This is a genomic window from Burkholderia sp. JKS000303 (assembly GCF_002563755.1).
GTDB classification, from domain to species: domain Bacteria; phylum Pseudomonadota; class Gammaproteobacteria; order Burkholderiales; family Burkholderiaceae; genus Burkholderia; species Burkholderia anthina_B.
Window position 1 is genome coordinate 515000 of the sequence record NZ_PDBZ01000002.1, and the last position, 115343, is coordinate 630342.

Annotated in this window: 103 protein-coding genes and 1 pseudogene (2 of these 104 running past the window's edge); 63 read left to right on the top strand and 41 right to left on the bottom strand. The window is 66.5% G+C overall.

Features of this window, described 5'->3' with window-relative positions; all coding sequences use genetic code 11:
- The 3 genes from BX604_RS24330 to BX604_RS24340 all read left to right on the top strand — a co-directional run.
- Positions 1 to 356 carry the end of an ABC transporter permease gene (locus BX604_RS24330; RefSeq protein WP_208450346.1) on the top strand. It extends 508 nt beyond the left edge of the window, so only the last 356 of its 864 coding nucleotides appear in the window; its start codon lies beyond the left edge, outside the window; it ends in the stop codon at positions 354 to 356.
- A 4-nt stretch (positions 357 to 360) separates the two neighbouring features.
- On the top strand, positions 361 to 1305 hold the full coding sequence (locus BX604_RS24335) for a betaine/proline/choline family ABC transporter ATP-binding protein (RefSeq protein WP_098553396.1): 945 nt from the start codon (positions 361 to 363) through the stop codon (positions 1303 to 1305).
- 138 nt (positions 1306 to 1443) lie between these two features.
- Positions 1444 to 2493, top strand: a complete 1050-nt coding sequence (locus BX604_RS24340; protein WP_098553397.1) for a porin — start codon at positions 1444 to 1446, stop codon at positions 2491 to 2493.
- Between the two features lie 54 nt (positions 2494 to 2547).
- Here the strand turns inward: BX604_RS24340 and BX604_RS24345 are convergent, their stop codons facing one another.
- The 7 genes from BX604_RS24345 to BX604_RS24375 all read right to left on the bottom strand — a co-directional run bounded on the left by BX604_RS24345 (position 2548) and on the right by BX604_RS24375 (position 9338).
- Positions 2548 to 2937, bottom strand: a complete 390-nt coding sequence (locus BX604_RS24345) for a carboxymuconolactone decarboxylase family protein (protein ID WP_098553398.1) — start codon at positions 2935 to 2937, stop codon at positions 2548 to 2550.
- Between the two features lie 15 nt (positions 2938 to 2952).
- Positions 2953 to 4365, bottom strand: a complete 1413-nt coding sequence (locus BX604_RS24350; RefSeq protein ID WP_098553399.1) for a purine-cytosine permease family protein — start codon at positions 4363 to 4365, stop codon at positions 2953 to 2955.
- 114 nt (positions 4366 to 4479) lie between these two features.
- Complete coding sequence (locus tag BX604_RS24355; protein ID WP_098553400.1) at positions 4480 to 5949, bottom strand: aldehyde dehydrogenase; 1470 nt, start codon at positions 5947 to 5949, stop codon at positions 4480 to 4482.
- Positions 5950 to 5961: 12 nt separating this feature from the next.
- Positions 5962 to 6999, bottom strand: coding sequence for an LLM class flavin-dependent oxidoreductase (locus BX604_RS24360; protein WP_098553401.1), 1038 nt, complete (start codon positions 6997 to 6999; stop codon positions 5962 to 5964).
- A gap of 11 nt (positions 7000 to 7010) precedes the next feature.
- A complete protein-coding gene (locus tag BX604_RS24365; RefSeq protein ID WP_098553402.1) occupies positions 7011 to 7946 on the bottom strand; it encodes a flavin reductase in 936 nt (311 codons plus the stop codon).
- Positions 7947 to 7948: 2 nt separating this feature from the next.
- A complete protein-coding gene (locus BX604_RS24370) occupies positions 7949 to 8767 on the bottom strand; it encodes an alpha/beta fold hydrolase (protein WP_098553403.1) in 819 nt (272 codons plus the stop codon).
- Positions 8736 to 9338: an amino acid synthesis family protein gene (locus BX604_RS24375; RefSeq protein ID WP_098553404.1), complete on the bottom strand. Its 603-nt coding sequence runs from the start codon at positions 9336 to 9338 to the stop codon at positions 8736 to 8738. The genes BX604_RS24370 and BX604_RS24375 overlap by 32 nt, the downstream gene beginning before the upstream one ends.
- A gap of 109 nt (positions 9339 to 9447) precedes the next feature.
- Between BX604_RS24375 and BX604_RS24380 the strand changes: the two genes are divergently transcribed.
- From BX604_RS24380 to BX604_RS24425, 9 genes are all read left to right on the top strand, one after another.
- Complete coding sequence (locus BX604_RS24380; RefSeq protein WP_098554023.1) at positions 9448 to 9738, top strand: DUF1330 domain-containing protein; 291 nt, start codon at positions 9448 to 9450, stop codon at positions 9736 to 9738.
- A 130-nt stretch (positions 9739 to 9868) separates the two neighbouring features.
- Positions 9869 to 10555 (top strand): GntR family transcriptional regulator, encoded by a 687-nt coding sequence (locus tag BX604_RS24385; protein WP_179894870.1) that lies wholly within the window; start codon positions 9869 to 9871, stop codon positions 10553 to 10555.
- A gap of 224 nt (positions 10556 to 10779) precedes the next feature.
- Positions 10780 to 11736, top strand: a complete 957-nt coding sequence (locus BX604_RS24395; RefSeq protein ID WP_179894905.1) for a flavin reductase family protein — start codon at positions 10780 to 10782, stop codon at positions 11734 to 11736.
- Between the two features lie 158 nt (positions 11737 to 11894).
- On the top strand, positions 11895 to 12935 hold the full coding sequence (locus BX604_RS24400; RefSeq protein WP_098553408.1) for an ABC transporter substrate-binding protein: 1041 nt from the start codon (positions 11895 to 11897) through the stop codon (positions 12933 to 12935).
- A 141-nt stretch (positions 12936 to 13076) separates the two neighbouring features.
- Positions 13077 to 13961 carry an ABC transporter permease gene (locus BX604_RS24405; RefSeq protein ID WP_098553409.1) on the top strand — a complete coding sequence of 295 codons (885 nt, stop codon included), beginning with the start codon at positions 13077 to 13079 and terminating at the stop codon, positions 13959 to 13961.
- Between the two features lies 1 nt (position 13962).
- Positions 13963 to 14763 (top strand): ABC transporter permease, encoded by an 801-nt coding sequence (locus BX604_RS24410; protein ID WP_098553410.1) that lies wholly within the window; start codon positions 13963 to 13965, stop codon positions 14761 to 14763.
- Between the two features lie 11 nt (positions 14764 to 14774).
- Positions 14775 to 15872, top strand: a complete 1098-nt coding sequence (locus tag BX604_RS24415) for an ABC transporter ATP-binding protein (RefSeq protein ID WP_098553411.1) — start codon at positions 14775 to 14777, stop codon at positions 15870 to 15872.
- An 11-nt stretch (positions 15873 to 15883) separates the two neighbouring features.
- On the top strand, positions 15884 to 16591 hold the full coding sequence (locus tag BX604_RS24420) for a GntR family transcriptional regulator (RefSeq protein WP_098553412.1): 708 nt from the start codon (positions 15884 to 15886) through the stop codon (positions 16589 to 16591).
- Between the two features lie 95 nt (positions 16592 to 16686).
- Positions 16687 to 18192: an NAD-dependent succinate-semialdehyde dehydrogenase gene (locus tag BX604_RS24425; protein ID WP_373562434.1), complete on the top strand. Its 1506-nt coding sequence runs from the start codon at positions 16687 to 16689 to the stop codon at positions 18190 to 18192.
- A 159-nt stretch (positions 18193 to 18351) separates the two neighbouring features.
- Here the strand turns inward: BX604_RS24425 and BX604_RS24430 are convergent, their stop codons facing one another.
- The 3 genes from BX604_RS24430 to BX604_RS39725 form a co-directional block, all read right to left on the bottom strand.
- A complete protein-coding gene (locus BX604_RS24430; RefSeq protein ID WP_098553413.1) occupies positions 18352 to 18585 on the bottom strand; it encodes a hypothetical protein in 234 nt (77 codons plus the stop codon).
- A 359-nt stretch (positions 18586 to 18944) separates the two neighbouring features.
- Positions 18945 to 20144, bottom strand: coding sequence for a reverse transcriptase domain-containing protein (locus tag BX604_RS24435; RefSeq protein WP_179894871.1), 1200 nt, complete (start codon positions 20142 to 20144; stop codon positions 18945 to 18947).
- 871 nt (positions 20145 to 21015) lie between these two features.
- A complete protein-coding gene (locus BX604_RS39725; RefSeq protein ID WP_098553415.1) occupies positions 21016 to 21417 on the bottom strand; it encodes a hypothetical protein in 402 nt (133 codons plus the stop codon).
- Between the two features lie 1028 nt (positions 21418 to 22445).
- On the opposite strand from BX604_RS39725, the gene BX604_RS38555 reads away from it, so the two are divergent.
- Positions 22446 to 23159 (top strand): hypothetical protein, encoded by a 714-nt coding sequence (locus BX604_RS38555; RefSeq protein WP_143748098.1) that lies wholly within the window; start codon positions 22446 to 22448, stop codon positions 23157 to 23159.
- Positions 23160 to 23450: 291 nt separating this feature from the next.
- Here BX604_RS38555 and BX604_RS24450 read toward each other — a convergent pair whose 3' ends face one another.
- Positions 23451 to 24704 (bottom strand): diaminopropionate ammonia-lyase, encoded by a 1254-nt coding sequence (locus BX604_RS24450; RefSeq protein ID WP_098553417.1) that lies wholly within the window; start codon positions 24702 to 24704, stop codon positions 23451 to 23453.
- A 200-nt stretch (positions 24705 to 24904) separates the two neighbouring features.
- Here BX604_RS24450 and BX604_RS24455 point away from each other — a divergent pair, with 200 nt between their 5' ends.
- On the top strand, positions 24905 to 25381 hold the full coding sequence (locus BX604_RS24455) for an Lrp/AsnC family transcriptional regulator (RefSeq protein ID WP_098553418.1): 477 nt from the start codon (positions 24905 to 24907) through the stop codon (positions 25379 to 25381).
- 36 nt (positions 25382 to 25417) lie between these two features.
- Here the strand turns inward: BX604_RS24455 and BX604_RS24460 are convergent, their stop codons facing one another.
- From BX604_RS24460 to BX604_RS24495, 8 genes are read right to left on the bottom strand one after another with little or no spacing between them, the layout of a single operon-like run.
- A complete protein-coding gene (locus BX604_RS24460; protein ID WP_098553419.1) occupies positions 25418 to 26074 on the bottom strand; it encodes a nitroreductase family protein in 657 nt (218 codons plus the stop codon).
- Between the two features lie 27 nt (positions 26075 to 26101).
- Positions 26102 to 26737, bottom strand: a complete 636-nt coding sequence (gene can / locus BX604_RS24465; protein ID WP_098553420.1) for a carbonate dehydratase — start codon at positions 26735 to 26737, stop codon at positions 26102 to 26104.
- Positions 26738 to 26754: 17 nt separating this feature from the next.
- Positions 26755 to 29163 (bottom strand): 5-amino-6-(D-ribitylamino)uracil--L-tyrosine 4-hydroxyphenyl transferase CofH, encoded by a 2409-nt coding sequence (gene cofH / locus BX604_RS24470; protein ID WP_098553421.1) that lies wholly within the window; start codon positions 29161 to 29163, stop codon positions 26755 to 26757.
- 4 nt (positions 29164 to 29167) lie between these two features.
- On the bottom strand, positions 29168 to 29899 hold the full coding sequence (gene cofC / locus BX604_RS24475; protein WP_098553422.1) for a 2-phospho-L-lactate guanylyltransferase: 732 nt from the start codon (positions 29897 to 29899) through the stop codon (positions 29168 to 29170).
- On the bottom strand, positions 29896 to 30909 hold the full coding sequence (cofD, locus tag BX604_RS24480; RefSeq protein WP_098553423.1) for a 2-phospho-L-lactate transferase: 1014 nt from the start codon (positions 30907 to 30909) through the stop codon (positions 29896 to 29898). The genes cofC and cofD overlap by 4 nt, the downstream gene beginning before the upstream one ends.
- Positions 30910 to 30924: 15 nt before the next feature.
- A complete protein-coding gene (cofE, locus tag BX604_RS24485; protein WP_098553424.1) occupies positions 30925 to 31704 on the bottom strand; it encodes a coenzyme F420-0:L-glutamate ligase in 780 nt (259 codons plus the stop codon).
- Positions 31705 to 31715: 11 nt separating this feature from the next.
- Complete coding sequence (gene npdG, locus BX604_RS24490) at positions 31716 to 32387, bottom strand: NADPH-dependent F420 reductase (RefSeq protein WP_098553425.1); 672 nt, start codon at positions 32385 to 32387, stop codon at positions 31716 to 31718.
- Between the two features lie 50 nt (positions 32388 to 32437).
- A complete protein-coding gene (locus BX604_RS24495; RefSeq protein WP_098553426.1) occupies positions 32438 to 33214 on the bottom strand; it encodes a LamB/YcsF family protein in 777 nt (258 codons plus the stop codon).
- A 205-nt stretch (positions 33215 to 33419) separates the two neighbouring features.
- Here BX604_RS24495 and pxpB point away from each other — a divergent pair, with 205 nt between their 5' ends.
- The 6 genes from pxpB to BX604_RS24525 all read left to right on the top strand — a co-directional run bounded on the left by pxpB (position 33420) and on the right by BX604_RS24525 (position 40597).
- Positions 33420 to 34142 (top strand): 5-oxoprolinase subunit PxpB, encoded by a 723-nt coding sequence (pxpB, locus tag BX604_RS24500; protein ID WP_098553427.1) that lies wholly within the window; start codon positions 33420 to 33422, stop codon positions 34140 to 34142.
- A complete protein-coding gene (locus tag BX604_RS24505) occupies positions 34139 to 35173 on the top strand; it encodes a biotin-dependent carboxyltransferase family protein (RefSeq protein ID WP_098553428.1) in 1035 nt (344 codons plus the stop codon). The genes pxpB and BX604_RS24505 overlap by 4 nt, the downstream gene beginning before the upstream one ends.
- A gap of 67 nt (positions 35174 to 35240) precedes the next feature.
- A complete protein-coding gene (locus BX604_RS24510; RefSeq protein ID WP_098553429.1) occupies positions 35241 to 36023 on the top strand; it encodes a GntR family transcriptional regulator in 783 nt (260 codons plus the stop codon).
- A 64-nt stretch (positions 36024 to 36087) separates the two neighbouring features.
- On the top strand, positions 36088 to 38472 hold the full coding sequence (locus tag BX604_RS24515) for a xanthine dehydrogenase family protein molybdopterin-binding subunit (RefSeq protein ID WP_098553430.1): 2385 nt from the start codon (positions 36088 to 36090) through the stop codon (positions 38470 to 38472).
- The gene (locus tag BX604_RS24520; RefSeq protein WP_098553431.1) at positions 38469 to 39308 is read left to right on the top strand and encodes an FAD binding domain-containing protein; all 840 of its coding nucleotides are present in this window, start codon (positions 38469 to 38471) and stop codon (positions 39306 to 39308) included. Before BX604_RS24515 ends, BX604_RS24520 begins: the two co-directional genes overlap by 4 nt.
- Entirely contained in the window at positions 39305 to 40597 is a 1293-nt protein-coding gene (locus BX604_RS24525) for a xanthine dehydrogenase family Fe-S subunit (protein WP_098553432.1), read from the top strand. Before BX604_RS24520 ends, BX604_RS24525 begins: the two co-directional genes overlap by 4 nt.
- A 335-nt stretch (positions 40598 to 40932) precedes the next feature.
- Here the strand turns inward: BX604_RS24525 and BX604_RS24530 are convergent, their stop codons facing one another.
- From BX604_RS24530 to BX604_RS24540, 3 genes are read right to left on the bottom strand one after another with little or no spacing between them, the layout of a single operon-like run.
- Complete coding sequence (locus BX604_RS24530) at positions 40933 to 41637, bottom strand: ABC transporter ATP-binding protein (RefSeq protein ID WP_098553433.1); 705 nt, start codon at positions 41635 to 41637, stop codon at positions 40933 to 40935.
- Complete coding sequence (locus tag BX604_RS24535) at positions 41630 to 42424, bottom strand: ABC transporter ATP-binding protein (RefSeq protein ID WP_098553434.1); 795 nt, start codon at positions 42422 to 42424, stop codon at positions 41630 to 41632. The genes BX604_RS24530 and BX604_RS24535 overlap by 8 nt, the downstream gene beginning before the upstream one ends.
- A 4-nt stretch (positions 42425 to 42428) precedes the next feature.
- A complete protein-coding gene (locus BX604_RS24540) occupies positions 42429 to 43505 on the bottom strand; it encodes a branched-chain amino acid ABC transporter permease (protein WP_098553435.1) in 1077 nt (358 codons plus the stop codon).
- A 215-nt stretch (positions 43506 to 43720) separates the two neighbouring features.
- On the opposite strand from BX604_RS24540, the pseudogene BX604_RS39730 reads away from it, so the two are divergent.
- Positions 43721 to 43891 (top strand): annotated as a pseudogene (locus BX604_RS39730) (zinc ribbon domain-containing protein); the annotation flags it as partial.
- A gap of 17 nt (positions 43892 to 43908) precedes the next feature.
- On the opposite strand, the gene BX604_RS24550 reads toward BX604_RS39730, so the two are convergent.
- Positions 43909 to 44781, bottom strand: a complete 873-nt coding sequence (locus BX604_RS24550) for a branched-chain amino acid ABC transporter permease (protein ID WP_175775193.1) — start codon at positions 44779 to 44781, stop codon at positions 43909 to 43911.
- A gap of 130 nt (positions 44782 to 44911) precedes the next feature.
- The gene (locus BX604_RS24555; RefSeq protein ID WP_098554025.1) at positions 44912 to 46075 is read right to left on the bottom strand and encodes an ABC transporter substrate-binding protein; all 1164 of its coding nucleotides are present in this window, start codon (positions 46073 to 46075) and stop codon (positions 44912 to 44914) included.
- A gap of 213 nt (positions 46076 to 46288) precedes the next feature.
- Between BX604_RS24555 and BX604_RS24560 the strand changes: the two genes are divergently transcribed.
- The 16 genes from BX604_RS24560 (at position 46289) to BX604_RS24635 (ending at position 64381) form a co-directional block, all read left to right on the top strand.
- Positions 46289 to 47836, top strand: coding sequence for a pyridoxal-phosphate dependent enzyme (locus BX604_RS24560; RefSeq protein ID WP_257146410.1), 1548 nt, complete (start codon positions 46289 to 46291; stop codon positions 47834 to 47836).
- 39 nt (positions 47837 to 47875) lie between these two features.
- Positions 47876 to 48832 (top strand): CoA transferase subunit A, encoded by a 957-nt coding sequence (locus tag BX604_RS24565; RefSeq protein WP_098553439.1) that lies wholly within the window; start codon positions 47876 to 47878, stop codon positions 48830 to 48832.
- Positions 48825 to 49595, top strand: coding sequence for a CoA-transferase subunit beta (locus BX604_RS24570; RefSeq protein WP_098553440.1), 771 nt, complete (start codon positions 48825 to 48827; stop codon positions 49593 to 49595). Before BX604_RS24565 ends, BX604_RS24570 begins: the two co-directional genes overlap by 8 nt.
- Before the next feature lie 61 nt (positions 49596 to 49656).
- On the top strand, positions 49657 to 50613 hold the full coding sequence (locus tag BX604_RS24575) for an LLM class flavin-dependent oxidoreductase (protein ID WP_098553441.1): 957 nt from the start codon (positions 49657 to 49659) through the stop codon (positions 50611 to 50613).
- 104 nt (positions 50614 to 50717) lie between these two features.
- Positions 50718 to 52169: an acyl-CoA carboxylase subunit beta gene (locus BX604_RS24580; protein WP_098553442.1), complete on the top strand. Its 1452-nt coding sequence runs from the start codon at positions 50718 to 50720 to the stop codon at positions 52167 to 52169.
- A gap of 23 nt (positions 52170 to 52192) precedes the next feature.
- On the top strand, positions 52193 to 54196 hold the full coding sequence (locus BX604_RS24585; RefSeq protein WP_098553443.1) for an acetyl-CoA carboxylase biotin carboxylase subunit: 2004 nt from the start codon (positions 52193 to 52195) through the stop codon (positions 54194 to 54196).
- 100 nt (positions 54197 to 54296) lie between these two features.
- Positions 54297 to 55439, top strand: coding sequence for a Re/Si-specific NAD(P)(+) transhydrogenase subunit alpha (locus tag BX604_RS24590; RefSeq protein WP_098553444.1), 1143 nt, complete (start codon positions 54297 to 54299; stop codon positions 55437 to 55439).
- A 10-nt stretch (positions 55440 to 55449) separates the two neighbouring features.
- Positions 55450 to 55767: an NAD(P) transhydrogenase subunit alpha gene (locus tag BX604_RS24595; RefSeq protein WP_098553445.1), complete on the top strand. Its 318-nt coding sequence runs from the start codon at positions 55450 to 55452 to the stop codon at positions 55765 to 55767.
- The gene (locus tag BX604_RS24600) at positions 55764 to 57209 is read left to right on the top strand and encodes an NAD(P)(+) transhydrogenase (Re/Si-specific) subunit beta (protein WP_098553446.1); all 1446 of its coding nucleotides are present in this window, start codon (positions 55764 to 55766) and stop codon (positions 57207 to 57209) included. Before BX604_RS24595 ends, BX604_RS24600 begins: the two co-directional genes overlap by 4 nt.
- Positions 57210 to 57345: 136 nt before the next feature.
- On the top strand, positions 57346 to 58110 hold the full coding sequence (locus BX604_RS24605) for a GntR family transcriptional regulator (protein WP_098553447.1): 765 nt from the start codon (positions 57346 to 57348) through the stop codon (positions 58108 to 58110).
- Between the two features lie 278 nt (positions 58111 to 58388).
- Entirely contained in the window at positions 58389 to 58865 is a 477-nt protein-coding gene (locus BX604_RS24610; protein WP_098553448.1) for a CBS domain-containing protein, read from the top strand.
- Between the two features lie 50 nt (positions 58866 to 58915).
- Positions 58916 to 59941 carry an XdhC family protein gene (locus tag BX604_RS24615; protein ID WP_098553449.1) on the top strand — a complete coding sequence of 342 codons (1026 nt, stop codon included), beginning with the start codon at positions 58916 to 58918 and terminating at the stop codon, positions 59939 to 59941.
- 172 nt (positions 59942 to 60113) lie between these two features.
- Positions 60114 to 60833 carry a FadR/GntR family transcriptional regulator gene (locus BX604_RS24620; protein ID WP_098553450.1) on the top strand — a complete coding sequence of 240 codons (720 nt, stop codon included), beginning with the start codon at positions 60114 to 60116 and terminating at the stop codon, positions 60831 to 60833.
- Positions 60834 to 60943: 110 nt separating this feature from the next.
- Entirely contained in the window at positions 60944 to 61711 is a 768-nt protein-coding gene (locus tag BX604_RS24625; RefSeq protein WP_098553451.1) for an SDR family oxidoreductase, read from the top strand.
- Between the two features lie 83 nt (positions 61712 to 61794).
- Positions 61795 to 63087: an MFS transporter gene (locus BX604_RS24630; RefSeq protein ID WP_098553452.1), complete on the top strand. Its 1293-nt coding sequence runs from the start codon at positions 61795 to 61797 to the stop codon at positions 63085 to 63087.
- A gap of 46 nt (positions 63088 to 63133) precedes the next feature.
- On the top strand, positions 63134 to 64381 hold the full coding sequence (locus BX604_RS24635) for an enolase C-terminal domain-like protein (protein WP_098553453.1): 1248 nt from the start codon (positions 63134 to 63136) through the stop codon (positions 64379 to 64381).
- A gap of 72 nt (positions 64382 to 64453) precedes the next feature.
- On the opposite strand, the gene BX604_RS24640 is transcribed toward BX604_RS24635, so the two are convergent.
- Positions 64454 to 65386, bottom strand: a complete 933-nt coding sequence (locus BX604_RS24640; RefSeq protein ID WP_098554026.1) for a LysR family transcriptional regulator — start codon at positions 65384 to 65386, stop codon at positions 64454 to 64456.
- Between the two features lie 174 nt (positions 65387 to 65560).
- Between BX604_RS24640 and BX604_RS24645 the strand changes: the two genes are divergently transcribed.
- Genes BX604_RS24645 through BX604_RS24660 form a run of 4 tightly spaced genes read left to right on the top strand, consistent with a single transcriptional unit; the run spans position 65561 to position 69372 of the window.
- A complete protein-coding gene (locus tag BX604_RS24645) occupies positions 65561 to 66907 on the top strand; it encodes an MFS transporter (protein WP_098553454.1) in 1347 nt (448 codons plus the stop codon).
- Between the two features lie 22 nt (positions 66908 to 66929).
- Positions 66930 to 67670, top strand: a complete 741-nt coding sequence (locus BX604_RS24650) for an SDR family NAD(P)-dependent oxidoreductase (RefSeq protein WP_098553455.1) — start codon at positions 66930 to 66932, stop codon at positions 67668 to 67670.
- On the top strand, positions 67667 to 68524 hold the full coding sequence (locus BX604_RS24655) for a sugar phosphate isomerase/epimerase family protein (RefSeq protein ID WP_098553456.1): 858 nt from the start codon (positions 67667 to 67669) through the stop codon (positions 68522 to 68524). Before BX604_RS24650 ends, BX604_RS24655 begins: the two co-directional genes overlap by 4 nt.
- The gene (locus BX604_RS24660; protein WP_098553457.1) at positions 68521 to 69372 is read left to right on the top strand and encodes an amidohydrolase family protein; all 852 of its coding nucleotides are present in this window, start codon (positions 68521 to 68523) and stop codon (positions 69370 to 69372) included. The genes BX604_RS24655 and BX604_RS24660 overlap by 4 nt, the downstream gene beginning before the upstream one ends.
- 181 nt (positions 69373 to 69553) lie before the next feature.
- On the opposite strand, the gene BX604_RS24665 is transcribed toward BX604_RS24660, so the two are convergent.
- Complete coding sequence (locus BX604_RS24665; RefSeq protein ID WP_098553458.1) at positions 69554 to 70450, bottom strand: helix-turn-helix domain-containing protein; 897 nt, start codon at positions 70448 to 70450, stop codon at positions 69554 to 69556.
- Between the two features lie 184 nt (positions 70451 to 70634).
- Here BX604_RS24665 and BX604_RS24670 point away from each other — a divergent pair, with 184 nt between their 5' ends.
- From BX604_RS24670 to BX604_RS24690, 5 genes are all read left to right on the top strand, one after another.
- Positions 70635 to 71477: an SDR family NAD(P)-dependent oxidoreductase gene (locus BX604_RS24670; RefSeq protein WP_179894872.1), complete on the top strand. Its 843-nt coding sequence runs from the start codon at positions 70635 to 70637 to the stop codon at positions 71475 to 71477.
- A gap of 82 nt (positions 71478 to 71559) precedes the next feature.
- Positions 71560 to 73323: an FAD-dependent oxidoreductase gene (locus BX604_RS24675; RefSeq protein WP_098553459.1), complete on the top strand. Its 1764-nt coding sequence runs from the start codon at positions 71560 to 71562 to the stop codon at positions 73321 to 73323.
- A gap of 14 nt (positions 73324 to 73337) precedes the next feature.
- Complete coding sequence (locus tag BX604_RS24680) at positions 73338 to 73679, top strand: NIPSNAP family protein (RefSeq protein ID WP_098553460.1); 342 nt, start codon at positions 73338 to 73340, stop codon at positions 73677 to 73679.
- A 28-nt stretch (positions 73680 to 73707) separates the two neighbouring features.
- On the top strand, positions 73708 to 74475 hold the full coding sequence (locus BX604_RS24685; protein ID WP_098553461.1) for a glucose 1-dehydrogenase: 768 nt from the start codon (positions 73708 to 73710) through the stop codon (positions 74473 to 74475).
- A 104-nt stretch (positions 74476 to 74579) separates the two neighbouring features.
- Positions 74580 to 75956, top strand: a complete 1377-nt coding sequence (locus BX604_RS24690; protein ID WP_098554028.1) for an MFS transporter — start codon at positions 74580 to 74582, stop codon at positions 75954 to 75956.
- Between the two features lie 46 nt (positions 75957 to 76002).
- Here BX604_RS24690 and BX604_RS24695 read toward each other — a convergent pair whose 3' ends face one another.
- From BX604_RS24695 to BX604_RS24725, 7 genes are all read right to left on the bottom strand, one after another.
- Positions 76003 to 76833 carry an aldo/keto reductase gene (locus BX604_RS24695; protein ID WP_098553462.1) on the bottom strand — a complete coding sequence of 277 codons (831 nt, stop codon included), beginning with the start codon at positions 76831 to 76833 and terminating at the stop codon, positions 76003 to 76005.
- Between the two features lie 62 nt (positions 76834 to 76895).
- Positions 76896 to 78686 (bottom strand): FAD-dependent oxidoreductase, encoded by a 1791-nt coding sequence (locus BX604_RS24700; RefSeq protein WP_098553463.1) that lies wholly within the window; start codon positions 78684 to 78686, stop codon positions 76896 to 76898.
- A 145-nt stretch (positions 78687 to 78831) separates the two neighbouring features.
- Positions 78832 to 80052 (bottom strand): porin, encoded by a 1221-nt coding sequence (locus BX604_RS24705; RefSeq protein WP_098553464.1) that lies wholly within the window; start codon positions 80050 to 80052, stop codon positions 78832 to 78834.
- 141 nt (positions 80053 to 80193) lie between these two features.
- Positions 80194 to 81036 (bottom strand): shikimate dehydrogenase family protein, encoded by an 843-nt coding sequence (locus BX604_RS24710; RefSeq protein WP_098553465.1) that lies wholly within the window; start codon positions 81034 to 81036, stop codon positions 80194 to 80196.
- Positions 81033 to 83588, bottom strand: coding sequence for a branched-chain amino acid ABC transporter ATP-binding protein/permease (locus BX604_RS24715; RefSeq protein ID WP_098553466.1), 2556 nt, complete (start codon positions 83586 to 83588; stop codon positions 81033 to 81035). Before BX604_RS24715 ends, BX604_RS24710 begins: the two co-directional genes overlap by 4 nt.
- A complete protein-coding gene (locus BX604_RS24720) occupies positions 83585 to 84454 on the bottom strand; it encodes a branched-chain amino acid ABC transporter permease (RefSeq protein WP_098553467.1) in 870 nt (289 codons plus the stop codon). The genes BX604_RS24715 and BX604_RS24720 overlap by 4 nt, the downstream gene beginning before the upstream one ends.
- A gap of 135 nt (positions 84455 to 84589) precedes the next feature.
- A complete protein-coding gene (locus BX604_RS24725) occupies positions 84590 to 85888 on the bottom strand; it encodes an ABC transporter substrate-binding protein (RefSeq protein ID WP_098553468.1) in 1299 nt (432 codons plus the stop codon).
- Between the two features lie 216 nt (positions 85889 to 86104).
- Between BX604_RS24725 and BX604_RS24730 the strand changes: the two genes are divergently transcribed.
- Positions 86105 to 87148 (top strand): Gfo/Idh/MocA family oxidoreductase, encoded by a 1044-nt coding sequence (locus BX604_RS24730; protein WP_098553469.1) that lies wholly within the window; start codon positions 86105 to 86107, stop codon positions 87146 to 87148.
- Positions 87149 to 87168: 20 nt separating this feature from the next.
- Here BX604_RS24730 and BX604_RS24735 read toward each other — a convergent pair whose 3' ends face one another.
- Positions 87169 to 88065, bottom strand: a complete 897-nt coding sequence (locus BX604_RS24735; RefSeq protein WP_098553470.1) for an NAD-dependent epimerase/dehydratase family protein — start codon at positions 88063 to 88065, stop codon at positions 87169 to 87171.
- Positions 88066 to 88203: 138 nt separating this feature from the next.
- On the opposite strand from BX604_RS24735, the gene BX604_RS24740 reads away from it, so the two are divergent.
- From BX604_RS24740 to BX604_RS24760, 5 genes are all read left to right on the top strand, one after another.
- On the top strand, positions 88204 to 89949 hold the full coding sequence (locus BX604_RS24740; protein WP_098553471.1) for an FAD-dependent oxidoreductase: 1746 nt from the start codon (positions 88204 to 88206) through the stop codon (positions 89947 to 89949).
- A complete protein-coding gene (locus BX604_RS24745) occupies positions 89946 to 90557 on the top strand; it encodes an NIPSNAP family protein (RefSeq protein WP_098553472.1) in 612 nt (203 codons plus the stop codon). The genes BX604_RS24740 and BX604_RS24745 overlap by 4 nt, the downstream gene beginning before the upstream one ends.
- A 39-nt stretch (positions 90558 to 90596) precedes the next feature.
- Positions 90597 to 91430 (top strand): sugar phosphate isomerase/epimerase family protein, encoded by an 834-nt coding sequence (locus BX604_RS24750; RefSeq protein ID WP_098553473.1) that lies wholly within the window; start codon positions 90597 to 90599, stop codon positions 91428 to 91430.
- A gap of 115 nt (positions 91431 to 91545) precedes the next feature.
- Positions 91546 to 92952, top strand: a complete 1407-nt coding sequence (locus tag BX604_RS24755) for an MFS transporter (RefSeq protein ID WP_098553474.1) — start codon at positions 91546 to 91548, stop codon at positions 92950 to 92952.
- 109 nt (positions 92953 to 93061) lie between these two features.
- Positions 93062 to 93931 carry an IclR family transcriptional regulator gene (locus tag BX604_RS24760; protein WP_098553475.1) on the top strand — a complete coding sequence of 290 codons (870 nt, stop codon included), beginning with the start codon at positions 93062 to 93064 and terminating at the stop codon, positions 93929 to 93931.
- A gap of 55 nt (positions 93932 to 93986) precedes the next feature.
- Here the strand turns inward: BX604_RS24760 and BX604_RS24765 are convergent, their stop codons facing one another.
- On the bottom strand, positions 93987 to 94538 hold the full coding sequence (locus BX604_RS24765; protein ID WP_098553476.1) for a TetR/AcrR family transcriptional regulator: 552 nt from the start codon (positions 94536 to 94538) through the stop codon (positions 93987 to 93989).
- 170 nt (positions 94539 to 94708) lie between these two features.
- Here BX604_RS24765 and BX604_RS24770 point away from each other — a divergent pair, with 170 nt between their 5' ends.
- From BX604_RS24770 to BX604_RS24780, 3 genes are all read left to right on the top strand, one after another.
- On the top strand, positions 94709 to 96271 hold the full coding sequence (locus BX604_RS24770; protein WP_098554029.1) for a carboxylesterase/lipase family protein: 1563 nt from the start codon (positions 94709 to 94711) through the stop codon (positions 96269 to 96271).
- 31 nt (positions 96272 to 96302) lie between these two features.
- Complete coding sequence (locus BX604_RS24775) at positions 96303 to 97748, top strand: APC family permease (RefSeq protein WP_098553477.1); 1446 nt, start codon at positions 96303 to 96305, stop codon at positions 97746 to 97748.
- An 84-nt stretch (positions 97749 to 97832) separates the two neighbouring features.
- Positions 97833 to 98957, top strand: a complete 1125-nt coding sequence (locus BX604_RS24780; RefSeq protein ID WP_098553478.1) for a porin — start codon at positions 97833 to 97835, stop codon at positions 98955 to 98957.
- A gap of 659 nt (positions 98958 to 99616) precedes the next feature.
- On the opposite strand, the gene BX604_RS24790 is transcribed toward BX604_RS24780, so the two are convergent.
- The 3 genes from BX604_RS24790 to mscL form a co-directional block, all read right to left on the bottom strand.
- Positions 99617 to 100693: a hypothetical protein gene (locus BX604_RS24790; protein WP_143748100.1), complete on the bottom strand. Its 1077-nt coding sequence runs from the start codon at positions 100691 to 100693 to the stop codon at positions 99617 to 99619.
- 178 nt (positions 100694 to 100871) lie between these two features.
- Positions 100872 to 101090: a hypothetical protein gene (locus tag BX604_RS24795; protein WP_098553481.1), complete on the bottom strand. Its 219-nt coding sequence runs from the start codon at positions 101088 to 101090 to the stop codon at positions 100872 to 100874.
- 377 nt (positions 101091 to 101467) lie between these two features.
- The gene (gene mscL / locus BX604_RS24805; RefSeq protein ID WP_098553483.1) at positions 101468 to 101899 is read right to left on the bottom strand and encodes a large conductance mechanosensitive channel protein MscL; all 432 of its coding nucleotides are present in this window, start codon (positions 101897 to 101899) and stop codon (positions 101468 to 101470) included.
- A 719-nt stretch (positions 101900 to 102618) separates the two neighbouring features.
- Between mscL and BX604_RS24810 the strand changes: the two genes are divergently transcribed.
- The 3 genes from BX604_RS24810 to BX604_RS24820 are packed head-to-tail and all read left to right on the top strand — an operon-like array spanning position 102619 to position 106427.
- On the top strand, positions 102619 to 103374 hold the full coding sequence (locus BX604_RS24810) for a GntR family transcriptional regulator (protein WP_098553484.1): 756 nt from the start codon (positions 102619 to 102621) through the stop codon (positions 103372 to 103374).
- A gap of 45 nt (positions 103375 to 103419) precedes the next feature.
- Complete coding sequence (locus BX604_RS24815) at positions 103420 to 104871, top strand: sulfatase-like hydrolase/transferase (protein ID WP_257146411.1); 1452 nt, start codon at positions 103420 to 103422, stop codon at positions 104869 to 104871.
- On the top strand, positions 104868 to 106427 hold the full coding sequence (locus BX604_RS24820) for an MFS transporter (protein WP_143748101.1): 1560 nt from the start codon (positions 104868 to 104870) through the stop codon (positions 106425 to 106427). The genes BX604_RS24815 and BX604_RS24820 overlap by 4 nt, the downstream gene beginning before the upstream one ends.
- Before the next feature lie 135 nt (positions 106428 to 106562).
- Here BX604_RS24820 and BX604_RS24825 read toward each other — a convergent pair whose 3' ends face one another.
- Genes BX604_RS24825 through nthA form a run of 3 tightly spaced genes read right to left on the bottom strand, consistent with a single transcriptional unit; the run spans position 106563 to position 109111 of the window.
- On the bottom strand, positions 106563 to 107819 hold the full coding sequence (locus BX604_RS24825) for a GTP-binding protein (protein ID WP_098553487.1): 1257 nt from the start codon (positions 107817 to 107819) through the stop codon (positions 106563 to 106565).
- Complete coding sequence (nthB, locus tag BX604_RS24830; protein ID WP_098553488.1) at positions 107816 to 108469, bottom strand: nitrile hydratase subunit beta; 654 nt, start codon at positions 108467 to 108469, stop codon at positions 107816 to 107818. The genes BX604_RS24825 and nthB overlap by 4 nt, the downstream gene beginning before the upstream one ends.
- 42 nt (positions 108470 to 108511) lie before the next feature.
- Positions 108512 to 109111: a nitrile hydratase subunit alpha gene (nthA, locus tag BX604_RS24835; RefSeq protein ID WP_098553489.1), complete on the bottom strand. Its 600-nt coding sequence runs from the start codon at positions 109109 to 109111 to the stop codon at positions 108512 to 108514.
- Between the two features lie 411 nt (positions 109112 to 109522).
- On the opposite strand from nthA, the gene BX604_RS24840 reads away from it, so the two are divergent.
- The 5 genes from BX604_RS24840 to BX604_RS24860 all read left to right on the top strand — a co-directional run.
- Positions 109523 to 110419 carry a transporter gene (locus tag BX604_RS24840; RefSeq protein WP_098553490.1) on the top strand — a complete coding sequence of 299 codons (897 nt, stop codon included), beginning with the start codon at positions 109523 to 109525 and terminating at the stop codon, positions 110417 to 110419.
- Between the two features lie 74 nt (positions 110420 to 110493).
- The gene (gene oxdA / locus BX604_RS24845; RefSeq protein ID WP_098553491.1) at positions 110494 to 111552 is read left to right on the top strand and encodes an aliphatic aldoxime dehydratase; all 1059 of its coding nucleotides are present in this window, start codon (positions 110494 to 110496) and stop codon (positions 111550 to 111552) included.
- Positions 111553 to 111608: 56 nt separating this feature from the next.
- Positions 111609 to 113135 (top strand): amidase, encoded by a 1527-nt coding sequence (locus BX604_RS24850; protein WP_098553492.1) that lies wholly within the window; start codon positions 111609 to 111611, stop codon positions 113133 to 113135.
- A 117-nt stretch (positions 113136 to 113252) separates the two neighbouring features.
- Entirely contained in the window at positions 113253 to 114296 is a 1044-nt protein-coding gene (locus tag BX604_RS24855; protein ID WP_098553493.1) for a helix-turn-helix domain-containing protein, read from the top strand.
- A 561-nt stretch (positions 114297 to 114857) separates the two neighbouring features.
- Positions 114858 to 115343, top strand: partial view of a hypothetical protein gene (locus tag BX604_RS24860; protein WP_143748102.1) — the 5' end (the start) only. 486 nt of this gene lie beyond the right edge of the window; 486 of the gene's 972 nt are visible here — the first part of the coding sequence; its start codon is at positions 114858 to 114860; the stop codon falls past the right edge of the window.

The following is a 115343-nucleotide window of genomic DNA, read 5'->3' on the forward strand; positions in this document are numbered from 1 at the left end:
TCGTCCGCTTGACCGACCTGGGCCTGCGCCAGGTGCCGGAGGACGTCATCGAGGCATCGCGTTCGTTCGGCGCCACATCGTGGCAGCAACTGGTCGCGGTCGAGCTGCCGCTCGCGATGCCGTCGATCATGGCCGGCGTCAACCAGGCCGTGATGATGTCGCTCGCGATGGTCGTCATCGCATCGATGATCGGCGCGCGCGGGCTGGGCGAGGACGTGCTGTCCGGTATCAACAATCTCGATATGGGTCAGGGCATCCTGGCCGGCGCCGCCATCGTGATTCTCGCGATCGTGTTCGACCGGATTACCCAGTCTTTCGGCGTGGGCAAGCGTGCCCGCCGCCAGGTTCGGAAGTGACGCCATGAAATCTTCTACGCTTCGCAATACCCGCACGTCGCTCGACGACGATTCGGCCGGCGTGTCGCACGGACAAACCGTGGCTCGACGCGAATCGGGCACCGCTTCCGGCGCGGCCGGTCGCACGACGGACGTGCCGATACTCGAGCTGCGCCATCTGTACAAGGTCTTCAGCCCGCACCGAGGCCGCGTCGACGAGGCGATCGCGATGGCGCGAACCGGTATGCCGAAAGACGACATCCTTCAGCAGACCGGTTGCAACGTTGCCGTGCGCGACGTGTCGCTGTCGATTCGCGAAGGCGAGATCTTCGTGATCATGGGGCTGTCCGGCTCGGGGAAATCGACGCTCGTGCGTCACTTCAACCGGCTCATCGAGCCCAATTCCGGCGAGCTGCTGTTTCGCGGGACCGACGTCCTGCGTCTCGGCTCGCGCGCGCTGCGCGAGATGCGGCGCCGCCGCATCGGCATGGTGTTTCAGAGCTTCGCGCTCCTGCCGCACAAGACGGTGCTCGAGAACGTGGTGTTCGGCCGCTGGATCCGCGGCGACGCCAAAGCGGAATCCGACAACGTGGCGCGCGACTGGATCAACGGCCGGCTCGGGCTCAAGGGATACGAGCGGAAGTACCCCGACGAACTGTCGGGCGGCATGCGACAACGGGTCGGGCTGGCGCGGGCGCTCGTCTCCGAGCCCGACGTGCTGCTGATGGACGAGGCGTTCAGCGCGCTGGATCCGCTGATTCGCAGCGAAATGCAGGACATCCTGCTGGAAATGCAGGCCGAGCTGAAGCGGACGATCGTGTTCATCACGCACGATCTCGACGAGGCGATGAGGATCGGCTCGCGGATCGCGATCATGAAGGACGGCGTCGTGATCCAGGTCGGCACGCCGGACGAGATTCGCACCGCGCCGGCCAACGATTACGTGCGCCGGTTCGTGGAAGCCAGCTGAGATCGAGCGTTGCGCAGTCGTTCGCGAGTGCGCAACGCCCCCGCGATGCCGTAGCGCCGCCCGGCAGTCGCGCTCTGCCGGATCGAATCAGGCTCGGAAAAAGTCCCGTTTCATCAGTCAATAACAGAGGAGTCCAGAATGAAAAAGATCGTGCTTGCCGTCTCGTCGACGTTGGTCTGCGGCGCGGCATGGGCGCAATCGTCCGTCACGCTTTACGGCCTGATCGACGCAGGCGTGACCTATACCAATCACGTCACCGATTCGTCCGGCAAGGGCGCGTCGATTCAGTTTCAGTCGGGGGTCGCCCAATCGAGCCGCTGGGGCATGCGCGGCACCGAGGATCTCGGCGGCGGCACGAAGGCGATCTTTACGCTCGAAAGCTCGTTCGACGTCGGCACCGGCAAGCTGCTGGGAGGCGGCGCGGAGTTCGGCCTGCAATCGTTCGTCGGGCTGGCCGGGAACTGGGGCACGGTGACGCTCGGCCGCCAGTACGATTTCATCGGCTATTACTTCCCGGCTTACGCGATCGCCGCGAATACGCCGGCCGGCCTGATGGGCTGGAGCCTGCCGACGTACGCGTCAGGCGGTTACGCGCTCGATAACCGCGTGTGGGGCGATCTCGTCAACAACGCGGTGAAGTACGAGTCGCCGACCATCGGCGGCTTTACGTTCGGCGCGATGTACGGCTTCGGCAACATCGCCGGATCGCTGGGCCAGGACAGCTCCAGCAATTTCTATGTGAGCTATGCGAACGGGCCGCTCAGCGCGACGCTCGCCTACATGTCGATCCATAACGTGACGGCTACCGCCAATTCCGTCGAATATGCCGCGGGCGCCGCGTACAACATCGGCAAGGCCCGGGTGTTCGGCTATGTCACCGACGTGCGGCTGTCGAGCGGGGACAAGGCCCGTGCGACGACGGTCGAGGGCGGCGCGAGCTATCAGGTAACGCCGGCGCTGTCGCTCGCCGGCGGCTTGCAGTACCAGGCCCGCAACAACGACGTGGGCAGCGCGAACCAGGTCATCCTGAGCGCCGACTACTTCCTGTCGAAACGAACGGACGTTTATCTGGTCGGCACGCTGGCACACGATCACGGCTTCGGGACGCAGGCCGAGGCCGCATTGGGTGCATCGTCGAACACGGATGTGCAGACCGCGGTGCGCATCGGCATCCGACACAAGTTCTGACGACGAGGAGGGCGGCGAGCGTGATCGAAAGGTCGATCGCACCCGCGGCACCGCTTACTTCAACGCGCCTTCAGCCACCAGCACTTCATGCGCGGCCTTGAACGCGCTGAGCCCGTGCGGAATGCCCGAGTAAGCGGTCGCATGCAGCAGCGTCGCCTTGATCTCGTCGACGCTCACACCGTTGTTGAGCGCCCCCTTGACGTGCAGCTTGAGCTCGTTGGTATGCCCGCCGGCGGTGAGCATCGCGAGGTTCAGCAGGCTGCGCGTCTTGCGATCGAGCGTGTCGTCGCCCCAGGCCCACCCCCAGGCCCACGCGGTGGTCGTGCGCTGGAACGACATCATGAATGCGTCGGCTTTTTCCATCGACGCATCGACGTACTCGGGGCCGAGCACTTCGCGGCGAATCGGCAACCCCTTCTGAAACAGCGCATCATCTTCGTTCATGATTGAATTCCCCGGTTATTTCAAGGCTTCGGCAGCGGCGGGACAGCCGCGGCGCGAATGCGCACCGTTCTTCGATGCGAACAGGTAGCAGGCCAGCGCGGTGACGACGAGGCCCACCATCCACGACACGTCCGCGCCACCGAGAATCGATGCCCACGGGCCGTGGAAGAAACTCTCGTCCATGAACGGCACCTGGACGGCGATGCCGAACACGTAGATCGCCAGCGCCTTGACGTTGAACGCCCCGTACACGCCGCCATTGCTGCTGATGATTTCCGCGACGCGATAGTGGCGGTGGTTGACCAGGTAGAAGTCGATCAGGTTGATCGCGATCCACGGGGCCAGCACGATGCGCAGCGCGAAGATCGCGTTGAGGAAGATCGAGATGAAGTTGCTCGACGCCCACAATGCGGTCACGGTCGACGCGACCAGCAGCGCCGCCGACACGCCGACGCGCACGTTGCGGCCCGGCACCCAGTGCGGGCGGAAGGTCTGCGCGGCGGTGATGAACGACAGCACCGCGCCGTACAGGTTCATCCCGTTGTGACCGATGATGTTGACGAGGAACAGGAAGATCAGCACGTAGCCGAACGCGCCGGTCTGGTCGCGGATCGCCTGCATCGCGTCGGTCGAATGCCCGGTGCTGACGGCGAGCACGCCGAACAGGAACGCGAAGATCGTGCCCAGCGACGTGCCGAAGTAGGTGTACGCGAAGGTCTTCCCGAATCCGGCGGAAATCGGCAGATAGCGCGAATAGTCGGACGTATAGGGCGCAAAGCTGATCTGCCACACCGCGCACAGCCCGAACATCGCGAACCAGTTCGCGAGATCGAAATGGCCTTGCGCGAAGATTCGCGCGTCGAGGCTCGGCGCCATCAGCGCGATGCCGATCACGAGCGCGCTGCCCATGAACCATGCGCCGATCTTGTTGAAGCGGTGAATGAAGTGGCAGCCGATCACGCCGACCAGCGTCGCGAGCACCGCGCCGATGACCGTCGCGACGTGCACCGGCACCGTGGGCAAGGCCGTATGCAGCGTCTTGCCCGCGAGGATGATGTTCGACACGAAGAAGCCGAGGTAGATCAGCGTGGTGAATCCCACGACCAGCAGCGATCCGTAGCGGCCGAACTGCGCGCGGCTCTGGATCATCTGCGGCACGCCGACCAGCGGCCCTTGCGCGGAGGTCAGTGCATGAAAGATCGCGCCGAAGAACTGGCCGGCCGCGATCGCGAAAATCGCGCTCACCAGATCGAGGTGGAACACCAGCACCGACGTGGCGCCGGAAATCACGGCCAGCGGCGCGACGTTCGTGCAGAACCACAGGGTGAACAGGTCGGCCGGCTTGCCATGCCGCGCCTCAGGGGGAACATACTCGATCGAGTTGCTCTCGATCGCCAGAACGCCGCTATCGTTTTCCGCTTGCTTCATGGTGTCTCCATCTTTATTGCCGGCCCCGTCGTGCCACGCGCGCGGTTCTGTGTGGCGTGGCACGGCAGGGTCTGTACGGCTTCGAGTCGGTCTTGCCGGCGCATGCCGGCCCGCTCAACGCATCACGAACGGGTCGCTGATCGGATCGTCCGACGTGCGAAGCCATACCGACTTCGTCGTCGTATATTCCAGCGCGGCGCTCAGGCCGCCTTCGCGGCCGTGCCCGGACAGGCCGAAGCCGCCGAACGGCACGAGCGGCGACACTGCCCGATAGGTGTTGATCCACACGATGCCCGAGCGCACGCGCTTCGACACGCGATGCGCACGCGTGAGGTTGGTCGTGAAGATGCCGGCGGCGAGGCCATAGGCCGTGCCGTTGGCCTTCTCGATCGCTTCCTGCTCGGACTCGAACGTATCCACCGACAATACCGGGCCGAACAGTTCCGTCGTGATGCTGTCGGCGTGCTCGACGCCGGTGCAGTCGAGAATCGTCGGTGCGTAGTAATAGCCGTCGCGTTCCAGCTTCGCTCCGCCCGCGAGCACTTTTGCGCCCTGCTGCACCGAACGGGCGACCACCGCCTCGATATTGCGAAGCTGCCGCTCGGTACACAGCGGCCCGTACTCCGTCGCCATCTCGTTGGGCGACCCCACGCGAATGCGCGACACGCGCTCGACCAGCAGCGCAAGGAAGCGCTCCTTGACCGACGCCTCGATCAGCAGGCGCGAGCCGGCCACGCAGCTCTGGCCGCTCGCCGCGAAGATCGCGGCGACCTGCGCATTCACCGCGCTCTGGATATCGGTATCGGCGAACACGATGAACGGCGACTTGCCGCCGAGCTCCAGCGACACCTTCGCGAGGTTGTTGGCCGTGTTGCGCACGATGTGGCGTGCGGTCTCGGGGCCGCCGGTGAACGCGACCTTGTCGACGTCCGGGTGGCCGCTCAGCACCGCGCCGCATTCCGGGCCGAAGCCGGTAATGACGTTGACGACGCCCGGCGGGAAGCCCGCTTCGTGCACGAGGCGCGCGAATTCGAGCAACGGCCCCGGCGCTTCCTCGGACGCCTTGAGCACCAGCGTGCAGCCGGCGGCGAGGGCCGGCCCGACCTTGACCGCGGACAGGAACAGCTGGCTGTTCCAGGGCACGATCGCGGCGACCACGCCGACGGGCTGCCGGTCGAGCCACACCTGCATGTCAGGCTTGTCGACGGGGATGCTGCTGCCTTCGAGCTTGTCGGCGATGCCGGCGTAGTACCGGTAGTACTCGGCGACGTACGCGATTTGGCTGGACGTTTCCCGGATGATCTTGCCGGTGTCGTTCGTTTCGATTTCAGCGAGTCGCGGCGCGGCCTGCTCGACGAGCTCGGCGAGCCTGTACAGCAGCTTGCCGCGCGCCGACGCGGACAGGCCCGCCCAGCGCGGATCGGTCAACGCGCGGCCGGCGGCGGCCACCGCGCGGTTCACCTCGTCGGTACGGGCTTCCGGCATCTGCGCCCACACGGCGCCGGTCGCGGGATTGATGCTGCCGAACGTCGCGGCGCCGGGTTCGAACCGGCCGTCGATATACAGCTGAAAATGACCATTCATGGCATCAGCACCTCATTGGAACGCGGGCATCACGTCGCTGATCATCCGCTCGAGCGACGCCTTCTTGCGCTCGAAGCTCATCCCGGTGTCGATCCAGAACGAGTACTCGTCGAAGCCCAGCGCTTCGTAAGCTTTCAGGCGCGCGATGACTTCCGCGGGCGTGCCGATCACGTTGTTCTTGCGCATCGCTTCCGGCGTATAGAACGGGTGGGCGGCGATTTCATCGCGGCTCAACGGCTTGATCATCCCGCGGCTGACCGGCCGCTCGTTCTTGAACCACGCACCGAAGTAGTTGTAGAACACGTTGACTTCGTCGGCGGCGACCTGCGCGTCCGCCTCGCTGCTCGCCACATAGGTGTGACGCAGCAGCATGATCTGCGGGCGCGGCACGTCGCTGAACTTCTCGCATGCGGCGTTGAAGTGGCCGACGAGCTTCTCGACTTCCTCGTCGCCGAAGTGCAGCGGCGTGACCTGCACGTTGCAACCGTTGGACACCGCGAATTCGTGGCTGTTCGGGTCGCGCGCGGCCACCCAGATCGGCGGATGCGGCTGTTGCAGCGGCAGCGGCGACGAGGTGGTCGACGGGAATTGCCAGAACTCGCCTTCGTGCGCGTAATCGCCTTCCCACAGCTTCTTCACGGCCGGAATGAGTTCGCGCATGCGCTGGCCCGCGCCCCACGCATCGAGCCCCGGCGCCAGGCGCTCGTATTCGAACGAGTATGCGCCGCGCGCGATGCCGAGTTCCAGTCGCCCGTTCGTGATGATGTCGGTCATCGCCGCTTCGCCGGCGAGCTTGATCGGGTGCCAGAACGGCGCGACGACCGTGCCCGTGCCGAGCCGCACGCGCTTCGTCTTGTTCGCGAGATCGGCGAGATTGATGAACGGATTCGGCGCGATCGTGAAGTCCATGCCGTGGTGCTCGCCGGTCCAGACGGCGTGCATGCCGCCGCGATCGGCGATCTGGCACAGCTCGACCATCTCGTCGTACAGCTGCTTTTGGCTGGTCTGCTCGGAGACGCGCTCCATGTGAACGAAAAGCGAAAAACGCATGATGTGACCTTTCAGGAAAGAAGCGGGCGGACGGTGCCGGTGCTGTGATCGCCGAAGTACAGGCCATAGCTCTTCAACTGGCTCTCCTTGCGATAGCGTTCGAGCATGCTGGCGAGCGCGCTGTCCTGGAACGCGTCGGCCTCGATGTCGTCGAGACTCACGAATTCGCCGGCGGCGGCCGCTTCGTCCGGTGCGCTGCAGAGGAACGAGATGTACTGGTAGTGCGTTTCGGTATTGTTGTAGACCGAATAAATGAAGCTGGCCGATGCATCCGGCTGGTATTGCCTGAAGAGTTCGGCGAGCGCCTTGTCGGCGCCTTCGTTGCCGATTTCCTTCGACGGCAGCGCCCATTTGCGCTCGGCCGTCCGGACCATCAGGACCTTGTCGTCGCGCGTGATGATCGCGCTCACGATGACCTTCGGGCCGGCGATCACTTCGGCCGACAGCTTCGCCGGCGTGAAATAGCCGCCGCGGTAGTAGCCGAGCCCCGCGTAACCGGCGGAATGGAACGCCTCGACCTTGCCGACGATGAGCGCGTGATCGCCCGCATCGATCACCGCGTGCGTCGTGCAGTCGAACCACGCGCTGACGTCGTCGACGAGCGGATTGCGATGCGCGCTCAGGTGCCAGCCGACCTTCGCGAAGCGGTCGTCGCTCGGCCGCGCAAAGGTATTGGACAGTTCCTTTTGCCCCTCCGCGAGAATGTTGATCGCGAAGTGGCCCGTGGTGGAAAACGTCTGGAAATTGCTCGACGTCTTCGCGATGCTCACGAGCAGCAGCGCGGGGTCCAGCGACACCGACGAGAACGAGTTCGCGGTGAAGCCGAGCGGCTGGCCGTCGTCGCCGGTGGTGGTGACGATCGTCACGCCGGTCATGAACGCGCCGAACGCATCGCGCAGCTCGCGGGTGTTGAGCGTCGGGGCTTCCTGGCGGGTTACTTGGCTCATGTTCACACTTCCGATTTCAGGGGTTCCGCCTGTGGCTCGGTCTGCAACCAGGCTCGCAGGGCGCGATTGACGTGGCCGGGCGCGGTCAGGTTCACCATGTGGCGCTCGTTCTCGATCACGACGGCGGTGCCGTCATGCGCGGCCTGCGCCATCTGCATGGCCATCTCGGGCGTCGAATTCGGGTCGTCCGAGCCGGTGAGCACGAGGGCGGGGCACGCGATCCGGTGCCAGCCGTCGGCATACACTTCGTCGCCCTTCGCGAACGCGGTGTACGCGGTGGCGTAGCCCGCGAGGTTGACCGACTGCAGCCACGATTCCACCTTCCGCGCGGCGACTTGCTGCGCTTCGTCGGCGTTGAACCAGCGCTTGAGCGGCGTATCGACGTCGATGGTGCCCGAGCGCAGTTCGGCGGCGCGTTGCAGCACGGCTTCGCGCGCCTGCTCCGTGCGGCGGTACACGCCGTTCAGGACTGCCACGCGCCTGACCAGATCGGGCCGCGTCACGGCGACGCCGGCGGCGATCAGCGAGCCCATCGAGTGGCCGGCCAGGTTGACGGGGCCGACCTGCAACGCCTCGATGAACTCGATCGCCCACTGCACGAACTGCTGCAACTCGGCGCTGGCGTCGAGCGCATCGCTCGTGCCGTGGCCCGGCATGTCGACTGCGATCACGCGGAATTCATGCGACAAATCGTCGATTTGCGGATACCACGCGCTCGCCTGCATCCCCACACCGTGAATCAGCACCAGCGGCTCGCCGGCCCCGTGGTCGAGGTAGTGCGCGACGCGGTTACTGGACAGCGGCAGGGTTCTTGACGTCATTTCCGAGCTCTGCGAGATCTTTGTAGCGGTCGCCGATGCGGTGATGCGGGCGGCCGGCGGTGGCGGCGCCGATGGCGATGACCAGTTCGTCGGCGGCCGGTGCGTCCGGAATCGAGAACTGGAGCGTCAGGTAATGCGAGCGACGGCCCTCGTCGTTCTTGTCCATCATCGGGATCAGCAGCGGCGCATTGGCCGGGCCGCGCGTGTTGTTGAACGCGAGGTACGACTTCGCGCCGACGGCCGTGCGATAGGTGTTGCCGAAGTGCAGCGTGTGGATCAGCGCGGACGCATGCTCGATTTCACCGTCGAGGCCGACGATCGCGCTCTTGCCGAACGCTTCGACCGCGTCGCCCGAGCCGGCTTCGTCGAGGATCAGTCTGGTCAGGTGTTCGCTGAGTTGCGGTGCGAGTGCGCGAATTTCCGGCGACAGATCTTCGACGTACCCGCGGCCGGCCCACGGGTTCTTGATCACGGCGACCGCGCCGATCATCTTCAGCGGTTTGGCAGCGACCTTGTCGCCATCCACGTAGAGCGTCTCGACATGGAGGACGGATTTCCGAATCAGGCTCATGGCACCTTCCTTTCGTGCGTTGATTGTGGGATTCATTGTGGTATACCATGTTACGGCATGCCATGAGTGTTAACCCGTGTCTCGACCATTCCCGACCCTGGAGATGAAAATGACTGCGTACTGGATTGCCCACGTGCAAGTGCTGGACCCCGCGAAATACAAGGACTACACGGACATCGCGCCGCAGGCGTTCAGGAAGTTCGGCGCCGTCTTTCTCGCTCGGGGCGGCGCGTCGCAGGTGCTGGAGGGGGAGTCGTTCGAGCGCCACGTGGTGATCCGGTTTGCAGACATGCAAACGGCGCTGGCCTGTTATCACTCGCCGGAATATCAGGCGGCCAAGGCGAAGCGCGACGGGCATTGCCGCGCGCAGGTCGCGATCGTCGAGGGGCTGGAGGATTGACGGCGCCAGGATGGGCGCGGGATGGAAAGCGTGATGACAGTTAGGTCATAATATGGCATTCCATGCCCGCGTCCGGCGTCTGGCCGGCGGGGCACATGCCAAACACACAATCGTTTTCCGAGTGCCGCCCATGCAAGACCTCAAAATCGACCGCAATGCCAAAACCCTGCGCGAACTGACGCTCGACAAACTGCGCGGCGCGATCGTGCAGGGGTATTTCCGGCCGGGCGCGCGGCTCGTTGAACGCACGCTCTGCGACGAACTCGGCGTCAGCCGCACGGTGGTGCGCGAGGTGCTGCGCCATCTGGAGACCGAAGGGCTCGTCGAGACGGTATCGCGGCAAGGCCCGGTGGTGGCGCGGCTCGATCCGGCGCAAGTGGGCGAGATCTACGAGTTGCGCGGCCTGCTCGAAGCGAATGCCGCACGCGCCTGCGCGGAAAGCGCGACGCCCGAAGTCGTGCAGCAGCTGCGCGAGATCCGCGCGACGATCGAAACGGCGTTCGAACAGCAGGAACTGCCGCGCGTGCTCGAATACACCGAGCGCTTCTACGAAACGCTGTTCGAGGCGGCCGGCAAGCAGGTGTCGCTGACGGTCGTGAAGACGCTCAACGCGCGCATCAACCGGTTGCGCGCACTGACCATCGCGATGCCGGGCCGCGGCGGCGACTCGAACAGCGAGATGAACCGCCTGCTCGACGCGATCGAGCGACGGGACGGCGACGCGGCGTCGGCAGCGTCCGCCGCGCACATCAAGCGGGTTTCGGAACTGGCCTTGTCGGCGCTCGCGCAGCAGGACGACGCAGCGACCGACGACTGATCGCATCACGCGCGCGGGCCGCGACCCGCGCGGTTCAATCCGCCAAGGCCGCCGGCACGCAATGCCGGCGGCCTTTTGTTTTGCCCGGTGTTTTGTCCGGTTTCGTCTGCCGATTTGACTCATGGTATTCCATAATACGACGAGCATTGTTGTGGGCCATAAGATGGAATACCATAATCTCATCGAGTAACGAGTGATCACGGGAGCACGCCATGACTGAGTCGATGACCGGACAAATCGCGGAACAGGCATTCGATATCGCCGGATTCCGGCGTGCGCTGGGTGCGTTCGTCACCGGTGTGACGGTCGTCACGACGATCCAGCCCGACGGGTCGCCGCGCGGCTTCACCGCGAACTCGTTCACGTCGGTGTCGCTCGACCCGCCGCTGATACTCGTGTGCATCGCGAAGACGGCATCGAGCCACGCGGTGTTCTCGGCCACGCAACGGTTTGCCGTGAGCGTGCTCGCGGAAAACCAGGCGGACGTATCGGGCGTGTTCGCGTCGAAGGCGCAGGACAAGTTCGCGCAGGTGCCGTGGGGCACGCGCAAGACGGGCGCCCCCGTGATCCACGACGCGGCGGCGAGCTTCGACTGCCGCACGCATGACGTCGTGGACGCGGGCGACCACATCATCCTGATCGGCCGCGTGGTCGATTTCGTGCAGACGAATGCATCGCCGCTCGGCTATTGCCGGGGCGCGTACGTGAATTTCAGCCTGTCGCAGGATGCGTTGTCGGCCGCTGGCGCGCGCACCCATGTCGGCGCGATTCTCGAACATCGCGACGGGCTCGTGCTCGTCGATACGCCTCACGGCCTGCGCTTGCCGACCGGCATCAAGCTGGAACCGGCGAGCGACGCGACGAGCCTGCGCGGCGTGCTCGCGAAGCTCGGCCTCAACGCACATCTCGACTTCCTGTTTGCCGTATTCGAGGCGGCCGGCGAGCGCGAGCCGGGCGTCCACGTCTATTACCGCGGCCGCGTGATCCCGACCGGTTCGCCGTGGTTCGACGACAGCATTCGCATCGTGCCGCTCTGGCAGATTCCGTGGGACGCGATCGCCGATCACGCGGTGCGCTCGATGCTCGAACGCTATGTGCGCGAACGCAGGCAGGACGCGTACGGCATCTACGTCGGCGATTCGGACGCCGGGACGGTCCAGGCGCTGGCCCACGCGCATTGACGGCGCCGGCCGATGGCGACGTGCCGCGCGATTGCGGCGAAACCATGAAGACAAGATCGAGAAGCCGGCACGGCTGACGTCGCTGGCCTGAATACGCGCGCTCGAATGACCGCCGCTCCGGTGGCCGCGGGCCGCATCCGTTTCCCTGGAGAGAGACCATGAGCAGCAGAAGCATCCCGCGTTTTGCAGCATCGCGTCTGGCCTGTATCGTGCCGCTGGCCGCCTTGTGCGCGGCGCCGGCACTGGCCGCGGACCCGATCGTATTCACGAGCTGGGGCGGCACGACCCAATCGTCGCAACAGAAGGATTGGGCGCAGCCGTTCACGCAGGCGAGCGGCATCAACGTGCTGATGGACGGGCCGACCGACTACGGCAAGCTCAAGGCGATGGTCGAGAGCGGCAACGTCAGCTGGGACGTGGTCGACGTCGAGGGCGACTTCGCGTATGCCGCGCAAAAGGCTGGGCTGATCGAGCCGATCGACTATGCCGTCGTGAAGAAGGCCGACCTGGACCCGCGCTTCACGACGACCTCCGCGGTGGGCAGCTTCTACTACTCGTTCGTGCTCGGCTACAACAAGGCGAAGTACAGCGCCGCGCAGCCGCAAACCTGGGCGGACCTGTTCGATACGAAGCGCTTCCCGGGCAAGCGCACGTTCTACAAGTGGTCGGCGCCGGGCGTGCTCGAAATCGCGCTGCTCGCCGATGGCGTGGCGCCCAACAAGCTGTATCCGCTCGACCTCGACCGTGCGTTCAAGAAGCTCGACTCGATCAAGGGCGACATCGTCTGGTGGAGCGGCGGCGCGCAGTCGCAGCAGCTGCTCGCGTCGGGCGAAGCGCCGATCGGCATGTTCTGGAACGGCCGGCTGCATGCGCTGGCGCAGACCGGCGTGCCGGTCGGCATCTCGTGGAACCAGAACCTGACCGCCGCCGACATGCTGGTGATTCCGAAGGGCGCGAAGCATCGCGACGCGGCGATGAAGTTCCTGGCCGCCGCGACGAGCGCGCAGGCGCAGGCGAAATTCGCGGCCGATACGGGCTATGCGCCGATCAACGTGAAGTCGGCTGCGCTGATGCCGCCGGCGATCGCGAAGACGCTGCCCGACCAGTACAAGACCTCGCAGATCAATCTCGACATGAAGTACTGGGCGGACAACCGCGACGCGATCGCGAAACGCTGGTACGCGTGGCAATCGAAGTAAGCAGGCCCGTCAAAGCCGTGCCGGCACGCATGTCGATCAGGATTGCAGATCGAAGTGGGACGGCCCGGTCGAGCAACGCATCTGCATGGGGCCGGGATATCGCGCGCTGACGCGCCGACGCCGGCCGACACAGGAGACACCATGCCCAACGTACTGAGTACCGTCGCGCATCCGCCCGCGGCGGCCGCGCGCAAGCGGCGCGACTGGCGCAGCATCCGGCTGCTGGCGCCCGCGATGCTGCTGCTCGTGATCTTCTTCCTGTTGCCGGTGCTGTCGCTGCTGTTGCGCAGCGTGCTCGAGCCGACGGCCGGCCTGCACAACTACCAGCAACTGCTGGGCTCGACGACGTATCTGCGCGTGTTTGGCAATACGTTTCTTGTCGCGACGGTCGTGACGCTCGTCACGCTGCTCGTCGGCTTTCCGATGGCGTGGCTGCTCGCCATCGCGCCGCGCAAGCTCAGCGCCGTGCTGTTCGCGATCCTGCTGCTGTCGATGTGGACCAACCTGCTCGCGCGGACGTTCGCATGGATGGTGCTGCTGCAGGAGACCGGGCCGATCAACCGCGCGCTGATGGCGATCGGCGTGATCCACGAGCCGCTGTCGCTCGTGAACAACCTCACCGGCGTGACGATCGGCATGACGTACATCATGCTGCCGTTTCTCGTGATGCCGCTGCATGCGACGCTGCGCGGCATCGACCCGTCGACGCTGCGCGCGGCGGCCGTGTGCGGCGCGAGCCGCTGGCAGGCGTTCTGGCGCATCCTCGTGCCGCTCGCGATGCCGGGCGTCGCGTCGGGCGCGCTGATGGTGTTCGTGATGGCGCTCGGCTACTTCGTCACGCCCACGCTGCTGGGCGGCCCGTCGTACATGATGCTTGCCGAGCTCATCGCGCAGCTCGTGCAGGAACTGCTGAACTGGGGCCTCGCCGGTGCCGCGGCATGCGTGCTGCTCGCCGTGACGCTCGGGCTCTACGCGTTGCAGCTGCGTTTTACGGGCAGTGCGCGTACCACTGCGGGAGGCCGCTGACATGTTGCTCGATTTCGATCGCCTGGGCGCGCTGCGCTGGATGCTCGTGGCCGTGGGCGCGGCCGTCTCGCTGTTTCTGCTGTTGCCGATCGTCTTCATCGTCGCGCTGTCGTTCGGCGATTCGCAGTGGCTGATCTTCCCGCCGCCGGGCTGGACGCTCGAATGGTATCGGCAGCTGTTCACTGATGCCGGCTGGATCGATTCGCTGCTGACCAGCGTGAAGCTGGCCGTGATCGTCACCGCGCTGTCCGTGTCGATCGGCTTTCTCGCGTCGCTGGCGCTGGTGCGCGGCAAGTTTCGCGGCCGCGAGGCGGTGCGGGGCTTCTTCCTCACGCCGATGGTGCTGCCCGTCGTCGTGCTCGCCGTCGCGCTCTATGCGTTCTTCCTGCGCATCGGCCTGAACGGCACGATGACCGGCTTCGTGATCGGCCACCTGATCATCGCGTTGCCGTTCTCGATCATCTCGATCAGCAACTCGCTCGTGAGCTTCGACACCGCGCTCGAGGACGCCGCGCTGATCTGCGGCGCGTCGCCGCTCACGGTGAAGCTGCGCGTCACGCTGCCCGCGATCCGGCTCGGCCTGTTTGCCGCCGCGATCTTCGCGTTCCTCGCGTCGTGGGACGAAGTCGTGGTGTCGATCTTCATGTCGAGCCCGATGCTGCAAACGCTGCCCGTGCGGATCTGGGCGACCTTGCGGCAAGACCTGACTCCCGTCGTGGCGGCCGCGTCGTCGCTGCTCGTCGGGTTGACGACCGTATTGATGCTGGCGGGCGCCGTGGTGCGCCGCGCACGCGCTCACTGAGGGTACCCGCCATGACTGCATTCCTGCAAATCCAGCGCCTGCGCAAGACCTACGACGACGTCGTCGCGATCGACCAGGTTTCGCTCGACGTGCGCAAGGGCGAATTCATGACCTTCCTCGGGCCGTCGGGCTCGGGCAAGAGCACGACGCTCTATATCGTCGCGGGCTTCCAGGAGCCGACCGACGGACGCGTGCTGCTCGACGGCAAGTCGCTGCTGTCGGTCGCGCCGAACCAGCGCCACATCGGCATGGTGTTTCAGCGCTATACGCTGTTCCCGCATCTCACCGTGGGCGAGAACGTGGCGTTTCCGCTGCGGGTGCGCCGCCGGCCTGAAGCCGAAATCCGCGCGAAAGTGGAGCAGATGCTCAAACTCGTGCATCTGGCCGAGTGCCGCGACCGCATGCCCGCGCAGCTCTCCGGCGGACAACAGCAGCGCGTCGCCATCGCCCGCGCGCTTGCCTACGATCCGCCCGTGCTGCTGATGGACGAGCCGCTGTCCGCGCTCGACAAGAAGCTGCGTGAGGAAATCCAGCTCGAATTGCGCCGCATTCACCAGGAAACCGGCGTGACGATCCTGTATGTCACGCACGACCAGGAAGAGGCGCTGCGTCTGTCGGATCGCATCGCCGTGTTCAACCAGGGCCGCATCGAGCAGGTCGGCACCGGCGAGGAACTGTATGCGAACCCCGCTTCGCGCTTCGTCGCGAGCTTCATCGGCAATTCGAATTTCCTGCCGCTCAAGGTGACGAAGCACAGCGGCGGGCGCATGAGCGGCGTGCTGCCCAACGGTCTCGAAACGGCGTCGGACGTGTTTCATTCGACGCTCGCTGTCGGCGACGAAGGCGCGCTGATGATCCGCCCGGAACAGATGAGGCTGAGCTCGCTGCAACGCGCGGGTGGGGCGGGCGGCGCGGCGGGCCTGCCCGTGACCGTGCGCGACGTCACCTATCTCGGCGATGCGATGCACTACGCGGTGGCGACGCCGTGGCAGCAGGAGATTTCGATCCGGATGCCGGCCGCGCATCGCCATGACAGCGGCATCGTGATCGGCGCGCAGGCGTTCGTTGACTGGGATGCGCGCGACGTGCGCCTGTTCGCGCAAGCCTGACGGCGACGATCATGAGTCCCGCACTGCCGTCACTGAAAGTCCAGCGGCCCACCGCCACGCTGCGGGAGCTCGCGCTCGAGAAAATGCGCAGCGCCATCCTGGACGCGCATTTCCAGCCGGGCGAGCGGCTCGTCGAACGCTCGCTCTGCGAGATCCTCGGCGTGAGCCGAACGGTCGTGCGCGAGGTCCTGCGGCATCTGGAAACGGAGGGCCTCGTCGCTTCGCTGCCGAACCAGGGGCCGATCGTTGCCGTGCTCGATTTCGACACGGCGGCCGAAATCTACGAGATCCGAGCGCTGCTGGAGGGCGAGGCGGCGATGGCCTGCGCGCAGCATGCCGACGCGCCGCTCGTCGCGGAACTGGCGGCCTGCATCGACAAAATCCAGGCCGCGTTCGACGCCCAGGATCATCAGGCGGTGAAGGTGCTCACGTCGGCCTTCTACGAGCGTATGTTCAATGCCGGTAAAAAGCATGTCGCGTGGGAGATCGTGCAGTCGTTGATCGCGCGCATCAACCGCTTGCGCGCGCTGACGATTGCTTCCGACGATCGCGGCACGCGGGCGGTCGACGAGATGCGTGCGATTCTCGCGGGCATCTCGTCGGGCAATGGCGCCGCGGCGCGCGAGGCAGCCATCGCGCACGTGCACCGGGTGGCCGAGATCGCGCGCAAGCTGCTGGCGCAGGGGCACGAGAGCGCTTCGTGGCGTCATGCGGGGTGACGTGTTTCGACGCGCGGTGGCGGACACTCATTTGTATTGCGAAATGATTAACTGACTCGCAGCCGCTTGCCGATTGAATTTTTACGGACCGGGCCATGCCCGGTCCGACACACGCATTTTTATCTCCGGAAGGAACGAACGTGGAATTGAATACGCTGTTGAAGGATCCGGCGCTGTTGCGCCAGCACGCTTACATCGACGGTCAATGGTGCGAGGCCGACTCGGGCGCAAGCTTCGGCGTGCTCGACCCGGCAACGGGCGCAACGCTCGGCAGCGTCCCGCTGATGGGCGAAGCCGAGACATCGCGCGCGATCGCTGCCGCGAATGCCGCATGGCCCGCGTGGCGCGCGACGACGGCGAAGGAGCGTGCGCGCATCCTGCGCCGCTGGTACGAGCTGATGATCGAACACGCCGACGATCTCGCGCTGATCCTCACCGCGGAGCAGGGCAAGCCGCTGGCCGAGGCGAAGGGCGAAATCGTCTACGGGGCGTCGTTCATCGAATGGTTCGCCGAAGAAGGCAAGCGCGTGGCGGGCGATACGCTCGCGACACCGGCAGCGGACAAGCGTCTGGTGGTGGTCAAGGAGCCCATCGGCGTGTGCGCGGCGATCACGCCGTGGAATTTCCCGAACGCGATGATTACGCGCAAGGTCGGGCCGGCGCTGGCCGCCGGCTGCCCGATCGTCGTGAAGCCCGCCGAAGCCACGCCGTTCTCGGCGCTCGCGCTGGCCGTGCTCGCCGAGCGCGCAGGCGTGCCGAGGGGTGTGCTCAATATCGTCACCGGCGATCCGAAGGCGATCGGCGGCGCGATGACGAGCAGCCCGGTGGTGCGCAAGCTTTCGTTTACCGGATCGACGGGCGTCGGCCGGCTATTGATGGCGCAAAGCGCGCCGACAGTGAAGAAGGTGACGCTCGAACTGGGCGGGAACGCACCGTTCATCGTGTTCGACGATGCGGATCTCGATGCCGCCGTGGCGGGCGCGATCGCGTCGAAGTACCGCAACAACGGGCAGACGTGCGTGTGCACCAATCGTTTCTACGTGCATGACCGGATTTACGACGCGTTTGCCGCGAAGCTGGTTGAGGCCGTGAAGGGCCTGAAGGTCGGGCACGGCACCGAAAGCGGCGTGACGCTGGGGCCGCTGATCAACGACGCGGCGCTGACCAAGGTCGAAGCGCACATCGCCGATGCGCTCGGCAAAGGCGCGACGCTCGCGACCGGCGGCAAGCGGCATGCACTCGGGCAGGGTTTCTTCGAACCGACGGTGCTGCTGAACACCACCGCGCAGATGGACGTCGCGCGAGAGGAAACGTTCGGCCCGCTCGCGCCGCTGTTCCGCTTCTCGAGCGACGAGGAAGTGGTGAAGCTCGCCAACGACACCGAGTTCGGGCTGGCCGCTTATTTCTACAGCCGCGATGTCGGGCGCGTGTGGCGGGTCGCCGAGCAGCTCGAATACGGGATGGTGGGGATCAACACGGGGCTCATTTCGAACGAGGTCGCGCCGTTTGGTGGTGTGAAGCAGTCGGGGCTGGGGCGCGAAGGGTCGCACTACGGGATTGATGATTATCTGGTGATCAAATATCTGTGTATGGCGGTTTGATTGTCGGGGGGCGACGCTGCGCGAGAAAAAATCTTCGTGGGTTTTCGGTGGATGTTGCTTGTCGACCCATAAGAGACAGATGCAATTCCTGAAAGCGGTCGCACGTAGCAGCGTCGGCCGACGGGAAGTGGTTGCGGCGCGTCTCGTCGCTCCCCCGTTTCACTCGGACGCGTCCTCGATAGCCTTCAAAATCGTTCGTTGGTCGTCAATGACACTCTCATCTCCGGAAAAGCGGGACATTTCCATATGTCCATCGTCGAACACGTCGATCTCGATACGCTCACCTGGCACAGTTATGGAGATCAGAATGGTGTCTGGGCGATGCCGGCCCAATGTATAAAAGAGGCGGCGATCGTCGAGGTCTCTGAGCAATTCGTACACGGTGTGCGACATATGTCCCCCGTCACGGTCAGCAGATATCGCCCCATGATAGACCGTTGAACTTGCCGATAGCAGCCGCTTGCCTTCCTCAGCACCTGGTCGAATGGCGAACTTCGACCGATCCCGTGCGGGCCGCTGGTAAACTCGGGCCGCCCAAGCAACTTTTCCCGGCCTCGTGAGCTCGCCCCCCACCGCAGCACCTGCCCCTGTCACTCCAATGATGCAGCAGTACCTGCGCCTTATGTGACAAGCCTCAGCAGACAAAGCTACGCCAAATCCTACGTCGGTGCTTTTTGGAGATTGGCCGTTATCGACCCAAAGCCGCCATCGATGACGTTTGGCTGAGCGTCTGCTTTCAGTGGCTCATCATCTCATCGCAATCCAAGGAAGGTGCGGGCCTCGCGGTTCAGGCCCGCTATATTTATTTTCAGCTCATCAACGTAAATCTTTTTTAGAACCTTTTGCTGCAGCTCTTCAAGTGCACGCTCAAGACTATCAACGTTATGACACATGTCGTAGGCAGCCAGATACCCGTGAGTGCGCGATGCGAGCGTGCTACCGAGTTTCGCCAGGGTGATACGTCGTGCAAGCAGTTCGGGAATAGATCCCAACCCAAGCAACTCATCGCGAATTCCATGAATTTGCTTGGCGGTAAGTTCGAGTCGATACTCGTCGGCTGCCGGCACCAAGCTAACGCCGAGAAATTCCGCCGGTTCCCCAGGTTCATAGATGACCGATTTCGATTCTTTCTCCAGGCCAACGGGTGGAACAGTCAATCCAATAGGCGCTAGTTGTTCAGTACAAAAGATAGCTAGTTGCTCACACTCGTGTCGTGACGACGCCAGAAAAATCAAGTCATCTGCATAGCGGACGGCGTGCAAGCTCCTGCGCTCGATTTCTTTATCGAACTGAGCGAGCATAAGGTTTGAGAGGAATGGCGACAGTGGCATGCCTTGCCGAACTCCTCGGTCCGGTCTGATGCCCAAAGCGGCGATGCGCTTTTTGGCAGAGCCGTTCACCGAATCAATTTCGCAATGAATAGCTTCCGCGAGAATTGGATAGAGTGATGACTCACGGATACTTCGCTTCAGAGCGCGCTCGAGGTCCGCTCTGTCGATTGAGTCAAAGAACGACGTGATGTCTGTCTTGTATACCCAAGGGTATTTTTTTCGCAGTTCGCAGGCATCGTGAACAGCCAGCTTGACACCTCGCTTTCTCACGAAACCGTAGCTCACCTTGTTGGCCAAACGATCTGAGTAGCGCAACTCAAGGAAATCGAGGAGCGCTCGCTGGATAATCCGGTCTTGCACCGTAGGTACGCAAATCAGCCGGTCTTTTCCATTGGATTTCTTTATGAGATGTGGCCGAAGTGCAGAAAACTGAAATTCGCGATGTCTTAGCCGCCTGGCTAGACGGATCAGATGATTTTTGTGGTCGGCGGTGAAATCATTAATCGAGACGTTATCTATTCCCGTGGAGTTTCGCGAACGAGGAGAAGATTTGCTATATAGATTCAGCCACGTATTTCGCAACGCATTAAGAGAAAGCGCTGCTGAGTAAGCATTCGTCATTTCAGGTGCTTTGCTGGCGTTGTACAGCCACCCTAGACCAGCAGCAGAAGAGCCCCTCGGCATCGTCGTTGCGGCGCGCATCTTGCGACACGGACCCGCCCCAGATTCCGCCGGTCACGCTCACGCGATCGCTCGCATGTGCGCCAGAGAGCCGATTGGTAACGTGCAGCGCAACCCGCAGAGATGCCCTTGGGCGCGCGCCGCCAACCGAAGCGGCTACCGAAACGTAAACGCTTCTCATTTCTACCCCCGTTTTACTGGTTTTAGGCCCGATGATGCTGAGAACGGCGGCCAAGACCGCACAAACCAGCGTCCGGCCAGGAAAACCGGAGCTGCGCCGAGATGCGCTACGCTGCGACTTTGCCAGCGCGCCCGCCTCCCTGCCTTCGGGGTGCCCTGCACGTTCGGTAATCGCCTCCCCAACAATTCTAGGGCAAGAAGGCGACCCATTCGCCCCATCGGCATCGTCGTTGCGGCGCGCATCTTGCGACACGGACCCGCCCCAGATTCCGCCGGTCACGCTCACGCGATCGCTCGCATGTGCGCCAGAGAGCCGATTGGTAACGTGCAGCGCAACCCGCAGAGATGCCCTTGGGCGCTACCGTACCGGCGTATTTTGCCGGAATGTAATTTTTCCCACAACTCGTGAGTCGCCCAAGTGTCCGATATGCAAACAGCTGAATGACCGCAACCTATAGCTGTCACTCACATGTATCCTTTCAATGTCCATCCTTGGCCGCGTCCTAGCGCTGGGGAATGTAACGGTCGCGAGTTCCCGTTGTCTACGCGCAGCCTCCCAATCATGAAGCGTAGCCACACCGGGGAGCCTCTTTCCGTTTGGCCTGGTGGGTTCAGAAAGTCAGCGGATAAGCTATCCGAAAACCCGAGCCCATACTGCCCGAAGGCGTCGCGCGCGATCTTCGAAGAGATATGAGGCTGCCAGCGTCAAGAGGCCTGAAATTGCCCCCGTCACGATGTGCTCGATATAGGGGATACGGTAGTGACTCGTGTGCGAGTAAGCGTCGCCCAACGTTGTCAGGACGCCAACGACTAGCGCATTGCCGTATCGATGTGCGTAGAGTTTCGTCGCTGGCGTGAAAGTCAAAAGTACAGCCAGGAGTCCAGTAAGCAGACCTGTATGAAATGCAATAGTCCAGTGGGCAAGGCTCATGATATTGCCCCAGCTCCCCGGCATGCAGGTCATGCACGCACTGGTCGGCTGCCAGAAACGCTGGATAAACAGTTTGACGCGGCGCTTCCACTCGGTTGACATGATGTATTCCCATCAATGCCGTCGCCACGGCCGACGCCACCACACGTCTCGTTGAAACAGTTTCCAAACCCTTTAACGAGCTTGCCGCCCTCGTCATGGATGGGCTGACTATGCGCCGTAGAGGCCGAGCAATCATCTGGACATGGGGAATACTACTCCACGATCAGACGACCGCTGTTTCAACCGAGACCGGAAATCAACTCTTGCGTCTATCGGTGCGGTTCCGTCCATGACGGGCATCGAGCGATGCGCTTCCGCGCGAAGTCGACGTCCGGCATCGACCCATTCCAGTCCGTCGCTACGAATGTATCAATGGCGGTTACCATGCGTAAAGCGGACACACGTCGCAGGCAATCATTTCCTTGAGAGCAACGGCCATTAGGGAAAATGTACGATGTGCCGAGAACGCCCGATAGATTATCCAGACCAGTGAAGAGACGTACGCTACATGCCCCCGTACCTGAGCCAAATTACCAGACTCCTGAAAAGCATCCTCTTGATCCAACCGGAGTCGTCCAAAATCCCGTCGGCGCAGTTCTTTCCTGGAAAGCCTTCCCCGCGTCCTTTCTCGGGAGGGATCGCCATGACCTGGTGGTACTCCAACGATACGTTCCATGCCGTTGACGCAGTTGCAGCGCTAACGATTCAAAGCTCTCCGGACTTCAGGGACTGCGACCTGAAGACTGTTTGTTCAGTCATAACATCAACGATTCAAGAGCATTGCCTGGACAGAGACCTCTTCGACGGCGATGCCGTGTTCCTACGACTACAAAAAACACTTTTCGACTGTCGGAAACCATCCCCGCTGGAACTTGCCGAGTCGATCAGTGACGCGATCGCTGCGAACCTCATTGCAAAGATAGGTCGTCGATGCACAATCTACGCGGTTCCGCGATTTAAGCCCGCGAGCTTTCAGCTCGAGAGCGAATCCGTTGAAGTAATCTCCAAGTACGATGCCGTCGCCTGGGATAAATTGATGGAAAGGGGCTTTGAGTTAAACGGATGGTCACCTTTGCATCCATATATTGATGGCAGGCTCGATGCTACGTATACCCCTCCATCTGACTTTGAATGCGTTCTCGTTGCGGAAGAAAATGGTACCCCCGACGGAGCGAGGTTCAACAGCGTTCTCAGGTTTAGGAAACTGGCAGCCGTTCTCCACGCGGTCGTTAGCAGGGGATGTGAAGGTGGCATACATAAGGCGATGGCGCGCCCATTCGAGTTTCTCGTTCAATTCCCGCATTGTTCTGCGCCTGAAAGAAATTTCATTCGAAACGATTGCCCCCCCGGTCATTCCGTACTTCGTCCGCGACATCCATGTTACAAACGAGAACATCCAGTCCATTCGATCTTGGTACGAAACTACCGAAAGCTGTGATAAACCCCATCGAGATCGAATCGAAAAAGCGGCCAATTTTCTCAATCGTGGCTTGAATGCCGAAGACATCGAAGCGTATATCAATTATTTTGTCACACTGGATGCGCTATTTGGGCGGCGCGGTTCAGTAGAAGATTCTATTCTTCACGGGGTGAAATCTCTCCAGCTGGACGGGCCGTTCGCGGAAAAAGCACAATGGCTATTCGAGCTACGCAACGAGATAGTTCATGGCGGCAGCAGGCACTTGTCGGAGTGGCCGAAATACTCGCGCTACACGCAGCATTTTCGTTCGAAGCCGATGCACGATGTCCGCGTTTTAGCCCAGCGGGCAGTGCTAGGAGCACCGTATTTGTTCTCTAGCTGATCCAGCTTGGGGCCCGGGGAGTTGTGACTCAACCGTCTTTGCCGGACAGACCTATGAGGGCTGCTTCCAGGCGATCCTTTCAAATTCAAGGGCCCGCTTTTCGCCCCAAGGCGGTCTATCTAGTTAGCAAAACGAGCGGCTGCTCGTGGCCGAACCCCGACGTTCTCCCCAAGAAATCCGCGATAAACCAAAAAAAAGCCAGCCGCGCGCCGCACGGCTGGCCGAATGTTGCCTGACCGACCCGCCCAATAAGCCGGCCAGACTTCCGCGCAACCTGTTAGTTCGTCGGCATCAGCCCCCCACGACAGACCGTTCGCCGCATGCGGCATCGCGCAGCCACGCGCGTTGCGCATCGAGCACCTGATCGGCCGTGCGCCCGACCAGTGCTTCATAGACGGCCGGTGCCGTCGCGCCTTCGGTGCTGATCGCGAGCACGCGCGAGGTCGCGTCGAGTCCGATCTGCGTCATGAGCGCCGGCGTTTGCGCGACGTGGATCAGCCCGGCGATGCCGGCCGCACCGGATTCCCCGCTGACGATCGGCACGTCGCCCGCGCCGCTCGCGAGCACGCGCATCGCGTTCACTGCTTCATCATCGACGATCGTCATGAACGCATCGGCATGCCGATGCAGGAATTGCCAAGCAAGCGGCGACGTCTCGCCGCAGGCGAGGCCGGCCATCACCGAGTCGACGGACCCGGTCGCGTTGGCCGCGCGCCCCTGGATCGCGCTCTGGAACAGGCAGTCGGCCTGCTCAGGCTCGACCACGACGAACGTCGGGCGCCGCGCACCGTACACTTCGACGAAGTAGCTGACGATCCCGGCCGCGAGGCCGCCGACGCCGCCTTGCAGGAACACGTGGCTGTACGGGCACGCATCGCCGGGCCGCACGCCGCACTGCTCGAGCGTCTCGGCCGCGATGACGCCGTAGCCCTGCATCACGTCGCGCGGAATGTCCTCGTAACCCGCATACGACGTGTCCGACACGACATGCCAGTCGTTTTCCGCCGCGAGTCGCGCGGCCTCCGCGACGGACTCGTCGTAGTTGCCGTCGATCCGCACGATGGTCGCACCCAGCGCGGCGATCGACGCCTCGCGTTCGACGCTGACGTTCGCGTGCAGCACGATCACGCACCGGCAGCCGATGCTGCGTGCCGCCGCGGCGAGCGAGCGGCCGTGATTGCCGTCGGTCGCGCTGATCGCGGTGAAGCGGCCCAGCTCGCCCGCCAGCGCGCCGGCGAACAGTTGCTCGGCGGTCCACGACCGTTCGGGCCAGATGCGCAGGATCAGTCGCACCAGTGCGATCGGCGCACCGAGCGCCTTGAAGCTGCCGACGCTTGCCCGCACGGACTCGTCCTTCAGATCGATGCTCGCGCAGCCGAGCCGCTTCGCGAGCGCGTCGAGGCGATACAGCGGCGTCGGCCGGTCGTTCAGATCGGGCCACGCGGACAGCCAGCGGCGGCTTTCGTCGGCGTTCGCGACGTTCATGATGTGGCGCAGATCGTCGCGATACGGTTCGCGGCATGCGGACGGATTGTTGACTAGCATCGTGGCCCCTCGGGTGTGTGACGGAAAATTCGAGTGGTGTGGCGGGGCGCCGAAGCAGGTCGCGCACACCGGTGTATGGATTTGATGTTAGCCGCGGACAATCGGGATGATTTATCGAATCGCCGGTGTCACGAGAGACATTTTCTCGTCATACGGCGGTATAGTAAGTCATGCGAATCATTTGAATTCGGAGCGCCAACATGCAACTGGATCGTCTCGATATCCGGATCCTGAATCTGCTCCAGGTGGATGCGTCGCTGCCGTTGCGCACGCTTGCCGAGAAGGTCCATGCATCGGTCGCGACCTGCCAGCGCCGCATCGCGCAGATGCGCAAGGATGGCGTGCTGGTCCGCGAGGTCGCGATCGTGAACCGCGCGTATGTGGGCCGGCCGATCACCGTATTCGTGTCGGTCGAGCTGACGCAGCAGAACGGCACGCTGTTGCGCGGGTTCGAGCGCAAGATGCTCGGCGAGCCCGACGTGCTGGCCTGCTACGAGGTGTCGGGCGAATTCGATTTCCTGCTGATCGTGTCGGCGGCGTCGATGGAGGCTTATCACCTGTTCACGCGCCGCGTGTTCTCGCTGCAGAACAACGTGCGCAACTTCAAGAGCAACTTCGCCATGGGGTGCTCGAAATTCGAAACCGGCATCCTGATCGACGAGCCCGACGACGCGTGACGGCGCAACGCCGTCGCGTCGCCGCACCCCCGCGAGTCAGAAAAAGCGGCTCACATCCGGCGCGGCGCGGCGGGTGAACGGCTTGCCGGTGTTGGCCGGATAACCGAGCGTGATCATCCCTTGCGGTTGCCAGTCTCGCGGCAGCCCGAGCGTGCCGCATACCGTGTCGGGGCAGAACATCGGCGCGCATAGCCAGCACGCGCCGAGGCCCGCCGCGCTCGCGGCCAGCAACAGGTTCTGTCCGGCCATCGCAGTGCTTTGCACGGCCATCAGGTATTCCGCGCGATTGCGCGTGTCGTCGGGATACACGTCCATGTCGGCCATCGTCACGCACACGATCACGAGCGCCGCGGCGCCGGTGATGCGCGCGTGCGAGCGCGCCACGTCTTCGTCGATGACGGAATCGGCGTCGCCGTCTCGGCGCCGGTCGGCCCGCAGGCGCTCGCCCATGGCGATCGCGACACGCCGCTTCGCATCGCGCTCGACCACGACGGCGAAGCGCCACGGCTGTCGGTTGTGCGCGGACGGCGCGCTGATCGCGGCGTCGATCAGCGCATCGAGTACCGACCTTGCGATCGGCACGTCGAGATAGCGGCGAATCGAGCGCCGTTGTGAAAAACGGAACGGAAGCGCATCGGCGGGCGCGGCGTGGTCGGCCGCTTCTTCGCAGATCGAGAGCGTGTCGGTGAGCATCGCGTGAAGGTCTCCGGATATCGAGCGTCAGGCGGCGCAGCCGTCGCGATGTCGCGCAACGAAGGCCGCACCGTCGTCCGACACGTGCAGGTCGCGCAGCAGGCCGTCGTGAACGCCATAGATCAGGCCGTGCACCGCGAGCGGCTGGCCGCGCAGCCACGCGTCCTGCACGACGGTCGTCTGGCACGTGTTGAAGACCTGTTCGGCCACGTTGATTTCGCACAGCGCGTCGTGGCGTGCATGCGCGTCGCCGCAACACGCGAGCGTGTCGCGGTGCTTCTCGCGGATGTCGTGCATCTGTCGCAGCCAGTTGTCGGACAGGCCGATGCGCTGGCCCGACAGCGCCGCGCGCACGCCGCTGCAGCCGTAGTGGCCGCAGACGATGATGTGCTCGACCTTCAGCACGTCGACGGCGAACTGCATCACCGACAGGCAGTTCATGTCCGCATGCTTGACCATGTTCGCGAGGTTGCGATGCACGAAGATCTCGCCGGGCGGCAGGTCGACGATCGTATTGGCCGGCACGCGGCTGTCGGAGCAGCCGATCCACAGGTACTTCGGCGTCTGCTGGTTGCGCAGCCGCGCGAAGAACGCCGGGTCGCGCGAACACACGTCGTCCGACCACGCGCGATTGTTTCGAAGCAGGTGATGCAGCGATTCCATGTCGTGTCCTCGTCGAACTAGCCCGCGCGGCGGCGGAGCGGAAAGTCGATGCGCACCGGCTCCGGCGCGCCGAGCGCGGCGCGCGCCTTCGCCTTCGCGTCATCCGGCGGCGTGCCGTAGAGCGTGGTGCGTTGATGCGGGATCCGTCCGAGCGAGGTCAGCATCGCCTCCATCGCCATCGCGGTCATTTCCTGGCCGTGCGATGCGCCGGCCGCGCGCGAGATGGTCTCGTTCATCAGCGTGCCGCCGAGGTCGTTCGCGCCGGCGTTCAGGCACGCGCGCACGCCGTCCTCGCCCATCTTGACCCACGACGCCTGGATGTTCGGAATCAGCGGATGGAGCGCGAGCCGCGCGACCGCGTGCATCAGCACGGCTTCGCGGAAGGTCGGCCCGCGGCGCGCGCGGCCCTTGCGATAGATCGGCGCTTCCATGTGGACGAACGGCAGCGGCACGAACTCGGTGATCCCGCCGGTTTCCTGCTGCAGCGCGCGCACGCGCAGCAGGTGGCGCGCCCAGTGCTCGAGCCGTTCCATGTGGCCGAACATGATGGTCGCGGTGCTCTTCAGGCCGATGCCGTGCGCGGTGCGCATGACCTCGAGCCATTCGGCGGTCTTCACCTTGTCCTGGCAGATCACCGCGCGCACTTCGTCGTCGAGGATTTCGGCGGCGGTGCCCGGCAGCGTGCTGAGGCCGGCCGCCTTCAGCTCCGTCAGGAACGCGTGCAGCGACAGGCCCTTCGTCTGCGCGCCGTGCCACACCTCGAGCGGCGAGAACGCGTGCACGTGCATGTCCGACGCCTCGGTCTTCACCGCGCGGCAGATGTCGAGATAGGTGTCGCCGGTATAGGACGGGTGGATGCCGCCCTGCATGCAGACTTCGGTTGCGCCGCGATCCCACGCTTCGCGTACACGGCGCCGGATTTCCTCGTGCGGGATGTCGTAGGGCTTGCCGCGCAGGTCTTCGGTGCCTTTGCCTTTCGCGAACGCGCAGAACTGGCAGCGATACGAGCAGATGTTCGTGTAGTTGATGTTGCGGTTCACGACATAGCTGACGACGTCGCCGTTGACCGCCCGGCGCAGTGCATCGGCGGCCGCGCAGACCGCGGCGAATTCGTCGCCGCGCGCGCGGAACAGGCGCACGATGTCCGCTTCGGTCAGCGTGTCGCCGGCCGTCGCGCGCGCGAGTATCGCGCCGAGTTCGCCGTCCGGCGCCACGGCCGCGCGGCGCTCGATCAGCGCGAGATCCGCGGCCGGCGGTGCCGCCTGCGTGCCGGGCGACCACGCATGGGTGCGCGCGAAGCCGTCGCTGTCGGCGCGATGCAGCAGCGGCGTATGAAACGCGCCGTCGGTCCAGCGCGCGGCGTCGCGCACGTACGACGGGTAGATCGCCAGCCGCTCGGTGAGCACCTTGCCGGCGGCGGCGGTTGCGCGCGCAAGGATGTCGAGGTGCGGCCACGGCGCTTCCGGGTTCACGTGGTCGGGCGTCACGGGCGACACGCCGCCCCAGTCGTTGATGCCGGCGTCGACGAGCCGGCGCAGCACGCCCGGGCTCAGGTTCGGCGGCGCCTGCAGGTTCATCGCCGGGTCGAAGATCAGCCGCGCGGCAGCGATCGTCCACAGATGCTCGTCGATTGCCGCGGCGGGATGATCGGCCATGCGCGTGCCGGGCTTCGGACGGAAGTTCTGCACGATGATTTCCTGCAGATGTCCGTATCGCTCGTGCAGCGCGCGCAGCGCGAGCAGCGAATCGATGCGCTCCGCGCGCGTTTCGCCGATGCCGATCAGGATGCCGGTCGTGAACGGCACGCCGGCCTCGCCCGCATGCGCAATGGTGCGCAGCCGCGCGTCCGGGCGCTTGTCGGGCGAGCCGTAATGCGGGCCGCCGCGCTCGCACAGACGTTCGGACGCGCTCTCCAGCATGATGCCCTGCGACACCGAGACGCGCCGCAGCGCGGCGACGTCGGCCGCATCGAGCAGCCCCGGGTTGAGGTGCGGCAGCAGGCCGGTTTCGTCGAATACGAGCTGCGCGACTTCGGCGAGATACGACAGCGTCGTGTCGTGACCGAGCGCCTGGAGCGCATCGCGCGCCGCGTGATAGCGCAGCTCCGGCTTGTCGCCGAGCGTGAACAGCGCTTCCTTGCAGCCGCTCGCGGCGCCGGCGCGCGCGATCTCGAGCACCTGCTCGCGCGTCAGGTACGGCGCGACACCCTTGCGCGGCGCGTGCGCGAACGTGCAGTAGTGGCACACGTCGCGGCACAGCTGGGTGAGCGGGATGAACACCTTGCGCGAATACGAGACGACGCCGCCGTGCGCGGCATCGCGCCGCGCGGCCGCGACGGCCATCAGCTCGCCGGTGGCGATGCCGGTCAGCGCGCGGGCGTCGTCGTCGGACAGGCGGATCAGGGAGGAAGCGAAGGTCGGTTTCATGGGCTCAGTCCTTCTGGGTCAGGGCGTCGTCGGCGTATGCGTCGGCGGCGAGGGGCGTGGGGCGGGGCGTGGGGCGGCGCGCGCGCAAGCGCTGCGCGACGCCGCTCGCGGCAAGCCACGCGCGGGTGTGCGCGGGCGACGGATCGTCGAGCAGCAGGGGCAGGTCGTCAGGCCGGTCGATGTCGCGGCCGATGCGCGGCAGCGTCAGCACGCATTGCGGCAGCCCGGCGGCGCGCGCGAGTTGCCGATGGCGGCGCAGGCTGTCGGCGCCGAACGCGAACGGGATTGCTTGCGGCGGCGAGCAGGCCAGCGCATTGGTGCCGCCGTCGTCGGTGGCCGCCACCAGCGTGACGGCGCGCGATGCGCGGTGCGCCAGCGCGATCGAGTCGACGTCGGCGGGGGTGATCAACGGCACGTCGGCCGGCACGACCAGCATTCCGTGCGACGGCCACGCGGCGAGCTGTCGCGCGCCATGCGCGAGCGCGTCGTTGAGCCCGGTTTCGGCGGCGGACGTCACCGTTGCGCCGGCCTCGCGCGCCACCCGCGCCGCATGCGGATCGGCGGTGACGACCAGTACGCCGGCGACGCCGGCACTCCTGCGCAGCGCGTCGAGCACATCCGCGAGCATCGCCTGCGCGAGCCCCGCGCGCTCCGTCGGGGACAGCACCGAAGCCAGCCGCTGCTTGGCGCGCGAGAACGATTTGACGGGCACCACGGCCCACAGCGACGGGGTCATCGTGCGGCCTCCGCAGCGGTGGCGTGCGTACCGTTCGCCGCGAGCGCACGGGCGAACCCGAGCACGGATTCGGCCAGCGCGAGCCGGTCGGCGGCCGTGCGCATCACCGTCTGCGCGATGTCGGTCGCGACCGGAATGCGCGCGGCTTCGTGTGCATCGAGCGTGTCGACGACGAAACCGTCGAGCAGGTCGCGGTAGTGCGCAGCGACCGCGGATGGCGCGATTTCGACGCCGAGTTCGCGCATGATTTTCGCGGTGGGCCCTTTGACGGCTTCGCCGCCGACGATCGGCGACACCGCGACGATCGGCGCGCGCGCGGCATGGAGCGCGTCGCGGATGCCGGGCACCGCGAGGATCGGGTCGATGCTGAGGTACGGATTGGACGGGCAGATCACCACGGCCTGCAGGTCGGGCCGCGCGAGCGCGTCGAGCAGGTGCGGATTGGCGCGCGCCCGCGCCGCGCCCGCGAACGCGATTGAGCGCACGACCGGCGCGCAGCGATGCTTGACGAAGTAGTGCTGGAACGGCAACGCGCCGGCATCGGTATGCACGACGGTGCGCACCGGATCGTCGCTCATCGGCAGCAGCCGCGCGCGGATGGCGCAGCGTTCGGCGAACGCGGCCGTCACGTCGGTCAGCGTATCGCCGCGCAGCAGGCGGTGCCGGCGCAGCACGTGCACGGCGAGATCGCGGTCGCCGAGCGCGAACCAGTCGTCGCCGCCGAGCCCGGCGAGCGCCGCCATGAAGTGCCAGCTTTCGTCGGCCCGGCCCCAGCCGCGCACCGGGTCGTTCAGCCCGCCCAGCGCATACAGCACGGAGTCGAGATCGGGGCACACCGGCAGGCCGAGATGCTCGAAATCGTCGCCGGTGTTGACCGCGACGCTCAGCGTGCCGCGCCGGGCGTCGAGCGCGGCGGCGAGGCCGGCCGCGAGTTTCGCGCCACCGACGCCACCGCACAGCGCGACCACGTGGCCGCCGGCTGCCGGCGGGAATGCGTCGACTGAAGTCATGGAGATCCTCCCGCGTCAGCGGAACATGTCCGATTGTCTGGCGCGCAGCAGCGTCGCCGCAGCGCCGTCGGGCGCGCTCCACCGCAGCCCGCGGAGGTGGACGACCGGCAGGCCGGCGTCGGTTTGGCCCATCACCATCGACGCGGCGGCGGCGATCTCGTCGGCGAGCGCGATTTCGGTCACGCGCATCGTGCGGCCGAACAGGTCCGCCTTGCCGACCATGTCGACGAGCGCCGGCAGGCCGGCGGCGCCGAGCGCGACGCCGACCACGCCGTTGCGCCAGGGCCGGCCGAAGCTGTCGTTGATGACGATGCCGAGTTCGACACCGAACGCGCGATCGAGGCGGGCCTTCAGCTGTGCGCAGCTCGCGTCCGGGTTCTCCGGCAGCAGCAGCGCGCGCTCGCGCCCGGGGCCATGCTCGATGTTCGACTGGTCGATGCCGGCATTGGCCATCACGAAGCCGAGCCGGTGTTCGACGACGAGCACGCCCGGCCGATAGCGCACGACCTCGCGGCTTTCGGCCAGCGTCAGCTCGATCAGCCGCGGGTCCTTGCCGACCACGGCCGCGAGTTCGAGCGCGCGCGGCGACGGCGTCACGTCGGCCAGGTCGACGTAGCGGCCTTCGGCTTTCGATACGATCTTCTGCGCGATCACGAGCACGTCCCGGGCGCGCGGCACGATGTCGGCGTCGCGCAGGCAGCCGATCAGCACGTCGGCGAGGTCGTCGCCGGGCTGGATCAGCGGTATGCCGGGAACGGCGGTCAGCGTGACCGGGGCGGGTCCGGAACGTGGCATCGCGCGTCTCCTCAGGCCGCTTCGGCCGCGATGCCGGTGATGCGAATGCCGGCGCAGTCGACCTTGTAGCGGCGGTTGATGCCGATCAGCACCGACGTCAGCGCCTCGGCCGCCGCCGAATTGGCGATCGAGCCCGCGTCGATGCCGCGCATGCCGATCGCTTCGGTCATCGCGATGACGGCTGCGCGCGCTTCCGGATCGTTGCCGCACACGAGCACGTCGCAGCCGATCGGTTCGCCGCTTTGCAGCTTCGCCGCACCGATGTTGTGGAACGCGGAGACGACGCGCGCGATGTCGCCGAGCCGCGCGTCGGCGATCTGCCCGGCCGAGCCGGATGCCGGCAGCTGGACTTGCGCGACCTTGGGCGGCACGAGCGGCACGACCGCGTCGACGATGATCTTGCCGGCCGCGACGTCGCGGATCTCGTCGAGCGTCGCGTCGTGGCTCGCGAACGGCACCGCGACGATCACGATGTCGGCGCGGGCCGCCGCCGCCGCGTTGCCGTCGCCTTCGACGGGCGGTGCGCCGTTGCCCGCGGGCAGTTGCCGCGCGCTGTCGCGAGCCTTGTCCGGCGAACGCGAGCCGAGGATCACCGGGTAGCCGGCGGCCGCGAGACGTTTCGCGAGGCCGGACCCGAGCGCGCCGGTACCGCCGAGCACGGCGATGGTGGGACGGGATTGCATGGTGTGACTCCTGTTGTCGTTGGAGAGGCCCGCGCGGGGCGGGCCGGCGCTCAGTTCAGCGTCATTTCGGTGAGCGGCACGATCTTCACGCCGGCGGCTTCGAGGCCGTCGCGCACGGCCTGCGCGAGCGCGATGGCGGTGGGTTCGTCGCCGTGCACGCACAGCGAGTCGACGCGGCGCGCGATGCGCTTGCCGTTGCGCGACACGATCTCGCCGTCGACCACCATCCGCACCACCTGCTCGGTCGCGACGGCCGGATCCTTGATCACGGCGCCCGGGATCTTGCGTGACGTGAGGTTGCCGTCGTCGTCGTACTGGCGATCGCAGAAGCCTTCGCGCGCGAGCGGCAGTTCGAGCTGCAGCGCGGCGGTTTCCATCGCCGAGCCGGACAGCGCGACGTAGATGAGATCGCGATCGACGCTCTTGAGCGCACGGCCGATCGCCAGCGCGTAGTCGAGGTTTTCCGCGGCCATGTTGTTGAGCGCGCCGTGCGGCTTCACGTGCGTGACCTTCGTGCCGACGCATGCGGCCATCGCCTGCAGCGCGCCGATCTGATACGCGATCAGGTTTTCCAGGTCGTCCGGCCGCATGTCGATGCGGCGGCGCCCGAAGCCCCACAGATCGTTGAACCCCGGATGCGCGCCGAGGCTCACGCCTTCTTCCTTCGCGCGCCGTGCGATGCGGCGCATCGTCAGCGGGTCGCCCGCGTGGAAGCCGCATGCGACGTTCGCCGAGCGAATGATCTTCAGGATCGCATCGTCGTCGCCGATGTCGTACGCGCCGAAACCTTCTCCCATGTCCGCGTTCAGGTTGATCGAAAGTGTCATCGTCTGTCCTCCATGTCTCGTCTGTAGGGGGTGAGCGGGCGTCCTGGCCGGTCGGGTGCCCGACCGGCCGGACTGCCGATGCGTCGAAGGTGCGACGCGCACGGCGCGGATTCATGCTGCGATCCCGATGCCTTGTGTTAGTATATGGTACTAATGATGGAACAACAATATAATTGAAGCAACGCGATCGAATGGAGGTGACACGATGGAAGTGCGTTTTCTCGACGCGGGCGACTGTGCGGTGACGGTCGAATTCGGCGACACGATCGAGCGTGCGCTGAGCGAGCGGGTGCTGCGGCTCGGCGCGCGGGTGCGCGAGCAGTTGCCGCCCGGCGTGATCGAGGCGGTGCCCACGTTCCGCTCGCTGATGGTTCACTACGATCCGCTCGCGACCGACCGCGCAAGCGTGGTCGCGCATCTGGAGACGCTGCTCGACGACGGCGCGGCGGCGCAGGCGAGCGCCACGCTGTGGCGCATTCCCGCGTGCTACGAAGGCGACTGCGCGCCCGATCTGGACGATGTCGCCGCACGCACCGGCCTCGCGCCGCGCGACGTGGTGCGGCTGCATGCCGACACGCTCTTTCACGTCTACATGATCGGCTTCGTGCCAGGCTATCCGTACATGGGCGACCTGCCGGCGCAGCTGGTGTTGCCGCGCCGCGCCGATCCGCGCGTGCGCGTGCCGCCCGGCTCGATCGCGATCGCGTCGACGATGACCGCAATCTATCCGCTCGAAAGCCCCGGCGGCTGGCATCTGATCGGCACGACGCCGGTGCGGCTGTTCGATGCGGCGAGCGCATCACCGTCGCTGCTGCGCCCCGGCGACAAGGTGCGGTTCGAGCCGGTGCCGGCTGCGCAATTCGCCGAGATCGGCGCGGCGGTCGCGGCTGGCGCGTATGTCGTTCCCCACGAGGAGTTCACGTCATGAAGGCCTTCCTCAACGTGCGAGAGCCGGGCCTGCACACGACCGTGCAGGATCGCGGCCGCTTCGGGTTCCGCGCGGCCGGCGTGCCGGTGTCCGGGCCGCTGGACCGTGTCGGGCTGCGGCTGGCGAACGCGCTGGTCGGCAACCCGGACGCGACGCCGGCGCTCGAGATCATGCTGCGCGGGCCGGTGCTCGAAGTGGCGGCCGATTCGGTGCGCGTCGCGCTCGCCGGCTGCGACGGCGTGCTGGAGATTCGCGGCGAGCCCGCGCGCAAGGTGCCGGCCGGGCGCAGCGTGCGCCTCGTGCGCGGCACGACGTTCGCGATCGCGACGACCGGGCAGTCCGCATGCGGCTATCTCGCCGTCGAAGGCGGCATCGACGTGCCGGCAGTGCTCGGCAGCGCGGCGACCTACGTGCGCGGCGGGCTGGGCGGCTGCGACGGGCGCGCGCTGCGCGCGGGCGACCGGATCGGGCTTCGGAGCGGGGCGGCGCGCGAGCGTGCGGAACGCGCGTTCGCGCAGCCGTTCGACCTGCAGGCCGAGGCGCCCGTGCGGGTCGTGCCGGGGCCGCAGGCGGACTACTTCGACGCGGCGGCGTTCGCCACCTTCGTCGGCGGCGAATACACGGTGTCCGCGCAGGCCGACCGGATGGGCTTTCGGCTGGACGGGCCGCGCATCGAACATGCGCACGGCTTCGACCTCGTGTCGGACGGCATCGTGTCCGGCGCGATCCAGGTGCCGGGCTCCGGCATGCCGATCGTGCTGATGGCCGACGCGCAGACCACCGGCGGCTATCCGAAGATTGCGACCGTGATCTCGGCGGACCTGCCGGTGCTGGCGCGGCGCAAGCCCGGCGCGCGGCTGCGCTTCGCGGCGGTGTCGGTGCTCGACGCCGAGCGCGCGCGGCGCGACCAGGAAAACGACTTGCGGCGGTGCGTCGGCTCGCTGGTCGAGGTGCGCGCCCACGCGACGGTCGACGTCGCCGCGCTGCATACGAAGAACCTCGTGAGCGGCGTGGTCCACGTCCCGGGATGAGGGGCGGGGCGCCGTCGCCCCGGTGGCGCGGCGCGCTCGACCCCGATCGAACGACAGGAGTACGATCGTGGCAAAAATACAGACGACGGAGCGGCGCGGCAATGTGCCGGCCTATGTGCAGGTGGCGTCGGCGTTGCGGCGCCGCATCGAGAACGGCGAATGGAAGCCGCAACAGCAGATCTCGACGCTGGAGGAGCTTGAACGCGAATTCCAGGTGGCGCGCGTGACGGTCCGGCAGGCCATCGGCCTGCTCGAGGACGAAGGGCTGGTCACGCGCCGGCAGGGGCGCGGCACGTTCGTGCGCGAAGCGATTTCGGGCCGGCGCTGGCTGCAGCTCGAGAGTTCGTGGGAATCCATCGTGATGTCGATCAAGGACAACGTGCCGAGCTTTGTCGACGTCGCGCATCCGCCGCCGTTCCCCCGGCTCGACGAAGGCGAGGCGCGTCTCGCACCCGAATACGTCTTCCTGCGCAGCGTGCAGACCAGGGACGGCATGCCCTATGCGGTCGTGAGCCTGCATCTGTCGCGCGACATCTTCGAGAGGCAGCGCGGCGAGTTTCTGCGCAAGACCGCGCTGCCGGTGCTGGCGGACATGGACGATGTGCGGATCGGCCTCGCGCATCAGACGATCGTGATCGGCACGGCCGACCGCGAAACGGCCGATCTGCTGCAGGTTCCGCTGTCGGCGCCGACGGCCGAATGCCGCTGGCTCGTGACCGACGAACACGGCGTGGCGATCTACGTCGCCGACATTACCTATCGCAGCGAGTGCATCAAGCTGTCGATCGACCTGCTGGAGGCGGGGCGTTCGGCAGCGCGGGACAACGGCGGGGCGGCGCGCGCGCGCTGACCTGGGCGCGCACCGCCCCGCCGATCGGAGGCAGGAGACAGGAGTCATACAGGAGGAGACACCCATGGCAGAGCAGGGAGTGGGGGCGCGCGTGCTTCGCAAGGAAGACGATCGCCTGATGCGAGGCCGCGGACAGTTCGTCGCGGACGTACGGTTGGCGGGCCTGCAGGATGTCGCATTCGTGCGCAGCCCGCTCGCCCACGCGCGGATCGTCGGTATCGACGTGCCCGACGCGTATCGCGGCGCCGTGTTTCACGCGGCGCACCTGACGTCGGTCAAGCCGGTTCGCGCGGTATCGGGTTTGCCCGGATTCCGCGTGTCGGAACAGTACGTGCTCGCGCACGAGAAGGTGCGGCACGTCGGCGAGACGATCGCGATGTGCGTGGCGCCGACGCGTGCCGAAGCGGAGGACATCGCGGCGGCGGTGCGCGTCGATCTCGACGAATTGCCGGCGGTGGCCGACATGCTCGAAGGGCGCACGGCCGACGCGGCCCGGCTGCACGACGCGTGGCCGGACAACGTGTTCCTCGAAACGCGGGTCGACCTCGGCATGGACGCGGTGCGCCGCGATGCGCCGTTCAAGGTCACGCGCGAGATCCGCACGTCCCGGCAGTCGATGGCGCCGATGGAAGGGCGCGGCGTGGTCGCGTACTGGGACAGCCGGCTCGAACAGCTGACCGTCTACACCGCGACGCAGATGCCGCATATCGTGCGCACCGGGCTGTCGGAATGCCTCGGGCTCGACCAGGGGCAGATTCGCGTGATCGCGCCCGACGTCGGCGGCGGGTTCGGCTACAAGGGCATCCTGTTGACCGAGGAAGTTGCGCTGGCGTGGCTCGCGATGCACGTCGGCCATCCGGTGCGCTGGATCGAGGACCGGCGCGAGCACCTGACCGGCGGCGCGAACTGCCGCGAACACCACTATCTGATCACGGGCTACGCCGATCGCGACGGCCGGCTGATCGGCGTCGAATGCGATGCGACCGTCGACTCCGGCGCGTACTCGTCCTATCCGTTCTCCGCGTGCCTCGAAGCCGCGCAGGTCGCGAGCATCCTGCCCGGGCCATACGATTTCCCGGGCTACCGCTGCACGACGTGGTCGGTTGCGACCAACAAATGCCCGATCCTGCCGTATCGCGGCGTCGCGCGCACCGGCGTGTGCTTCGCGCTCGAACTGATGCTCGACGCGCTCGCGCACGAAGCCGGCGTCGAGCCGTGGGAACTGCGGCTGAAGAGCCTGGTTAAGCCCGAGCAGATGCCGTTCGACAACATCACGAAGAAACACTTCGACAGCGGCGATTATCCGCAGGCGCTGCGGCGCGCGCTGGAGGCGATCGACGCACCGGCCGTGCGCGCGCGGCAACGCCGGCGCGAAGCCGACGGCCGGCTGATCGGCATCGGCGTGTCGGTCTACTGCGAGCAGGCCGCGCACGGCACGTCCGTCTATGCGGGCTGGGGCATCCCGATGGTGCCCGGCTACGAGCAGGCGACCGCGCGGATGACGCCGGACGGCGCGCTCGAACTGCGCATCGGCGCGCATTCGCACGGCCAGAGCCTCGAGACGACGCTCGCGCAGGTCGCGAACGAAATACTCGGCATCGACATCGCGCGCGTGAAGGTCGTGCATGGCGACACGGCCTATACGCCGTATTCGACCGGCACGTGGGGGTCGCGCTGCATGGTGATGTCCGGCGGCGCGGTGGCGCGGGCCTGCGAGACGCTGAGCGCGCGGCTCGTGAAGATCGGCGCATGGATGCTGAAGGACGATCCCGCCCAGGTGGTGGTGCGCGACGGCCAGGTGACGGGGCCGTCCGGCAGCCTGTCGCTCGGCGACGTCGCGCGCACCTGGTATCTGCGCCCGCAGGACCTGCCGCCCGAGGTCAACGCCGGCGGGCTCGAAGTGACCGAAGGCTACAAGCCGGAGCGCGATTCGGGCACGTTCGGCTACGGCGCGCACGCGGTCGTGGTGGCCGTCGATCCGGAGATCGGCGACGTCGAGATCCTCGACTACGTGATCGTCGAGGACGGCGGCAAGCTGGTCAATCCGATGGTCGTCGACGGCCAGATCTACGGCGGCACCGCGCAGGGCATCGGCACCGCGCTGTACGAGGAAATGGCGTTCGATTCGTCCGGGCAGCCGCTCGCCTCGACCTTCGCCGATTACCTGCTGCCCGGGCCGACCGAAGTGCCGGAGCCGCGCCTGATCCATATGGAAACCGTGTCGCCGTACACGCGATTCGGCGTGAAAGGGGTCGGCGAGAGCGGCGCGATTCCGCCGCCCGCGGCGATCGCCAATGCGGTGAACGATGCGTTGCGCCCGCTCGGCGCCGAACTGATGATCTCGCCGATCACGCCGCGCCGCGTGCTCGAAGCGATCGCGAACCGCGGCGTCGCCGCGGCCGACGCACCGGCCGGCACGCAGGCGGTGCACGCAGGAGAACCCGCATGAAGCCCGCGCGATTCGATTACGAACGGCCGACCGACCTGGCCGAGGCCGTCGCGCTGCTCGGACGCGACGACATCGTCGTGAAGGCGCTGGCCGGCGGCCAGTCGCTCGGACCGATGCTGAACCTGCGGCTCGTGCAGCCCGACCTGCTCGTCGACATTACCGGCCTGGCGGAGCTCAAGCGCGTCGAGCTGGCCGACGACGCGATCGTCGTCGGCGCCTGCGTCACGCATGCCGACTTCGAGGACGGGCGCGTGCCCGACGTCACGCTGGGCGCATTGCCGAGCGTGGCGCGTGCGATCGCGTATCGCGCGGTGCGCAACCGCGGCACGATCGGCGGCAGCCTGGTGCATGCCGATCCGTCGGCCGACTGGGTGTCGACCCTCGCCGCGATGGGCGGCGAAGTGCTCGCGCGCGGTGCGGGCGGCGTGCGCGGCGTGCCGGCCGACGCGTTCATGACCGGCGTGTTCGAGGTGGCGCTGGAACCCGGCGAACTGCTCGAGGCCGTGCGGATTCCGCGCCTGTCGCCGCGTGCGAAGTGGGGATATCACAAGCTGTGCCGCAAGACCGGTGAGTTCGCGCATGCGATCGGTGCGGTGCTGTACGACCCCGAGCGATCGGTCTGCCGCGCGGTGCTCGGCGCGACCGAGTCGCGGCCGATCGTGCTGACCGACGCGCGCGCGCTGTTTCGCGGCGAGCCGGGCGCGGGCCTCGTCGCGCGGCTCGATCTCGACGTCGCGCGCGCGGCGCTCGCAGACGCGGGCATGACCGATCCGCTGGATGTCCAAACCCACCTTGTGGCCCTGAAACGGGCCGTCGAACGGGCTGACCAGAAATGAAAGCACTCAACCTGACTGTCAATGGACGCGGCGTCGCGGCGGCGGCCGTCGAGCCGCGCACGCATCTCGCGGATTTCCTGCGCGACGAACTGGACCTGACCGGCACGCACCTCGGCTGCGAGCACGGCGTGTGCGGCGCATGTACGCTGCTGGTCGACGGCGTGCCGGCGCGGTCGTGCATCACGCTTGCGGTGGCCTGCAACGGCGCGAGCGTCAACACGATCGAAGGAATGGACGACGACGCCTGCATGCGCGCGCTGCGCGCCGCGTTCTCGCGCGAGCATGCGCTGCAGTGCGGCTATTGCACACCGGGCATGCTGGTGTCCGCGCGCGATGTCGTGCTGCGCATGCCGGACGCGACCGAGGCGCAGATCCGCTTCGCGATGAGCGGCAACCTGTGCCGGTGCACCGGCTACGTCGGCATCGTCAAGGCGATCCAGAGCGTGCTGGCCGAGCGCAAGGCCGCCGGCATCGTCGGTGCGGAGAATCCGCGTGCGCTGCTCGGGCCGGCCGGATCCGGGCATGCGGCGCCGGTGCCCGCGCACGCGCGGGCGGCGAACGATCCGCGGCCGGCAGGGCGGGCGGCGGAGCCGGCGGTGCGTGCGGCTGGGGCGGCGGCTCCGGCGGCATCGGCGGCATCGGCGGCATCGGCGGCGGCGCCGTCGACGGTGAATCGGGGGCCGGCCGCCGACAGCGGCAAGCCGCTGACGACGCTCACGCAGACGTTTACGGTCGACTATCCGCGCGAACAGGTGTGGGCGTTCTTCGGCCGCCTCGGCGACGTGACGACCTGCCTGCCGGGCGCGTCGCTGCTCGCGCCGGCGACCGAAACCCATGTCGAGCCGCGCCTGCGCATCAAGGTCGGCCCGATCGTCGCGGAATTCGAAGGCGCAGCGGACGTGGTGCGCGACGAGGCCCGCCATTCCGGCACGATCTACGGCAGCGCGCGCGATACGCGTTCGAGTTCCGCGACACGCGGCGAGATCCGTTACGACCTGACCGAGGAGCAGGGCGGGCGCGCGACGCGCGTGGACGTGCAGGTCGGCTTCGCGCTGACGGGCGCGCTCGCGCAGTTCAGCCGGTCGAGCATCGTGAAGGACATCGCCGGCCGGATGACCGACGCGTTCGCGAGCAACCTGCGCGCGCGGCTCGCGAACGACGGCGCGCAAGACGGCGACGGTGCGCCGGTCGAGGCCGCGCCGGTGTCGGAGCTCAATGCCGGTTCGCTGGTGTTTTCGGTGCTGCGCGAGCGGATCGTCGCGTTCTTCCGGTCGTTGTTCGGGCGCTGAGCGCGCACGTCGCGTTGTTCGAACGCCGGATGTCGCCTCGTTGCGGCATCCGGCGTTTTTTGTTTACCGGGGTGTGCGGGCTGGACGCGGGTGAAGAAAGCGCATGGTGCCGGTAGCGGGCGGGGCGGCGCGCGTCGTCGCGGTGTGAAACCTGGGTTTCGTTGCGGGCGGGGGAACGGGAAGGGGGCGTCGCCGCGTGGAGCGGCACAGTGTGGTCGGGAATGGCGGCAGAAGCGGCAGAAGCGGCAGAAGCGGCAGAAGCGAGAGCATGACCAGCTCTGCCGCACCGGCCGCGCGCGGATAGCGACAGGAGCGCGCCCCCGTCGCCCCCGCCTTCACCCGCCCAGATACGCGGCGCGCACGTGCGGATTGTCCATCATCTCCTTGCCCGACCCTTCCAGCGTGCGCGCGCCGGATTCGAACAGGTAGGCGCGATCGCACATGTCGAGTGCCGCATACGCGTTCTGTTCGACCATCAACACCGTCGTGCCGCTGTCGCGCACGTTCCGGATGATGTCGAACGTATGCGCGACGATGTTCGGCGCGAGCCCGAGCGACGGCTCGTCGAACAGCACCAGCTTCGGGCGCGACATCAGCGCGCGCGCGATCGCGAGCATCTGCTGCTCGCCGCCGGACAGCGTGCCGGCCATCTGGCGGCGGCGCTCCGCGAGCTTCGGGAAATTGTCGAACATGCGCGCCATGTCGGCGGCGATCCCGGCCTTGTCGCGGCGCCGGTAGCAGCCCATCTCCAGGTTTTCCTGGATCGTCATGGATGGAAACACGCGCCGTCCTTCCGGGCAGTGCGCGATGCCCATCGACAGGATGCGCTGCGCGGACGCGCGCGTGATGTCCTCGCCCTCGAAGCGGATCCTGCCGCTCACCGGCGGCAGCAGGCCCGAGATCGCCTTCAGCGTGCTGCTCTTGCCGGCGCCGTTCGCGCCGATCAGCGTGACCAGTTCCGACTTGCGCACGTTCAGCGACACGCGCTTGATCGCTTCGACCTTGCCGTAGCGACAGACGATGTTGTCGATTTCAAGCATGTTTCACTCCCTGGCCCAGATAGGCCTGGATGACCTCGGGGTTCTGCTGGATCTCGGCCGGCGTCCCGTTCGCGATGATCCGGCCGAAGTTGAGCACGACGATCCGGTCGGAAATACCCATCACGAGCGGCATGTCGTGTTCGACCAGCAGCATCGTGATGCCGCGCTCCTTGATCTTGCCGAGCAACGCCATGAAGCTGGCCGTCTCCGACGGGTTCATGCCTGAGGCCGGCTCGTCGAGCAGCAACATCGCGGGGTTCGCCGCGAGCGCGATCGCAATGCCGAGCAGGCGCTGGTCGCCGTACGCGAGGGCGCCGCCGAGTTCGTTGGCGCGGTGCGCGATGCCGACGAAGTCGAGGATCTCCCACGCTTGCCGCTCCAGCGCCGTTTCCTCGCGCCGCACGGACGGCAGCGACAGCAGCGTCGCGAGCGTCGACGCCCGCCCGTGGCGGTGCAGCCCGGTCAGCACGTTGTCGAACACCGTGCTGGTCATGAACAGGCTCGTCTTCTGGAACGTGCGCACGAGCCCGGTGCCCGCGACCTGGTGCGGCTTCAGCTGGTGCAGCGCGGTCTCGCGAAAATGCACGGTCCCCTTGGTCGGGCGCAGGAACCCGGTGATCACGTTGAAGGCCGTGGTCTTGCCGGCGCCGTTCGGCCCGATCAGGCTGACGATCTCGCCCTTGTTCACGTCGAAGGTCATGTCGGAGATCGCGACCAGTCCGCCGAAGTGGACGGCGACGTGTTCGACGGCCAGCAGCGGCTGCGTACCGCGGGATGTCTGGGTCATGGCGTTACTTCCTCGACAGGATTTTGTTGGGAGTCAGGCCCTGGCCGGCGAGGGCGTCGAGCTGGTTCGCCTGCATGCGGACGTGCCGGGCCTTCGCGCCGAACCGGCGATGCCACCAGTCGCTGACGGCCGGCACGATCCCGCGCGGCAGGAAGAAGATGATCAGGATCATCAGGACACCGTAGATGATCCATTGCACCTGAGGCGGCGCGGCATCGCGCAGCCCGACCGGCAGGATCCCGAACAGCAGGCCGCCGACGATCGGGCCGGCGAGCGTGCCCTTGCCGCCGGTGACGACCATGATCACCATCGTCACCGTATAGATGAACAGGAAGATGTCCGGGTCGATGATCCTGATGTAGTGCGCGTACAGGCCGCCGGCGGCGCCCGCGATCGCCGCCGAGATCACGGCGGCGAACACGAGATAGCGCGTCACGTCGATGCCGACCGAGTTGGCGAGCGATTCGTTCTCGCGCAGCGCGATCATCGCGCGGCCCATGCGCGAGCAGACGATGCGGCGGATCAGGATGTACGCGACGGTGCCGAGCGCGAGCACCAGGTAGTAATTCGGCACCTTTTGCCACAGCGTGATCTCGCCCAGCCCTGGCAGGTCGAGCCCGACGGGCGGAATGTTGTTCAGCGCGAGCGGACCCTGCGTGAGGTCGACCCAGTTCAGCGCGATGAGCCGCGCGACCTGCGCGAAGCTGATCGTGACGATCACGAAGTACGCGCCGCGGATCCTGAACGACAGCTTGCCGACGAGATAGCCGCACAGCCCGGCCACCACCGTGCCGATCGCGATGCCGGCGAGCGGCGGCCACGGTTCGTGCACGATGTGCCAGCCGAAGACCGGCACGTCGAAGCCGAGCGCCGTCAGCGCGCTGGCGTAGGCACCGATGCCGAAGAAGGCGATGTGCCCGAGGTTGAGCTGCCCGGTGTAGCCGAGCAGCAGGTTCAGGCTCATCGCGCCGATGATGAAGATGCCGGTGGTGATCAGGATATGCAGGAAATACTGATCCCGTAGCCACAGCGGCACGCTCGCGAATACGGCGAGTGCCAGATAGGACGGAAGATGTTTCATCACGAATTGCTCCGAGAAACCCCGCGATTGATGGCGAGAGGGAAAGGCGTACCGTTGACAGGCAGCTTCTTCCACGGGTTAGGATCCCCGGTATGATTCTCGTCTACCGCTACCGGGTGAAATCGCTCAACGGACTGCTTAACAAGCAGAGCCGTACGGTGAACACCGTCTGGATTCGCGTGTACAACAGTCGTTCGCCTCCTGAAGGCAAGATGTCGTGCGGATCGAAAGACAGCACGATGCGGCCGAAAGGTATCGCGGGACTGCGAGTAAGAGAGTGGGCTTGCAGTAGCTGTGGTGTCGTGCATGATCGTGATATCAACGCTGCGCTGAACATTCTCCGATGCGGACGTGCATCGCCAGGTGTGGGAATCCTCCGTCTTTAGGCAGACGGAGGAGGACGTCAACCGATTCTCTCCCCGCGAACGAACAGGCCGGTAGGTTTGAACATGAGTACGAGAATGATCAGCAGGAAGCCCATCGCGTCGCGATACCCGGTCGACAGGTAAGCGGCGCCGAGCTCCTCGCCGAACGCGAGGATGAAGCCGCCCACCACCGCGCCCTGGATGCTGCCCAGGCCGCCGAGGATCACGATCGCGAACGCCTTCAGCGCGGCGAGATCGCCCATCTGCGGCGTCACGACGAACACCGGGCCGAGCAGCGCGCCCGCGGCGGCCGCGAGACCGGAGCCGAGCGCGAACGTCGACGTGTAGATCGCGTTGATGCTGATGCCCATCAGCGACGCCGTGCCGCGATCCTGGAAGGTCGCGCGCATCGCCTTGCCGAGCCGGCTCTTGTGAATCAGCAAATAGGTGGCGAGGATCAGCAGCGCGGCCGTGGCCAGCACGAACAGGCGCAGCCACGACACCGACACCGGGCCGACGACGAGCGGATCGATCGGGAACGGCGTCTCGATCGATTTCGGCACGCCGCCCCAGATCAGCAGGTCGAGGTTCTGCATCGCGATCCAGCAACCGATCATCACGATCATCGTCGCGTCGATGTCGGCGCCGCGCATCCTGCGCAGGAACACGCGCTCGATCACCGCGCCGAGCAGCACGCCGAGCGCGATGGCCATCGCGAGCCCCGCGAAGAAGTTCCAGTGCAGCACGGAGATGAACAGGTACGCCATGAAGCCGCCGAACGCGTACAGCTCGCCGTGCGTGAAGTTGACGACGCCCATGATCCCGAGGATCAGCGTCAGGCCGATGCCGAGGAGGGCGTAGGTGCCTCCCAGGATCAGCGCGTTTGCAAGGTGTTGGCTAAGTAGGTCCACGAAGTTCTCGCTTGCCGGTGACGGCATGAAGGGACGCGGCGCGCCGAAGCGGCCGCGTCGCGCATGACGTGGTCCCGCGACCCCGTGCACGAACCGTCGCGCGGGGCCGCGGGGAACGATGCACGGAGCATCACTTGACGGGGACGATCTTCCCGTTGTCGATCCTCACGAGCGTGGTCGTCGGCGTGCTTTGTCCGCTTTCCTTGCCGGCCGGGCCGACCTTCTTGAACGCGATCGGGCCGGTGAGGCCGACCAGGTTGATCTGCCACAGCGCGCTGCGGATCTTGTCCGGATCGGTGGAACCCGCCTTCGCGACCGCCGCCGCGATCGCGCGGATGCCGTCGTAGCCGCGCGAACCTTCGGTCATCCCGTTCGGATCGAGACCGCGTTTCTTCCATTCGGTGATGAAGCTCTTCACGAGCGCCGGGTCGGCGGCGTTCTCCGGGAACCACGGCGCGAAGATCACGTCGTGCATCGTGCCGTTGGCCGCGCTGCCGGCCTGCGCGACCAGCTGATCAGGGTTCTGCGATCCGCCGGTGGTCACGATCTGGCGCTTGAGGCCCAGATCCTGTGCCTGCTTGAACAGCAGCGTCAGTTGCGCGACGTCCGTCGTGATGAACAGCGTGTCGGCGTCGGAGGCCTTGAGGGTCGCCAGTTGCGCGGACATGTCCTGGGCCGACGCGTCCATCGTCAGCACCTTGCCGATCGCCACCCCTTTTTCTTTCAGCTGGGCCTGGAATGCGGCCGCCGCGCCGAGGCCCCAGTCGTTGTTCACGACCAGGAAGTCGGCCTTGCGCACCTTGAGCGGCGCGATGTAGCGCGTGAACGCCTGGGCTTCCATCCCGTTGGTCGGACTGATCCGGAATACGTACGGATTGCCGGACACGGTGATCTTGTCGGAGCTCGACGTCTCGACCAGCATCGGCACGCGGTACTCCATCAGTTTCGGCATCACCGCGAGCGTGTAGGTCGAACCCCAGGCGCCCATCATCACCGGCACCTTGTCCTGCACGATCAGCTTTTCCGCCGCGTTGGCCGCCTCGGTCGGATTGCTCTTGTTGTCCTCCACGACGAGCTGGATCTTCATCCCGGCCACACCGCCCTTCGCGTTGATCTCGTCCGCCGCGATCTTCGCTCCGCTCGTGACGAAGTTGCCGGACGCGGCGACCGCACCCGTCAACGGCTCGTTCACGCCGATCTTCAGCGGACCGTCGGCCGCGAGCGCACTCGTGGCGGCGGCCAGCTGGATTGCCGCTGCCGCTGCGAGTGCCGTCGTTCTCCATTTTTGTGTCATGTGCTCCTCCATCCATGGTTGTGATGCGGTCTTGTCATCGCCCTCTTCTTTGTCTATGAGACTATCAATAGAACAACAGTAATTCAATAACTATCCGGCGAGGTCATGGTATTCACCGATCGGCGCATGGAAAGGCTTGCATGAACCTGTTGGCTGAATATAAGATTCCATCAATAGGACGACAGTACAACGGGATGGGTGGAGTGACTGTCGATGGCGATCCCGCAAGGGCGCGCGTGTCATTCGAGCGATTTCGAGGAGTTCATGGATCCGTTGAGCATCACGCCCGAGATAGTCGATGAGCAGGTTCTCGACAGCACCGTGCGTCACCTGCGTGAGGCCGGCATCGCGCTGCCCACGCTGCGCCAGCTCGCCGAGCCGGCCACGATGCCCGCGCACCGGTTAGCCGCGCTGGCATCGGTCGAGCCCGATGCCGCCGATGCCGCGAACCTGTGGCGCGTGCACTGGTACAACGATGCGTCGCGCCGCGCGATCGGCGACACGCCGGGGTATCTGGTGCTGCCGCGCGCGCTGACCGGCGTGTCGGCGCGGATCGTCGTCGCGCTCGGCTCGCGCTTTCCGATGATCGGCGCGCACAAGGTGCTGGCCGCGTACGCATGTCTCGTGCCGCGCCTCGTGACGGGCCGGTTCGGCCCCGCCGAGCATCGCGCGGTCTGGCCGTCGACCGGCAACTACTGCCGCGGCGGTGTGGCGATCTCCCGCATCCTCGGCTGTCGCGGCATCGCGGTGCTGCCGGCCGGCATGAGCCGCGAGCGCTTCGACTGGCTCGAACGATGGGTCGCGGATGCGACCGACATCGTCCGCACGCCGGGCTCCGAGAGCAACGTGAAGGAGATCTACGACGCGTGCGCGCAGCTCGGTCGCATCGACGGCAACGTCGTGATCAACCAGTTCTCCGAATTCGGCAACTACCTCGCCCATTACCACTGCACCGGCCGCGCGATGGAGCGGATCTTCGAACACGTGCGCGCGGGCGCCCCCGATGCGCGCCTCGCGGCCTTCGTATCGGCAACCGGCTCGGCCGGCACGATCGCGGCCGGCGACTACCTGAAGGCGCGGCACGGCGCGCGCATCGTCGCGGTGGAAGCGGCCGAATGCCCGACCATGCTCGCCAACGGCTATGGCGAACACAACATCCAGGGCATCGGTGACAAGCACATCCCGCTGATTCACAACGTGATGAACACCGACGTGGCCGTCGGCGTGTCCGACCGTGCGTCGGACGGCCTGAACCTGCTCTTCAATGCGACGGCCGGCCGCGCGTATCTGCGCGAGCGCCGCCGGCTCGACCCGGCGCTCGTCGACGCACTCGCCGAGCTCGGCATTTCCGGCTGCGCGAACGTGGTCGCCGCGATCAAGATCGCGCGCCATTTCGATCTCGACGAACGCGACACGATCGTCACGGTGGCGACCGACAGCGCGGCGATGTACGGCAGCGAGCGCGAGCAGCACGCCGCGCGGCACTACCCGGACGGCTTCGACGAAATCCATGCGGGCGAATTGTTCGGCCGCCATCTGCAGGGCATCGCCGACGACCACGTCGCCGAGCTCGCGTACGCGGACCGCAAGCGCATCTTCAATCTCGGCTACTACACGTGGGTCGAGCAGCAGGGCGTTCCGGTCGAGCTGTTCGACAGCCGGCGCCAACCGGAATTCTGGACGGCGCTGCAGCAGTCCGCGCACGCGTGGGACGGGCTGATCGACGCATTCAACGCGCGGACCGGCGCGGGACGCAACTGAGCACACGCATCGGCGCGATGCGCACAACAGGGAGGGAACATGGAAGGGACACCGTATCTGGAACTCCGCACGCGGCTCGCGAAACGCGACCGAAGTTTGCGGGAGAAGGTGATGTCGCTCGAGGAGGCCACTGCCTTCGTGAACGACCACGATCGCGTCGCGATCGGCGGCAGCACGCTGTCGCGCACGCCGATGGCGATGATCTGGGCGCTGATCCGGGCCCGCAAGCAAGGGCTGTCGGTGTCGCGCAGCATCGCGTCGAGCGAGGGCGACCTGCTGTTCGCGTCCGGCATCTGCAACCACATCGCGACCAGCTGGTTCAGCCAGGGCATCGTGTGGGGCGTGTCGAAGGTGATGCGGCACTACGTCGAGACCGGGCAGGCGCGCTATGAGGAATGGAGCCACCTGGCGATGGGCATGCGCTATCGCGCCGGCGCGATGGGCGTGCCGTTCCTGCCGATGCGCTCGATGCTCGGTTCCGACGTCGCGCGCATGCGCCCCGAAGCCCGCACGATGGAATGCCCGTACACCGGCGAGCGGCTGCTGCTGGTGCCGGCGCTGAATCCCGACGTCGCGATCATCCACGTGCAGCGCTGCGACGCATACGGCAATGCGCAGATCGACGGCCTGCAGTTCATGGACATCGACATCGCGATGGCGGCCGATCGCGTGATCCTGGTCACCGAGCGCATCGTGTCCAACGACCAGATCCGGCGCGCGCCGGACCAGACGCGCATCCCGTTCTTCGCGGTCGACGCGGTCGTCGAGCAGCAGTTCGGCTGTGCGCCGCACGAATGCACGGGCGTCTACGAGCCGCTGTTCGATCACATGGACATGTACACGTCGCTGGTCAACGGCGATCCGGTCGACGGCATGCGGCAATACCTCGAACGCTACGTGTACGAGCCGAAGGACTGGAACGCATTTCTCAACCTGATCGGGCTCGACGAACTGCTCGATGCCGTGCGCCGCGGAAGGAGCCTGCTCAATGACTGATACCACCGAATTCACCGCGGGCGAACTGCTGACGGTCATGAGTTCGCGCCTGCTCAAGGACGGCCAGATCGTGTTCGCGGGCGTCGGCGTGCCGCTGTTGTCGGCGACGCTCGCGCAGCGCCTGCGTTGCCCGGGCCTGACGATCCTGTTCGAGGGCGGCGTGATCGGCCCGATGATCGAGCCCGGCGCGCTGCCGCCGTCGACCAACGAACAGCGCTGCACCAAGCGCGCGAACATGGTGCTGAGCGCGACCGACGTGCTGTTGCTGCTGCAGCGCGGCTACGTCGACGTCGGCTTCATGGGCGGCGCGCAGATCGACCGGTACGGCAACCTCAACTCGTCGTTCATCGGCGACCCGGCGCGGCCGAAGACGCGCTTGCCGGGCACCGGCGGCGGCAACGACATCTCGAGCCTCACGCAGATGATCGTCGCGATGAAGCACGAGCGCCGCCGCTTCGTCGAGCAGGTCGACTTCGTGACGAGCCCCGGCTTCCTCAAGGGCAATACGTCGCGACACGACAGCGGGCTCTACGCGGGCGGCATGTTCCGGGTCGTCACCGACCTCGGGCTGTTCGGCTTCGCACCGGACACCAAGGCACTGCAGGTGATCGCGCTGCACGAGGGCGTCACGCTCGAGCAGGTGAACGACAACACCGGCTTCCGGGTCGCCGGCGCACGCGAAATCGCGGTGACCGAGCCGCCGAGCGCGCGCGAACTCGCGGTCGTGCGCGAGCTGGACCCGGACAAGCTGTACACCGCGTGACGGCCGCGCCGCGGCCGTTGCGACCGAGAGGCAATTCAAACTGGATGACAGGAGACGACAGATGGCAGGCTTGCATGGGACTTTCGGCATCGCCGCCCGCAACTTCACGGCATTTCCGAAAATGCCGGACGCGGCGGAGCTCGTGGAATACGGCGTGAAGATGGAGGAGCTCGGCTTCGACTCGCTGTGGGTGTGGGATCACATCCTGCTCGGGGTCGATCCAAACTTTCCGATCATCGATTCGCTGACGCTGCTGACCGCGATCGCGGCGCGCACCAAGCGGATCAGGCTGTCCACCGGGATCCTGGTGTTGCCGCTGCGCAACCCGGTGGTGCTGGCGAAGCAGTTGTCGAGCATGGACCAGATTTCGAACGGACGCCTGCTGCTCGCGATGGCCGCCGGCTGGTACAAGCGCGAATTCGATGCGGTCGGCGTGCCGTACGAGCAGCGCGGCCGCGTGATGGACGAGAACCTCGACATCATGCGGCGCTTCTGGCGCGAGGATCTCGTCTCGGGCGACTGGACCAACCACAAGATTCCCGCCGGCGTGATGTTCCCGAAGCCGGTCCAGCAGCCGTTCCCGGTGCTGATCGGCGGCTATGCGGATCGCGTGCTCAAGCGCGCGGCGACCGTCGGCGACGGCTGGCTCACTTACTTCTACAAGCCCGACGCGTTCGTCGAGTCGTGGGCGAAGGTGCGCGCGTATGCGGAGGAGGCCGGCCGCGATCCGGCCACGCTGATGAACGGCAACCAGTTGCCGATCATGGTCGGCACGTCGCGCGCCGCGGTCGAGGAAAAGATGATGGCCTGGCTCAACGTCGATTTCGACATCGCGCAGGGCAGCAAGTCGACGATGGACAGCGCGATCATGGGCTCGGTCGACGAGTGCGTCGCGCAGTTGCAGGAGCACATCGACGCCGGCGTGCAGAAGCTGATCTTCGTACCTTACAAGTACGAGATGGAGCAGATCGAGATCATCGCGAAGGAAATCATCCCGCGACTGAAGGGCCGCAAGTAATCCGGCGGCAGCGGTTCGGGGCGGCGCAGGCCGCCCGTGCGGGCCGCGCTTCGCGGTGTCGGAGCGCGGCGTCCTTCGAGGTGCGACTGGCGGGGTGACGGGCAATGAAAGGAGATCGTAGCAACGGCGCGGGTTCGCCGGAGGCGCCGCTGTCGGCGGGAAGCGGCGGCGCGCCTGCCGCGCTCGACGCGGACGGCAGGCTCACGGCGCGCGAGCGCGTGGAGCTGCTGCTCGACGCGGGATCGTTCGTCGAGTTCGGCGGGCCGTATGGCGAAAGCGCGGCGGCCGGGCCGGCCACGCTGTCCGTCGACGGCGTGGTGACGGGCGTGGGCTGCGTCAACGGCCGCCAGGTGTTCGTGTTTGCCAAGGATCGTGCCGCGCAGCGCAGCGCGATGTCGGCCGCGCAGGCCGCGAAGATCGCGCGGGTCCAGGATCTCGCGCTGCGCAGCCGGTCGCCGCTGGTCGGCATGTTCGATTCGGACGGCGCGCGCGCCGACGCGTTCGTCGCCGCGCTGGCGGGCTACGGCGGATCGTACCGGCGCAGCATCGACGCGTCGGGCACGATCCCGCAGATCGCGATCGTGTCCGGCACCTGTCCGGGCGCGGAGGCGCTGCTGCCGGCGCTGTTCGACTTCGTGTTCATGGTCGGCGACGACAGCACCGCGTTCCTCAGCGGCCCGGACGTCGTGCAGGCCGTGTCCGACGAACGCGCGAGCGCCGCGGAGCTGGGCGGCGCGGCCGTGCATGCATCGGTCACGGGCCTTGCCGACGGCGTCTGCGCGCACGACGTGACGGCGTTGCGGCAGGTGCGCCGCCTGATCGACTTCCTGCCCGAGCATCATCTCGACACGCCGTTCTGGCGCGGGTTCGACGAGCCGTCGCGGCGCGAGCCGTCGCTCGACACGCTCGTGCCGCAGGACGAAACGGCGGCCTACGACGTGCGCGAACTGATCGGCAAGGTCGCCGACGAGCGCGATTTCTTCGAGCTGAAGGAACGCTTCGCGCCCAACCTCGTGACCGGACTCGCGCGGATCGACGGCCGCACCGTCGGCGTCGTCGCCAACCAGCCGACCGCGCTCGCCGGCGTGATCGACCTCGACGCGGCGTTCAAGGCCGCGCGCTTCGTGCGCTTTTGCGACGCGTTCCATCTTCCGGTCGTCACGTTCGTCGATGCGCCCGGCTTCCTGCCGGGGGCCGCGCAGGAGCACGGCGGCATCGTCGCGCACGTCGCGCAGTTGCTGGTCGCCTACGTGCGCGCGCGCGTGCCGACCGTCACGATCGTCGTGCGCCGCGCGTATGGCGCTGCCTGGACGGCGATGGGGTCGCGCGCGCTGGGCGTCGACGTCTGCGTCGCCTGGCACGGCGCCCGGGTCGGCCTGGCCGACGGCGCGTCTGCCGCGGCCGGTGCGGGCGTGCATGCATCGCTTGACGAGGCACGGCAGGCCGGCTGCCTCGACGGCGTCATCGCGCCGGCCGACACGCGCGGGTTCATCGCGCGTTCGCTCGAGATGCTCGCGCGGCGCCGCGTTGCCGACGCGGCGCGTTCCGATACCTGATTCCGGCCCAACCAGAGACCGTGATGTTCTCGAAAATACTCATCGCCAATCGCGGCGAAATCGCTTGCCGCATCATCCGCACGGCACGCCGCATGGGCATCCGGACGGTCGCCGTGTATTCGGATACCGACCGCCGCGCGCTGCACGTGCGGCTCGCGGACGAAGCCGTCCACATCGGCCCGGCCGCGGCTGCCGAGTCGTATCTCGACATCGGGAAGATCGTCGACGCGTGCCGCCAGACCGGTGCCGACGCGGTGCACCCGGGATACGGATTCCTGTCGGAGCGCGCGGCGTTCCCGCGTGCGCTGGCTGCCGCCGGCATCGCGTTCATCGGCCCGCATCCCGATGCGATGGACGCGATGGGCGACAAGATCGCATCGAAGCAGTTCGCGCGGGCGGCCGACGTGTCGACGGTGCCGGGCTTTCTCGGCGTGATCGAGGATGCCGGCCATGCGGTGCGCATCGCCGACGAAATCGGCTACCCCGTCATGATCAAGGCGTCGGCGGGCGGCGGCGGCAAGGGGATGCGCATCGCGCATTCGGCGGCCGAAGTCGGCGAAGGATACGCGCGGGCGAAGTCGGAGGCCGCGGCGTCGTTTGGCGACGATCGCGTGTTCGTCGAAAAATTCATCGTCAATCCGCGCCATATCGAGATCCAGGTGCTCGGCGACAAGCACGGCAACCTGGTCTATCTCGGCGAGCGCGAATGCTCGATCCAGCGCCGTAACCAGAAGGTGCTCGAAGAGGCGCCGTCGCCGTTGCTCGACGACGCGACGCGCCGCGCGATGGGCGAGCAGGCCGTCGCGCTGGCGCGCGCGGTGAAGTACGACTCGGCCGGCACCGTCGAATTCGTCGTCGGGCAGGACCGCTCGTTCTACTTCCTCGAAATGAATACGCGGCTGCAGGTCGAGCATCCGGTCACCGAACTGGTCACCGGCGTCGATCTCGTCGAGCAGATGATTCGCGTCGCGGCCGGCGAGACGCTGGCACTGCGCCAGGACGACGTCCGGCTCGACGGCTGGGCGGTCGAGAGCCGCATCTATGCGGAAGACCCGTTGCGCAATTTCATGCCGTCGTCGGGGCGGCTCGTCGTCTATCGGCCACCGGAGGAAGGCGTGCACGACGGCATCACGGTGCGCAACGATACCGGCGTCTATGAAGGCGGGGAGATCCCGGTTCACTACGACCCGATGATCGCGAAGCTCGTCACCCATGCGCCGACCCGCGAACAGGCGATCGCGGCGCAGGCACAGGCGCTCGACGCATTCGCCATCGACGGCATCCGGCACAACATGGCGTTCCTGAGCGCGCTGATGCGCCATCCGCGCTGGCAGGCCGGCCGCCTGTCCACGGCCTTCATCGCGGAGGAGTTCAACGGCGGGTATGCGCTGCCTGCGCCGGCGGGCCCGGTCGCGTCGCGGCTGTGCGCGGTGGCCGCGGCGATCGACACGTTCGCGGCGCGGCGGCGCGGGCAGCGTGCCGCCGAACACGACACACACGACGCGGCACCGGTATCGCGGGTGGTGCGGCTCGACGATGCGCGATTCGACGTGACGGTGCGCGGCGCAGGCGCCGACGCGTGGATCGTATCGATCGACGGCGACGCGCAGCCGCTGGTGCTCGAATCGTCGTGGCGTCCGGGACAACTCGTCTGGCACGGCAAGATCGACGGCGAACCCGTTGCCGTGCAGGTCCGAGCGACACCGGGCGGGCTGTGGCTCGGCCATGCCGGCATGCAGGTCGACGCCCAGGTGATGTCGGCACGCGAAGCGGAACTGCTGGCGCGCATGCCGGATCTGCGCTCGGGCGACGCCGATGCGCGGCTGTGCAGTCCGATGCCGGGCGTCGTGCTGTCGGTCGCCGTAGAGGTCGGGCAGGCCGTGAGTGCGGGCGACGCCGTGTGCGTGATGGAGGCGATGAAGATGGAAATGGTGCTGCGTGCGGAGCGCGACGGCGTGGTGTCGCGCATCCACGTCGGGGCGCGCGACGTGCTGGCGGCCGACGCGGTGATCATGGAATTTTCCTGATCTCGTCGGCCGTCGCGGCATCGCGGGGCGGACATGGCGGCGTGTGCGTGTGATGCCGTCCGCTTGAAACTATGGAGTCCTGATCTTATGGAAGAGCGACATGAAAATCGGCGTGCCAGTCGAAACGAGAAGCACTGAATGTCGGGTCGCGGCGACACCCGAGACCGTGAAGAAATACGTGTCACAGGGGCATCAGGTCGTCGTGCAGGCGGGGGCGGGCGATGCGGCCGGCGTGCCGGACGACGTGTATCGCGCCGCCGGCGCGACCATCGGCACGGCGGCCGACGCATTGAGCGCGGCACTCGTGCTCAAGGTGCGTGCGCCGAACGCCGACGAGCTGGCGTTGATGTCGCCCGGCGCGGTGCTGGTCGGCATGCTCGATCCGTTCGATGCGGCCGGTCACGCGCGGATGGCCGCGCACGGCATCACGGCATTCGCGCTGGAGGCCGCGCCGCGAACCTCGCGTGCGCAAAGCATGGACGTGCTGTCGTCGCAGGCCAACATCGCCGGCTACAAGGCGATCGTCGAGGCGGCCCGGCATTATCCGCGCTTCCTGCCGATGCTGATGACCGCGGCCGGCACCATCAAGGCGGCGCGTGTGCTGGTGCTCGGCGCAGGGGTCGCCGGGTTGCAGGCCATCGCGACGGCAAAGCGGCTCGGCGCGGTGATCGAGGCGTCCGACGTGCGGCCGGCCGTGAAGGAGCAGATCGAGTCGCTCGGTGCGAAGTTCGTCGACGTGCCGCTCGAAACGGACGAGGAGCGCGACGCCGCGCAAGGCGTCGGCGGCTACGCGCGGCCGATGCCGCCGTCGTGGCTCCAGCGCCAGGCCGCGCTCGTGCACGAGCGCGCGAAGCAGGCCGACATCGTGGTCACGACCGCGCTGATCCCGGGGCGGCCCGCGCCGGTGCTGCTGACCGAGGACACGGTGCGCGCGATGAAACCCGGCTCGGTGGTCGTCGATCTCGCGGCCGGCCGCGGTGCCGACGGCGGCGGCAACTGTCCGCTCACGCGGCCCGACGAGATCGTCGTCCGGCATGGCGTCACGTTCGTCGGGCACACCAACCTGGCGTCGATGATGGCCGCCGACGCATCCGCGCTCTATGCGCGCAACGTGCAGGAATTCCTGAAGCTGATCGTGCCGGCCGCGCGCGACGGCGGCGACGCGATCGCCATCAATCCCGACGACGACATCGTAGCGGCCTGCCTGATCTGCACCGACCGCAAGGTCGTCAAACTTCATTGAGGGACGTGACATGGAAGTGGTGAATCACGCGACGATCGATCTGATCATTTTCGTGCTGGCCGTCTACGTCGGCTATCACGTGGTCTGGAACGTCACGCCGGCGCTGCACACGCCGCTGATGGCCGTCACCAACGCCATCTCGGCGATCGTCCTCGTCGGCGCGATGCTCGCCGCCGGGCTGACCGAATCGTGGCTCGGCAAGTCGATGGGCACGCTCGCGGTCACGCTGGCCGCCGTCAACGTGTTCGGCGGCTTTCTGGTCACGCAGCGGATGCTCGACATGTTCCGCAAGAAGGACGGCAAACCGGCCGCGGGAGGCACGCGATGAGCACCGACATGGTTACGTTGCTGTACCTCGTTGCCTCGATCTGCTTCATCCAGGCGTTGAAGGGCTTGTCCCATCCGCGCACGGCGCGCCGCGGCAACCTGTTCGGGATGGCCGGCATGTCGATCGCCGCGCTGACGACCGTCGCCGTCGTGGTCCGGCTTGCCGGCGACGCCGCGCAGCAGGGCTTTTCCGGGCTCGGGCTGATCGGCGCCGGCCTGGTCGTCGGCGGCGGCATCGGCGCGTTTCTCGCGCGCAACGTGCAGATGACCAAGATGCCCGAGCTCGTCGCGGCGATGCATTCGCTGATCGGGCTGGCGGCCGTCGCGATCGCGGTGGCCGCGGTCGCCGAGCCGGCCGCGCTCGGCATCGTTCCCGCCGGCGTGCATGCGCTGCCGCCGGGCAACCGCATCGAGCTGTTCATCGGCACGTTCATCGGCGCGATCACGTTCTCGGGTTCCGTGATTGCATTCGGCAAGCTGTCCGGGCGCTACACGCTGCGGCTGTTCCAGGGCGCGCCCGTGCAGTTTCGCGGCCAGCACCCACTGAATCTCGTGCTCGCGCTCGTGATGCTCGGTTGCGGCATCGCGTTCTTCCTGTCGCAGGCGTGGTTGCCATTCATCGTCATGACGGCGATCGCGTTCGCGCTGGGCGTGCTGATCATCATCCCGATCGGCGGGGCCGACATGCCGGTCGTCGTGTCGATGCTGAACTCGTACTCGGGATGGGCCGCCGCCGGCATCGGCTTCTCGCTGAACAACGCGATGCTGATCATCGCGGGATCGCTGGTCGGTTCGTCCGGCGCGATCCTGTCGTACATCATGTGCCGCGCGATGAACCGGTCGTTCTTCAACGTGCTGCTCGGCGGCTTCGGCGCGCAGGCCGCGGAAGCGGCGGCGGGAGACGGCGCGCAGCGCAACGTGAAGTCCGGTTCGCCCGATGACGCGAGCTTCCTGCTCGGCAACGCCGAGCGCGTGATCATCGTCCCCGGATACGGGCTGGCCGTTGCCCGTGCGCAGCACGCCCTGAAGGAGCTGACGGAGAAACTCGCGCACCACGGCGTCGCCGTGAAGTATGCGATTCACCCGGTCGCCGGTCGCATGCCGGGCCACATGAACGTGCTGCTGGCCGAAGCCGAGGTGCCGTACGATCAGGTGTTCGAGATGGAGGACATCAACGGCGAATTCGGCCAGACCGACGTCGTGCTGGTGCTCGGCGCGAACGACGTCGTGAACCCGGCGGCGAAGAACGATCCGGCCTCGCCGATCGCGGGGATGCCGATCCTCGACGCCTACAAGGCGCGCACCGTCATCGTCAACAAGCGCTCGATGGCGGCCGGTTATGCCGGGCTCGACAACGAGCTGTTCTACATGGACAAGACGATGATGGTGTTCGGCGATGCGAAGAAGGTCGTCGAGGACATGGTCAAGGCGGTAGGCGCGTGACCCGCCGACGGGGCCCGGCACGGCAACGCCGGGCTCCGTTTCCCTCCGGGTCATTCGATCGGTCGTTATATAATGCGATCATTAGGACGACAGGGGAAGGATAGTGGCAACCTTGGATCGGCGTGGCCAGGTCCCGATGTATAGCCAGGTGGCGAGCGCGTTGCAGCGCCGGATCGAATCCGGCGAGTGGCAGCCCGGCCATCAGATCTCGACGCTCCAGGAGCTCGAGGAAGAATTTCAGGTTGCGCGCGTGACCGTCCGGCAAGCTGTGGAGCTGCTGGAGCGGGAAGGGCTCGTCGTGCGCAAGCAGGGGCGCGGCACGTTCGTGACGAACGGCGTGGCCGACAAGCGCTGGCTGCGGCTCGAAACGACCTGGGAGAGCCTGACCGACGGCATTCGTCATAACGTGCCGCGTTTCATCAAGGTCGAGAACCCGCCACCGTTTCCGAAACTGCGTGCCGACGAAGGCGAGGATGCGTTCGCGCTCGCACCCGAGTACGTCTATCTGCGCAGCCTGCAGCTCAAGGACGGCAAGCCTTACGGTCTCGTCAACCTGCATCTCGCCAAGGATGTCTTCGATCGCCGCAAGAGCGCGTTTCTGAAGCAGACCGCGTTGCCGGTGCTGGCCGCGATGGAAGACGTCAGCATCGCGCATGCGCACCAGACGATCGTGATCGGCACCGCGGATCGCGACGCGGCCGAGCTGCTGGAGGTGCCGCTCAGCGCGCCGACGGCCGAATGCCGATGCATCGTCGCGGACGAGAACGGCGTGGCCATCTACGTGGCCGAGATCGTTTATCGCAGCGACTGCATCAAGCTGTTCATCGACTTGCTCGATCGCGTGACGCCGTCGTCGCCGGGCAAGCCGGCGCGCAAGCAAACGAAGAAGAACGCGGCGTAACCCGCGCGTTGTTCAGGCGCGCCGTGCATCGCGCACGGTGCGTGGCCGGGCGGAGCGCCGCCCGGCGCCGTCTGCCTTTGCGCGTCTCCCCGTATCTCCCGCGTTTCCCGTTCCCGTCTGTTGCCGGCACTATTGCCGCTGCGTCATCCGACACCGGCGCGTTCGCGCACGCACCTCCTTCTTGCTGTTCACATTAAGTTGTTCTATAGTTAGAACAACAGGAACACATAACGCGCTCGCAAAAAGCGTTGCGCGGAATTCACCAGGAGGAGGCTGACATGCGTGTCGAGGATATTCTGAAATACAAGGCGAACCATGTGATCACCGTCACGCCGGACACGACGTTGTCGGAGTGTGTCGTGCTCATGTCGGATCGTGATCTGGGTTCGCTCGTCGTGGTCGAGGCAGGGCGCCTGGTCGGGTTGCTGACGTTCCGCGAAGTCATCAACGTGCTTGCGAAGCGGCAGCGCGAGTTTCGTTCCGGCCCGACCCCGACCTTCATGCAGATCACCGTCCGCCAGGTCATGACGCCCGAGCCGATGGTCACCGATTCGGCGATGGACGTCGCCGAGCTGCGCGCGTTGATGGTCAGCCATCGCCAACGCTATTTGCCCGTGGTCGACGGCGATCGGCTGCGCGGGATCATTTCATTCCACGACGTCGCGAAGGCCGTGCACGAGGAACAGGCATTCGAGAACCGGATGCTGAAGGAGTACATCCGCGACTGGCCCGTCGAGGAACACGCGGTGTATTGAGCGAGGATGCGCGATGCGCAGGCGGATTGCCGATGGGGTGCGCGTGAACAATGGATAGCATCGATCTCGAGGTGTTGACGGCCGCGGCAAGCTGGTCGGCCGCCGGCCGGCGCGTATTGCTCGTGACCGTCGTCAAGACGTGGGGTTCGTCGCCGCGGCCGGAAGGCGCGATGCTGGCCGTGCGCGACGACGGGCTGGCGGCCGGTTCCGTATCCGGCGGCTGCATCGAGGACGACATCGTCGACCGGGTCCGACGCAACGGCGTGAGCGGCGACGGGCCGGCGCTCGTCCGGTACGGCGTGTCCGCGGACGAAGCGCATCGCTTCGGGCTGCCGTGCGGCGGCACGATCGAACTGGTGCTGGAGCCGGTCCGCGCGGAAAGCCGGATCGACGATCTGTGCGCGGCCGTCAAGGCCGGGCGGCTCGTGACGCGCACGCTCGATCTGGCGAGCGGCAACGCGCGCGTGGATGCCGCCGACGGCGCGACCGGCGTCGCGATCGTCGACGGCCGGCTGATCGTGCCGCACGGCCCGCGTTACCGGATGCTGGTGATCGGCGCCGGGCAACTGTCGCGCTATCTGTGTGCGATGGCGACAGGCCTCGGTTACCGGATCACCGTGTGCGATCCGCGCGAGCAGGCGTTCGATGCGTGGGATCTGCCCGACACGTCGCTCGTGCGGACGATGCCCGACGACACCGTGATCGACATGAAGCTCGACGCGCACAGCGCGGTCGTGACGCTGACGCACGATCCGAAGCTCGACGACCTCGCGCTGATGGAGGCGCTTCGGACGCCGGCGTTCTATGTGGGCGCGATCGGTTCGCGCCGGAACAACGCCGCGCGCCGCGAGCGGCTGCGCGAATTCGACCTGAGCGATACGCAGGTCGCACGCTTGCGCGGGCCGGTCGGGATATTCATCGGCAGCCGGACGCCGCCGGAGATCGCGGTGTCGATTCTGGCCGAAGTCACGGCGGTCAAGAACGGCGTGGCCATTCCGGACATCATGGCGGTCGCGCCGGCGAAGCGAGCACGTGAAGGGCTTGCCCGGGTGGCGGATGTCGGGATGGCGGGGTGAGGGCGGATGACCGTCTTGTGACATGCCCTGCTTGACGGCGCGGATTCGCCCTCGTTGCCGTCTGCTTTCAACGTCCCCGCCGCCCGAAACCTCCTCCGGGAGAACCCCAGGTTGCACGCGGTGACCCATGCGTTTATCTTTCTACATCATACGTATGATCTAGAGAGCATTCATGGTGACCCTACACCGTCAGGTACTGAACCAGATGGGCGAGCAGATCTGCTCGGGCCAACTGGCGCCCGGCGACGTCCTCCCGTCCGAGGACGAACTCGCCGAACAACTTCAGGTCAGCCGCATCACCATCCGCGAAACGGTCAAGTCGCTGTCCGCGAAAGGGATGCTGCAAGTGCGCCGCCGCTACGGCACGGTCGTGCTGCCGCGCTCGCAATGGCAGTTGTTCGATCCGGACGTCATCACGTGGCGCGCCCGTGCGGGCACGGTCGACGAGAGCCTGATCCAGGACCTGATGGAACTGCGCGTGATCATCGAGCCGAACGCAGCCAGGCTCGCCGCCCGGCGCGCGACCGATGAAGATCGCATCGCGATCCGGCGCGCGTACCGGGCGATGGAACGCGCGGTCGCGGGCGACGGCGCCTATGTGCCCGCCGATCTCGCGTTTCACGGCGCGATCCTTACCGCCTGCCACAACCAGTTCGTCCAGCAGATGCAGAACGCGCTGTCGTCCATCCTGCAGACGAGCTTCGAACTCAGTTCGGAGATCGCAGGCGGTCCGGCCCGGTCGCTGCCGATGCACGAAGCGCTGTGCGTCGCGATCGAAAACGGCGACGAGGCCGCCGCGGAACAAGCGGTGCTCACGCTCATCCGGCGCGCCGAGCAGGACTTCGAGGATCGCGCCGCGCTGAACCGCGCGGCAACCCGCACACGCACCTGACGCCCTGACACCCTGACGGCAGATCCGGCATTGACTTCATCGCGACCGGCGACGGTCGCGAGGGGCGCCCGCGCGCCCGATTTCTGATCATCGAGAGGAATACGAGCAACATGACTTCACTATTCGACCTGAGCGGCCGCACGGCGCTCGTCACCGGTTCGGCGCGCGGTATCGGCTTCGCGCTGGCCGAAGGACTCGCGAAAGCCGGCGCGCGCGTCGTGCTGAACGGAACGCAGCCCGACACGGTCGCCGCCGCGGTCGCGCGACTCGCCGACCAGGGATTCGACGCGCAAGGCCGCGCGTTCGACGTGACCGACGAGCAGGCTGTCGCCGATGCGTTCCGGCAATGGGACGACGCCGGCGTGCAGATCGACATCGTCGTCAACAACGCGGGCATTCAGTTTCGCAAGCCGCTCGTCGAGCTCGAACTGGCCGACTGGCAGCGCGTGATCGACACCAACCTGACGAGCGCGTTCATCGTCGCGCGGCAGGCGGCGCGGCGCATGATCGCGCGCGGCACGGGCGGCAAGATCGTCAACATCGGCTCGCTCACGAGCGAGGCGGCGCGTGCGACGGTCGGCGCGTACACGGCCGCCAAGGGCGGCATCAAGATGCTGACCCGCGCGATGAGCGCCGAATGGGCATCGTCGAACATTCAGGCGAACGCGATCGGCCCCGGCTACATCCTGACCGACATGAACCAGCCGCTCGTCGAGAACGCGGCGTTCGATGCCTGGGTCAGGAGCAGCAACCCGACGCAACGCTGGGGCAAGCCGGAGGAGCTCGTCGGCACGGCCGTGTACCTCGCGTCGGCGGCGTCGAGCTACGTGAACGGCCAGATCATCTACGTCGACGGCGGCTGGCTGGCCGTCCTTTAAACGATCCGCGCGAACGAAACCCATACCCGAGGCCGCCCGAACCCCATCAGGGCGCCCGCGCGCCACACCTGTCCGGAGACATCATGGAAAGCGCCAAACCCGTTGCACCGCAAAGATGGTGGTATCTGATGCCGATCATCTTCATCACGTACAGCCTCGCGTATCTCGATCGCGCCAATTACGGCTTCGCGGCGGCGGCCGGGATCGACAAGGATCTCGGCATCACGCACGGCATGTCGTCGCTGATCGGCTCGCTGTTTTTCCTCGGCTATTGCCTGTTCCAGGTGCCGGGCGCGATCTACGCGCAGCGCAACAGCGTGAAGAAACTGATCTTCTTCAGCCTGATCCTGTGGGGCCTGTGCGCGGCGGCGACCGGGATGGTCAGCAACATTCCGATGCTGATGGTGCTGCGCTTCGTGCTCGGCGTGGTCGAGGCGGCGGTCATGCCGTCGATGCTGATGTACATCAGCCGCTGGTTCACGCGCACCGAACGCTCGCGCGCGAATACGTTCCTGATTCTCGGCAATCCGGTGACCGTGTTGTGGATGTCGGTGGTGTCGGGCTATCTGGTCCACAGCTTCGGATGGCGCGAGATGTTCGTCATCGAAGGCGTGCCGGCGCTGGCATGGGCGGTCGTCTGGTGGTTCACCGTGAAGGACCGTCCGGCCGACGCGCCGTGGATGACCGATGCCGAGAAGGTCGAACTCGATGCACGCCTGAAAGCCGAGCAGGCGCATATCGCACCGGTGCGCGACTACAAGGCGGCTTTCCGTTCGTCGGTAGTCCTGAAGTGCTGCGTGATTCATGCGCTGTGGAGCATCGGCGTCTACGGCTTCATCATGTGGCTGCCGTCGATCCTCAAATCCGCGGCGACGATCGACATCGTGTCGGTGGGCTGGCTCGCCGCCGTGCCGTATCTCGCCGCGATCATCCTGATGCTGCTCGCGTCGTGGCTGTCGGACAGGACGCACAACCGCAAGCTGTTCGTCTGGCCGCTGCTGCTGATCGGCACGATTGCGCTCGTGGGGTCCTACCTGGTCGGCGAGTCGCACTTCTGGATCTCGTTCACGCTGCTCGTCGTGGCAGGCGCAACGATGTACGCGCCGTACGGGCCGTTCTTCGCGCTCGTGCCGGAACTCGTTCCGAGCAACGTGCTCGGCGGCGCGATCGGCGTCATCAATTCGAGCGGCGCACTGGGCGCGTTCCTCGGCTCGTGGGTCGTCGGCTATCTGAACGGCGCGACCGGCAGCCCGTCGGCGTCCTACATCTTCATGGCGGTTGCGCTGCTGCTGTCGGTGATCCTGATGATCACGGTGCCGGGGCGTGCGGAGCAACGCGCCGCCGGCGAAGCGACCGTCTCGCTGCGCCGCACCTGATGCCGCGCGCCGTTCGATTCATCGACTGAATTTTGGTAAATCAAACATGACCACCCCGATTACCGATGTAAAGGTCATCCTGACCGCGCCGGAAGGCATCAACCTGATCGTCGTCAAGATCGAGACCGCTCAGCCCGGCTTGTACGGCCTCGGCTGCGCGACGTTCGCGTACCGGCACGTCGCGGTCAAATGCGTGATCGAGGAGTACCTGCGGCCGCTGCTGATCGGACGCGACGCGCAAGCCATCGAGGAACTCTGGCAGTTGATGCACCAGAACGCTTACTGGCGCAACGGGCCGATCGAAAACAACGCGATTTCGGGCGTCGACATGGCGTTGTGGGACCTCAAGGGCAAGATGGCGAACATGCCGCTGTATCAGCTGTTCGGCGGCAAGTGCCGCGAAGGCGTGCCGGTCTATCGGCATGCGGATGGGCGCGACCTGAGCGAGCTGTGCGAGAACATCCAGCGGTATCGCGAGCAGGGCATCACGCACATCCGCTGCCAGAGCGGCGGTTACGGCGGCGACGGCTACGGCCACGCGCCGGCGAGCGCACCGCACGGTGCAGCCGATGGCGTCTATCTCGACAGCCGGAAATACATGCGGGACACGCTGAAGCTGTTCGACGGGATCCGCAGCAAGATCGGCTTCGACGTCGAGCTGTGCCATGACGTCCATGAGCGCCTGAAGCCGGTCGACGCGATTCGCTTCGCGCGCGAGCTCGAACCGTTCGAGCTGTTCTTTCTCGAAGACGCGATCGCGCTGGAAGAGGGCGAATGGATCCGCCAGTTGCGCGAGAAGACGAGCACGCCGCTCGCGCAAGGCGAGCTGTTCAACAATCCGTACGAGTGGCGCTTCCTGATCACCGAGCGGCTGATCGACTTCATCCGCGTGCACCTGAGCCAGATCGGCGGTATCACGGCCGGACGAAAGCTGCAGATCTTCGCCGAGCAGTTCGGCGTGAGAACGGCGTGGCACGGCCCCGGCGACATGTCGCCGCTCGCGCATGCGGCGAACATCCATATCGATCTCGCGTCGCGCAACTTCGGCGTGCAGGAATGGTCGGGCACCGAGCCGCCCAATTTCGTGATCCAGGATCTGAAGGGGCCGAGGGCGGCATTGCTCGATGTATTCCCGGGCCTGCCCGAATTCCGGAACGGCTACGTCTATGCGAACGACAAGCCGGGGCTGGGGGTCGATATCGACGAAGCGGAGGCCGCGAAATATCCGTGCGAAAACACGGTGACGACCTGGACGCAGACGCGGCTGAAGGACGGGACGTTGCAGACGCCGTGATGCATCGTTGCGCGAGCGGGTTTCGATTCCGGGTTTCGCCTGTCACCGTGCCCGCGCGCAGCCGCCTCCCGGTCAGCGCCGCGCCGCGCGCACCGCTTCGAACGGCGGGCTGCCGATCTGCCGCTCCAGTTGCCCGGCGCGCCGGTAGATGGCCTGCATGAGCAGCGTCGCGTTGCGCGTCGGCGGCGAGAACTTCGAGTAGACGAACGTCGCGATCATCTCGAGATTCTCGACGAGCGGGCGCACCACGCAATCGGCGCCTTGCGCGGCGAACTCGTCGACGATGGCGAGCCCGAGCCCGCCGCGCACCAGCGCGAGCGCCTGGTCCGCGCGCGTCACCTCGACGACCGACGTGAGTTCGACGTCGGCCTGCTGGCAGGCGCGCGCGATCACCGTGCCGAACGGAATGTCGCGCCTGAACAGGATCATCGGTTCCGCTTCGAGATCGGCCAGCGCGATGCGCGGCCGGGCCGCGAGCGGATGATCGGCCGGCAGCGCGCACACCATGCGCCCGCGCATGAACGGCACGACGTCGAGATGTTCGTGCTCGATCGGCATCGACGTCACGGCGACGTCGACGGTCTTGCTGAGCACTTCCAGCGGCATTTCGGCCATCAACGTCGTGTGCCAGTCGACCCGGAGCCCCGGCAGCTTGCGTTTGAGTTCGACGATCGCCGGCGCGATGATCGTCGTCGCGAGCGACGGGCTGCACGACACGCGCAACAGGCTGGCCGGCCCGAGCGCCAGCGCGCGCGCGAATTCGTCGACGCGCAGCGCCGACTGGTAGACCTGCTCGACCTCCCGAAACAGCGCCTGCGCTTCCGCGGTCGGAATCAGCCGGCCTTTCGTGCGCTCGAACAGGCGCAGGCCGAGCGTCGTTTCCGTGTGCGACACGAGCTTGCTGACGGCCGGCTGCGACACGTACAGCATCTTCGCGGCCGCGTTGATCGACCCGGTGAGCATCACCGCGCGAAACACTTCCATTTGCCGCAGCTTGAAACGCATGTCCTTTCTCGCCGTCGCGCGTCGCGCCCGGGCCATTAACCAAAAGTTATAGGATAGCCGAAACTCGGCATACGACAGCGCGGCGGCAACTCCCTAGTATCTCCATCGAGGAATGCGCCGGCCGGAACGAGTTCCAGGAACCGGCGTGCCCACCAGACCCATGATGGAGACACGATGAACTCGACCCGGACGTCCCAGGCGCCAGCCGCCGCCGCGAGCCAGAGCGCCGCCGCCGTGCGCACCCGCACGCGCTTCGGTATCCTCGCGCTGCTCGCGATCGGCACGATGATCAACTATCTCGACCGCAGCGTCGCGGGCATCGCGGCGCCGGGCATGAGCCACGATCTCGGGCTGACGCCGGCGCTGATGGGCGTGATCTTCTCGGCATTCTCGTGGACCTACACGGCGTCGCAGATCCCGGGCGGCTTGTTGCTGGATCGTGTCGGCACGCGCTGGACCTACTTCTTCGCGTTGACGCTGTGGTCGTTTTTTACCGGGTTGCAAGGGCTTGCGACCGGGTTCGTGTCGTTGCTCGTGATGCGTCTGCTGATCGGCGCGGCCGAGGCGCCGTGCTTCCCGACGAACAGCCGCGTCGTGGCGGTCTGGTTTCCGCAGAGCGAGCGGGCGCGCGCGACGGGCGTCTACACGTTCGCCGAATACGTCGGGCTGGCGTTTCTCAGCCCGCTGCTGTTCTGGATCGACCAGCACTACGGATGGCGCGCGCTGTTCGGGATCGTCGGCGTGGTGGGGATCGCGTTCGGCGCCGTGTGGCTGCTGCGCTTTCACGAGCCGCACCAGTCGACGCGCGCGAACCGTGCCGAACTCGACCATATCGCGAACGGCGGCGGCGTCGTCGACGGCAACCGCGACGTGATGCGCTTTCGCTGGTCCGACGTCGGCGCGCTGCTGCGCCGGCGCTGCATGTTCGGCATCTGCATCGGCCAGTTCGCGTGCAACTCGACCAACGTGTTCTTCCTGACCTGGTTCCCGACTTATCTCGTCACCGAGCGCCACATGCCGTGGCTGAAGGTCGGCATCGTCGCGATGCTGCCGTTCATCGCGGCGTCGGCGGGCACGCTGTCGGGCGGCTGGATCTCCGACGCGATGCTGCGCCGCGGCGTGTCGCTGAACTGGGCGCGCAAGTTGCCGGTGATCTCCGGGCTGCTGCTGGCGTCGACGATCGTGCTCGCGAACTATGTGGATTCGACCGCCGCCGTGATCGCGATTCTGTGCGTCGCGTACTTCGCGCAAGGGATGTCCGCACTGGCGTGGATGATCGTCTCCGACATCGCGCCGAAAGGCCTGCTCGGCCTGAGCGGGGGCATCTTCAACCTGTTCGCGAACGCGGCCGGCATCGTCACGCCACTCGTCATCGGGCTGATCGTCAATGCGACGGGCTCGTTCGTGTATGCACTCGCGTTCATTTCGGCCGTCACGCTGGTCGGGGCGCTCTCGTATGTGTTCGTGGTCGGCGACATCAGGCGGATCGAGCTGACCGGCCGCGAATCCTCCCGTATCTGAACTTTCAAAGGATAGGTTTTCCATGAGTCACACTCTCGACGGCAAGGTCGCGATCGTCACCGGCGGCGCGCGCGGCATCGGGCTCGGCATCGCACGGCAACTGCAGGCGGACGGCGCGCGCGTCGTGGTCTGGGATCTCGATGTCGGCGACTGCGACGCGTCGCAGCTCGGCTTCGCGCCGGATCATGTCGAAGCGGTGGACGTGTCGTCCTGCGACGCGGTGGCGCGCGCGTTCGATGCGACCGTCGCCGCGCTGGGCCAGGTCGACATTCTCGTGAACAACGCGGGGATCAACGGGCCGGTTTCGCCGAGCTGGGAATATCCGGTCGACATGTGGCAACGCGTGCTGGCCGTCGACCTGAACAGCGTGTTCTACACGTGCCGCGTGGCCGTGCCGCACATGCGCAAGCGCGGCGGCGGGCGGATCCTGAACGTCGCGTCGATCGCGGGCAAGGAGGGCGTGCAGTTCATCTCCGCGTATTCGGCGGCCAAGGCCGGCGTGATCGCGTTCACGAAAGCCGCGGCGAAGGAGCTCGCGCACGACAACGTGCTGATCAACTGCATCGCACCGGCGATGGTCGAGACGGAGCTGTTCCGCGAAATGTCGGACGAGCACATCGTCGCGAGCAAGGCGAAGATCCCGATGGGCCGCTTCCTGCAGATCGACGAGGTCGGCCGCATGGTGAGCTGGGTCGTCAGCCCCGCGTGCAGCTTCACGACGGGCTTCACGTTCGACCTGACGGGCGGGAGGGCCACGTATTGAAACCCGCAGAACACCGCGCGCGTCCGCTTGCGGCGGCGCATCTGACCGTACTCGAATACGCACCCGTGCCCTGGGTGCGGACGGCCGCAAAGGCAGGGTTCGCCGGGGTCGGGCTGCGTCTGCATCCGGCCATGCCGGGCGGCGTCGCCTATCCGCTCGCCGCCGGCAGCGCCGCGCATCGCGAATTGCGCGACGTGCTGGCCGGTGAAGGCGTCGCGGTCGTCGACGTCGAGTTCATCCCGGTCGTGCCGGATCTCGACGCCGCGTCGTTCCTGCCGTTGTTCGAGGCGGCGGCAGAGCTGGGCGCCCGCTGCGTGACCGTGTCGGGCGACGACGCCGACGCCGCGCGCCTCGCCGCGAATCTCGCGGCGCTCGCCGGCTTCGCGAGGCCGTTCGGATTGTCGATCGAACTGGAATTCATGCGCTGGCGCAACGTCGGCACGCTCGCGCAGGCGCGCGCGGCGATCGAGCGTGCGGCGCAGCCGAATCTCGCGGTGGTGATCGATGCGCTCCATCTGTCGCGCTCGGGCGGCACGCCGGACGACGTCGCGCAACTGCCGCGCGAACTGATCGGCTTCGCGCAGCTTTGCGACGCACGCGCCGAACAACCGGTCAGCGACGACGACGCGATCGCCGAAGCGCGCACCGCGCGGCTCGCGCCGGGCGACGGCGCGTTGCCGCTCGATGCGTTGCTGCGCGCGTTGCCGGCGGATGTGCCGCTGAGCGTCGAGATGCCGATGCCGTCGCTGCCGCCCGACGCACGTATCGAGCTGGCCTGTCGCGGCGCGCGGCGCGTCGTCGAGCGCGCGGGCGTTGCCGCGCCGGCTGGCGCTTTACCGGAAACCGCACGATGACCGTATTCGACGAAGACAAGATCGACTGCCATTGCCACGTGTTCGATCCCGCACGCTTTCCGTATCGCGACGACACGCCGTATCGGCCCGCGCAGCAGGAGATCGGCACGGCGGCCCAGTTCATCCGCGTGATGGACGCGTATCGCGTGCGCCACGCGCTGCTGGTCGGACCGACGAGCGGCTATCGGACCGACAACCGCTGCCTGATCGACGCGCTGCACACGCATGAAGGGCGCTTTCGCGGCGTGGCGGTGGTCGACAACGACATCGGCCGCGCCGAGCTGACCGCGCTGCGGCGCGCGGGCGTGGTCGGCGTGGCGTTCAACCCGGCGATGGAGGGCATCGACCTCGTGACCGGCGCGGGCGCGCTGTTCGCGTTGCTCGCGGATCTCGGGATGATCGCGCAGATCCAGGTGGCCGGCGACCAGATGGCCGAACTCGGCCCGTGGCTCGCGCGGCAACCCGCGGCGCTCGTGATCGATCACTGCGGACGGCCGCACAGCGCCGGCGGGATCGGCCAGGCCGGTTTCGATGCGTTGCTGCGTCTCGCGCAGAGCGGTAACGCGAGCGTCAAGCTGTCGGGCTGGCAAAAGTATTCGAGCGGCCCGCATCCGTACGAGGATACCTGGCCGTATGCACGCGCGCTGCTGCGTGCGTTCGGGCCGCAGCACTGCGTGTGGGGTTCCGACTGGCCGTTCCTGCGTGCGCCCGAGCGGCTCGACTATGGCCCGCTGCTGACGCTGTTCGACGCGATCGTGCCCGACGCGGCGATCCGGCGGCAGATCCAGTGGGACACGCCGCGGCGGCTGTTCGGTTTCGACGAGCGGCTGCCCGGCGCGAGCGCCTGATCGACGCACATCCCCGCCAACCTGTTCGTTCGACACATCGTCGAAACCATCCGGCCTTGGCGTGTCGGCGTGCTCGGCGCCGCCAGGACCGCGCGCACGTTCATCGCCGGTGTCGCGCCTTCGCCGCTCGTCGACGTGGCTGCCGTCGCGCGGCGCGACCGGGAAAAGGGCCGGCCGTTCGCTACGGCCCCAGCATCAGGTCGCGATGGGCGGACTCGCGGAATTCGCCGGGCGTCATCCCGGTCTGCTTGCGGAAGTAGCGGCTGAAGTACGCGCTGTCGACGAAGCCCGTCTCGTGCGCGATCTGCTTGACGCTCAGGTTCGAGTAGACGAGGTCGCGCTGCGCCTCGCGAATCACGTGTTCGTTGATGACGGCCGTGGTCGGGATGCCGAGTTCTTCGCGGCACACGCGCGCCAGCTGCGCGGCGGCCACGCCGAGCCGTTCGGCGTAGAACTCCACCGGCTGGTGCTCGCGAAAATGCGTGGCGATCAGTTCGCGAAAGCGCCGCAGCAGCGTGCCGCGCCGATCGGTGCCCGTATGCGACGGGGCCGCCGCGAGATCGCTCAAGCGAGCGACATGAACGAGCAAGGCAACCAGCAGCGCCATCCCCGCCGCGCCGCGGCCGCGTGACGCGCCGCGAAACTCCTGTTCGAGCAACGCGAACAGCGGCATCAGCATCGACCCGCTCGCGTCCGGCCCCTTGACCGGAATCACCGCGGCGCGTTGCAGCACCGGCAGCACGTTGGGTGCGACCACCTTCAGCAGCGCATCGGGCGCCCGTTGCGCGACGGTGATCACGAGGCCGTCGATCTGCGGCGAGAACTCGAACGCATGCACGGTTTGCGCGGGGAGCAGCACGAGGCAGGGCGGCACGAACGGCAGTTTGTCGCTTTCGATCACGACGTGCCCGCTGCCACTGCGAATGTACAAAATCTGCAAGAGCGCATCGTGGCGATGCGCGGCGATATGCCAGTCGTTGGGCCGGCTGCGCTCGTGTATCCATTCGAAGTTGAACGCGTCGTACCAAGGCGGGCGGGCCGATTCGCCATACAGGTCGTAGTTAGGGATTCTCCTCATGCCGTCTCGCCTCCTGTGTACAAATTGTCCTGCTGCTTGCGGCGTTTGTCCAGTTTTCGCCGGCGCCGCACTTCTATACTTTTCCAAACGGCGCGGCGTGCGCATCACGCCTCGCGGCCGGGATCGAACGGTCCGTTCGGCATTCACTGGAACATGACACAACTGCATTCGAAGGACAACTAACATGATTTCCGACGCAAACGATCATCAACCGAACTGGCTGCAGCTCGACGGGAAGGTCTGTGTCGTGACGGGCGCGGCCGGCGGCATCGGCGCGTCGATCGCGCAGACGTTCGTCGCGGCCGGCGCACGCGTCGCGCTGCTCGACCGCGATGCAGACAAGACGATCGCACTGGCCGAGCGGCTGCGTGCCGGCGGCGCGGACGCCGTCGCGATCGCATGCGACATCGGCGACCCGGCCAGCGTGACCCATGCGGCCGAACGCGTGCAGCGCGATCTCGGCCCCGCGGACGTGCTCGTCAACAACGCGGGCCTGCTGCGCGCCGGCGGTATCGAAACCATCGCGCTCGATGCGTGGAACGCGATGCTGCAGGTCAATCTGACGGGCTACATGCTGTGCTCGCAAACGTTCGGATGCGCGATGCTCGCGCGCGGCTCGGGCTCGCTGGTGCATGTCGCGTCCATCGCGGCGCGTCATCCGCAGACGCACAGCGGCGCCTACAGCGCCAGCAAGGCGGCCGTCGCGATGCTCGCGCGGCAACTGGCGGCCGAGTGGGGGCCGCGCGGCGTACGCAGCAATACCGTGTGCCCCGGCATGATCCGCACGCCGTTGTCCGAGTCGTTCTACGCGAACGGCGACATCGAGGCGCGCCGCAGCGCGATGACGGCCAGCCGGCGCATCGGCCGCCCCGACGACATCGCGAACGTCGTCGCGTTTCTCGCGAGCCCGCGCGCAGCGTACGTGAACGGCGCGGAGCTCGTCGTCGACGGCGGCCTCGACGCGATGCTGATGGATCTGGTGCCGCGCCCCGGTTATGAAGCCGGCGCCGGTGCCGCCACGAAGTAATTCAACGACCTTGCTCGCGCCGCGCGAACCGTCGCCAGTCGAGCGACGCCGCGGTGCAGCCCTATCACTGGAGGAGAACGCGATGAGCGACCAGCGGCGTTCGAAAGATGTCACGTGCGACCTGCTCGTGATCGGCGCGGGAGCGGGCGGCCTGTCCACCGCCATCACCGCGCGCAAGGCCGGACTCGACGTGATCGTCGTCGAGAAGGAAGGCTGCTTTGGCGGCACGACGGCTTTTTCCGGCGGCGTGCTGTGGATTCCCGGCAACCCGCATGCAGCGGCGAACGGCGTGCACGATGCACGGGAGGCCGCGCGCACCTATCTGCGCGGCGAAACCGGCGCGTTCTACGATGACGCTGCGATCGAGGCGTTTCTCGAGCACGGTCCGCGGATGCTCGAATTCTTCGAGCGGGAAACGGACGTGAAATTCGTGCCGACGCTCTATCCCGACTATCACCCGGATCAGCCGGGCGGCGTCGACATCGGCCGCTCGGTGGTGGCCGCCCCTTATGACGCGCGCCGGCTCGGCCGCGATCTCGAACGCCTGCGTCCGCCGCTGAAGACCATCACGTTCATCGGGATGATGTTCAATTCGTCCAACGCGGATCTCAAGCATTTCTTCAATGCGACGCGGTCGCTGAAATCGGCGTGGTACGTGACGAAGCGGCTGGCATCGCACCTGAAGGATCTCGCGCTGTACCGGCGCGGCGTGCAGGTCACGAGCGGCAACGCGCTCGCGGCGCGGCTCGCGAAGTCGGCCCTGGATCTCGGCATCCCGATTCTCACGAATACCGCGGCGCGCGAGCTCGTCGTGACCGACGGGCGCGTCGTCGGCGCGGCGGTCGAAGGCGAGGGCGCCGGGTATCGCATCACGGCGCGGCGCGCGGTGGTGCTGGCCAGCGGCGGCTTCTCGCACGATGTCGCGCGCATCGCGCGTGCGTATCCGCACGTCGCGCGCGGCGGCGAGCATGTGTCGCCGGTGCCGACCGGGAACACCGGCGATGGCGCGAAGCTCGCCGAGCACGTCGGCGGCCGGGTCGAGATTCGCTATCCGCAGCCGGCCGCGTGGATGCCGGTATCGCGCGTGCCGCTCGGCGACGGCCGGTTCGGCGTGTTTCCGCATCTGCTCGATCGCTACAAGCCGGGCATCATCGGCGTCACCCGCCACGGCAAGCGGTTTACCAACGAATCGAATTCGTACCACGACGTCGGCGCGGCGATGATCGACGCATGCAGTGGCGACACCGAGACGGCGATGTGGCTGGTCTGCGATCACGCGACGATCCGCAAATACGGGCTGGGTTTCGCGAAGCCCGCGCCGGTGCCGCTCGGGCCGCTGCTGCGCAACGGCTATCTCGTGAAAGGCCGCACGCTCGCGGAGCTGGCGCGGCAGGCGGGCATCGACGCCGCGAACCTGGAAGCGACGGTGCGGCGCTACAACGAAGGCGCCGTGCGCGGCGAGGATCCCGAGTTCGGGCGCGGCACCACGTCGTTCAACCGTTATCTCGCCGATCCGGCCCATCGCCCGAACCCGTGCGTGGCGCCGCTCGGCGCGGGCCCGTACTACGCGCTGAAAGTCCTGATGGGCGATCTCGGCACCTTCGACGGCATTCGCACCAACGTGCACGGCCAGGTGCTCGCCAGTGACGACCAGCCGGTGGCGGGCCTGTACGCGGTCGGCAACGACCGCGCCAGCATCATGGGCGGGAACTACCCGGGCGCCGGCATCACGCTCGGGCCGATCATGACGTTCGGCTATCTGAGCGCGCGCCACATCGCGGGACTCGCTGATCCGGCGCCTACCGCTGCCGCAAAGCCCCGCGCCGCCGCGCGCGCGACCGCCTGAATCCGGAGCACATCATGAATTCATCCAAAGCCTTCATCGACCACCGCATCTATACGATCCGTCCGCGCGGCATGGCCGAATTCCTCGACATCTTCGACCGCCATGCGATGCCGATCCAGGTGAAGTACCTCGGCCCGCCCGTCGGGTTCTACATGAGCGACATCGGCGCGCTGAACCAGGTCGTGCACTTGTGGGGCTACGACAGCATTGCCGACTACGACACGCGGCGCACCGCGCGCGATGCCGACCCGGAGTGGCCGGCCTATTTGCAGGCATCCGGCCATCTGATCGTCGCGCAGGAAAGCCGCATCATCCGCCGCGTCGATTTTCCGAGCCTCGCGTATCTGACGCGCTGAGCACACCACGATGAAACCGGGAGATCACATGGTCAATACGCGGGTGGCAATCGTGACGGGCGGGGCGGACGGCATCGGCTGGGCGTGCGCGAAGCGGTTCGCCGAAGACGGCTATCGCGTCGCGATCGCCGACCTGAACAGCGAGCGCGCGGCCCGGCGGGCCGCCGAACTCGGGCCGCGGCACGTCGGCATGGGCGGCGACGTGGCGAACGAAAACGAGATGGTCGCGCTGATGCGCACCGTCGTCGGGCGCTTCGACCGGATCGACGTGCTGGTCAACAACGCGGGGATCGGCGAGCAGAACGCGCCGACGCTCGAGCAATCGTCGGCAGCGTTCGATCGCTTGCTGTCGGTGCACGTGCGCGGCACGTTTCTGGCGAGCCGCGAAGCCGCCCGCGTGATGCTTGCGCAACGCACCGGCGCGATCGTCAATCTGTGCTCGATCGCCGGCCAGGGCGGCATTCCGACGCGCAACGCGTACGGCGCCGCGAAGGCCGCGATTGCATCGCTGACGCGCTCGATGGCCTGCGAGTGGGCGCGCCAGGGCGTGCGCGTGAACGCCGTCGCGCCCGGCTACGTGGCGACCGAACTGGTCGATACGCTCGCGCGAAACGGGCAGTTGAACCGGGCGGCGATCGAACGCCGGACGCCGCTCGGGCGCCTCGCCGAGCCGGACGAGATCGCCCGCGCGATCGCGTTCCTGGCCTCGGACGCGGCGAGCTACATCACCGGCACCGTGCTGAACGTCGATGGCGGCTGGCTCGCCTACGGTGCGGCGGATTCGCCGTCCGGCTGACGTGGGCCGTCCGCCCGGACGGGACATCGACAATCAAACCATGGAGACAGCCGTGCGCCGGCAGCGTGAACGCTGCGACGCGCACGGCATACAGGAGACACATGATGACAACCCCGACCCGGACGCTCGACGTGCAGTCGTTCATCGACGCCGAGCGCTTTTCTCCCAGCCAGTGGCTGATTCTGGTCCTGTGCTTTCTGGTCGTGGCCGCCGACGGCTACGACACCGCCGCGATCGGCTTCATCGCGCCCGCGCTGGTTCACGACTGGGGCATCGCGCGCAGCGCGCTCGGCCCGGTGATGAGCGCCGCGCTGGCCGGCCTCGGCATCGGCGCGCTCGCCGCCGGCCCCTGTGCCGACCGGCTCGGCCGCAAGACGGTGCTCGTGCTGTCGGTGGTGTGCTTCGGCGGATGGAGCATCGTGTCGGCGCATGCGCAGTCGATCGGCGAGTTGACCGCGTTCCGCTTCCTGACCGGGCTCGGGCTCGGCGCGGCGATGCCCAATGCCGTCACGCTGATGTCCGAATACGCGCCTGCACGGATCCGCAGCTTCGCGGTCAACGCGATGTTTTGCGGCTTCTCGGCCGGGCTGGCGGCGGGCGGCATCGCGTCGGCATGGCTGATCCCGCACTTCGGCTGGCAAAGCGTGCTGACGGCCGGCGGGGTCGGGCCGATCGTGCTGGCCGTGGCGCTCGTCGCGTGGTTGCCGGAGTCCGCGCAGTATCTCGCCGCACGCCACGGCAAGCACGACCGCATCGCGCGGATTCTCGCCCGGATCGCGCCGCGCGAGCGTTTCGACGACTGCACGTTCGTGGCGGCCGAAGCGCGCAAGGAGACCGAAGGCGGTGCGTCGGCGCTCGCGCTGGTGCTGTCGGGCCGGTTCCGTTCGCGTACGCTGATGCTGTGGGCCGCGTACTTCATGGGCCTGCTGATCTACTACCTGCTGACCAACTGGATGCCGACGCTGTTTCGCGACGCCGGCTTCGGCACGGAGGGCGGCGCGCTGATGACGGCGCTGTTCCCGCTCGGCGGCGTGCTGGGCAATCTCTGCGCGGGCTGGCTGATGGATCGCTTCAATGCGAACCGGACGATCGTCTGCACCTATGTCGTGGCGGCCGCGCTGGTGCTCGTGGTGAGCCGCACGATCGGACACGCCGCATGGCTCGGCACGCTGACGCTTCTGTGCGGCACCGTCGTGACCGGTGCGGTGACGTCGATGTCGGCCTATGCGGCGAGCCTGTATCCGACCCGTTGCCGCGCCACCGGCGTGGCATGGATGCTCGGCGTCGGACGGATCGGTGGCGTGGCCGGCGCGTTTCTCGGCGCGCTGCTGATGGGCTGGGGCTGGCATTTCGGCGATGTCTTCAGCCTGCTCGCGGTGCCGTCGCTCGTGGCGGCCGGCGCGGTGTACCTGATCGGCAGCCGCTTCGTGGAAGCGGGGGAGCAGGAGCGCGCCGCGGGGGCGGTGGTTCAGCAGCATTGACGGTGCCCCGATCGGGCCGGGCGTGCGCGATGCCCGGCCCGGTTCTTCATTCAGCCGTGTCCCACTGTGGCGCGAAAGCCGGACTCACGAGGCGCTGATTCTTCGGCAGGCCGTCGATCAGCGCACGATCGGCGTCGTCCAGGTTCACGTCGAGCGATGCGAGGTTGGCGAGCTGATTGCGTTGTCCGGCCGCTTTCGGCACGGCCGCCACGTTCGGCTGGTCGAGCAGCCATTTCAGCGCGACCTGGGTCGGCAGCACGCGATGCTTGTCGGCGATCCGCTGCAGCTCCGGAAGCTCCGACACGCGGTTGCGCGCGAGCGGGCTGTACGCAATCAGCGCCATGTCGTGCTCGCGCGCGAATTGCAGCAGCTTCGCCTGACCCAGCAGCACGTGGTACTCGACCTGTATCGCGGCCAGCGGCGCCTGCCGGTTTTCGACGACGTCGCGCAGCAGCGGCAGCGGAAAATTCGCGACGCCGATCGCGCGGGCGCGTCCCTGCTCCTTGAACGACACGAGCGTGTCGATCGTCTCCGCAAGATTCCAGTCGGGCGCCGGCCAGTGGATCAGGAACAGATCCACGTAGTCGGAGCGCAGCGCGCGCAACGTGTTGTCGAGCGATTGCCGCATGCGCTCGGGGCTCAGTTGGTCCCACCAGACCTTGCTGGTCACGTGAATCTGCTCGCGCGGGACGTTCGACGCCGCGATGGCCTCGCCGACCGCCGCTTCGTTCTCGTACGCGGCCGCGGTATCGAGGTGCCGATAACCCGACTCCAGCGCGAGCGCGACCGCGCGCGTGCAGTCGTCGCCGAGCATGGGCCACGTGCCGAGCCCCAGTTTCGGCATGTTCAACGCGTGGCGGTTGACGATGCATTGCATGAACGATTCCTCCTCGATGGGTTGAGCCGGCACGGCTTGCCCGCGCCGTGCCGGCGAATTCGTCAGCCGTGGGCGCTATCGCAGGTCGAGCGATGCGCCGAGTTAGCGGACGCCTTGCCCTCCAATCCCGCACCGCCTCGCGCGACGAACTTCGCGATGCGCCAGCCGAACACGATGGCCGGGCCGAGCGTCGTGCCGGGGCCCGGATAGGTGCCGCGGAAGATCGACGCGAGATCGTTGCCGCAGGCGAACAGGCCGGGAATCACGCGCCCGGCGACGTCGAGCACCTCGCCGTTCGCCGTGCCGCTCAGCCCCGCGCTGCATGCGAGATCGGCGGGCCATACGGTCACAGCATAGTAGGGCCCGGCGCCGATCGGGCGAATGCACGGGTTCGGCTGTTGCGCCGGGTCGCCGTTGAAGCGGCTCATCGGGCTGCTGCCGCGCTGGAACGCCGGATCCTCGCCGTTGGCGGCGTCGCGGTTGTAGGTCGCGACTGTGCGTTCCAGGCCGTTCGCATCCACCTGCAATTTCGCCGCCAGCTCGGCCAGCGTCGCGCCCTTGACCAGATAGCCGGCACGCTCGAACGCCGCGATGCGCGCCGCGCTGCGCGCCGGCATCAGCAGGCCGAGGCCATAGGTCTGGATGAACGCCGCATCGACGATCAGATGCGCCGGCACGCTCGGCCCGTTGCCGCTGTCGCGCAGCATGCCCATCACGAAGTCGTGATACGAGTCCGACTCGTTGACGAAGCGCTCGCCGCGGTTGTTGACCGCGATGAGGCCGGGCTTCGCGCGATCGAGAATGATGTGCGGCCAGACGCTGTCGCCGTCGCCGCCCGGGGCGGCGCCCGGTGCGCGGCGGATCGAGCACGGCATCCACAGCCCGGGGCTGTCGCCGCCGTTTTCGACGCGCGCATCGACGCGCTGTGCGCGGTCGACGCCGTCGCCGGTGTGCGTGGCCGGCGACAGCGACAGCGGCCGGGCGGCGGCCGGGAAGAACTGCTGGCGCAGCGACGGATGACGCGTGATGCCGCCGGTCGCGAGCACCACGCCGCGCCGCGCGCCGATTCGCCTGCGGCCGCCGTCCGGCGTCGTGACGATCGCGCCGGTGACGCGGCCGTCGTCGCGGACCAGTTCGAGCAGCGGCGTGTCGAAGCGAATCTCGACCTGGCGCTTGAGCAGGCTGTAATAGAGCCGGGCGGCGAGCGCGTTGCCCATCACGAGCTGCGTGCCGCGCGGAAAGCGCAGGCGGTCCATCGCATAGCGGCCGACGACCGCGAGCGTGCGTTTGAAGTGCGCGGCCGACGCGAACGGCGCGAGCAGCGCATTGAGGTCGGCGCGCGCGACCATCATCCCGCCGAGCCCCATGAACTCCTTGCGCGGCGGGCGCACGCGCGCGAACGCGCGGCCGAGCACGCGCGCATCGAACGGCGCGGGCACCAGCGCCCGCCCGCCGTAGGCCGCGCCGGGACCGTTCACGTAGTCGGGATGCGCGGCGGCGGCGACGAACTTCACTTCGCTGATGCGCGCGAGCTCGTCGATCGCGTCGGGGCCGCTTTGCAGGAACGCTTCGCGCGCGTCGTCGCCGCCGCGCGCGCCGACCACCGACTGCAGGAAGCGGCGCGCATCGTCGACGCTGTCGGGCACGCCCGCGTCGACGCTCAGGCGGGTGCCCGGCACCCACGTCGTGCCGCCCGACGTGGACGTGATGCCGCCCACCGCGGCGGTTTTTTCGCAGACGAGGACCGCGAGCCCCTCGTGATGCGCGACGAGCGCGGCGGTCATGCCCGCCGCACCCGCGCCGAATACCAGCAGGTCTACTTCCTCGTCCCAACCCTGTTGCACCGCACCCATGTCCACGTCTCCTTCATGTCGTTCCGCCGCGCGTCCGGATGCAACGCGTGGCGGAAGATGTTCCGATAATTGTGGAATGTTATTCCAACAAACAACAAAGTGGAATAGTGTTCCACAAATTTAGCGGGACGGTGTGCGACTACGTTCAGAAGCGGTGCACGATGCCGACGCCGGCCGCGAACTGGCTGCGCGTGGACGACGGCGCCGAGTTGAAGCCGTCGCCGAGCGTGGCGGTCGCGTCGATGATGTTGCCGCTACCCGCGGTGCCGAGCGTGCTGCCGTTCGAACGCTGGTACGCCTCGAGCGCATAGAGCCCGGTGCGCTTCGACAACGCGTAGTACTGCGACAGGTTGAACTGCTGATATTGCGCGGCGTTCGCGATGCCGTTGGCCTTCGTGGCGCGCGTGAAGCTGTAGCCCGCGCCGAGATCCCACGCCGTGGCCGGCTTCCAGTGCAGCACGACGCCGCCGGTATTGAAGATCGCCGTGTCGGCGAACTTCGAGCCGGCGCCCGGGATGTACTGCACGTTGGAGTAGGTCGCGGACACGTCCCATGCGTTGTTGATCGCATAGCTCGCGCCGACCGCGAAGCGCTGCTGTGCCTGCGCCGTCTGGTAGCCGTTCGTGAGGGCGGACACGCCGGCCTGCGCGCCGTTGTTCGACGTCGTCGAGTTCGCGCCGAACGCGCCGCCGCCTGACGTCGAATTGTTGATCCGCGAGAAGCCGACCGCCATGCCGAGCGGGCCGTTCGCATACTGGATCGCGGCGGTCCACGTCGAGCCGGCATTCAGGCTGCCCGCGACGCCGCCGAGCGAATACGAGCCGCCGAACGTGAAGCCGTACAGCTTCGGCGACGTGTATTCGATGGTGTTGTTCGCGCGATAGATAGTGTCGAGCCCGTCGATGTCGCCCGGGTGGGCGCCGAAGAAGCCGGTCAGCCAGTTGGTCGGGCTGTACGGGGAAAGCAGCTGGTAGTACGACGCATATTGCCGGCCGAACGTCAGCGAGCCGTAGGCGGGATGCGTGAAGCCGACCCAGGCCTGGCGCCCGAACATCGCGTCCGTGTACTGCTGGCCGCCGGTCGCGGAGTTGATGCCCGACTCGAGCACGAAGACGGCCTTGGTGCCGCCGCCGAGATCCTCCGTGCCGCGCACGCCGAAGCGGCTGCCGGCCCAGACCCCGGTCACCATCTTCACCGACGAATGGCCGCCGGCCGTCGAGCCGAGCGTGGTCTGACTGCTTTGGTACGCGATGCCGTTGTCCACGACGCCGTAGAGCGTGACGCTCGACTGCGCGAACGCCGGTGCGGCGGCGAGCAGCGCCACGCTGGCCGCCACGAGTCGGGGGGAGGTACGACAGGATTTCATGGGTTGTCTCCGGATTGTTGTGATGACGCAGGCACGCACGGCGGCGCGGCACGCCGCGTCGCCGTCATGCGGGGGGAAAACGATTCGACTGGATTCGGCGGGTCGCGCCGCGCACGGCGATCGCGACCCGCCCGCACGCGCTCAGGCGGCGCGATCGATCAGGAACGCGACCATCCGGTCGCAGACCCGCGCGAACATCTGCGTGCCCGTGACGGTTCGGCAGCCACGCTCGCGCGCCGCTTCGATGAACGGCGTGAGCGGCGGTTTCGTGACGACGTCGCCGACGAAGGTGGTGGCCGGCACGCGCGACACGTCGACGGGCAGCGGATCGTCCGCCCGCATGCCCATCGGCGACGCATTGACGATCACGTCGAACGACTCGGGCGCGACATCCGCGGCGGCGACGCGCACCGTGCCGCGTTGCAGCGTCGCCAGCCGGTCGACCAGCGACGCGGTGCGGGCGGCATCGTTGTCGCGCACGTCGAGCGACGCGACGCCCGCCATCACCAGCGCATGTCCGATCGCCGAGCCTGCGCCGCCCGCGCCGACCAGCAGCGCGCGCCGGCCGCGCAGGTCGCAGCCTGCGTCGCCCAGCGCGGCGACGAAGCCGGTGCCGTCGAACATGCCGCCGTGCCAGCCGCCGTCGGCGGTGCGGCGCAGCGTGTTGGCCGCGCCGAGGAACGCGGCTTCGTCGGACAGGCTCGTGCAGAACCCGGCGGCGCTGAATTTGTGCGGCACCGTGATGATCACGCCGTCGACGTTGCGCATCGGCGTGACGCCCGCGAAGAACGCCGCGAGATCGTCCGGCGCGACGTGCGCGGGGACGACCAGCGCGTCGAGTCCGGCCTCGCGCAGCGCGGCCGTCACGCCCTTGGGCGAACGGACCTGCGCGATCGGGTCGCCGACGATGAAGTGAACGCGGGTCGCACCGCTCAGGCCGTCGTCGAGCGAAACCGGAGTGGTCGGGGTCAAGGGGGCAGTCATGCTGTTTTCATCTCCTGGGTGGAACCGGCCTCGTTGTGTACGATGCCGAGCAATTTCGCCTGGGTGGCGGTGTCCTGTTCGAGCGCGACTGCGCTGCTCTCGTGCGCGACGCGACCGTTAACGAGCACGTACGCGCGATCGGCGATCGGCAGCACCATGTCGGCCTGGTGCTCGACGATCACGACGCTCGCGCGCTCGCGCAGCTTGACGACCGCGTCGAGCACTTCCTGCACGACGGCGGGGGCGAGCCCTTCGAACGGTTCGTCGAGCAGGATGGCCTTCGCCGGCGCCATCAGCGCGCGCGCGATCGCCACCATCTGCCGTTCGCCGCCGGACAGGTGTTCGGCACGCGCGTCCTTGCGCGTCGCGAGGCGCGGGAACAGCGCGAACATCTCGTCGACGCTCGCGCCGCCTTTGCGCGCGGCGAGCCGCAGGTTCTCGGCGACCGTCAGGTTGGGGAACAGCCGGCGGCCTTCGGGCACCATCGCGAGGCCGAGGCGATTGATCTCGTGCGCGGGGCGCCCGGTGATGTCGTGGCCGTCGAACACGATGCGCCCGGCCGTGACGTCGGCGACGCCGGTTGCGGCACGCAACGTCGTCGTCTTGCCGACGCCGTTGCGGCCGAGGATCGCGATCACTTCGCCTTCGTGCAGCGTGAGGTCGATGCCGTCGAGGATCGTGTTGCCGGTGTAACCGGCCTTCACGCCTTCGAGGCGCAGCAGCGGGCGTCGCGCCGACGCGGCTTCGTCGGGCTGCGCGCCGCGCCGTGCGGCCAGCCGCGCATCGACCGGCCGCTCGCCCTTCGCATGGCCGAGATAGGCTTCGACCACCTCGGGATGGCACGCGACTTCGGCCGGCGAGCCGTCTGCGATCAGCCGGCCGCGATGCAGCACGCTGACGCGATCGGAGATCGTCAGCACGCGATCGATGTCGTGCTCGATCAGCAGCACCGCATGATGGTTCGCCAGTTCGCGGATGATCGCCGCCACGCGCACGCGATCGGCTTCGGCAAGCCCCGCGAGCGGCTCGTCGAGCAGCAGCAGGCGTGCGCGGGTCGCGAGCGACAGCGCGATTTCGAGCAGGCGCTGCTCGCCGTGCGACAGGCTTTCGCAGCCGTGCGCCGCGCGATCGTCGAGCCCGACCGCCGCGAGCAGCGACCAGGTCAGCGCATTCTGTTCGCCGAGCGTGTGCGCGTCGCGCCACATGCCGAGGCGATCGTGCTGCGCGGCCTGCACGGCCACGCGCACGTTCTCGAACACGGTGAGGTTGCGGAACACGCTGAGGATCTGGAACGAACGGCTCATGCCGAGCCGCACGCGGCGGAACATCGCGAGCTTCGTCACGTCACGGCCGTCGAACGTGATCGTGCCGGCCGTCGGCGACAGCACGCCCGTCAGCATGTTGAAGAACGTGGTCTTGCCGGCGCCGTTCGGGCCGATGAAGCTGTGCAGCCGGCACGGGTGGACGTCGAGGTCGATCTGTTCGGCGGTCACGAGCGAGCCGAAACGCTTCGACAGCCCGCGCACGCTCAGCACGGGTTTATCGGAATCGGTGTCGATGCCGCCCGCGCGATACGGCGCGATCGTGTCGGGGCGCGCGGGAATCGTGTCGCGCACGAGCGTCCAGCGCGGGCGTCGCAGCAAGCGCTGCACGATGCCGTGGATGCCTTCGGGCGAGAAGAACGCGAACGCGATGATGATCGGCGCGAAGATCAGCCACCAGTGCTCGGTCAGGCTGCTGAGCTTGTCCTCGAGCAGGATGAACGCAATTGCGCCCCACAGCGGCCCGAGAAACTGGTGGACGCCGCCGAGCACGGTCATCAGCAGGCTGTCGCCCGCATGTTCCCAGCTCAGGTTGTTCGCATACGCGCCCTGCAGCATCAGGCACAGCAGGCCGCCCGCGTAGCCGATCACGGCGGCCGAGATCACGAACGCGCGTAGCTTGAGCCGGTACGTGTCGTAGCCGAGGCTCGCCGCGCGCTGCTCGTTGTCGCGCAGCGCCTGCAGCGCCCGCCCGAACGGCGCGTGCACGAGGCGCCACAGCAGATACGCGATGGCGATCACCGTCGCGCACGCGAACACGTGGAAGTCGACGGTCGTCGGGAAGGTCGGGCGCGGCACGTTCTGCAGGCCGTTTTCGCCGCCGGTCACGTCGGTCCACTTGAATGCGATCTCGAACGCGATCTGCGAACAGGCGAGGGTGAGCAGCGAGAAGTACAGCCCGCGCCGGCGCAGCACGATCGCGCCGATCAGCGCGGCCAGCACGGTCGTCACGATCACGCTGGCCGCCAGCGCGAGCAGCTCGTTGCCGAGCACGCGCAGCAGCGACACGGCGACCAGGTAGGTGGCCGTGCCGAAGAACACCGATGCGCCGAACGGCACGAGGCCCGTGTACGCGACCAGCAGGTTCACGCCCATCCCGTAGAGCGTGTAGATCGCGATCTGGGTCGCGCGCTCGAGCGGCGTGCCGGTCGCGGTGAGCGCGAGCGACACGAGGACGAGCGCGGTGGTCAGCACCGCAACAGGGTGGCGGGTCAGATAGGCGGGTTTCATTCGAATCGCTCCCAGCGTTCACCAAACAGCCCGCGAGGGCGCACGAGAAGGACGAGTGCCATCAGCACGTACATGGCGACCGACGAACCCTCGGGAAAGAACTGGACGGCCAGCGCGGTCACGATGCCGACCAGCAGGCCCGCGACCACGGCGCCGGCGAACGAGCCGAGCCCGCCGATCGTCACGATCACGAACGCGGGCATCACGGCGGTCGTCGCCATCCCCGGCGTGACCGTGACGAGCGGCGCGGCGAGCACCCCGGCGGCGCCCGCGAGCAGCGCGCCGAGCGCGAAGGCGCCGGTCAGCACGCGCGGCAGGTTGATGCCGAGCAGCCCGACCATTTCCGGATCGCGGCTGCCGGCGCGCAGGATCCGCCCGTACGGCGTGTAGTTCATGAACCACCACAGCACGACGAGGATCGCGACCGTCGCGGCGAGCACGAACAGCCGGTACTTCGTGATCAGCAGCGGCCCGTAGACGAGAAAGCCGTTGAGCATCTCGGGCGGGCTGAACGGCAGGCCGCCCGCGCCCCACACGAGGCGCACCAGCGCGGTGAGCAGCAGCGACAGCGCGAACGTGACGATCAGGCTAAGCAGCGGCTCCTTGCCGTACAGGCGCCGGATGAACACCACTTCGATCAGCACGCCCACCGCCGCGACGAGCACCGGCGCGAGCACGACGGCGGCCCATCCGAACTGCGTCGACAGCGCGATCGCGAAATACGCGCCGAGCGCGAACAGCGCGCCATGCGCGAAATTCACGATGCCGAGCAGCCCGCAGATGATCGACAGTCCGATCGCGAGCAATACATAGAGGAATCCCAGCACCAGTCCGTTGGCGACCTGGGACAACAACATTTCAGCCATGCCCTTACTCCAGAGTGCGGCCCGTCGCCGCCGCGCCGCGGCCCGTCGTGACGGGCGAGCGGCGGGCCGCGACGGGCGCGGGATACGCTTGGGGCCGTGTCGATGCGTGCGCCGCCGCGGCGGCGGCGCGCGGGCTCAGCGCGCGGCCATCCTGCAGCCGATCTCCTCGCGCGTGCCGAACAGGCGGTCGAGGTCGGCGGGGTTCTGCGGCACGACGGAGATCGGGTCGAGCCAGTCCCATTTGTCGGTGATCCGGTCCTTCACCTTGAACACGCTCCAGCGCCGCAACAGCTGGTGGTCCCACGGGCGGAAGTACGCGGGGCCGCTGCCGTCGGTCATCTGGATGGTTTCCAGGCTCTGCACGATGTCCGCGCCGGACGTGCTCTTCGCGTGGTTGATCGCCTGCAGCAGCGCACGTGCCGTGAACCAGCCGATCCAGGCCTTGTCGGCCGGCGGCTTGCCGTACTTCGCCGTGTACTTTTTGACGAACGCGACTTCTTCCGGCGAATGGCCCGGCGAGCTGAAATGCCACGGCTTGCCGTAATAGCCGGTCGCCGCATCGGCGTTGATCGACCACAGATCCGAGTCGCCGATGATCGGGCACGCCACCGGGATCCGGCCTTTCATGCCCATTTCCGCGTATTGCTTCAGGAACGTCGACAGGTCGCCGCCCGGCAGCCCGAGCAGCACGACGTCGGGTTTCGACTGGCGGATCTTCAGGATGAACGAGCTGAAATCGGTGGTGTTGAGCGGCGTGACGTCGGCGCCGGTGATCGAGCCGCCCGACTGCTTCAGCAGGTCCGACATCGCCCGCTGAATGTCCTGCCCGTACGCATAGTTCGCGACGAGGAAGTGCCATTTCTTGCCGATCGCGAGCAGCGACGGCGCGAGCGCGCGGCACGCGACGGGCGTCGGGCTCAGCACGCGGAACGTGTACGGGTTGCAGCTGCTGCCGGTCAGCTCGCGCGCGGCGGCGTTCGGCGCGATGTACGGCGTCTTGGTGCGCCACGCGACCGACGACATCGCCAGCGACGTGCCGCTGTTCGTGCCGCCGATCACCGCGATCGCCTTGTCCTGCTCGACGAGCTTCTGCATGTTCTGCTGCGCCGACTGCGGATTCGGTTCGTCGTACCAGACGAGATCGACACGCCGGCCGCGCGCCTGGTTGCCTGCCTCGTCGAGCGCGAGCTTGACGCCGTTCGCGATCACTTCGCCCTGTTCGGTCCATACGCCCTGCTTGGCCATCAGCAGGCCCAGCTTCAGCGGTTGCTCGCCCTGCGCGCGCACGATCGCCGGCGCGGCGAGCGCCGCCGCACCGCCCGCGAGCGCCTTGCCCGCGGTGACGAGCCACGCGCGGCGCGACAACGCCGGGCTGTCGGGCGCGTCCGCCGGGTGGCTGGAAAGGGTGTCGTTCTGCTCGTGCTGGTCAGTCATGTGTCTGGCCTCCTGTTTCCTGGTCAAGGGTCGATTCCGCGCGGCCCGTGGGCGGGCCGCGCGATACGTATCGAAATTTTTTGGTGAATTCTAGTTAGAAGTGGAATAGCATTCAACAATTAAAGATGGTTTCAATAAATCGGGGTATTCACTCGGTCGGCCCGGAATGCGAGCGAACGACGCAATGCGGACGCCCCGAACAACGGAGATGACGAGATGGCAAGAAGACGGCTGGCAGTGATCGGTGCGGGCGCAATCGGACGGATGCACGTGGAGCGCGCGCGCACGCATGCGCAGGTGGAAGTGGTGGCGATCGCCGATCCGTCGCCGGCGGCCGAGCAGTTCGCGCGTGCCGAGGGCCTGCGCGGGTTCGCCGATTACGCGGAGATGCTCGACGCGGTGCGCCCGGACGGCGCGATCGTCGCGACGCCGAATGCGACACACGTGGAGGTCGGCCTGGCATGCATCGCGCGCGGAGTGCCGGCGCTGATCGAAAAGCCGGTATCGGACAGCGTCGCGGCGGCGGCCGAGCTGGGGCGCGCCGCACGCGAGGCCGGCGTGCCGCTGCTGGTCGGCCACCATCGCCGTCACAATCCGATCCTGCGGCGCGCGCGCGAGATCGTGCAGTCGGGGCGGCTCGGCAAGCCGGTCGCGGCCAATGCGCTCGCGACGTTCTACAAGCCCGACGCGTATTTCGACGTCGAATGGCGCCGTCGCGCGGGCGGCGGCCCCGTGTTGATCAACCTGATTCACGACATCGACATCATGCGGTTCCTGCTCGGCGAGATCGTCGAGGTGCAGGCCCAGGCGTCCAATCGCGTGCGCGGCTTCGACGTCGAAGACACGGCCGCCGTGCTGCTGCGTTTCGACAGCGGCGCGCTCGGCACGCTGGCCGTGTCCGACTGCGCGGCCTCGCCGTGGAACTGGGATCTCGCGGCGGGCGAGGCTGCGCACTATCCGCGCCAACAGGTGAACACGCATTTCCTGATCGGCACGGATGCGTCGCTCACGCTGCCGCAGCTCGATCTGTGGGAATACCGCAGCGGCAAGGGCTGGCACGATCCGTTGACGGTCGAGCGCTGCACGCCGCATGGCGCCGATCCGTATCACGAGCAGTTGCGCCACTTCGCGGCGGTGATCGCGGGCGACGAGGCGCCGCTGTGTTCGGCCGACGACGCCGCGCGCACGCTCGCGGCGACGCTCGCCGTGCATCGCGCGGCCGCGACGCGCACGGGCGTGGCGCCCGCGGACGTCGCGTAGCCGCGCGGACGGGCGCCGGCCTAGCGCTGGCGCCGGTAGAACGCCACCGTCTGCCGCAGGCCGTCGTCGAGCGCGGTCCGCGGCAGGCCGGGCAGCAGGCGCTCGAGCGCGGGGTCGTCGGGGAACGCCGTCGCGATCGGCAGCGGCGGCCCGCCGGCATCGAGGTGCGCGCCCGGCACGATGGCCGCGATCCGCTCGATCAGCGTGTTCACCGGGGTGATCTCGCCCGCCAGCGTGAATGCGTGCGCGCCGTCGATGTCGGCCAGCAGCGCGGCCTCGTAGACGGCGGCGACGTCGTCGGCGAACACGAGGCCCGTCGTGCCGGTAAACGGAATCGTGTAGCGCTCGCCGCGCGCGGCCGCCCGGCACGCCAGGCTCGGCCCCGCGCTCGAGCCGGTCTCGCGCCCGGCGCCGTAGACCACCAGCGGACGAAAGCCCACGCTCGCGATCCCGTGGTCGTGCCAGTACGCGCGCGCCGATCCTTCGCACGCCAGCTTGAACGCGCCGTAGTGGGTTTGCGGCAGCGGCACGGCGCCGTCGTCGGGGCCGAACACGCCGGCGCTGCTCGCATAGAGCACGCGTCGCAGCCCGGCCGCGCGGGCGGCCTCGAATACGTTCAGCGTGCCGATCAGGTTGACCTGCGCGCCGCGCACGGGATCGGCCGCGCAGTCCGTCGTGAGGATGCCCGCGAGATGGATCGCCGCGTCGCAGCCGTCGAATGCGCGCGCCGTGGCGGCCGCATCGGCGATGTCGCCGGTGCGCCACTGCACGGCCGCGGCCCGTTCAGGCGCGAGCGCCTCGACGAGGCGCGGGTTCGTGCGCACGTCGAAACTCACGCATTCCATGCCGCGCGCCAGCAGCCTCCTGATGATCCATGCGCCGAGAAAACCGCTGCCGCCCGTTACCAGTACTCGCATTGCGTTGCCTCCCTGTCGTCACAAAGTCTTTGCTAAACCCAATTTAGTGGAATAGTATTCCACTTCGAAAGAACATTCCATAGGCGTCGCGATCAGGTCGCATCCGGCGTTGGAGACACTGAACGGGCAAGACTGAACATGAAGCGTGAACCGATACTCGATTGCGACGTGCTGGTACTGGGCTCCGGCGCGGGCGGCCTCGCGGCGGCGGTCACGGCGGCGGCGCAGGGGCTGCGCGTGATCGTCGCCGAGAAGGAGGCGGTGTTTGGCGGCACGACCGCGTGGTCGGGCGGATGGCTGTGGATTCCGCGCAATCCGCTCGCGACGCGGGCCGGCATTCGCGAGGACATCGACGTGCCGCGCACCTATCTGAAGAACGAGCTGGGCGCGCAGTTCGATGCGGCGAAGGCCGACGCGCTGCTCGAACGCGGCCCGGAGATGATCGAATTCTTCGAGCGGCACACGGCGGTGCGCTTCGTCGACGGCAACCGCATTCCCGATTTCCACACCACGCCGGGCGCCGGCACGGGTGGGCGCTCGGTCTGCGCGATGCCGTTCGACGGCCGCGAACTGGGCCCGCTGATCGACCGGTTGCGCGCGCCGCTGTCGGTGACGACGCTCAAGGGGATGGCGCTCGCGTCCGGCCAGGATCTCGCGCATTTCTATCGCGCGACGCGCTCGCTGAAGTCGGCGCTGCATGTCGGCCGCCGGCTGGCCGCGTTCGCGTGGCACACGCTGCGTTACGGGCGTTCGATGCATCTCGTCAACGGCAATGCGCTCGTCGCGCGCTTGTTGAAGTCGGCCGCCGATCGCGGCGTCGACCTGCGCACGAATGCGAAGGCGATCGGCCTGCTGCGCGACGACGCGCGCGTGACCGGCGCACGCGTGGCGATCGACGGCATCGTGCACGAGGTGCGCGCGGCGCGCGGCGTCGTGCTGGCTTGCGGCGGTTTTCCGCACGACCCGGCGCGGCGCGCGCAGACGTTCGCCTATACGCCGTCGGGCCGCGAACACTGGTCGGCGGCGCCGCGCAGCAATACCGGCGACGGGATCCGGCTCGGCGAATCGATCGGCGCGCATTTCGACCGGTCGCTCGATGCGCCGGCCGCGTGGGCGCCCGTGTCGCTGGTGCCGCAAGCGGGCGGCGACGCCGTCGCGTTTCCGCATCTGATCGAACGCGCGAAGCCGGGCGTGATCGCGGTGACGCGCGCGGGCCGGCGCTTCGTGAACGAGGCATCGTCGTATCACGACTTCATTTCCGCGCTGCTCGACACGACGCCGGCCGGCGAAGAAGTGTGCGCGTGGCTCGTTTGCGACCATCGCTTTCAGCGGCGCTACGGGCTCGGTTTCTCGAAGCCGTTTCCGTTCCCGACCGGCCCGTACCGGCACGCCGGCTATCTGAAGCGCGGCGCGACGCTCGATGCGCTCGCGCGCGAATGCGGCATCGACGCGGCCTCGCTGGCGGACACGGTCTCGTCCTACAACCAGTATGCGAAGCAGGGCAGCGATCCGGCGTTTCACAAGGGCTCGACACCGTACAACCGCGTGCAGGGCGACGCCGACCGGCAGCCGAACCCGTGTCTCGCGCCGATCGAGGCGGGGCCGTTCTACGCGGTGAAGCTGTTGCCCGGCAGCCTCGGCACGTTCGCGGGCCTGGCCACCGACCGCGACGCGCGCGCGCTCGACGCCGCCGGCCGGGCGATCGCCGGCCTCTACGCGGTCGGCAACGATGCGGCCAGCATGATGGGCGGCTGCTATCCCAGCGGCGGCATCACACTCGGCCCGGCGATGACCTTCGGTTATCTCGCCGGCCTTTCTCTCGCCGACGCCGCGCCCGAACCCGCGCGTGCCGGCATCGATTCATCCTCGAGGACAATGCAATGACACTGTATGACGTAGTGACGCTCACGGTGAAGATCGGCGCGAACGCGCAGGTTTTCGAAGGGATTCAGGCCAGCGGCGATCCGCAGGGCGGCAAGCTGCTCGGCGCGTGGTACTCGGACATCGGCACGCTCGGCCAGGTGCTGGTGCTGCGCGGCTACGAATCGGAGGCCGCGCTCGTCGCCGAGCGCAAGCGGATGCTGCTCGAAGGCAACCCGTTCGGCTGCGGCGAATCCATCATCGACGTGAAGACGGCCAGCTACGCGCTGTTCCCGTTCCTGCCGCCGATCGAGCCGGCCGTGCACGGCGGCATCTACGAGATGCGCGTGTACGGCACGAAGCTCGGCAGCCTGCAGCACACCATCGACGTGTGGGAACAGGCGGTGCCGGAGCGCACCCGGCGCTCGCCGCTGGTCGGCGCGATGTATGCGCTCGACGGCGACACGCCGCGGTTCCTGAACATCTGGCCGTATGCGAGCGTGGACGAGCGTTCGCGCATTCGCGCCGAGGCGGTCAAGGACGGCATCTGGCCGCCGAAGGGCGGCCCGGCCCATCTCACGACCATGGAGTCGACGATCTGCGTGCCCGCGCCGTTCTCGCCGTTGCGCTGAACCTGCCGTGTGTTGCGCCATGACGCTCAAGGAGACGATATGACCCAGCCTCAACCCCGCGCGCTGTCGCTGTCGGCGCTGACCGTGCTCGAACTGAGTCCGCCGCAGATGGTGCAATGCGCCGTCGACGCGGGCTATGACTACGTCGGCCTGCGACTGCTGCCGGCCACCGATACCGAGGTTCGCCACGAGATCGTCGGCGATACGCGGCTCAAGCGCGAAACGCTCGCGGTCCTGCGCGATACGGGCATGCGCGTGCTCGACGTCGAGATCGTGCGGCTGAAGCCCGATACCGACGTGACGCACTATCTGCCGATGCTCGAAACGGCGGCGGAACTCGGCGCGCGCTACGTCCTCGTGGCCGGCAACGATCCCGACGAAGCGCGTACCGTCGAGCGGCTCGGCCGGCTCTGCGACCTCGCCGCGCCGCTCGGCCTGTCGCCGTCGCTGGAGCCGATGCCGTGGACCGACGTGAAGGACATCGGCGCCGGGGCGCGCATCGTCGACGCATGCGGTCGGCGCAACACCGGGCTGATCGTCGACCCGATCCACTTCGATCGTGCCGGCTCGTCGCTCGACGCGTTGCGGGTGTTGCCGCACGCGTACTTCGGCTACGTGCAGTTCTGCGATGCGCCCGCCGAGCGGCCGACCGACGTCGACACGTTGTTGTTCCAGGCACGCTGCGCGCGGATGGCGCCGGGCGATGGCGGTCTCGACCTCGCGGGCATCCTGCGCGCGCTGCCCGCTCACTTGCCGGTCAGCGTCGAGGTGCCGAACGAAGCGTGGGCGAAGACGACGCCGGCCGTCGAGCGGGCGCGCCGCCTGCGCGAAGCGACCGTTGCCGTGATCGACGCGGCGGCCGTGCCGGCCTGAGCACACGGCGGCCGCCTCGCGCGGCCCAACGGGCCCGATCGGCGCCAGGCATCGCGCCGGCGCGCGGATCGGGCATTCGACACGACACAAGAACAACATCCCCGGAGACATCAGCATGACTTCCTCGCAGACGGCCAGAAGGCCCAGGAAAACCATTCAGGATCGCGAATCGAAAGACGCGCGTTCGCTCGACGTTCAACAGTTTCTCGATACGCGGCCGGTGGGCGCGTTCCAGTGGCTCGTGCTGTTTTTGTGCATGCTGATCGTGATGCTCGACGGGCTCGACACGGTGATGATCGGCTTCATCGCGCCGTCGATTTCCAGCGCGTGGTCGATTCCGCGCGACGCGCTCGGCCCGGTGATGAGCGGCGGCCTGCTCGGTCTCGCATTCGGCGCGCTCACGGCCGGCCCGATGTCCGACCGCTTCGGCCGCAAGACGGTGATGGTCAGCGCGGTGATGTTCTTCGGCCTGTGGAGCATTGCGTCGGCGTTTGCGACCGGCGTGGTGTCGCTGACGGTGCTGCGCTTCCTGACCGGCATCGGTCTCGGCGCGTCGATGCCGAACGCGGCCACGCTGATGGCCGAATATGCGCCGCCGCGGCGGCGCGCGCTGATGGTGACGGCCGTGTTCTGCGGCTTCACCTTCGGGGCGGCAGGCGGCGGCTTCGTGAGCGCATGGCTGATCGAAACGTGGGGCTGGCATTCGGTCCTGCTGCTCGGCGGCGTGCTGCCGGTCGCGTACGTGCCCATCCTCGTCAAATGGCTGCCGGAATCCGCGCGCTATCTCGCGCTGTCGGAGCAGCGCCGCGCACGGCTCGTCGGCGTGCTGAATCGCGTGCAGCCCGGCGTGGCCGACGCACGCACGCGTTTCGTGTCGGCCGAACCGGTGCGCGATGCACGCAGCCCCGTCCGCGCGATTCTGTCGCGTGAACATGCGTTCGGCACGGTGATGCTGTGGATCTGCTACTTCGCGGGCTTGCTGACCGTCTATCTGCTCGGCAACTGGCTGCCGACGCTGATTCGCGGGCTCGGGTTTTCGCTGGCCGAGGCGGCGATCGTCGGTGCGCTGTTCCAGGCGGGCGGCACGGTCGGCTCGCTGCTGATCGGCTGGCAGATGGACCGCTTCAATCCGCACGCCGCGCTCGGCGCGACCGTGCTCGCCGGCGGTGCGCTCGCCTGGTACATGGGGGTGTCGGCCCATCCGTTCACCGTGATCTGCGTGCTGGCGTTCGGCATCGGCTACTGCATGAACGGATCGAATACGGGCTTCTGCGCGCTGGCGGCCGGCTCCTATCCGACCGAGATGCGGGCCACCGGGACGAGCTGGATGCTCGGCGTCGGCCGCTTCGGCGGCATTGCGGGCGCGATGCTGGGCGCGTCCATGCTGCATGCGAACTGGAGCTTCGGCCAGGTCTTCGCGGCGCTCGCGGTGCCGGCGGCCGTGGGCGGCGCAGCGGTGCTGCTCAAGGGCGCGCGCCATCGCGGCACGTTCGTGGCCGTGAGCGGGGCGGTCGGCCATTGACGGCGGGCGCGGCGCCACGGCCGCGGTCGCGGCGCCGCGTAAATTCGCTTGAGTTCCAGTGTGGAATTGTGTTCTTATTTGACATTCACCATACGGACGAGAAGGCGCCATGGCAGGAAATCTCGAGCGTGCGCTCGCAGTGCTGGAATTGCTGGCAAAGAACGGCGGCCGCATGCCGCTGGCCACCATTGCCGATACGCTGAACATTCCCCGCAGCGGCACGCATCGCCTGCTGTCGATGCTGATCGACGAAGGGTTCGTGCGTCAGGACGAGGAACACGGCGAGTACATGCTGGCGCTGAAGCTGGTGTCGCTCGCGCTGATCTACCTGTCGACGAGCGGGATGTTCGACATTTCCCAGCCGGTGCTCGATCGTCTGGCCGAGTCGTCCGGCGAACTGGCGCGGCTCGGTGTGGTCGAGGACGATCACATCACGTTCGTCGGCAAGGCGCAGGGTGCGAAGTCCGGGCTGCGTTACGACCCGGACATGGGCAGCCAGCCGCCGCTGCATTGCACCGCGAGCGGCCAGGCATGGCTCGCGACGCTGCCCGACGAGCGCGCGATCGAGCTGGTGTCGAAGCAGGGCGGGCTCAGCGCGAAGACGCAGAACGTGCCGCGCGCGCCGAAGACGATCCAGCAGTTCCTGAAGGACCTGAACGGTGCGCGCGAGCGCGGCTATGGCGTGGCGATCGAGACTTACGAGATCGGCATGACGTCGATTGCCGCGGCGGTGCGCAACCCGGTCACGGACGAAGTGGTCGGTATCGTGAGTCTGGCCGGCCCGACGAGTCGTCTGCCGGAATCGCGTCTCAAGGAGCTTGCGCCGTTGCTGCTCGAAGCGGCGTCGGACATGAGCGCGGCCACGCTCGGTTCTCCGTGGTTCAAACGGGCGGGCGCCGGCAGCGTGCCCGCGAAGCCGGAACCGGAGCCGGTGAGTGCGCCGAAAACGCCGGCGCGCAAACGCGCGGCGAAGTCGTAACGCCGCGCACGGCGGTATCGAAGCGCGCGCCTTCGTACGAGGGCGCCGCGCCGCTTCAGGCCGGGCGCGTCATCGCGAGCAGTTCGTCGATGAAGGCCGCGCGTTGCCCGGGATTCAACGGACGCAATCCGCACACCTCGTCGAACCACAGGCCTTCCACGGCGAAGCGGATGATGTGCGCGGTCCGCTCGGGCAGTTGATCACGGCCCAGCAATTCCGCCCAGCGGGCAGCGTGACTCGCATAGACCGGCAACAGGCTCGGCTCGAGCAGCAGGCTGCCGATCACGGCCGACAGGCTTTTCCCCTCCAGCGCCTGTTCGGAACTGGCGATGATGTATGCACGGGTCCATGCACCCGGCTGCCCGTCGGCCAGCGCGGCGTCGGTGACGGCCTGCTCGAACGTGGACGCTTCGAAGTGCAACAGGCCGGCCAGCAGCTCCGACTTGCTCGCGAAATGGTAGAGCAGCCCGCCTTTGCTGACGCCGGCAACCGCCGCCGCCTCGGCTAGGGTAAGTCCCAGGATGCCCTTTTCCTGGAGAATTTTTCGAGAAGCTTCGAATATTTTTCTCTTGGTCTCGCCAATTTCGCTGTCGATGTTCTCTTTCATGAGGTACCTGTGGGATCCACTACCGCAACCGTCCATACCGGCTGGACGGTGCATTATACAAATTCCGTTTGCGATTTTTTTTGGTTTCGCTACTGTACCGGCTGGACGGTTCAGTTCTGATTCGCACGATGCGAATCGCCGTGATCCATCGCATTGCCGGAACGACGAGTATGCAAACCAGCTTTCAGGATGTAGACGCGTGCCCCGCATGCGTTGACGAAGTGTTGACGCTTGCGGGGGGGAGGGTCCGGGGCAGTCGCATCGGCGAGAGCCTGCGATTCCTTGGCATACCTTACGGTTTGCCGACGAGCGGCGTGGCGCGCTTCAGGCCGCCGGTCGCGGCGCCGGCGTGGGACGGCGTGCGCGATTGCCGCGCCTATGGCGATGCCTGCCCTCAGGTCAACGACGACTTGCCGGCCTGGCAGTTCGACGGTGCGCACTCGGCGGACTGTCTCAACCTGAACGTGTGGATGCCGGCCGACGCGACGCCGGGCGACCGCTTGCCGGTGATGGTGTGGCTGCATGGCGGCGCGTATCTGTCGGGTTCCGCGAATCTGGCGCTGTACGACGGCCGCATGCTGGCTGACGAGCAGCAGGTGGTCGTCGTGTCGATCAACCATCGTCTCAATGCGTTCGGCTACCTGTACCTCGACGACAGGAACGACGCCGCCGCGAATCCGGCCAATCCCGGACAACAGGACATCGTGCTGGCCCTCGAATGGATCGCGGCGAACATCGCGGCGTTCGGCGGCGATCCGGACAACGTGACGCTGTTCGGCGAGTCGGGCGGCGGCGGCAAGATCTGCGCGCTGACGATGATGCCGTCGGCCGCCGGACTGTTCCACAAGGTCGTGATTCAGAGCGGCGCGTTCGTTGCCACGCTGTCGCGGCAGCAGGCGCGCGAGCGGGCCGATGCGTTTCTGTCGCTGCTCGGCGCCGACGTGCGCGCGCTCGTCGACCTCCCGGACGCGCGGATTCTCGCGGCCACGCGGCAACTGATCGAACGATACGGCTATACGGCGTTCTGGCCGGTCGACGATGGCGTGGTCATCGATGCGTCGAGCGGACGGCACACGGCGGTGCCGATGATGATCGGCACGACCCGGCACGAGGCGGCGTATTTTCTGGCGCCCCGGCAGCTCGAACAGGGCCCGCTTGGCTGGAGCGACCACCGTCGCGCGCTGGAGCGCGGCCTTGGCCCGTTCAGCCTCGGCCCGGACGATGCGACGCAAGCCGCAGCGGCCGCCATGAGCACGCATGCGGATGAGGATGCACCCGGCGCGATCGGTCGCGACCTGACCGACATCCTGTTCTGGATCCCCGCCATGACGCTGGCGGAACGCAACAGTCGCCATGCGGACACGTTCATGTATCGCTTCGACTGGGAATTCGCGTGTTGCGGCGGCCGTTACGCGATTCACGGCGCCGAGATTCCGTTCGTGTTCGGCACGCTCGATTATTCGCTGCCGGCCTGGGATCCCGTCGACTTCCCGAACACACGATATGCGGCCGATGCGGGCGACGAGCGATTCGCGCTGGCCGCACGCATGCGGCGCGCGTGGGCCGAGTTCGCCCGATTTGGCGATCCGGCGGCCGTGCGCGGCGCCATGGCGTGGCCGCGCTATACGCCGGATGCACGTTCGACACGAATCTTCGACCGGGTCTGCCGCATCGAGGACGACCCCGATGCCGCGCGCCGGCGCGCATGGCGCGCCGAGCACGCTGGCTCGTGATGCATTTCCCCTTCATCGACAAGGAACCCCCATGGAGACTTCAGCGGCAACCCCGGCATCGGCATCCTCACGGCCTTTGAACTGGATCGCGATCGTATTTTTCGTGCTCGCCACGAACGGACCACTCACCAGCCTCATCGGATGCGTGCCGTATGGCGTCGCGTACGGCAACGGCATCGGCATCGCCGGTTCCTATCTGTGCGTCGGACTGATCTACCTGCTTTTCTCGGTCGGCTTCACCGCGATGAGCCGCCACGTCCGCAATGCCGGCGCGCTGTACGCGTACGTCGGGCAAGGTCTCGGCCGGCCCGCGGGCGTGGGCGCCGCGTTCATGGCCGTGGCGTCCTATTTCGTGATCACGCTCGCGTGCTATGCGCTGCTCGGCTTCTACATCAGCTACTTCATCACCAGCCTGACCGGCATCGCCGTGCCGTGGTGGCTCAGCACGCTGTGCGCGGCGGCCGTCGTCCACGTGTTCGCGATCAACAACGTGCAGTTCAACGGCGCCGTGCTGTTCCTGCTGATGATCATCGAGATCGGGCTGATCGTTGCGTTCAACATCAAGGTGGCGGCCACCGGCGGCGGCGTCGAGCACTTCAGCCTGGCGCCGCTGCATCCGGCGAATGTCTTCACCGGGAAGTTCGGCACGTCGCTGGTGTTCGTCGTGGTGGCCTACATGGGCTTCGAGACGACGGTGATCTACGCGAACGATGTGCGGAATCCGGGCCGCTCGGTTCCGATCGCGACCTATGTGAGCGTCGCGGTCATCATGGCGATCTACGTGGTGTCGACGGTGCAGATGTCCAACGCCTTCGGCTATGCGCAGGTCGTCGCCCTCGCGGTCAAGTCTCCGGCGGATCTGTGGTTCGCCGTGACGGAGCGGGTGCTCGGCAAGCAGATGGTCGTGGTGACCAATGCGCTGCTGATCACCAGCATGCTGGCGGCGATCATCAGCTTCAACAACGCGACCGTGCGTTACTGGTATTCGCTCGGCCGCGACGGCATCGCGTTCAAGGCGCTCGGGCAACTGAGTGCGAGGAAAGGGCTGCCGATCCGGGCGGCGAACATGCAGTCGGTGATCATGATCGCGCTGATCGTGGTGTTCGCCGCCTACCGTGTCGACCCGGTGATGGTGATCGCGCCGTATCTCAGCATTCCGTCCGCGATCGGGATCGTGTGCGTGCAGGCGCTGACCGCGCTCGCCGTGATTCGGTTCTTCGCGGCCCGACGCGAGCGCGACACGCCGTTCATCCGGTGGGCCGTCTTTCCCGCGATCAGCTTTGCCGGGTTCGGCTACTTTCTGTACGCGATGATCGGCAACGTGTCGCTGATGGCGGGGACGGCGTCGACGATCGTGTCCGTGCTGCCGTGGACGACACCGGCGATCGCCGGCGTGGGCGTGGTTTTCGCCGCATGGTTGCGGCATGCGCGGCCGGCGGTTTATACGCGGCTCGGAAACTTCCTCAGCGATAGCTGATCAGGTGGACGATTTTAGGGGCGATGTTGATCCATTAAATTAGGTATCCATATGAATAATGCTAGTCGGTGGTTTTCGAAATTGATGTCGGGCGGGCTGGCATGCGTGGTCGCCGTCGGGCTCTCGACACGCGATGCGGCCGCGCAGAGCAGCGTCACGCTGTATGGGATCGTGGACGCGGGCGTTACGTGGGTCAGCAATGCGGGCGGCGCGAGACAGGTGAAGTTCGACGACGGCATCTCGTACTTCAACCGGCTCGGTTTCAAGGGCGACGAAGATCTCGGCAATGGCCTGCATGCGCTCTTCACGCTGGAATCCGGCTTCAGTCTCGGTTCGGGGCGTTTCTATGGCGGAGACGGCTTCGGGCGGCTCGCGTTCGTCGGGCTGAAAAGCGAGCAGGGGACGCTGACGTTCGGCAACCAGGCCGACATGACCAACGAATTCGTCTATCTGTACGATATCCCGTCGTGGGGCAGCGGCTACGCGATCGGCATGGGGGATTTCGCGCGGATGGAGGGCGATCACCTGACGAACGCGGTCAAATACCTGTCGCCGGACATTCACGGGCTGACCTTCGGCGGCATGTATTCGTTCGGCAACGTGGCGGGGAATTTCCATCAGGGAAGCGGATGGAGCGTCGGTGGCCGCTATACGCACGGGGCCTTCAATGCAGGTGCCGCGTATACGGTGCTGAACAATCCGTCGGGAAGCTATGCGTTCGATCCGTATGCGATGCTCGGCACGTATACGTTTCTCGGGCAGCCGGTTGCGGCACGCGCGTCGGGCGGCGGCGCGCCGACCGACCTGTATGCGTCGACGCCGTTCCCGGTCGACCGCCAGGCGACGCTCGGCGTCGGCGCCGCGTATACGATCGACAAGCTCACGTTGTCCGGGGACTTCACCTATACCGGGATCAAGGCGTTCGGCAAGACGTCCTACATGCGGGAGTTTCAGGGCGGAGCAGGGTACAACTTCACGCCGGCGCTGATCCTTTACGGCGGTGTGCAGCACACGCGCTTCGAAGGTCATCACTGGAACCAGGCGTCGCTCGGGCTGCACTATTTGCTGTCGGCGCGAACCGATGTTTATCTCTCCGGCGATTACCTTCGGGCGTCGTCGGGTGTCGACGCGGTCATCGGTTACAGCTTCACGCCTTCGTCGACGCAAACGCAAGCCGATGTGCGGATCGGGATGCGGCATTCGTTCTGATGGGGGGCGCGCTCGTCCGTCGCCGGTGGTCATCGGGCGCGTCAATGGCGATGCCCTTGATACGGTTCGTCGAATTCGTGCCGTTCACGGGGCCATCAAGGTCGTCGCCATTCTGCCCGGCGACTTCAGTATTACGCAACGCAGAGGCTGTCGGTGGCGACAGGAAGCGAACGACGTTGCGCGCGAAGCCGCATTTGATGGTCGGCATCCCCGAGATTGTGTCGTGCGTGAGTTGGCTCGCCTGCGCTTTGGTCGTCGCGGGGAAATGGCACGTAACCTACGGATAAACGATCGCAGTGTCGCGCTACCGGTCCGCCGGGATAGAGACGGACATCAACAGCGCCAGGAGCGACGTGATTACCGCACATCCCAACGAGGCGATAAACAGATCGGTCAGCGCAGCGGGCGGTGCAGGCATGAGGTCGCTGACGCAGGCGAATCCGAATGCCGACAACGCAAACGAAGCGGAAACGACCAGCGCAATTTTTCCGCGTGAGGGTGCAGGGATTACGTGCCGACGGCCGGTCCCGGTCCCGGTCCCGGTCCCGGGCATGGGCGATGCGATGCGCCTGTCGACAGACGGCTCCGACACTCCCGTATATGGCGTGTGGTTCATTGTTATAGGTTGGTGTCGTGTTGCGGAACGGCTCGAACGGGTTCTAGATCGCCCCCCACTCAAGTCTTGCTGCATCGAGCAGTGATCGAATGTGCGTATCCCGTCGCGCACGCGACACGAGCGAGGCGAGACGCGTCATGCTCAATGCGTCGATGTGGTACACGCAATCACCGTCGAACACGGTGAATGGGCCGTTTCGCGCGATGGAACGCACGATCCTGAGAGAATCCGTCCGTAGATCGCGATGGGCAGAATCGGCGTCCGCGGAAGCCTCGACCAGATCGAAGAAATCGGCGATTGCGAAGGGTGTCGGCAGCGTTCTGGATAGAGGGAGGGCATTGCCGAACGTCACCATCAGTTCAGACGAGGTTCCGCGCTCGAGAAGCGTGAGCGCGAGTCCGTCATCTTCGATCGTGACGACGGTGCGGGCAATCCGATCCGTGTCGTCGACGCCAGTTTCCGTGGCTGGAGGCTCACCGCCGGACACGTTCGATTGACGTATCGCGAGCGTGAGCAACGCCTCTGTATAGGGGCGAAGTGCACGATCGATGAGATCGTCGGACATGCCCTGTTCCTTGCCGTCAAAGAATCTCTCGAGTGGGCGCGATAGCCGCTCGGCGCAGTCCGCGTCGGGCCATGCTGGTAGTGCATTGATCAATCGGTCGATTCCGGTCGAGAACGATTCACCCGGCTGCGGCACCTGCTTCGACTGGGGAACGATGTCCACGGCGAACGACGGCCGGCCAGTCGCTTCCTCACGCGCGTTGAACAGCGCGCGCATCGCCAGAAGCACGTCCGCGAGGAGATATGAGGACACGAAGTTTCGGCCAGGCGCGATGTAGGCCCGATGAGCCCCGCGCGCGATCGACGCCCATTCGGTTCGATCGAGTGACTCCTGATGCTCGAGACGCGTGCGAAGCGCCTCCAGCGCCAGCTTCGGATGGTTCGGGAGCGCGATGTCTGGCTGCGAGGCGCGACGATCTGTATCCGTGCCGAGCTTCAATAGATACCGGATGGCGTCCGATGTCGTCTTGAATGTGTGTCGGATACGTACGGTTTCCACTTCGACTGCGAGATGGGCGTCTACCCGCCAGGACGTGGGTTTGATCTTCTGCTGCACTGGCATCTCACCAATTTTTTTCACGCAGCGGGATCTTCGGCCCAATTGATTCGTGGGTCAACTACCTGTGTGCCGATGGCGGGCATCGGATTGCGCGATGGTGATGCAGTCGCATCATCAAGGTGTACGAAGGTTCAGGATCCGTCGAATTCCTGTCGAATTTGAATAGGGGAATGGCTCAAGGCTCGCCCGCTGACCAGATCAGTCCATGTATGACCAGGACGATGCCGATCAGGATAAATCCGCAGAAAATGCCGTGATATGGAAACGCGGGCGAGAAGGACTCGTTTGACGCAGCGCGGTCGAGCGTTGCGATTCCGTAAAGACTCAACGAGATTGTGACGATGCCGGAGTAGAACCCAAGACCGATGCGTGAGAAGAAGCGGTGGAACTTCATCGATTCTTACATCTTTGATACGGTTATCTGAAAGATAAGGATAGCTTTCTATATGACAAGCGGATCGTTCCTTTGGAGCGTTCCATTAGAGCGACGCGTATCGCTGTCGGGTTTGATCATCGGGCCGCCTCGAGCCCGCAAGTCGAGCGTCTCGGGGCAGCCCGTCGACGACCGAGCCTGCAACAATGGTGGCAAGTCCCGGCATCCCCGTCACCGACAACGCCGGGATATGCCGGCCAAACGCCTGCCAGCGATCACCCGCCACCCGGGTCCGGTGATCCGCCCGGATCATGACTGCGACCGAGGCGGGAATCATGCCGGGCTTGGCTGGCCAAAGCCCCGATTGCCGGGGTACGAAGAGGGTGACGGGGACGCGATCAACGCTGTTTCAACGCATCGCGGATCTCACGCAGCAGCACGGTGTCTTCCGGCGTCGCGGCCGGCGCGGCTTCTGCCGGCTTGCGCAGCTTGTTGATGAATTTCACCATCAGGAAAATGATGAACGCGAGGATGATGAAGTTGATCGCCACCGTGATGAACGAGCCGTAGCCGAATGCGGCGACGCCCGCGGCCTGCAGGTCCTTGAACGAATCGGGGTTGCCCTTGAACGTCGGGGGAATGGTGCCGAGCAGAACGAACTTGTTCGAGAAGTCCAGGCCACCCGTCAGCACGCCGATGACCGGCATGATGAGGTCTTTCACGACCGAGTCGACGATCTTCGAGAATGCGCCGCCGATGATCACGCCGACGGCGAGATCCATTACGTTGCCCTTGACGGCAAATTCCTTGAATTCCTTGATGATGCTCATGGGCTTGATTCTCCTGGTTGGGGCAATGTGATGCGTGCCGTCGTGCTCATGCTTGAAAGCCTCGCAAAAGACCTGCGACACGTCGACGCGCATGATAGCGAACACGTGCCGACACAGGTAGCTGATCTTGTAATGATTGACAAAATTCCGCGGTAAATCGAACAGAAGTGGCGATGTATTCGGTTTGTCCTGGCGGCATGTTGATTCGGATAGCGATCAATTGATTTTCCCGATGGCGAGGATCGGAAATACCCTTGGGAACGCGACGGATGCTCGTGCCGACACGAGCTGACAGGTGTCGACCTTAAAAATCGAATCCCTTCTGGATCCGATGGGTCTGTATCGGTGATCAATGCCTCAAGATTTAGGAATCCTTTACTAATCGGATAACGAGTCTTGTGAAAAACTGGACCTCTGAACCGAGGGGATGTTTGCTGTGAAGCGCAAGCGATTTTCGATTGAACGGATTTTGGCAATGCGGTCGAAGTGCCGACGCGTATCGCCGCCATGACGCCGGACTAATCCTGACTCAGGGGCACGACGTTCCGGGGTGTTGTCTGCCCGCGGGGGGGCAGAATGCGACGCGCCCCGTCTGACCTCCCGCAAATATCGCCACCGATCCGGGATACGGGTAAACCATCTATGACCTGAGCGCTTGCGTACTTGCATGCAAGTACGCAAGCGCTCATACTTCCGGGCAAGCCATCAACGAATTCACCATGAAAAGTCGAAAAACCTCGGCCGCCGCTCAAGCGGTTGGCGAGACCAACGTCGCCATCGTCTTCGAGTCGGTCCGCGCGATGGGAGAGAACCAGGGCTCCGCTCGCCAATTGGTCTATGAGCAAATCCGCCGGAAGATTCTCGACGCGGAGCTGGTCCCGGGAAGCGTGCTGCCGGAAAACACCCTGGCCGCCGTGCTGGAAATTTCGCGCACGCCGTTGCGCGAAGCGCTGCAACGCCTGCAGTCGGAAGGGCTCGTGCAGGTCATTCCCCAGGTCGGGACGTTCGTCGCGAAACTGGAGTTGACGCGGATCCGCGAGGCGCTGTTCATGCGCGAAGCCGTGGAGTGCGCCGCGCTGATGAACGTGGCGATGCCGATCGCGTCCGGCATGGTAGAGGACATGCGCTCATGCGTGACCAGACATCTCGAAGCGGTGGAACGCGCCGACCTGAATGCGACGATGCAGTACGACGCGATGTTCCACCGCCTGCTTCTGGAGGCTTCCGGTCTCGTCGGGGTGTGGCGGTATGTGCACGAAGCGCGTGAACTGCATCGCCGGGTGCGGGTGCTCTCTCGCTCCCAGACCAATCTCGAATCGGTGAGACGGTCGGTCGACCAGCATCGGGAGATTGTTCTCGCGCTGGAGGAGCAGCGTCTGGACGATGCCCACGCGATTTTGCGCGCACATATCCGCATGAATGTGCAACTCGCGGAAGATATCGCGCACGCGTTTCCCGATTACTTCGTCGAGTGAAGGTCGTCAATCATGCATACCGCAGTCCGTAGGCCCAACGTGCTCATGATCATGGTCGATCAGTGGCCTGGCAAGCTCATGCAGGCAGAGGGCCATGAATCGATCTTGACGCCGACCTTGAATCAGCTCGCTCGACTCGGCACCCGGTTTACGCGCGCCTACTCGGAATGCCCGATCTGCATCCCGGCGCGCCGCACGGTCATGACCGGCACGAGTGCGCGCGTGCATGGCGACCGCAGCTTCGCGCCGGCGATGGAAATGCCTGATGCGCCCACGCTTGCTCAATCATTCAGAAATGCGGGTTATCAGGCGTATGCGGTAGGAAAAGTCCACGTCTATCCGCCGCGCGACCGCATCGGATTCGACGATATTCTGTTGGCGGAAGAGGGGCGCCCGCATCTGGGCGCCGTAGACGACTACGACGTATTTCTCGCGGAAGCGGGGCATGCCGGCGAGCAATACATGCACGGCATGAACAACAACGACTACATGTTCCGGCCGTGGCATCTGGATGAGCGGCACCACGTCACGAACTGGGTGACGCGCGAGACGGCAAAGATGATCAAGCGGCGCGACCCGCGCAAGCCTGCATTCTGGCACGTGTCGTATACGCATCCGCATCCGCCGCTCGTGCCGCTTCAGTCCTATCTCGACTTGTATTCCACCGACGACATCGCGCCTCCGCTGACCGCCGAGTGGGCGGACGGAAAGCTGCCGCCGGCGCTGGCGTCTGTCCGAAGCCACTGGGAAACCGGCAGTCCGAAACAGTCGCAAGCGATCAAGCGTGCCTTCTACGCCCTCTGCACCCACATTGATCACCAGTTGCGCGTCATCATCGGCACCCTCCGTGAAGAACAGTTGCTTGACGATACCGTCATCCTCTTCACGAGCGACCATGGCGACATGCTCGGCGACTTCGGCCTGTGGGCCAAGCGGCTCTATTACGAAGGTTCCGCGCGGGTTCCCATGATTCTGGTCGGTGCGAAAGGCGATGAAAGAGTCAAGGAGGAGCATGTCGACGACCGTCTCGTCGGCCTTCAGGACGTGATGCCGACGCTGCTCGAGCTTGCCGGCATCGAAGCGCCCGACACGGTCGAGGGGATGTCGATGGTCGGCGCAGAACGACGCGATGCGCTCTATGGCGCGTGCAAGGAAGATGCGTTGAGCACGCGCATGGCCCACGACGGCCGTCACAAGCTCATCTGGTATCCGAGCGGCAACTTCGTGCAATTGTTCGATCTGCTCGAAGACCCGAATGAACTGAACGATGTCAGCGGGAGCGACCGGTATCGATCCGTGCGGAAGGCCCTTGAGAACGTGCTGATTGCAAATGCGTACGGATGCGACAACACGTGGATCGAGGGCGATCGGCTGATCGGCTGTGACGACAGTCACTGGTCGCCCAAGGGCGATCGCCATTACGGCGGGCAACGAGGCCTGCACTATCCTCAACCGCCGGTGACCGATCCGTCGCAAGCAGTCGGCTCACCGGGTTGAGCCTCAATTCCCGCGGGCTGATGCCGCGGGACGAAGTGGCGCCGTCGTTCAGGGGGCGCGTCGGCAGCCGGTGCGGAACAGGTCGTGTACCGGCTGCCGACATCGCCGATAAAAACAAAGGATTACTGATAACTTGCGCGGGAAAGCAGCCGGCGATGCCCGTCGGACCGATCATCCGGTTCCGGCGAGTAAAGGCGGCCATGCGCAGGGATCAAGGAAACATGGAGAGAGACGTGAAAGCAGCAAGTTCAACCAGCCTCAATTCCCCGGCGACGGGCGACGAGAATCTACCTGTGTTCAGGAAGATCGCTTTTCGTATCTTGCCCCTGCTCGTGCTGTGCTATCTGTCCGCATTCATGGACCGAGTGAATGTCGGCTTTGCGGCAGTCAGCATGCGGGAAGACATCGCATTGTCCGCAACCGCATTCGGCATTGGAAGCGGGGTGTTCTTCCTGAGCTATTTTCTGCTCGAAGTGCCGAGCAACCTGGCGCTGACGAAGTTCGGCGCGCGCCGCTGGATTGCCCGAATCATGATCTCGTGGGGCATCCTGTCGGGGCTGACCGCCTTCGTGTGGAACGGCCCGTCGTTCATCGCGCTGCGCTTTCTGCTGGGCGCCGCCGAAGCAGGTTTCTATCCTGGCGTGCTGCTGTATCTGACGCAATGGTTCCCCGAGAAAAAGCGCGCGCAGATTCTCGGCTACTTCATCCTTGCCAATCCGCTGGCGACGATCATAGGCGCGCCGCTGTCGGGCTGGTTGCTTTCCATGGGGCATTTCGGCAGCTTGAAAGGCTGGCAGTTGATGTTTCTCGTGGAGGCCGTTCCCGCGATCCTGCTCGGCATCGTGACGTTCTTTTGTCTGCCGGACCGTGTCTCCGATGCGCGCTGGCTGAGCGATGACGAGAAGCGCGAGGTGGCTTCGCAATTGCAGAAGGAAGCGCTCCAGACGGTCAAGCGTGCGCGGATCGACCTGCGCCACGTGTTCACGCATCCACGCGTTCTCGGCCTCTCGTTCATCTTTCTCACCATCTCGATGACGAACGCCACGGTGAATTTCTGGCTGCCGCAGATGATCAAGTCGTCCGGATTTTCGACATACGTCACCGGCTGGATATCCGCGATTCCTTACGTCGCCGCGGTCGGATCGCTGCTGTTCTGGGGGCGACACTCCGACAGAACCGGCGAGCGGCGGTATCACATTCTCGTTCCGATGGTCGCTGCCGCCGTGTGCATCGCGGTGAGCGGATTGTCCGACGCACCGATCGTGCGCATTCTCGGATTCACGATCGCGTCGGCCGGGCTCTTCGCCGCGCTGCCGATCTACTGGTCGCTCCCGGGCCGGTTCCTGGTCGGTAACGCGGCTGCCGGCGGCATCGCGTTCATCAATTCGGTGGGCAATCTCGGCGGTTTTATCGGGCCGTCCGCGATGGGCTATGTCAAGGACATGACGGGCAGCTTCAGCGGCGGCCTGTTGCTCGATTCCATCGCCCTCGTTCTCGGTGCCGTAGTCGTCATGCGGGTGACGTCGCGAACATCGGCGGCGAACCGGGAAGCGTAGGGCGCACGAGAGGGAAGTCGCGGACATCGACGGCCCTCACCCTGCGGCGCACCGTGGCGGCTCGTCGGCGAACGGAGCGCTCGGCCGGACCATCGACTCGCCCGGCTGCGTCGACGTAGGGCTTTCACCCGCTCGCTACATCGCCGCGAGCGCATCGAACGAGTCGCCTCCCGGAAGCAATGCCCACGATTCCGGTCCTGCGTCGATTTCATCGACGCTCAGCAAGCAAGCGTCCAGTTCACGCTGCAACCGCACGCGATCGACCGCCTGCCCGATGAACACGATCTCTTGCCGGCAATCGCCGCCCGGTTCTTCCCATTTCTTCAGCACCCCGTCGCGGCGATAGTCGTCGTGCGGCCAGTCCGACGGTGGAACGAAGCGCCACCATCGTCCGACGTAGCCCCATTGAAACTCGCCGCCCGTCTGCACGAGCATGCCGATCTCCGCATGCCGGTGCGCAGCCCACAGGTATCCCTTGCAGCGCAGCAGCCTGCCGTTCGTCCACGGACGGCGCAGCCATGCGAGCAGGCGCGCCGGATGAAACGGCGTGCGCTCGCGATAGACCCACGACGTGATGCCATATTCGTCCGATTCCGACGGTCGCTCATCGGTGTTCATGCGCTGCATCCAGCCCGGCGACTCGACGAGCGACGACAGATCGAAGCGGCGCGTATCCAGCACCTCGGACGGCTCGATTCCACCGTGTTGCATCGGCAGTATCCGCGCGGCCGGATTCAGCGACGCGAGCGTCGCGCGCAGCCGGTCGAAACCGGCGTCGCCGATACGGTCGTACCGGCTGACGAGGATGACGTTCGCGTATTCGACCTGCTCGATCAGCAAGTCCGACAACTTGCGCGGCGGCCGGACCTCGCCGTCGTTCCCGGGCACGGCCTCGTCCGGCGTGATCGTCCCCGCCGACGCGACCATATCCTCGAACGTTTCGCCGTTCACCACCGTCACCAGCGTGTCGAGCCGCGCGAGTTCGCTGAGACTGAACCCGTCCCGGTCGAGGAACGCGAAGGTTTCCGCGACCGGCATCGGCTCCGATATGCCGGTCGACTCGATCAGCAGATAGTCGAAGCGATGCTGCCGCGCGAGCGTGCTGATCTGCGCCAGCAGGTCGGCGCGCAGCGTGCAGCAGATGCAGCCGTTGCTCATCTCGACGAGCTGATCTTCACCGTGATGCAGTTCGACGTTGTGCCGCACGTCGTCGGCGTCGATGTTCACGTCGCTCATGTCGTTGACGATCACCGCAACCTTCAGGCCGGCGCGGTTGCGCAGGACGTGATTGAGCAATGTCGTCTTCCCGGCGCCGAGGAAACCGGACAGCACGGTGACCGGAATCCTCGGCGGAGGGGCGGCCGGTGCCGGCCGATTCCCCGGCGTGGTCATGCGTGCGGCTCCGTGGCGCGCTCGAGGTAGCCTTCGAACAGGTCGACCACGACGAGGCCGTCGTCGGCGGCGTCGCCCCACAGATCCTTCACGCGGAACTCGACGTGATAGGTCGGCTGATGCGCGGCGCCGGTGTCGCCGTGGCCGATCGCGTCCGGGAATGGCCACGTTTCGGTCGTCCGGTGCAGCACGACGCCGGTCTTGCCGCGAACGTAGCCGGGTGCGCGGATGTGTCCGCTGACGTATTCGTCGCGGACGACGACCCGATCGCCGACCTCGAACCGCGTCGAGTCCGACGGCGCGGCACGGCCGCCGGAGCTCGGCGGGTTCGCGAGCCGGAAACGCGAGCCGAGCGCGCGGTCGAGTTCGTTCTGTGTGAGCACGCCGGTTTCGACGAGCAGGGTCGCCGTCGCGATCACGTAGCGTTCGTAGTAGCGCGTGCCGACGTGCTGGCGCACGTCGATGCGTTCGACCGCGTGACGGACTTCGTCGACGCTGAATTTCTTGAGCTGGTCCACGCCGACGAACATCAGGCTGTACGCGAGAGGCTCCCAGTCTTCCTTGAAGACCGGCTTGTAGCCGAGGCTGTTGATCGTGTGCGGCACCGGGCCGAAGCCCTGGAAGCCGCCGAGGTCATGAAAACCGTCCATGTGTGATCTCCGCAATGAAGTCGATAGGGGCGTGCGCGCAGTTCAGCTCACGCGCGGCAGCGCGACGCCGATCAGCACGTCCTTGGTGACGAGGGGGCGCAGTTGCGCTTCGGTCATGTGCTCGCTGCCGGCCGGCCGCACCGGCAGCACGAGATAGCGGCTTTCGGCGCTGGTGTCCCACACCTTCACGACGACGTCGTCGGGCAGGTCGGTGCCGAGCTCCCGCAGCACCGTGCGCCCCTCGCGGACGAGCCGCGCCCGATATTCGAAGCCCTTGTACCACTCGGGCGGCAGCCCGAGCACCGGCCAGTTCGTGCACGAGCACAGGCTGCAGACGATCACGTTCTTCAGCGTCGGCGTGTCTTCGAGCGCGACGATGTATTCGCCCTGCGGGCCGGTGTAGCCGAACTGCGCGCACGCTGCCGTGCCGTCCTTCAGCAGCAGTTCGCGAAACGCCGGATCGACCCATGCACGCGCGACGATGCGCGCGCCGTTGGCCGGATCCCAGGTCGCGGACATCAGTTCGGTCAGGCCTTCGATATAGCCGTCGGGGATCAGGTTCTTCTCTTTCATCACGCGAAACAGCGCGCGGGCGCGTTCGCCGGGCGTCGAGACTGTTTCCGAAGAGGGGTTCGCGCTCATCGTGGGGCTCCTTGTTGTGGTTGGGGCGACGACCGCTACGTCGTGTCGGTCACGCTCGATGAGCAGGGTAAGAAGAGAAAAAGCCGGGTTCTTTGCCGACACGGATCGGAAACTGTGCTGACGCGGCCCCGTCGCAGCGAAGCCTGCGGTGCCAGTTTGGTTACCGCGGCATGGCGCGGGCGGCAGAGGCCCGCCACAACCAATTTCTTGTTCCGCCGGAAAACAGAAACGCGGATTTTGCCTTTCTATTCTCATCCTCAAGCGACGGCCGTTCGATGTCGCGAATCGCCGGCACCCCCGATGTGCCGGCGGAACAACAGTCAGCCAGCATCCCGCGATTCCGGCGTCCGGCAACGGCTTGCGTTCGTCGCACGTCGAGCATGGCGGTGTCTGCGCATCCAGGTGAGGAGCATGATGGAAAGCGTCAACAGAATGAAACTGAAGCGAATCGCGCGCTGGATCGGCGTGTCGCTGATGGCGGTCGCGTCGCATTACGCGGGCGCGGTGGAGGTCGACCCGGGCGACTACGAGCAGTATCCGGCCGGCGCGACGATCGGCGTGCTGTACTACAACTACTCGGCGACGAACGCGTACTACGCGAACGGCAACCGGACGCCGGATTTCGACCTGCAGTCCAATATCGGCATCGCCCGCCTGCTGCATGTGTTCCAGCTCACAGACCGGCTCACGATCGATCCGCAGGTGTTGCTGCCGTTCGGTCACGTGAGCGGCTTCGGCAACGCGAGTGCGCTCGGCAGTACGAACGGCGTCGGCGACGTGATCCTGACCGCACCGTTGAAATTCCGGCTGAACGACGCGAAGGACGTCGTCGCCGCGACGGTCTATCTGTATGCGCCGACCGGCAGCTACGACCAGAATCGCAGCCTCAATCTCGGCGCCAACCGCTGGTCGCTCGATTTCCAGGCGGCGTACATCAAGCACTTTTCGCCGCAGTGGGCGCTCGATCTCGTTGGCGACGCGATCTGGTACGGCAACAACACGTCGTACGGCGCGAGCGGCGCGACGCTGCATCAGCGGATGAGCTATAGCGCGCAGGCGATGGTGCGTTACATGCCCGATGCCGGCACGTCGCTCGGGATCGGCATCACGCAGCTCTGGGGCGGCGAAACGAGCGTCGACGGCGTGGACAACAACGACGCGCTTCGCACCACGCGCATGCGGCTCACCGCGTCGAAGTTCGTGACGAAGGCCGACCAGGTGCAGATCCAGCTCGGCACCGACCTGAGCGTACACAACGGTCCGAAGAACAGCGTGCTGGCCGGCTTGCGTTACGCGCATATTTTCTGACGCCGACGACACGCGTCACGTCATTTCCGAACGTCGAATCCTCGACACCCGATTGCCTTCACCGAGAGGTCAGCATGGAATCCGCCATCGACAAGCATCTGCTTTGCCCGCGCACGCTTTCGCGTCGCGTCGCCGACGACTATCAGCCGCCGTTCCCGATGTACGTGGCCCGGGCCACGGAAGACCTGGGCCAGGTCGTGATGGGCTATTTCGGCGTGCAGTATCGCGGCGCCGGCCAGCACGCCGCGGCGCTGGCGGCGTTGCGCCGGATCGTCGCCGATTTCGGCGCGCCGGACGGCCCGCAGCACCACGATCTGACGCAACACACCGACGACCAGGGTTACGAGAACCTGATCGCCGTCGGCTACTGGCGCGACCCGGCCGCGTATGCGCGCTGGATCGCGTCGCCGGCGCTCGCCGAATGGTGGACGTCCGACGCGCGACTCGCGGACGGGATCGGCTACTTCCGGGAAATCGTCGCGCCGCGCGCCGAGCAGTTCGAGACGCTGTACGCATTCACGAGCGATTTCCCCGGCGTCGGCGCGATCATGGACGGCGTCAGCGGCGAGATCGAGGAGCACGGCTACTGGGGATCGATGCGCGACCGGTTCCCGATCTCGCAAACCGACTGGATGAACGCGGACGGCGCGTTGCGCGTCGTCGAAGGCGATCCGGCCCGCGGCGGCCGCGTGGTCGTCCTTGCACACGACAACATCGCGCTGATCCGCTCCGGCCAGGACTGGCGCGCGGCCGAGCGCGACGAGCGCCGGCTGTATCTCGACGAGATCGAGCCGACACTGCGCAGCGGGATGGAATTCCTGCGCGACAACGGCGCGGACGTGGGCTGCTACAGCAACCGCTACGTGCGCTCGATCGATGTCGACGGCAACCTGCTCGACGAAAGCTACAACATCGGCCACTGGCGCTCGCTCGATCGCCTCGAGCGCTGGGCGGAATCCCATCCGACCCACCTGCGGATCTTCGTCACGTTCTTCCGCGTCGTCACCGGGCTGTCGAAGCTGCGGCTGTACCACGAGGTGTCCGTCTTCGACGCGAAGCACCAGATCTACGAATACGTGAACTGCCACCCGCGCACCGGGATGATGCGCGACGCCGTCACCCCCGCCCGCTGAACCCTGCCGGCGCCGTGCGGAGCGGGCGGCGCCGCTTACCGAACTGGAGAACGTCGATGGCCATCAAACGCCCGACCCGCGAACAACTGTCCGACATCGCAGCCGGCTTCGGCTTCCATGTCGATGCCCGTCAGCTCGCCGATTACGACGAGGCGCTGCAGGCGAACTTCGACGCGTACGACACGATCGACGCGCTGCCCGACTACCTGCCTGTCGTCGCGTATCCGCGTACGCCGGGCTACCGCCCCGAAGGGGAAGAGAACCGTTACGGCGCATGGGCGCGCAAGAGCACGATCCAGGGCGCCGGCGCCGGCAAGCTGCATGGCAAGACGGTGGCCGTGAAGGACAACATCTGCGTCGCGGGCGTGCCGATGCGCAATGGCGCGAGCACGTTCGAGGGCTACGTGCCCGACGTCGATGCGACCGTCGTCACGCGGATGCTCGACGCCGGCGCGACGATCGCCGGCAAGTCGACCTGCGAGTACTACTGCTTCTCCGGCGGCTCGCACACCAGTGCGTCGGGGCCCGTGCACAACCCGCGCAAGGCGGGGCACTCGAGCGGCGGCTCGTCGTCCGGCAGCGGCGCGCTGGTCGCGAGCGGCGAGGTCGACCTCGCGCTCGGCAGCGACCAGGGCGGCTCGGTGCGGATCCCGTCCGCCTACTGCGGCATCTACGGGATGAAGCCCACGCACGGGCTCGTGCCGTACACCGGCGCGATGCCGATCGAGGCGACGGTCGATCACCTCGGGCCGATGACGGGCAACGTGCTCGACAACGCGCTGCTGCTCGACGTGATCGCCGGCGACGACGGGCTCGATCCGCGCCAGCGGGCGTTGCCGGCGCGCGCCGATTACCTCGGCACGATTCGCGACGGCATCGCCGGCCTGCGGATCGGCGTGCTTCGCGAAGCCTTCGGGCTCGCGAATTCCGAAGCGGTGGTCGACGAGGCCGTGCTCGCGGCCGCGCACCGGCTGCGCAAGCTGGGCGCGCACGTCGAGGACGTGTCGGTGCCGCTGCATGCGGCCGGCACAGCGATCTGGCTGCCGATTGCCGCGGAGGGCGCGACGCAGCAGATGATGAAGGGCAACAGCCACGGCTTCAACTGGGGCGGCCTGTACGTGACCGGCATGATCGATCACCACGCAGGGTGGCGCGAGCGGGCCGACGAGTTGCCGGATACCGTGAAGGTGACGATGCTGCTCGGTGAATACTTCGCGAGCCGGTATCGCGGCCGCTACTACGCGAAATGCCAGAACCTCGCGCGCCGATTACGGACGGCTTACGACGCGGCGCTGCAGTCCTGCGATCTGCTGCTGATGCCGACGGTGCCGATGCGCGCGTCGCAGCTGCCCGAGCCCGGTTGCGCGATGTCCGAGTCGCTGACGCGCGCGTTCGAGATGCTCGCGAACACCGCGCCGTTCGACGTGTCCGGGCATCCGGCGATGTCGCTGCCGTGCGGAATCGCGGAAGACCTGCCGATCGGGCTGCAACTGGTCGGGCGGCGCTTCGACGAGGCGACGATCTACCGCTGCGCGTATGCGTATGAACAATCGTCCGACTGGCGGGGGACGACCTTCGCGTGACCGGCCGCACGCTGGCCCGGCGCGCAACGCGGTGTCCGGCGGCCGAATCGTTGGACACCGCGTTTTTGGACGGGCACGCTATGGCGGCTCGTTCGCACAACCCCGTGGGGCACGATCATGACACCGTATCCGATCCTTCCCGCCGCGCATCGCGATGCACCGGACCCCGTTCCCGCCGGCGCGTCGTCCGAGTGGACGAACCCGTCAATCGAAGTCGCGACCGAAGGTTCGATCAGCCAGCGGATCGAATTCTGGCGCGAGACGATCCTGCGCCTTTTTGCCGACGTGCAGATCGCGGCGGTCCAGAAGAGCGACTTCTTCGGGCAGGTGCGCCAGCGCAAATGCGAGAAGCTGCGGATCTCGGAGATTCATGCGAGCGAGCAGGCCGTCACGCGGTGCTATCGCCAGGCCCGCAACGAATACGAAGACAAGTATTTCGCGGTCCTGATGCTCGACGGCACGCAGTCGGTCGAACAGGACGGCAAGATCGTCACGCTGTATCCGGGCGACTTCGCGATCTACGACGCAACGCGCCCGCACCGGCTGCAGTTCGGCCAGTCGTGGCGCGAAATCGTCGTCAGCATTCCGCGTGCGACGCTGAACCAGCTCGTCGTCGGCATGGAGCGCCGCACCGCGTGCCCGATTCAGACGGGGCAGGGCGTCGGCAGCGTGATGCGCGCGTTCCTCGAACAGATGTCGTCGCAGATTCGGCACGTGTCCGAGGAGGAGGTGCTGCAGTTGTCCGATACCGCGATTTCGCTGATCGCGATGACGCTCGGCAGCCTGCAGCGCAACGACCTCGCGCAGTCGCGGATGAAGGCGCTGACGCTGATGCGCGTGAAGCGGCATCTGCTGGAGCAGCTGCGCGATCCGGAGTTGAGCCCGGCGGGCATCGAGCAGGCGATGGGGATTTCGTCGCGGTACATCAACAAGCTGTTCGAGGCGGAGGACACGTCGTTGATGCGCTACGTATGGAACCTGCGGCTCGAGCGGTGCGCGGAGGATCTCGCGAACCCGCAATGCGGCGTGCTGCGCGTGTCCGACATCGCATTGCGCTGGGGATTCAACGACATGTCGCATTTCAGCCGCGCGTTTCGCGAACGGTTTGCGATGTCGCCGCGCGCATGGCGGGAACTGCGGCGCGCGGGGCAGGCGGGATGACGGAGTTGTACCGCGTGCCCGGACTCCGGTGAATATCGACTTGATCGGCACGATGTTAATTGTCGCGTTTTATCTCGTCCCGAATCCACTTTTCTCCAGTTTTTTGGGGGGGCTATGAGCGACATGGAGAAAATTTAATTCAATAAAATAAATTAAATATTTTATTTTATAATCATGATTTCAATAAATCAATTGAACAGAATTAAATGAGCGCGGAACGAACTTGATGTTGCTCTAAACATGGCTGGTTTGTCGGCGACAGCTTGGAAATATTGCTGGATCCAACGACATTCATCGCACTTAAACGGGGAGCGATCTTCGTTCCGGAAGCGGCAAAATAACCTGCATGTCCCTGGCAGCATTCCTGCTTATGGCGTGCAGGCGGCCCGCGTCGGACTTTCCCTTCGCTCCCACCCATGAAAGCCAATCGCAAAAATGCCCCGCCCCCCGGCAGTCATTCAACGACCTTTCAGGGCCATCCTGGCAAGGATTTTACGAATCACCGTCGGCCCGGAAGGGCGTTCCCACGCGTCCAAAAAATTTTCAAACCGACCTTGATATTTGATCGTCGGTCGCACATCATTCGTACCACAAGAAAAGACGTCTGCTTTTTTGTTCAACCACAACGAAACGGGGACCAAAATGGCGCTGGAAATCCTGAGTCAAAATGTGGTGTTGAACGGTGGCTCGACACCCTTTAACTTCAATAATCCCGTCACACAGTTTCTTGCCGGAATCGCGTCGTTTCAGCTGTCGTTCGGCAGCAGCGACGACCACCACTTCGAGCAAATGAGCATCCTGCTCACGACGGGCAAGCCGAGCAGCAAGCAAATCACCGTCGGCGCGGCAGTCGTGCTCGACGACGCATCGGGGCACCCGATCGACAAGGGTGCGTCGTATGTCACGGTCTCGGTGATCGCGTGGACGGGTGCACCCACGTCGAAGGTGTTGCTGAGCCCGCCTTATGCGGTAGCCGATCACAGCCAGAGCCCCGGCATCCTGCTCCCCGGCACGCCGAATCCGGTCCTGCAGGCCACGCTCGCCGGC

Coding starts and splice junctions, on each gene's coding strand:
- BX604_RS24385 (WP_179894870.1), top strand. CDS start 9,869: ATGCAAGACCTCAAAATCGACCGCAATGCCAAAACCCTGCGCGAACTG.
- BX604_RS24420 (WP_098553412.1), top strand. CDS start 15,884: ATGAGTCCCGCACTGCCGTCACTGAAAGTCCAGCGGCCCACCGCCACG.
- BX604_RS24775 (WP_098553477.1), top strand. CDS start 96,303: ATGGAGACTTCAGCGGCAACCCCGGCATCGGCATCCTCACGGCCTTTG.
- BX604_RS24460 (WP_098553419.1), bottom strand. CDS start 26,074: ATGCTCACCGACACGCTCTCGATCTGCGAAGAAGCGGCCGACCACGCC.
- mscL (WP_098553483.1), bottom strand. CDS start 101,899: ATGAGCATCATCAAGGAATTCAAGGAATTTGCCGTCAAGGGCAACGTA.
- BX604_RS24560 (WP_257146410.1), top strand. CDS start 46,289: ATGGCGATCCCGCAAGGGCGCGCGTGTCATTCGAGCGATTTCGAGGAG.
- BX604_RS24795 (WP_098553481.1), bottom strand. CDS start 101,090: ATGAAGTTCCACCGCTTCTTCTCACGCATCGGTCTTGGGTTCTACTCC.
- npdG (WP_098553425.1), bottom strand. CDS start 32,387: ATGCAATCCCGTCCCACCATCGCCGTGCTCGGCGGTACCGGCGCGCTC.
- BX604_RS24530 (WP_098553433.1), bottom strand. CDS start 41,637: ATGCTTGAAATCGACAACATCGTCTGTCGCTACGGCAAGGTCGAAGCG.
- BX604_RS24750 (WP_098553473.1), top strand. CDS start 90,597: ATGACCCAGCCTCAACCCCGCGCGCTGTCGCTGTCGGCGCTGACCGTG.
- BX604_RS24700 (WP_098553463.1), bottom strand. CDS start 78,686: ATGGGTGCGGTGCAACAGGGTTGGGACGAGGAAGTAGACCTGCTGGTA.
- BX604_RS24740 (WP_098553471.1), top strand. CDS start 88,204: ATGAAGCGTGAACCGATACTCGATTGCGACGTGCTGGTACTGGGCTCC.
- BX604_RS24755 (WP_098553474.1), top strand. CDS start 91,546: ATGACTTCCTCGCAGACGGCCAGAAGGCCCAGGAAAACCATTCAGGAT.
- BX604_RS24690 (WP_098554028.1), top strand. CDS start 74,580: ATGACAACCCCGACCCGGACGCTCGACGTGCAGTCGTTCATCGACGCC.
- BX604_RS24710 (WP_098553465.1), bottom strand. CDS start 81,036: ATGACTGCCCCCTTGACCCCGACCACTCCGGTTTCGCTCGACGACGGC.
- BX604_RS24735 (WP_098553470.1), bottom strand. CDS start 88,065: ATGCGAGTACTGGTAACGGGCGGCAGCGGTTTTCTCGGCGCATGGATC.
- BX604_RS24770 (WP_098554029.1), top strand. CDS start 94,709: ATGCAAACCAGCTTTCAGGATGTAGACGCGTGCCCCGCATGCGTTGAC.
- BX604_RS24815 (WP_257146411.1), top strand. CDS start 103,420: ATGATCATGGTCGATCAGTGGCCTGGCAAGCTCATGCAGGCAGAGGGC.
- BX604_RS24850 (WP_098553492.1), top strand. CDS start 111,609: ATGGCCATCAAACGCCCGACCCGCGAACAACTGTCCGACATCGCAGCC.
- BX604_RS24665 (WP_098553458.1), bottom strand. CDS start 70,450: ATGAGGAGAATCCCTAACTACGACCTGTATGGCGAATCGGCCCGCCCG.
- BX604_RS24630 (WP_098553452.1), top strand. CDS start 61,795: ATGGAAAGCGCCAAACCCGTTGCACCGCAAAGATGGTGGTATCTGATG.
- BX604_RS24395 (WP_179894905.1), top strand. CDS start 10,780: ATGACCGGACAAATCGCGGAACAGGCATTCGATATCGCCGGATTCCGG.
- nthB (WP_098553488.1), bottom strand. CDS start 108,469: ATGGACGGTTTTCATGACCTCGGCGGCTTCCAGGGCTTCGGCCCGGTG.
- BX604_RS24520 (WP_098553431.1), top strand. CDS start 38,469: ATGAAGCCCGCGCGATTCGATTACGAACGGCCGACCGACCTGGCCGAG.
- BX604_RS24575 (WP_098553441.1), top strand. CDS start 49,657: ATGGCAGGCTTGCATGGGACTTTCGGCATCGCCGCCCGCAACTTCACG.
- nthA (WP_098553489.1), bottom strand. CDS start 109,111: ATGAGCGCGAACCCCTCTTCGGAAACAGTCTCGACGCCCGGCGAACGC.
- BX604_RS24430 (WP_098553413.1), bottom strand. CDS start 18,585: ATGTCGCACACCGTGTACGAATTGCTCAGAGACCTCGACGATCGCCGC.
- BX604_RS24745 (WP_098553472.1), top strand. CDS start 89,946: ATGACACTGTATGACGTAGTGACGCTCACGGTGAAGATCGGCGCGAAC.
- BX604_RS24365 (WP_098553402.1), bottom strand. CDS start 7,946: ATGAGCCAAGTAACCCGCCAGGAAGCCCCGACGCTCAACACCCGCGAG.
- BX604_RS24615 (WP_098553449.1), top strand. CDS start 58,916: ATGGATAGCATCGATCTCGAGGTGTTGACGGCCGCGGCAAGCTGGTCG.
- BX604_RS24635 (WP_098553453.1), top strand. CDS start 63,134: ATGACCACCCCGATTACCGATGTAAAGGTCATCCTGACCGCGCCGGAA.
- BX604_RS24825 (WP_098553487.1), bottom strand. CDS start 107,819: ATGACCACGCCGGGGAATCGGCCGGCACCGGCCGCCCCTCCGCCGAGG.
- BX604_RS24410 (WP_098553410.1), top strand. CDS start 13,963: ATGTTGCTCGATTTCGATCGCCTGGGCGCGCTGCGCTGGATGCTCGTG.
- cofD (WP_098553423.1), bottom strand. CDS start 30,909: ATGACTTCAGTCGACGCATTCCCGCCGGCAGCCGGCGGCCACGTGGTC.
- BX604_RS24350 (WP_098553399.1), bottom strand. CDS start 4,365: ATGAAGCAAGCGGAAAACGATAGCGGCGTTCTGGCGATCGAGAGCAAC.
- BX604_RS24855 (WP_098553493.1), top strand. CDS start 113,253: ATGACACCGTATCCGATCCTTCCCGCCGCGCATCGCGATGCACCGGAC.
- BX604_RS24620 (WP_098553450.1), top strand. CDS start 60,114: ATGGTGACCCTACACCGTCAGGTACTGAACCAGATGGGCGAGCAGATC.
- BX604_RS24455 (WP_098553418.1), top strand. CDS start 24,905: ATGCAACTGGATCGTCTCGATATCCGGATCCTGAATCTGCTCCAGGTG.
- BX604_RS24720 (WP_098553467.1), bottom strand. CDS start 84,454: ATGGCTGAAATGTTGTTGTCCCAGGTCGCCAACGGACTGGTGCTGGGA.
- BX604_RS24335 (WP_098553396.1), top strand. CDS start 361: ATGAAATCTTCTACGCTTCGCAATACCCGCACGTCGCTCGACGACGAT.
- BX604_RS24840 (WP_098553490.1), top strand. CDS start 109,523: ATGATGGAAAGCGTCAACAGAATGAAACTGAAGCGAATCGCGCGCTGG.
- BX604_RS38555 (WP_143748098.1), top strand. CDS start 22,446: ATGGCAGGCTCGATGCTACGTATACCCCTCCATCTGACTTTGAATGCG.
- BX604_RS24590 (WP_098553444.1), top strand. CDS start 54,297: ATGAAAATCGGCGTGCCAGTCGAAACGAGAAGCACTGAATGTCGGGTC.
- oxdA (WP_098553491.1), top strand. CDS start 110,494: ATGGAATCCGCCATCGACAAGCATCTGCTTTGCCCGCGCACGCTTTCG.
- BX604_RS24705 (WP_098553464.1), bottom strand. CDS start 80,052: ATGAAATCCTGTCGTACCTCCCCCCGACTCGTGGCGGCCAGCGTGGCG.
- BX604_RS24425 (WP_373562434.1), top strand. CDS start 16,687: ATGCCCGGTCCGACACACGCATTTTTATCTCCGGAAGGAACGAACGTG.
- BX604_RS24675 (WP_098553459.1), top strand. CDS start 71,560: ATGAGCGACCAGCGGCGTTCGAAAGATGTCACGTGCGACCTGCTCGTG.
- BX604_RS24565 (WP_098553439.1), top strand. CDS start 47,876: ATGGAAGGGACACCGTATCTGGAACTCCGCACGCGGCTCGCGAAACGC.
- BX604_RS24595 (WP_098553445.1), top strand. CDS start 55,450: ATGGAAGTGGTGAATCACGCGACGATCGATCTGATCATTTTCGTGCTG.
- BX604_RS24715 (WP_098553466.1), bottom strand. CDS start 83,588: ATGAAACCCGCCTATCTGACCCGCCACCCTGTTGCGGTGCTGACCACC.
- BX604_RS24585 (WP_098553443.1), top strand. CDS start 52,193: ATGTTCTCGAAAATACTCATCGCCAATCGCGGCGAAATCGCTTGCCGC.
- BX604_RS24730 (WP_098553469.1), top strand. CDS start 86,105: ATGGCAAGAAGACGGCTGGCAGTGATCGGTGCGGGCGCAATCGGACGG.
- BX604_RS24650 (WP_098553455.1), top strand. CDS start 66,930: ATGAGTCACACTCTCGACGGCAAGGTCGCGATCGTCACCGGCGGCGCG.
- BX604_RS24495 (WP_098553426.1), bottom strand. CDS start 33,214: ATGACACTTTCGATCAACCTGAACGCGGACATGGGAGAAGGTTTCGGC.
- BX604_RS24685 (WP_098553461.1), top strand. CDS start 73,708: ATGGTCAATACGCGGGTGGCAATCGTGACGGGCGGGGCGGACGGCATC.
- BX604_RS24515 (WP_098553430.1), top strand. CDS start 36,088: ATGGCAGAGCAGGGAGTGGGGGCGCGCGTGCTTCGCAAGGAAGACGAT.
- BX604_RS24380 (WP_098554023.1), top strand. CDS start 9,448: ATGACTGCGTACTGGATTGCCCACGTGCAAGTGCTGGACCCCGCGAAA.
- BX604_RS24695 (WP_098553462.1), bottom strand. CDS start 76,833: ATGCAATGCATCGTCAACCGCCACGCGTTGAACATGCCGAAACTGGGG.
- BX604_RS24540 (WP_098553435.1), bottom strand. CDS start 43,505: ATGAAACATCTTCCGTCCTATCTGGCACTCGCCGTATTCGCGAGCGTG.
- BX604_RS24360 (WP_098553401.1), bottom strand. CDS start 6,999: ATGCGTTTTTCGCTTTTCGTTCACATGGAGCGCGTCTCCGAGCAGACC.
- BX604_RS24555 (WP_098554025.1), bottom strand. CDS start 46,075: ATGACACAAAAATGGAGAACGACGGCACTCGCAGCGGCAGCGGCAATC.
- pxpB (WP_098553427.1), top strand. CDS start 33,420: ATGGAAGTGCGTTTTCTCGACGCGGGCGACTGTGCGGTGACGGTCGAA.
- BX604_RS24370 (WP_098553403.1), bottom strand. CDS start 8,767: ATGACGTCAAGAACCCTGCCGCTGTCCAGTAACCGCGTCGCGCACTAC.
- BX604_RS24415 (WP_098553411.1), top strand. CDS start 14,775: ATGACTGCATTCCTGCAAATCCAGCGCCTGCGCAAGACCTACGACGAC.
- BX604_RS24435 (WP_179894871.1), bottom strand. CDS start 20,144: ATGACGAATGCTTACTCAGCAGCGCTTTCTCTTAATGCGTTGCGAAAT.
- BX604_RS24600 (WP_098553446.1), top strand. CDS start 55,764: ATGAGCACCGACATGGTTACGTTGCTGTACCTCGTTGCCTCGATCTGC.
- BX604_RS24400 (WP_098553408.1), top strand. CDS start 11,895: ATGAGCAGCAGAAGCATCCCGCGTTTTGCAGCATCGCGTCTGGCCTGT.
- BX604_RS24505 (WP_098553428.1), top strand. CDS start 34,139: ATGAAGGCCTTCCTCAACGTGCGAGAGCCGGGCCTGCACACGACCGTG.
- BX604_RS24345 (WP_098553398.1), bottom strand. CDS start 2,937: ATGAACGAAGATGATGCGCTGTTTCAGAAGGGGTTGCCGATTCGCCGC.
- BX604_RS24610 (WP_098553448.1), top strand. CDS start 58,389: ATGCGTGTCGAGGATATTCTGAAATACAAGGCGAACCATGTGATCACC.
- cofE (WP_098553424.1), bottom strand. CDS start 31,704: ATGCCACGTTCCGGACCCGCCCCGGTCACGCTGACCGCCGTTCCCGGC.
- BX604_RS24765 (WP_098553476.1), bottom strand. CDS start 94,538: ATGAAAGAGAACATCGACAGCGAAATTGGCGAGACCAAGAGAAAAATA.
- BX604_RS24760 (WP_098553475.1), top strand. CDS start 93,062: ATGGCAGGAAATCTCGAGCGTGCGCTCGCAGTGCTGGAATTGCTGGCA.
- BX604_RS24670 (WP_179894872.1), top strand. CDS start 70,635: ATGATTTCCGACGCAAACGATCATCAACCGAACTGGCTGCAGCTCGAC.
- can (WP_098553420.1), bottom strand. CDS start 26,737: ATGGAATCGCTGCATCACCTGCTTCGAAACAATCGCGCGTGGTCGGAC.
- BX604_RS24605 (WP_098553447.1), top strand. CDS start 57,346: ATGTATAGCCAGGTGGCGAGCGCGTTGCAGCGCCGGATCGAATCCGGC.
- BX604_RS24340 (WP_098553397.1), top strand. CDS start 1,444: ATGAAAAAGATCGTGCTTGCCGTCTCGTCGACGTTGGTCTGCGGCGCG.
- BX604_RS24375 (WP_098553404.1), bottom strand. CDS start 9,338: ATGAGCCTGATTCGGAAATCCGTCCTCCATGTCGAGACGCTCTACGTG.
- BX604_RS24535 (WP_098553434.1), bottom strand. CDS start 42,424: ATGACCCAGACATCCCGCGGTACGCAGCCGCTGCTGGCCGTCGAACAC.
- BX604_RS24525 (WP_098553432.1), top strand. CDS start 39,305: ATGAAAGCACTCAACCTGACTGTCAATGGACGCGGCGTCGCGGCGGCG.
- BX604_RS24810 (WP_098553484.1), top strand. CDS start 102,619: ATGAAAAGTCGAAAAACCTCGGCCGCCGCTCAAGCGGTTGGCGAGACC.
- BX604_RS24680 (WP_098553460.1), top strand. CDS start 73,338: ATGAATTCATCCAAAGCCTTCATCGACCACCGCATCTATACGATCCGT.
- cofH (WP_098553421.1), bottom strand. CDS start 29,163: ATGAAACCGACCTTCGCTTCCTCCCTGATCCGCCTGTCCGACGACGAC.
- BX604_RS24405 (WP_098553409.1), top strand. CDS start 13,077: ATGCCCAACGTACTGAGTACCGTCGCGCATCCGCCCGCGGCGGCCGCG.
- cofC (WP_098553422.1), bottom strand. CDS start 29,899: ATGACCCCGTCGCTGTGGGCCGTGGTGCCCGTCAAATCGTTCTCGCGC.
- BX604_RS24625 (WP_098553451.1), top strand. CDS start 60,944: ATGACTTCACTATTCGACCTGAGCGGCCGCACGGCGCTCGTCACCGGT.
- BX604_RS39725 (WP_098553415.1), bottom strand. CDS start 21,417: ATGTCAACCGAGTGGAAGCGCCGCGTCAAACTGTTTATCCAGCGTTTC.
- BX604_RS24355 (WP_098553400.1), bottom strand. CDS start 5,949: ATGAATGGTCATTTTCAGCTGTATATCGACGGCCGGTTCGAACCCGGC.
- BX604_RS24645 (WP_098553454.1), top strand. CDS start 65,561: ATGAACTCGACCCGGACGTCCCAGGCGCCAGCCGCCGCCGCGAGCCAG.
- BX604_RS24725 (WP_098553468.1), bottom strand. CDS start 85,888: ATGACTGACCAGCACGAGCAGAACGACACCCTTTCCAGCCACCCGGCG.
- BX604_RS24780 (WP_098553478.1), top strand. CDS start 97,833: ATGTCGGGCGGGCTGGCATGCGTGGTCGCCGTCGGGCTCTCGACACGC.
- BX604_RS24580 (WP_098553442.1), top strand. CDS start 50,718: ATGAAAGGAGATCGTAGCAACGGCGCGGGTTCGCCGGAGGCGCCGCTG.
- BX604_RS24570 (WP_098553440.1), top strand. CDS start 48,825: ATGACTGATACCACCGAATTCACCGCGGGCGAACTGCTGACGGTCATG.
- BX604_RS24660 (WP_098553457.1), top strand. CDS start 68,521: ATGACCGTATTCGACGAAGACAAGATCGACTGCCATTGCCACGTGTTC.
- BX604_RS24450 (WP_098553417.1), bottom strand. CDS start 24,704: ATGCTAGTCAACAATCCGTCCGCATGCCGCGAACCGTATCGCGACGAT.
- BX604_RS24640 (WP_098554026.1), bottom strand. CDS start 65,386: ATGCGTTTCAAGCTGCGGCAAATGGAAGTGTTTCGCGCGGTGATGCTC.